The sequence below is a fragment of the Streptomyces sp. CRCS-T-1 genome (assembly GCF_024442335.1).
In the GTDB taxonomy this organism is placed as follows: Bacteria; Actinomycetota; Actinomycetes; order Streptomycetales; family Streptomycetaceae; genus Streptomyces; species Streptomyces koelreuteriae.
Genome location: NZ_CP101651.1, coordinates 7,720,648 through 7,834,484, shown reverse-complemented (window position 1 = coordinate 7,834,484; position 113,837 = coordinate 7,720,648). Strand labels below are relative to the sequence as shown.

The following is a 113,837-nucleotide window of genomic DNA, read 5'->3' as shown; positions in this document are numbered from 1 at the left end:
GTGACGAGCGGCTCGTCCGGTACCCGGGTGCGCGCGGTACTGCCGACGGTCGCCGCCGCGCCGCCCCCGCACGAGCGGTTCTTCCCCCATGTCCCGGCCGCGGGACGGGACGAAGACGAGACCGGCGCATCGTGCGCCCGGGACACCGGGCGGCACAAGCTCTGATCACGGCGCCGGAACGGCCGGCGCGCCTCGTGGAAGAGGAAGCCTCCCATGACCATCCGTACCCGCCTGCGGTCGGCGACGGCCGCTCTGGCGACAGCGGCGACGCTCGTGCTGACCGCGCAGAGCGCGGTCGCCGCCCCGCAGGTCTCCGGCCGCTGGGACATGCCCAACGGCGTGCTGTGGGCCGAGACCGGCGAGGAGTTCGGCGACGTGGCCTACCAGCGCACCGGAAACACCGCGGCCAGCGTGTCCATCGGCTTCGTCGACACCGACGGCGAGCGCCGCTCCCACACCCAGCTGCTGCGCAAGGGCCAGACCATGGCGTTCCGCTGGCAGCGGGCGGCCGTCCCCGCCGACTGCGTCACGGTGTTCGTGCAGTTCACCAGCGAACGCGTCTCGCATCAGCTGTGCCGATGACGGCCCGCACCACCCCCGTGTCCCACCCTCCCGAGAGAAGGAACAACCTCATGCCGACCAGCCGCAGCCTCATCCTCCTGTCCACCGCCCTGGCCTCCGCCGCGCTGTTCGCCGCCCCGCCGGCCACGTCCGCGCCCAGCGGGTACGACCGCTGCCCGGCGAACCACTTCTGCCTCTTCGACGGCCCCGACGGCACCGGCCTCATGGCCAGCTTCCGCAGCGGCTCGCCCGACCTCGCGCGGCAGAGCATGGACAACCGGGCGTCGTCCCTCATCCACAAGGTCCCTGACTCGGTCTGGTGCGTCTACGACGAGCGCGGCTACGGCGGCACCGAGTATCTGCGCATCTACCCGGGGGCCAAGGGCCCGTTCCAGTCCGACTGGGACAACAGGGTCAGCTCGGTCCGCAAGGGCGAGTGCAGCCCCTGACGCGGATGCCGTCCACCGCCTGCCCGGGCCGCTCGGTCAGGGGCTCTCCTTCAGCCCCGTGAGCGCCGGATCGAGGACGATGTCCCGCGCTCGCGCCGTGACGGTCGGCTCCTCGGGGAAGTGGCAGGCGGTCAGATGGCCCGAGGGGCTGCCCTCGACGCGCACCAGCGGTGGCTCCTCGGTGGCGCATCTGTCCTGGGCCTTCCAGCAGCGGGTGCGGAAGCGGCAGCCGGAGGGCGGGTCGATCGGTGAGGGCACGTCGCCGGCCAGCCGGATGCGTTCGCGCCGCTCGGTCGCGTCCGGGTCGGCCTCGGGTACGGCGGACATCAGCGCGTGCGTGTAGGGGTGCCGCGGGCGGGTGTAGAGGGACTCGCGGTCGGCGACCTCGACGATCTTGCCGAGGTACATCACGGCGACCCGTTCGGAGAAGTGCCGTACGACGGCTAGGTCGTGGGCGATGAAGACGAAGGCGATCCCGAACTCCCGCTGGAGGTCCTGGAGCAGGTTGACGACCTGCGCCTGGATGGAGACGTCCAGCGCGGAGACGGGTTCGTCGGCGACGATCAGCTTCGGGCGCAGGGCGAGTGCGCGGGCGATACCGATGCGCTGGCGCTGGCCTCCGGAGAACTCGTTGGGGTAGCGGTTGTAGTGCTCGGGGTTGAGGCCCACGGTCTCCAGGAGTTCCTGGACGCGCTTCCTGTGGCCCTGGGGCGGGTTGATGCCGTTGAGCCGCATCGGTGTCTCGATGATGGTGCCGACGGTGTGCCGGGGGTTCAGCGAGGAGTACGGGTCCTGGAAGATCATCTGGAGGTTGCGGCGGGCTTCCCGCATCCGTGCGGCGGGCCGGTGGGTGATGTCCTCGCCGTCGAACAGGACGGTTCCGCCGGTGGGTTCGAGCAGTCGGGTGATCAGCCGGCCCGTGGTCGACTTGCCGCAGCCGGACTCGCCGACCAGACCCAGCGACTCGCCGGGCCCGACCGCGAAGTCGATGCCGTCGACGGCTCGGACGGCCCCGATCTGCCGCTGGAAGATGATGCCCTGCCGGAGCGGGAAGTGCTTCCGCAGACCGCGCACTTCGAGGAGGTTCTCACCGGCGGGGCGGTCGGTGGTCGGCCCGGTGAGGGGCTGCGTGGTGCTCACGGCGTGTTCCCTTTCGTCGGCTCGTGACCGTCGGCCCCGCCGCGGATCTCCTGTTTGGCCTCGTCGGTGAGATGGCAGGCGGCGAGGTGTCCCGCCATGCCGGAGACGAGGCGCAGCTCGGGCCGCTCCACCGTGCAGCGCCCCTGTGGCTCCCAGCCCTTGTAGGCGCAGCGCGGGTTGAAGGAGCAGCCGTCCGGCAGGTTGATCAGGCTCGGCGGGGTGCCGGGGATGGGGTTCAGCCGCTCGCCGACGTCGCCGGTGAGGTGCGGCATCGACTGCAACAGGCCCCAGGTGTAGGGGTGCTGGGGCGACTTGAGCACTTCGCGGGTGGTGCCGTACTCGATGCGGCGGCCGCCGTACATCACCAGGATGTCGTCGGCGACGTCGGAGACCACGCCGAGGTCGTGCGTGATGATGACGACGGCGGAGCCGAACTCCTCCTGCAGATCGCGGATCAGGTCGAGGATCTGGGCCTGGACGGTGACGTCCAGGGCGGTGGTGGGTTCGTCGGCGATGAGCAGGGCGGGGTCGCAGACCAGGGACATGGCGATCATGGCGCGCTGGCGCATGCCGCCGGAGAACTGGTGCGGATAGTCCCTGACGCGGCGCTCGGGCTGCGGAATCCCGACCCGCTTCAGCATCTCCACCGCACGCTCCCTGGCCTCCTTCTTGGAGACCTTGTGGTGCACGCGGTAGGCCTCGGCGATCTGGGCGCCGACGGTGAAGAAGGGGTGCAGCGCGGACAGCGGGTCCTGGAAGATCATGGAGACCGTACGGCCGCGCAGTTCGCGCATCTCGGCCTCGGGCAGGGAGACGAGTTCCCTGCCCTCCAGCCGGATCTCGCCGGAGACCCGGGCGCTGGTGCCCTTGTGCAGTCCGAGCAGGGCCAGCGAGGTCACCGACTTGCCGGAGCCGGACTCGCCGACGATGCCGAGGGTCCTGCCCTTCTCCAGGCTGAAGGAGACGCCGTCGACGGACTTGACGAGGCCGTCCTCGGTCGGGAAGTGCACCCTCAGGTCGGTCACGTCGAGGAAGGGTGCGGGTGCGGGCGTGACGTCCGCGGGCTGCGGTGAGGTCTGAACGGACACGGGTGTTCCTAAGGACGGAAGAAGGGCTCAGGCGAGGCGTACGCGCGGGTCGACGAGGCCGTACACCAGGTCGACGACGACGTTGGCGAGGACGACGAACGTCGCGGCGAAGAGCGTGGTGCCGAGGATGACCGGCAGGTCGGAGTTCTGGACGGAGTCGACGGCGAGCTTGCCGATGCCGTTGATGCCGAACACCGACTCGGTGATGACCGCGGAGCCGCCGATCAGGGAGCCGACGTCCATGCCGAAGATGGTGATGATCGGGGTGACGGCGGCCCGCAGCCCGTGCTTGAGGACGACGGTGCCGGCCGGCAGGCCCTTGGCGCGGGCGGTGCGCATGTAGTCCTCGGCGAAGACCTCCAGCATGGAGGAGCGGGTGAGCCGGGTGTACATCGCGAGGTAGACGATGACGAGGGTGGTCCACGGCAGGAGCAGCCCCTGGAACCAGCCGGCCGGGTCCTCGGTGATCGGCGTGTAGCCGGAGGTCGGCAGGATCTGGAACTTGTCGACGAAGAGATACAGCAGGAGCAGGCCGATGAAGTAGATCTGCACCGACACACCGAACAGGGCCAGTCCGACCGCCGCCTTGTCGGCGGCCCGGCCCCTGCGGACCGCGGCGACGGTGCCGAGGCCGACCCCCAGGACCAGGAACGCCACCGCGGCGCCGAGACCGAGGGAGAGGTCCGCCGGGAAGTCCTGGAGCAGCGTCGTCAGGACGGGGGTGTCGGTCTGGAAGGAGACGCCGAGGCAGGGAGCCCCGCAGTGGATGCGGACGCTCTGGTCGCCGAAGTCACGGCCGGCGACCAGCCCCTTGAGGAACTCCCAGTACTGCGTCAGATAGCCCTGGTCCAGGCCCAGCGAGTGCTTGATCTCGGCGAGGCGGGAGGGGGAGCAGGTCTTTCCGCAAGCCAGGAGCGCGGGGTCGGACGGCAGCGCGAAGAAGATGAAGAAGGTGATCGTGGTGATCACCAGCATGATCACGGCCGCTGCCAGCAGGCGTCTGATGAGGTAACGAAACATGGGGTGCCGGGACCTGACGTGAGTGGGCTGCCCGCCGGCGGCCGGAACCGCCGGCGGGGTTCAGATAAGAGGCGTCAGTGCTTGACGTAGACGTGGACCAGGCTCGGCTCGGCCAGGATCGTGTCGGGGATGACACCGCCGACCTTGGAGCCGGACATGTCGCTGAAGTTCATGTACGTCAGCGGGACCACGGCGGCGTCCTTCAGGATCTGCTGGTCCATCCGGCCGTAGGCGGCGTTGCGCTGCTTGACGTCGGTCATCGTGGCGGCCTTGTCGATCAGCGCGTTGACCTTCGGGTCGTTCAGGTAGGACAGGTCCTGGTTGGCCTGCGGGTTCTTCTTGATGAGCCGGCCGTCGAAGAGGGTGGGCAGCACCGTGGAGGCGTTCGGCCAGTCGGCGATCCAGTCGCCCCAGGTCAGGTCGTACTGGTTCTTCGTGTTGTCGACGGTGCTGAAGTAGTTCGCCGCGTCGATCGGGCTGATGTTGACGTGGATGCCGATGCGCTCCAGCGCGGTCTTCACGGCGTCGGCGAAGTGCTCCTGGGTGGGGGTGTTCTCCACGGCGATCGACATGGCCGGCTTGGGGTTGCCGGCCTGCTTCATCAGGGCCTTGGCCTTGGCGAGGTTGCCGGCCGGGTTGGCGCTGTACAGGTTGAACTTCTGGTAGCCGCCGATGCCGGGGCTGAGCATGGAGGTGGCGTAGTCGCCGTACGCGGAGCCGCCGAAGGCGCCGCGGACCGTGGTCTTGTCGATGGCGTACTCGATCGCCTGGCGGACCTTGAGGTCCTTGACGCGGGTGGTGTTGATCGCCAGGTAGTTGATGCCGGGCGCGGGGATCTTGTAGTAACGGCTCTTCAAGGAAGGGTCGTTGGCGAGCGACGCAAGGTCGGAGCCGGCGATCGGCCACTGCTGGATCGACGTCTGGGCGGTGCCGGCGTCGGCCTTGATCTGCTGGTCGATGGCCGACTCGTCCTGGCCGAATCTGACGTCCATCTCGTCGACGTTCTGCTGCCGGATCGGGTCGGTCGCCTGGGACCAGTTCTTGTTCCGGGTGAGGACGAGTTCCTTGTTCTTGGTGTACGACTTGATCATGTACGGGCCGTCGGACCACACATGGGTGTCGTAGGTCGAGCCGGTGTCATGGGCCTTGGGCACGGCCGCCCAGCCGGGCATCGCGGTGGTCTCGTTGAAGTCGGCCACCGGCTGGTTCAGATGGAAGACGATGGTGTACTTGTCCGGCGTCCCGATGGAGTCGAGCTCCTTGCCCTGGTACGGGCCCTTGTAGTCGGAGCCACCGACGAGCCACTGGCCCGCGTAGGGCGGTCCGCCGTTGATGTCGGAGGAGAAGAACCGCTCGACGCCGTACTTGATGTCCGGTGCGGTGACCTCGGCGCCGTCCTGGTACTTGACGCCGTGCCGCAGATGGAAGGTCCAGACGGTGGCGCCCTTGCTGGGCGTTCCGGTGTCGGTGGCCAGGTCGCCGACCAGTTTCGGCGTCGAGCCCGTCTCGTCCCAGCCGGTGAGGGTCCGGACGATCTCCTCGTCCATGCTCGAACCCTCGGTCGTGTAGACGCGCTGGGGGTCGAGGTGGTCGAAGTCCGCCTTGTCGAGAACGGTCAGCGTGCCGCCCTTGCCGGGGGCGCCGCTGCCGCCGGCGCCGGAGGACCCTCCGCATGCGGTGGCTCCCAGGGCGATCACCACGGCGGTTGCCGTGAGAGCGACCGTGCGCGATCTGCGCGTGCTGCGCGTCATTGAGGAAACTCCTTCTTGCTACGGGCGCGGCGGCCGTTCGTGGGGCCGCCGGGCCGACACTCGGAGGGGGGGGTGGCTCGGTCAGCCGCGCCGGGCGCGGGGATCCAGGGCGTCCCGGACGCCGTCCCCGAGGAGGTTGAGCGCCAGGACCAGGAGGAAGAGCAGGACGCCGGGCACGAAGAGGTACATCGGGTCCTGGAGGAAGAACTGGGAGGCGTCCGAGAGCAGGGCACCCCAGTCCGGGTTGGGCGGGATGACGCCGACGCCCAGGTACGACAGGGCCGCCTCGGTGGTGATGTTCTGCGGGACGGCCAGCGCGAAGGAGATCAGGATCGGCGCCCACAGGTTGGGCAGCAGCTGCCGGAAGAGGATGTGCCGCCGGCCGGCGCTCATCAGCCGCGCGGCGTCGACGAACTCCCGCTCGCGCAGGGACAGTACCTGTCCGCGCACCAGACGGGCGGTGTACGCCCAGGCGAAGACGGCGATGTTGAGGACCAGGACGAGAAGGCGGAGGTTCTCGTCGGTGCCGCCGTGGGTGTTGGTCTGCAGCGCGTTCTGGATCACCGGGGTGAGCGCGATGATGAACAGCAGCTGCGGGAACGCCAGCATCACGTCCATGACCCGGGACAGCAGCGAGTCGACCCAGCCGCCGAAGTAGCCGGCCGCGAGCCCCGCGACGACACCGACCACGGTGGACAGCACCGCCGAGGCGAGGCCCACGTACAGCGAGGTGCGCAGGCCGTAGACGATGCGGGCGAACAGGTCGTAGCCCGTGCCCGGTTCGACGCCGAGCAGATGCCGGGCGCTGATGCCGCCCAGCGATCCGTAGGGGAAATTGCCCGTGTCCGGGTTGATCGCCTTGTTGTCGGGGGTGATCGGCCCCCAGCCGGTCAGCGCCGTGAGGACGGGCGCGAGCAGGGCGATCACGATGAACAGGACGGTGGCCACCAGGGCGGCCGTGGTGACCTTGTCCCGCCTGATCCGCCGCCAGGCCATCCGGGCCGGTGAACGTCCGGCGACGACGGGGCCGCCGGGTCTGCTGTCCTGCGTCGACGGCTCGGTCAGCAGCGCGGTGCCGCCGCCGGTGTCGACCGGCTGGTGTTGCGTGGTCATCGTACGGACATCCTGGATCTGCCCCTGAGGCAAGGAAATTGAGTGGCGGTCGTGAACGCCGCCGTGAGACATTGCGGACTTTCGCAATGCCGTGCGAGGCCGGTCAAGCCGCACAGGGGTCAGAAAAGGGATTGTTTGCGGTCATGGAAAAGTGTTGACGAGAGCGGGGAATGTGATTACCCGCCACGTGAGGGAATGAGGGAGATTCCTTGGGCGGTGATTGACATTGTCGCCGGGTGCGTTTCCTCTCGCTTTTCCCTCGGAATCCCCCGCGCCGGGTAAAGGGCGCCCACGCAGACCCCGGCTCAGCCGACCGGCACCCCGGCCTCCAGGTAGTGCGCCGCTCCGCGTTCGCGCGCCCTCAGGGCCCAGCGCAGCCGCTCGTAGCGCACCGGTGGCAGCAGGTCGGCGGCCTCCTCCTCGGTGACGAACCGCCAGCCGCGCAGCTCCGGCCCGGGCAGCAGCACCCGGCCGGCCGCCGCGGAGTCGAGGAGGCCGCCGTCGAAGAGGAGGCGCAGGCCGCCGAAGCCGGGGGGCGCGGGGCGCTCCCAGTCGACGACGAGCAGGCTCGGCACCTCGTCGAGGTGGATGCCGGTCTCCTCGGCGACCTCCCGCACACCGGCCCGTGCGGGCGCCTCACCCGGCTCGACCACTCCGCCGGGGAACTCCCAGCCGGCCTTGTAGGTGGGGTCGACGAGCAGCACACGGTCCTGCTCGTCGAAGAGGAGCACACCGGCGGCGAGCGTCTCGGCGGTGGGCTCGGGCGTCTGCACGATGTCGCAGGCCGGCACGGAGCCGCTCCGCACGGCCTCGGCGATGCGGACGGCGGTCTCGTACGGGGTGAGGTCACTGGTGTCGACCGGGTGCGCGTCCGCGGTGAGCCAGGAGGCGAGCGCGGCCCGGTACGGCTCGATGTGGTCGGCGGACCACTGGCGTATTCGTATCTCCCCGTCGGGGAGGTCCCGTGGCACCTCGCGGCCCGCGATGCGCTCCCGCAGTATCGTTTCGGCCGGAGCGAGCAGGATGTGGCTGACCGGAATCCTGCGCGCGGCCAGGCCGCCGAAGATCTCGTCGCGGTACTCCTGCCGCAGCAGCGTCATCGGGACCACCAGGGTCCCGCCGAGCTCGGCGAGCATCGCGGCCGCCGTGTCGATCACGAGCCGCCGCCAGATCGGCAGGTCCTGGAAGTCGCCGACCTCGGCGAGGCGCTTGGGCGGGAGCAGATACCGGAGCGCTCCGCCGATGACCTCGGGGTCGAAGAGCGTGCTGTTCGGGATCAGTTCGATCAGTTCCTGTGCGGTGGTGGTCTTCCCCGCACCGAACGCGCCGTTGATCCAGACGACGGTCACAGGTCCCCCTCTTCTGTTGGCCCCCTGAGGCTTGCCCGCTCCACCCTGCCACGGAAACCAGCCCCAGTTGAGGGCGCATGACGACGGCGCCGGCGCTCCCCTCGCACGGGGAGCGCCGGCGCCGTGGGCCGGGGCCGGAGCGGCTCGTCAGCCCTTCTTCTTCTGAACGCCCTTCTTGTGGGCAGCCTTCTTCTGGGCGCCCTTCTTCTGGAGGCCGTCCTTTCCGGCCACGGACAGGCCGTCCTTGCCGACGGCCTGGTTGAGCGTGTTGAGGGTCTCGTCCACGTTGATCCCGGGGAGCTTCTCCGCGACCGCGTGCGACGGGGTGACCGCCGCGACGACGAAGCCGGTGGCCAGGGAGGCGATGGCGAGCATGCTGCGCTTCTTCATGACCGACTCAACTGCCGGAACCGCTCCGGGGTCACGCCACTGGGCCGTTCGGGCGACACGACGGCTTCATCCGGAACCGTCGTCCCAGGTCCCGGGCCCGCCGCCGCGCCATTCGATCAGCCCCGACGAGGCCGCGTACGCCGCGTCCGCGTCCTCGATCCCCGCCCGCCGCAGGAACTCGGCGACGTCCAGCAGCCCATAGGCGATCCCGAGGAACTGATCGTCCACACGGACCCGCCTGCCGCCGTCCGCGGCGGGCGGGTAGACCACGACGGGCTTCACGGACGCCATGCCACCAGGGTGCGCGGGGAGGGCGCCGGACGCGCGCCGGGATGGGCCGTTCAGCCTGCCTCTCGCGTCCGCGTCAGGCACCCACGTAGGCCGCGAGATGCTCCCCGGTCAGGGTGGAGCGGGCCTCGACGAGTGCGGCCGGGGTGCCCTCGAAGACGATCCGGCCGCCGTCGTGTCCGGCGCCCGGGCCGAGGTCGATGATCCAGTCGGCGTGCGCCATGACCGCCTGGTGGTGCTCGATGACGATGACCGACTTGCCGGCGTCGACGAGCCGGTCCAGCAGGCCGAGCAGCTGCTCCACGTCGGCGAGGTGGAGTCCGGTGGTCGGCTCGTCGAGGACGTAGACCCCGCCCTTGTCGCCCATGTGCGTGGCCAGCTTGAGCCGCTGCCGCTCGCCGCCGGACAGGGTGGTGAGCGGCTGGCCGAGGGTGAGGTAGCCGAGTCCGACGTCCGCCATCCGTTCGATGATCCGGTGGGCCGCCGGGGTGCGTGCCTCACCGGCGCCGAAGAACTTCTCGGCCTCGGCCACCGACATCGCCAGCACCTCGCTGATGTCGCGGCCACCGAAGCGGTACTCCAGTACCGACGCGTCGAACCGCCTGCCCTCGCACACCTCGCAGGGGGTGGCGACGGTCTGCATGATCGCCAGGTCGGTGTAGATGACACCGGCGCCGTTGCAGGTGGGGCAGGCGCCCTCGGAGTTGGCGCTGAAGAGCGCCGGCTTCACCCCGTTGGCCTTGGCGAAGGCCTTGCGGATCGGGTCGGCCAGTCCCGTGTACGTCGCCGGGTTGCTGCGCCGGGAGCCGCGGATGGCGGTCTGGTCGATCGACACCACGCCCTCGTCGGTGGGAATCGAACCGTGCACGAGCGAGCTCTTGCCGGAGCCGGCGACCCCGGTGACGACGGTGAGCACGCCGAGCGGGATGTCGACGTCGACGTCCTGGAGGTTGTTCGCCGTCGCCCCGCGGATCGGAAGGGTGCCGGTGGGCTCGCGGACCGTCTCCTTCAGCGCGGCCCGGTCGCCGAGATGACGGCCGGTGACGGTGCCGCTCTTGTGCAGCCCCTCCAGGGTGCCCTCGAAGCAGACGGTGCCGCCCGCCGTGCCGGCGCCTGGGCCGAGGTCCACGACATGGTCGGCGATGGCGATCGTCTCCGGCTTGTGCTCCACGACGAGCACGGTGTTGCCCTTGTCGCGCAGCCGCAGCAGCAGGTTGTTCATCCGCTGGATGTCATGGGGGTGCAGTCCGATGGTCGGCTCGTCGAAGACGTACGTGACGTCGGTGAGCGAGGAGCCGAGGTGCCGGATCATCTTGGTGCGCTGTGCCTCGCCGCCGGAGAGGGTGCCCGAGGCCCGGTCGAGCGAGAGATAGCCGAGCCCGATCTCCACGAACGAGTCCAGGGTGTGCCGGAGCTTGGCGAGCAGCGGGGCCACCGACGGATCCTCGATCCGGCGGGCCCATTCGGCCAGGTCGCGGATCTCCATCGCGCAGGCGTCGGCGATGTTGACCTTGCCGATCCGGGAGGAGCGGACCAGTTCGCTGAGCCGGGTGCCGTCGCACTCGGGGCACTCGGTGAAGGTGACCGCCCGGTCCACGAAGGCCCGGATGTGCGGCTGCATCGACTCGCGGTCCTTGGCGAGGAAGGTCTTCTGGATCTTCGGGATCAGCCCCTCGTAGGTGAGGTTGACGCCGTTGATCTTCACCTTGGTCGGCTCGCGGTACAGGAAGTCGTGCCGCTCCTTCTTGGTGTACTTGCGGATCGGCTTCTCCTTGTCGAAGAAGCCCGACTCGGCGATGACCCGCACCACCCAGCCGTCCCCGGTGTAGGTGGGGATGGTGAACGGGTCCTCGGAGAGCGACTTGGAGTCGTCGAAGAGCTGGGTGAGGTCGATGTCGGAGACCTTGCCCCGGCCCTCGCAGTGCGTGCACATGCCGCCGGTGCGGCTGAAGGTCACCTTCTGCGTCTTGGTCTTGTCGGCACCCCGGTCGACCGTGATGCCGCCGCTCGCCGAGACCGTGGCGACGTTGAAGGAGAACGCGCCGGGCGGGCCGATGTGCGGGGTGCCGAGCCGGCTGAAGAGGATGCGCAGCATCGCGTTGGCGTCGGTGGCGGTGCCGACGGTGGAGCGCGGGTCGGATCCCATGCGCTGCTGGTCGACGGTGATCGCGGTGGTCAGCCCGTCGAGCACGTCCACCTCGGGGCGGGCGAGGTTCGGCATGAAGCCTTGGAGGAAGGCGCTGTACGTCTCGTTGATCAGCCGCTGCGACTCCGCGGCGATCGTGTCGAACACCAGCGAGCTCTTGCCCGAGCCGGAGACGCCCGTGAACACCGTGAGCCTGCGCTTCGGAATCTCGATGCTGACGTCCTTGAGGTTGTTCTCGCGCGCACCGTGCACACGGATCACGTCATGGCTGTCGGCAGCGTGCGGCCCGGGCGACCGTCTGTCCGTCGTCGTGGCCTTGCTCATCGTGTCTCCATCTGTCGCTCGGACGTTCTTTCCCCGCACCGGACCCGGGGGTGCGGTGCGGGGGACGGGCTCTCTGGGGGACCGGCCGCCGCTACGGCGTCACGGCTTCAGCTGCTGGATGCGGATCATGTTGCCCGCGGGGTCGCGGAAGGCACAGTCGCGGACGCCGTACGGCTGGTCCACCGGCTCCTGGACCACCTCGGCGTCGCCCGCCTGGAGCCGCTCGAAGGCGCCGTCGACGTCGGTGGTGGCCAGGACGATGCTGGCGTAGGTGCCCTTGGCCATCATCTCGGCGATGGTGCGGCCCTCGTCCTCGGTGATGCCCGGGTCGGCGGCCGGCGGGTGCAGGACGATGTTGGTGCCGGGCTGGCCGACGGGACCGACCGTGATCCAGCGCATGCCCTCGTACCCGACATCGTTGCGGACTTCGAAGCCGAGGGTGTCGCGGTAGAACGCCAGAGCGGCGTCCGGGTCGTCGTGCGGCAGGAAACTGGCGTGAATGTTGAGGTCCATGGCCACCACGCTAGTTTCGGCTCTGGGCGGGCGCTTCTCGATTCCTGACCGGTCTGGTGACCTGCTTCGCCACGCACGACGGGATCCCCGCGGTCGCCCGCGCCGCCTCACGCCGATAGGCGCTGGGCGGCATGCCGACCAGCTCCGTGAAGCGGGTGCTGAAGGTGCCCAGCGAGGAGCAACCGACCTCGAAACACACCTCGGTGACACTGAGGTCGCCCCGGCGCAGCAGGGCCATCGCCCGCTCGATGCGCCGCGTCATGAGGTAGCTGTACGGCGACTCGCCGTACGCCTGCCGGAACTCGCGGCTGAGATGCCCGGCCGACATGTGCACACCCCGGGCCAGCGCCTCGACATCCAGCGGCTGTGCGTACTCCCGGTCGATCCGGTCCTTGACCCGGCGCAGACGCGCGAGGTCACGCAGGCGCTGCTCTGAGGTGGGTCTGCTGGTCACATGCCGGATCGTGCCACATCGCACGGACATTCGGACGATTTCGGAGGGAAAAGCCGGTGTTCCGGGCCGGGGCCCGTCAGGTGAAGTACGTGTCGAACGTTCCGATCCACCAGGCCGCGAGCGGCAGGAGGCACACCTGCACACCCGCCGTGATCCAGCAGCGGCCGAGCATCGCGATCCCGACGGTCCACCACGCGGTGGAGCGCAGCGCGTCCACGACCGCGGCCTGGTAGCCCCGACCGGTGGAGTCGACCATGCCGGGGTAGCCCATCCAGTCCTCGGTGAAGACGCCGTCCGCCCCGAACACGACGATCGCCGACACGAACCACAGGTCGGCCAGGAGGGCCGTCACGGCGAGCGCCACGTCGAAGCGCCGGAAAGCGGGCGCCGGCAGCAGCAGCCGCACCGCGGGGTGCCCTTGGCGGCGCACCCACTCGTGCCGCCGGACCCGCACCAGCGTGACGACGGCGAACACCAGCGCCCCGAGAGCCGCCGCCCACCCGCCCATGAAGACCAGCCCGAAGAACAGCATCCCGGCACTCACGCCGGGCCAGATGCCGCGCCGGGGCGGAGTGGTTCCCTCCGGCTCAGGGACGGGTGGGGCCGGAGAGGCGCTCCGACCCCACCGCTTGAACGTTCCTGCCCGTGCTCACACCCCGGCCGCGGCCGCGTCCGGCCGCTTCGCGAGTGCTGCCGCCGCGGCGCCCACCAGGCCGGCGTCGGTGCCCATCTGGGCCGGTGCCACCGTCAGGTTCCGGACGAAGGACAGGGTCGCGTAGGTGCTCAGAGCCTTGCGCAGGGGGGCGAAGAGGATGTCGCCCGCCTTGCCCACTCCCCCGCCGATCACCGCTATGTCGATCTCCACGAGGGTCGCGGTGGCGGCGATCCCGGCGGCCAGCGCCTGGGCGGCACGCTCGAAGGAGGCGAGGGCGACCGGGTCGCCGGACCGGGCGGCGGCGGCCACCGCGGCGGCGGAGGTGTCACCGTCGGGGCCGGGCCGCCAGCCGTTCTCCAGGGCCCGCCGGGCGATGTTGGGACCGCTCGCGATGCGCTCGACGCAGCCGTGCGAGCCGCACGGGCACAGATCTCCGTCGAGGTCCACGCTGATGTGGCCGATATGGCCGGCGTTGCCGGTGGGCCCGGGGTGGAGCCGGCCGCCGAGCACCAGACCGCCGCCGACCCCCGTGGAGACGACCATGCACAGCGCGTTGTCGTGGCCCCGGGCGGCGCCCTGCCAGTGCTCGGCCGCCGTGATCGCCACACCGTCGCCGATCAGCTCCACGGGCAGGTCCCCGGCCGCGGCCCGGACGCGTCCGACGAGCGGATAGCCGCGCCAGCCGGGCACGTTCACCGGGCTCACCGTGCCCGCCGAGGCGTCCACGGGCCCGGCGCTGCCGATGCCCACGGCCGTGACGCGCCCCCACAGCGGCGACACGGTGAGCTCGCCGAGCACCTCCTCCACGGCCCGCATCACGGTGTCGCCGTCCTCCCGGGCGGGCGTCGGCCGCTGGGCGCGGATGAGGATGTGGCCGTGGCCGTCCACGAGAGCGCCGGCGATCTTGGTGCCGCCGATGTCGAGCGCGGCCACGAGGTCGGTGTGCATCAGTGTCGGATCTCCCCGTCAACCATGAGAAAGAACGCCGAGCGGCACCGGTCCCGCACGGGTGCGCGGGCCGGAGATTGCGGTGGACAGTCTCCCCCGAGCCTGACAACGTTGTCCAGGCTCTATGCTCGACGCCACATCCTCATACAAACCCCGGACCGACGCACCCCCGTGGACGACAGGACAGGACACCGCACCGTGCCCCAGACCCCCCTCCGATCCGCAACGCGCTACGGCACCCGGCCGACCATGAAGGACGTCGCGGCACGCGCCGGAGTCGGGCTCAAGACGGTCTCCCGGGTGGTGAACGGGGAGCCGGGGGTCACCCCGGAGACGGAGCGGCGGGTCCAGGAGGCGATCGACGCCCTCGGTTTCCGGCGCAACGACAGCGCGCGGGTGCTGCGCAAGGGCCGCACGGCCAGCATCGGCCTGGTCCTGGAGGACCTCGCGGACCCGTTCTACGGGCCGCTGAGCCGCTCGGTCGAAGAGGTGGCCCGCGCGCACGGCGCCCTGCTGATCAACGGCTCCAGCGCGGAGGACCCGGAGCGCGAGCAGGAGCTGGTACTGGCCCTGTGCGCACGGCGGGTGGACGGGCTGGTGGTGATCCCTGCCGGTGACGACCACCGGTACCTGGAACCGGAGCTCAAGGCGGGCGTCGCCACGGTGTTCGTGGACCGGCCGGCCGGTTACATCGACGCCGATGTGGTCCTGTCGGACAACTTCGGCGGCGCCCGCGGCGGCGTCGCCCATCTCATCGCGCACGGGCACCGCCGGATCGGCTTCATCGGCGACATGCCCCGTATCCACACCGCCGCCGAGCGGCTGCGCGGCTATCGGGCCGCGATGGAGGACGCGGGCATACCGGTGGCGGAGTCCTGGATGTCCCTCGGCGTCACCGACCCCGAGCGGGTGCGCAGGGCGGCCGAGGAGATGCTGTCCGGGCCTGACCCGGTCACCGCGATCTTCACGGCCAACAACCGGGTGACGGTCACCGTGATCCGCGTGCTGGCCGAGCACGCGCGTCGTGTCGCCCTGGTCGGCTTCGACGACATCGAGCTGGCCGATCTGCTCCAGCCGGGCGTCACGGTTGTCGCCCAGGACGCGGCCGACATCGGCCGCACCGCGGCGGAACGTCTCTTCCGGCAGCTCGACGGCACCCAGATCGCCCCCGAACGCGTCGAGCTGCCGACCCGGCTGATCACCCGCGGCTCCGGTGAGCTGCCCCCGGCGGACTGAGCGGCCCATGGATCACCTCACCGATCGCACGCTGCGGTCCCTCGGCCTGGCCGAGGCGCCGCGCGAGCATCCGCTGCTGTATCCGGGCGCGTGGCCGGCCGACTCCGGCCTTCTGGACGGCGACCGCTTCCTGCCGCTGGAGCAGCTCGTGCACGAGGACCGCACCCCGGTCCTCGCCATCGGCTCCAACGCCTGCCCGGGACAACTGCGGCACAAGATGGCCGAGTTCGGCATCATGTCCCCGCTCCCGATGGTCAAGGCGCGGGTGCGGGGGGTCGACGCGGGCGTCTCGGCGCATGTGAGCCGCATGGGGTACATGTCCGCCTCGCCCGTCAGCGCCCCGGACACCGTGCGGGAGCTGTTCGTCCTCTGGCTCGACGACGAGCAGCTCGCGGTGATCGACGCCAGCGAGGGCGCGCCGGTGCCGAGCGGCAATTTCAACCGGGCCTGGCTGCCCGCGCCCGAGGTGCGGATCGACCTCGCGGACGGCACCCGGCTGCCCGGCGCGTACGCGTACGTCAACCGGCACGGGGTCCTGCACGACGGCACCGGTGCGCCGCGCACCCACCCGGGCCAGCGGGAGCTGCTCACCGAACTGCTCTCCACCCTGCCGCGGTTCAGGGAGCTGTTCGGCGCGGTGCCCGAGGAGTTCAGCTCACGGGCCCGCGGTGACCGGCGGTTGTGCGAGCGGGGCACGCGGCTGTTCATCGAGGAGAGGCTGGTGACCGCCTCCGGCCTGGAACGGTACGTCGATTCCGGGCCGGAGGGGTCTCAGCAGACCGGGAGCCCTGGGACCGGCGCGTCGTTGTCCCCGCCCTTGACGTAGACGTCACTGACCCAGACGTCCGTGTTGCCGCTGTCGTCGTCGGTCTTCGCCCACCAGACGTTGGTCCACCGGCCTTCCGTCACGCGGCGGCCCAGATTCTGCTGGCAGTAGAAGTAGTTGGTGCCCGCGTTGAGGACACCGACCTTGGTGCCGACGGCGGTGTGGGAGTCGGCGGTCTTCCAGACGTGGCAGTTGTACTTGCCGCCGCCGATGGCGTGGCAGGCCGCTTCGGGGGCCGGGGTGGTCGGAGCGCCGCTCGTCCCGCCGTCGCCGGAACCGCCTTCGGTGTCGCTGCCACCTGAGGGCTTGGACGGGGCCGAAGGGGTGGGCTCCGGGGCCTTCTTGCCGTCGGGCTTCTGGGAGGGGGCCTTGCCCTTCTCGTCGCCCTGCTCGGTGGGCCGGGGTGCGCTCGAGCCGTCGTCGGTGCGGCCGGGTTCGGAGGAGGCCGCGGCATCCGCACGGGCGGCGTCGGTCCGGCTGCCCGTTTCCTTGTCGCCGGAGTCGCTGAGCACGGCTGCCGTGACACCGGCTGCGGCGAGAACGACGGCGGCGGCCGCGGCGGCGAGCAGGACACGGGGCTTACGGCGGGGCGGGCGGACGGAGTTGACCGGGCTCGTGGGCGCGGAGGCGGCGAGGGCGGTGCTGCCCGGCTGGACATGCTGCGGTGGTCCGAACCCCGGCGGTACCGCCGGAACGCTCCGCTCCGTCTCCGGGGGCGGTGGCGAGGGCTGGGGCTGGGGCTGGGGCGATGCCGCAGCGCCTCGCAGCACAGAGGTCGGTGTGTCCGTACCGCGCGCGTCCGCCACCGACTGGAGCAGCTCTCGGGCCTGGTCGGCCTCCGGGCGGGACTCGGGGCGCTTGTCCATCAACCGCTGGAGGACGGGGCCGAGAGGGCCGGCCCGCAGGGGCTCGGGCAGCGGCTCGGTGACGATCGCCGTGAGCGTCGAGAACGTGGACGTACGGCGGAAGGGCGAGGCCCCTTCGACGGCCGCGTACAGCGTGGCGCCCAGGGCCCAGATGTCGGAGGCGGGGCCCGGGTCGGCGCCTTGGGCGCGCTCGGGGGCCAGATAGTCGAGGGAGCCGACGAGTTCGCCGCTGCGGGTGAGGTGGGTGGTCGAACCGTCGCCCGGGTCGTCCATGGTGGCGATGCCGAAGTCGGTGAGGACGACCCGGCCCGAGCGGTCGAGCAGGATGTTGCCGGGCTTCACGTCGCGGTGCAGGACGCCCGCCCGGTGGGCGGCGGACAGCGCGTCCATGACCTCGGCGCCGATCCCTGCCGCCTCGCCCGGGTCCAGCGTGCCGCGTTCGCGCAGGACGTCGTCCAGGGACGGCCCGTCGACCAGTTCCATGACGATGAGCGGCCGGCCGTCGACCTCCGCGATGTCGTGCACGGCGATGACGCCGGGGTGGCGCACCCGGGCCGCCGCACGGGCCTCGCGCTGCATCCGCAGGCGCAGCGCGGCCAGTTCGGGGCCGGCCACATCGGTGTAGGTGCGCAGTTCCTTGACGGCGACCTCACGGCCGAGGACCTCGTCGACGGCCTTCCAGACGATGCCCATGCCGCCGCGGCCCAGCGGGGCCGTGACGCGATAGCGGCCCGCCAGCAGCCGACCGGCCCCCTCGGTCTGCCCGTACTCCCCCGTTGACACCGCTGCCCCGTTCCTGTGACACCACTGGATCCACCGACACGTCAGTACGTGGCGTACAGAGTACGGGGCGGCGATGACGACGACAGCCGGCGGCGACGGCTGTGACCGGGCCGGTACGTGCCGGCCCGGTCACGGCGACGCGGTCAGGCGGACGCCGTCAGGTCCGCCCGCCTGGGCGTCGCGAAGCTCTCCAGGTCGGCGCGGGTCAGGCCGGTCAGCCGGGCGACCTCGCCGATGTCGAGGGCGCCGCAGTCCAGGCCGCGCAGCAGGTAGCCGCTGAGGGCCTTGGCGGTGGCGGGTTCGTCCATGACGTCGCCGCCGGTGCGGTTGGCGTAGCGGGCGAGACGGGCGGCGGCCTGCTCGTAGCCCTCGCGGTAGAAGGCGAAGACGGCCGCGTACCGGGTCGGGATGTGGCCGGGGTGCATGTCCCAGCCCTGGTAGTAGGCGCGGGCCAGGGCGCGGCGGGTGAGGCCGTAGTGCAGGCGCCAGGCGGCGTGCACCTTCTCGGTGGGGCCGACGGGCAGCACATTGGTGGAGCCGTCCGAGACGCGGACGCCGGTGCCGGCCGCCGCGACCTGCATGACGGCCTTGGCGTGGTCGGCGGCGGGGTGGTCGCTGGCCTGGTGGGCGGCGGAGACGCCGAGGCAGGCGCTGTAGTCGAAGGTGCCGTAGTGCAGGCCGGTGGCGCGGCCCTCGGCGGCCTGGATCATGCGGGCGACGGTGGCGGTGCCGTCGGCGGCGAGGATGGACTGGCTGGTCTCGATCTGTATCTCGAAGCCGATCCGGCCGGGCTCCAGGCCGTGGGCCTTCTCGAAGGCGTCCAGCAGCCGCGCCATGGCGGTGACCTGCTCGGCGTACGTCACCTTGGGCAGGGTGAGCACCAGCCCGCGGGGCAGGCCGCCGGCCTCCATCAGGCCGGTGAGGAAGATGTCGAGGGTGCGGATGCCCCGGTCGCGTACGGGCGCCTCCATGCACTTCATCCGGATGCCCATGTACGGGGCCGCGGTGCGCTCCTCGTACGCCTCGGCGATCAGCCGGGCGGCGCGGGCGGCGGCCTCGTCCTCCTCGGCGTCGGGGCGGTTGCCGTAGCCGTCCTCGAAGTCGACGCGCAGGTCCTCGATCGGCTCGCGCTCCAGCTTGGCGCGCACGCGCGCGTGGACGGGCTCGGCGAGTTCCTCGGCGAGGCCGAGGACGGCGGCGAAGGACGCGGCGTCCGGCGCGTGTTCGTCGAGGGCCGCCAGGGCGCGGTCGCCCCAGGAGCGGACGGTGTCGGCGGCGAAGACGTCACCGGGGACATAGACGGTGTGGACGGGCTGACGGGTGCCGGGGTCTCCGGGGTAGCGGCGCTCCAGGTCGGCGTCGACCGCCGCGAGGGAGGCGCTGATCTCCTCGCTGACGGCGCCCGCGAGGCTCGTCGCCACCTTCTCCTGCCGGCCCTGCCCCATCCCATACCCTCCATTTTCCGTACAGCGGAATCAAAAATCCGTATGACGAAGCTAACTGTCGATCTTCACTCAGGTCAACACCCTCTTGCAGTGTGATTCCCCATGCTTCACCCTCCGTCACTGCCAACCCGCCCTCATCTTCCGTATCCAGAAGGCAAGCTTCATCCTGACGCACAAGGGGAGGGAGACCACGTGCCGAACGAGGTCGGCGTGACGCGCCGCCACGGGCTCAAGGCGGCGGCCGCCGCCGCCATCGCAGCACCACTGCTCACCACCGCGGGCCCGACACAGCCCGCTTCCGCCGGTGAGCACGCGGGCGCCCTGGACGTCATGACGTTCAATGTGCGTTTCGGGACCGTCGTCGACAAGACACCGCGCTGGACCGTGCGCCGGCCGGTGATGAGAGAACTGCTGCGCCGCGAGCGACCGCACGTCATCGGCACCCAGGAAGGGCTCTACTACCAGCTGCGCATGATCGAGAAGGATCTCGGCGAGCACTACGACTGGATCGGCACCGGGCGCGGGGGCGGCAGCAAGGACGAGTTCATGGCGATCTTCTACGACACGCGCAGACTCGACCCGCTCGAATTCGATCACTTCTGGCTGTCCGGCACCCCGTACGCGATCGCTTCCAACACCTGGGGCGCGGACTGGCTGCGGATGGTGACCTGGGTGCGTTTCGCCGATCTCGCCGACGGGGGGCGGGAGTTCTACGTCCTCAACACCCATCTGGACAGTGTCAGCCAGTACGCCCGGGAGCGCTCGGTGGAGCTCATCGGCGAGACGATCGCCGGGTGGGACCGGTCGTCGCCCGTCATCGTCACCGGCGACTTCAACGCGGGCGCCCACGACAACCGCGTGTACGACCTCATGCTGGACCTCGGGCTGGTGGACGCGTGGGACGCGGCGGCCTCGCGGGGCCCGGCCTACGGGACCTACCACGGCTACCGGGATCTCACGCCCGGCGGGCGGCGCATCGACTGGATCCTCACCACGCCCGGGGTGACCACGCACTGGGCCGGGATGAACACCTACTCGGCGGACGGGACCTATCCGAGCGATCATCTGCCGGTGCAGGCCTCGCTGACCCTGGGATGAAGAACCCCCCGTGACCGTTCGCGCGGTCACGGGGGGGGCTTCCACAGCCGGAGGCGATCAGCCCTTGCGGGTCTTGATCTCCTCGGTGAGGGCCGGGACGACCTCGAAGAGGTCGCCGACGATGCCGTAGTCGACGAGGTCGAAGATCGGCGCCTCGGCGTCCTTGTTGATCGCGACGATCGTCTTCGACGTCTGCATACCGGCGCGGTGCTGGATCGCGCCGGAGATGCCGGAGGCGATGTAGAGCTGCGGCGAGACGGACTTGCCGGTCTGGCCGACCTGGTTGGTGTGCGGGTACCAGCCGGCGTCCACCGCGGCACGCGAGGCACCGACGGCCGCACCGAGGGAGTCGGCGAGCGCCTCGATGACCGCGAAGTTCTCCGCGCCGTTGACGCCACGGCCACCGGAGACCACGATCGCGGCCTCGGTCAGGTCCGGACGGCCCGTCGACTCACGCGGCGTACGGCCGGTGACCTTGGTGCCGGTGGCCTGCGCGGAGAAGGACACGGCGAGCGCCTCGACCGCGCCGGCGGCCGGGGCGGCCTCCACGGCCGCGCTGTTGGGCTTGACCGTGATGACCGGGGTGCCCTTGGAGACACGGGACTTGGTGGTGAAGGAGGCGGCGAACACCGACTGCGTGGCCACCGGGCCCTCGTCGCCGGCCTCCAGGTCGACGGCGTCGGTGATGATGCCGGAGCCGATGCGCAGCGCCAGACGGGCGGCGATCTCCTTGCCCTCGGCGGAGGACGGGACCAGCACGGCGGCCGGGGACACGGCCTCGTGCGCGGCCTGCAGCGCGTCCACCTTCGGTACGACCAGGTAGTCGGCGTACTCGGCGGCCTCGTGGGTGAGGACCTTGACCGCGCCGTGCTCGGCGAGCGTGGCGGCGGTGTCGGCGGCGCCGTTGCCCAGCGCGACGGCGACCGGCTCGCCGATGCGGCGGGCCAGGGTCAGCAGCTCCAGGGTGGGCTTGCGGACGGCGCCGTCCACGTGGTCGACGTAGACGAGAACTTCAGCCATGGGACTTCTTCTCTCCTGCTTGCGAAAGATGAGGGGCGGTCAGCGGATGCCGGGCTCAGATGAACTTCTGGCCCGCGAGGAACTCAGCGAGCTGCTTGCCGCCCTCGCCCTCGTCCTTGACGATCGTGCCCGCGGTACGGGCCGGGCGCTCGGCCGCGCCGTCGACCGTGGTGTAGGCACCCTCCAGGCCGACCTCCTCGGCCTCCAGGTCCAGGTCGGACAGGTCCCAGGACTCCACCGGCTTCTTCTTGGCCGCCATGATGCCCTTGAAGGACGGGTAACGCGCCTCGCCCGACTGGTCGGTCACCGACACGACCGCCGGCAGGGACGCCTCCAGGCTCTCCGTGGCGGCGTCGCCGTCGCGGCGGCCCTTGACGGTTCCGTCCTCGACCGACACCTCGGACAGCAGGGTGACCTGCGGGACGCCCAGGCGCTCGGCGAGCAGCGCGGGGACGACGCCCATGGTGCCGTCCGTGGAGGCCATACCGGAGATGACCAGGTCGTAACCGGCCTTCTCGACGGCCTTGGCCAGGACCAGGGAGGTGCCGATGGCGTCGGTGCCGTGAATGTCGTCGTCCTCGACGTGGATCGCCTTGTCGGCACCCATGGACAGCGCCTTGCGCAGGGCGTCCTTGGCGTCCTCGGGGCCCACCGTCAGAACGGTGATCTCCACGTCGTCGTCGGAGTTCTCGGAGATCTGCAGCGCCTGCTCGACCGCGTACTCGTCGAGCTCGGAGAGCAGACCGTCCACGTCGTCCCGGTCGACGGTCAGGTCATCGGCGAAGTGCCGGTCGCCAGTGGCGTCGGGCACGTACTTCACAGTGACAACGATCCTCAAGCTCACGCCGGCTCTCCTACTGCAATCGTCATTTCTCGGCTGCCTACTTGCACGCAGCATAGGCGCCTCAAGCGGCCGATTCCGGTCGGGGCGACCCACGCTCCGAGCGAAATATTACTCGTCAGTACACCTAGTTCATTCCCGCTAAGCAAGCGCTTTGAACTGTGACCTTCGCAACGCAGCGTAACCGGAACTCGACGGTCCCGCAGCCCGGGGGGTGCGCCCCTCAGTCGGCCAGCCTCCGGAAACGCCCCTGGTGGTAGAGGAGCGGACGGCCCGCGCCCGTGGGGTCCCCGTGCAGGACCTCGGCGAGCACGAGCCGGTGATCCCCCGCGGGCACACGGGCCGCGACCCGGGCCACCAGCCAGGCCGACACGCCGTCGAGCAGGGGGACACCCTCGGGTCCATCCCGCCAGGCGGTGGGCTCAGCGAAGCGGTCGGCTCCGCTGCGGGCGAAGGTGGCGGCCAGCTCCTGCTGGTGCTCGCCGAGGATGTGGACGCCGACATGCTCGGTCGCCGCGATCGCGGGCCAGCTGGAGGAGCCGGTGCCGACGCCGAACGACAGCAGGGGCGGCTCGGCGGAGACGGAGGCGAGGGAGGTGGCGGTGAAGCCCACCGGACCGGTGTCGCCACGAGCGGTGATCACGGCGACTCCCGCCGCGTGCCGCCGGAAGACCGAGCGCAGGAGATCGGGCGTGGCGAGGAGGTCCGAAGGCATGGGGTCAGGCTGACGATAAATGCTGTGCACAGTCAAGTTCGTTTCGTGATGTGGGAGATGACTCACTGGACGCACTCACCGGCCCCCTCGGCACCTCACACCGCCTCCCCCAGCGCGGCGATGACATCGGCCTTGCGCGGCTGCCCGGTGGCCCGCCGCACCACCCGGCCGTCGGCGTCGAGGACCAGCACGGTCGGGGTCTTGAGGATGTCCAGCCGTCGTACGAGGTCCAGCTGGGCCTCGGCGTCGATCTCGACATGGGCCACGCCCGGGACCACGCCGGCGACCTCTCCGAGGACCCGCCGGGTCGCACGGCAGGGCGCGCAGAACGCGCTGGAGAACTGCACGAGCGTGGCCCGCTCGCCGAGTTCCGCGCCCAGTTCCGCCGCGCCGAGCCGCTTGCCGTCGTCCCGCCCGCGCACCCGCACTCTCCCGCTCCGCCGCTGTCGCAGCACTCCGTAGGCGCTCGCCGCCGCGAGCACCAGAACACACACCACCAGTCCGGTCATCATCCGCTTCAAGCGTTCACGAGACCGCAAAGATTCCCGCGCCCGCAACGGGGCCGCGTTGCGGAATGCTTGATTCCCATGGACATCGATGCGAGAGGGCCGCGTTTCGGCGCGGCCGTGACGGCCGTCGTCCTGGCGGTCGTCCTGGTCACGGGGAGCGCGTGGCTGCTGGCCTGGCAGACGCTGGCGTTCCTGCTCGGCGCGGCGGGCGGGGTGCGCCGGTCGCCGTACGGCGTGCTGTTCGCCAAGGCCGTACGGCCGCGACTCGGACCGCCGGACGACTTCGAGGCGCCCGAACCGCCGCGTTTCGCCCAGGCGGTGGGCCTGCTCTTCGCCGGACTCGGGCTCGTCGGCTACACCCTGGGGCCCGACTGGCTGGGACTCGCGGCGACCGGCGCGGCGCTCGCGGCGGCCTTCCTGAACGCGGCATTCGGGTACTGCTTGGGCTGCGAGTTGTACCTGCTCGTACGGCGGGTGGCGGTGCGCGCGGAGTAATACGGGCGTAAAAGCACGAGGTGGGGTCACACGGGCGACGTGACGAGAATCTCCTCCGCGGCGGGCACGAGGACTGGCTACCCGGCCGTTCTTCGGGCACGATCTGCGACAAGCCGTAAACCTACGGCTGCGTAACTTTCCGCTGGGAATCCCTTCCCAGGCAGAGCAGGAAGGGTCCGGCCCGCCCATGGCAGAGCTCGTCTACCGTCCCGTCGTCGGTTTCGCCCGCACGCTGTTCAAGGTGTGGGACCTCAAGATCGACTGCCAGGGTTCGGAGAACATCCCGCGCTCGGGCGGCGCCGTGCTGGTGAGCAATCACATCAGCTACCTGGACTTCGTCTTCGACGGTCTGGCGGCCCTGCCGCAGAAACGTCTCGTGCGCTTCATGGCGAAGGAGTCCGTGTTCCGGCACCGGGTCTCCGGCCCGCTGATGCGCGGCATGAAGCACATCCCCGTGGACCGCAAGCAGGGCGAGACGGCCTACGCGCACGCCCTGGACTCGCTGCGGTCGGGTGAGATCGTCGGGGTCTTCCCGGAGGCGACCATCTCGCAGTCGTTCACGCTGAAGAGCTTCAAGTCGGGCGCGGCGCGCATGGCGCAGGAGGCCGGTGTCCCCCTGATCCCGATGGCGGTGTGGGGCACGCAGCGGCTGTGGACCAAGGGCCACCCCCGCAACTTCAAGCGCAGCCACATCCCCATCACGATCCGGGTCGGCGAGGCGATCGAGGCCTCCCGCGACAAGTACGCGGGCGCGATCACGCGTCAGCTCCGCGAGCGCGTGCAGGAGCTGCTCGAGGCCGCCCAGCGCGCCTACCCCGTGCGCCCGAAGGGCCCGGAGGACACCTGGTGGATGCCGGCCCACCTCGGCGGCACGGCACCGACGCCGGAGCAGGTGCGGGCGGCGGAGGCGCACTGACCGGCGCCCTCACAGTGCCGCGGGGAGCGTCTCCCACAAGTGGGGCCGGTCACGGGCCGAGGTGAGGGCGTCGAGCACCACCGGGTGAGGCGCGGCGTACAGAATCGGGCAGTCCGTCTCCCCGGACGCCTGATCGGGCGTGAAGGCGAGGCGCTCACCGCCCAGGGAGAACCGCGCGTCCACCCCCGGCTTGTTGCCCCGGGGGTCCTGCCGGTGCCACGCCCCGGCGAACCGCACGGCGACCAGACCGTGCACCACCCCCAGTTCCTGGTAGCACAGCGCGGTCGGGATGTCCTCGGCCCGTAGCAGCGCCGCGAGCGCGTGCGCCTTGGCGTAGCAGATGCCGGTGCGCTGTTCCAGGACATCCGAAGCGCGCCAGGTGACACGGAGATCACCCGAGTCCTGCGAGTGCGGAATGGTGTCGCGCACGAAATCGAATGCTGCTCGCGCATACTCATACGAGTCTGCGACACCCTCGGCGAGCCTGGCGGCGGTCTCGCGCACCCGGGGGTGGTGATGGTCGATGACCTCGTCGGCGGCCAAGTAGGCGGAGAGGTCGGGGTTTTCCTGGATCAGCTGCATGCGGACAGACCTTAAAGGCGAGATCACCTGCGGGCAATTCTTTTTCAGATTGTCGCATAGCTATGCATTCACATGCGGTCCTGTGAAGATCGGCTGAACCACGCCGCAACCCCCCGCCCCCGCCACAACCGTTCCCCCACGTCACATGTCTCGGCCTCCGCAGATCTGTGACGAGGGAGAAGACATGAAGCACTCATACCGCCTGCTCGGAGCCGCGGTCGCCTGCTGCGCTTTGGCGGCGGCCGGAGTCGGGGCCGGGCCCGCGTACGCCGCGCAGAACATGCTGTGGATCAACGCACCGTACGAGACGATGCTGCCCGGCGCGGACGCGGACGGTGCGGCACCCGAGCGCAGCCTGGACGTGGACGTCAGCCGTGACGTCGCCAACGGCTCGGTGCCGGCCGGGCGGCTGACGGTCGACGTCAGCGAGATCGCCTCGTTCGCGCGGGTGTCCTGGCCCGCGAACTGCGTGCCCGAGTCGGAGGTCGAGGCGGTCTGCGACATGCCCGCGATGCCCTCCGGGACGGAGAGCGTACGGGCCGCCACGTTCGCGCTGCGCGCGCTGCCGGGGGCGGACGACGGCGCCTCGGGGTACGTGCGCTACTCGGCCGTCGCCGGGAAGCTGACGTCCCACGCCGGCGAGACACGGGTGGCCGTGGCCAACGGGCCGGACCTCGCGCTCGGCAAGGTCGCCGACCGGCGGGACCTCACGCCGGGCACCCGGACGAGTCTGCCGACGACGCTCGCCAACAACGGAAACCGCACGGCGGAGCGCACCCTGCTGTGGCTCTACGCCTCGTACGGGCTGGACCTCGAGAAGCGGCACGCGAACTGCGAGTACCGGGAGGAGGGCATCGGCACCTTCGCCCTGTGCGTCCTGGACGAGGCCGTCGCGCCGGGGCAGCGGTACGCGCTGCCCACCGAACTCGGCGTCGGGAAGCAGGCGTTGTACGAGCGGTTCGACCACTCCGTCCGGCCGTACTCCGACGAGGCGCTCGCGGAGATGCGCGGGGACCGGACGTGGACCCGGGGCACGGACGCGGAGCTGGACCTCGGCCCGGCGGCCTCCGAGCCCGATACCGGTCCGCGGGAGGACTACGAGAGCGTCGTCCTCGAAGCCCGCAACACCGCCGACCTGAGGCTCACCGGCAGCACGGTCGCCGGGGCCGCGGGTGACACCGTGACCGCCCGGGTCACCGTGCACAACGACGGCCCGGCCTGGGTCGCCTCGCTGGGCGTGGGCGCCGCCGTCGCCACGGTGTCGTTCCGGGCACCGGAGGGCACCACGGTCACAGGCCTGCCGGAGGAGGACTGCTGGCCGTCGGCGGGCTCGGCGTCCCCGAGGACCTACTACTGCAAGACGCCCATCCATCTGCGCGACGGGGCCTCCCACACCTTCGAGATCCCGTTGCGGATCGACCGTGTGGTGCCCGGCGCCCGCAGCACCGTCGCCACCGCCAACGACGATCCCGAGCTGAGCATCAGGAAGTTCGACCCGGACCTGAGCAACAACAGCGCGGAGATCGTCGTCAACCGATGACCAGCGTGGGTCAGCGGGCCATCTCCTCCTTCAGCGCGGCCAGGAACAGGTCCACGTCCTCCTCGGTCGTGTCGAAGGCGCACATCCAGCGGACGTCGCCCGCGGCCTCGTCCCAGAAGTAGAAGCGGAACCGCTTCTGCAGACGCTCGCTCACCTGGTGCGGCAGACGGGCGAACACCGCGTTGGCCTGCACGGGGTAGAGGATCTCCACCCCGTGCACGGCGCGCACGCCCTCGGCGAGGCGCTGGGCCATCTCGTTGGCGTGGCGGGCGTTGCGCAGCCACAGGTCCCGGGCGAGCAGGGCCTCCAGCTGCACCGACACGAAACGCATCTTGGAGGCGAGCTGCATGGACAGCTTGCGCAGATGCTTCATGTGGCTGACGGCGTCCTGGTTCAGGACCACGACGGCCTCGCCGAACAGGGCGCCGTTCTTCGTGCCGCCCAGGGAGAGGAGGTCGACGCCGACGGCGTCGGTGAACGTCCGCATCGGGACGTCCAGGGTGGCGGCGGCGTTGGCCAGCCGGGAGCCGTCCACGTGCACCTTCATGCCGTGCGCGTGGGCGTGCTCGCAGATGGCGCGTATCTCGTCCGGCGTGTAGACCGTGCCCAGTTCGGTGGACTGGGTGAGGGAGACGACCTGCGGCATCGCCCGGTGCTCGTCGTCCCAGCCGAAGGCCTGCCGGTCGATCAGCTCGGGCGTGAGCTTGCCGTCGGGCGTCGCGACGGTGAGCAGCTTCAGACCGCCGACCCGTTCGGGAGCCCCGCACTCGTCGACGTTGATGTGCGCGCTCTCGGCGCAGATCACCGCTCCCCAGCGGTCGGTGACCGCCTGGAGGGCGACGACGTTCGCGCCGGTGCCGTTGAAGACCGGGAACGCCTCGGCCGTGGCGCCGAAGTGGCTGCGCACGACGTTCTGGAGGTTCTCGGTGTACGCGTCCTCCCCGTACGCGACCTGGTGCCCGCCGTTGGCCAGGGCCAGGGCGGCGAGCACCTCCGGGTGGGCGCCGGCGTAGTTGTCGCTGGCGAAACCGCGGACTTCCGGGTCGTGATGGCGGCGCGCGTCGGTCTTCGGCGGGTTCACGGCTTCTCGGTGAGCCACAGACGGTTTCCGTTCACTTCGGCGGCGGGCTTGTCCCAGACACCCACGACGGCCTCGGCCAGGTCCTTGACGTCGGTGAAGCCCGCGAACTTCGCGTTGGGCCGCTCGGCGCGCATCGCGTCGTGCACCAGCGCCTTCACCACCAGGATGGCAGCGGCGGACGTCGGGCCCTCGGCGCCCCCCGCCTTGCGGAAGGCGTCGGCCAGCGCGAGCGTCCAGGCCTCGGCGGCGGCCTTGGCGGCGGCGTACGAGGCGTTGCCCGCGGTCGGCTTCGTGGCACCGGCCGCGCTGATCAGCAGATACCTGCCGCGCTCGCTGCGCTGCAGGGCCTCGAAGAAGGCCAGCGAGGTGTGCTGCACGGTGCGGATCAGCAGCAGCTCCAGGAAGTCCCAGTCGTCGAGACTGGTCTTGATGAAGGTCTCGCTGCCGCGCCAGCCGCCCACGAGGTGGACCACGCCGTCGACGCGGCCGAAGTCCTTCTCGATGTGCGCGGCCCAGTCCCGGGTGGACTGCAGATCCAGCAGATCGACGGGCTCACCGATGACGCTGGCGCCGCCCGAGGCGTAGCGCGCCGCGTCCACGGCCTCCGCGAGCCGCTCGGGATCGTTGTCGGCGGCGGCGACCGTCGCCCCCGCCTCGGCCAGTCGCAGCAGCGCCGCGCGGCCCGCGGGCCCGCCCGCGCCGGCCACCGCGATCACCGCACCGCTGAGAGCTCCGTTCCCCGCCATCTTCTTCGCCTCCTGAGCAGTGTTCTCGGTTCCGCGGAGGTTTCCGCCGCTCACGCGGCGATCCGCTCGGCGCCGTCCGCCGTGATGCCCTTGGTGGAGGCGATCACGTTCTTCAGCTTCTTGGACAGTGCCTCATAGAACATGCTCAGCGGAAACTCGTCCGGAAGCACGTCATCGACGAGTTTCCGGGGCGGCTGTGTCACGTCCAGGGCCTCGGGGCCCTTGGCCCACTTCGAGCCCGGGTGCGGGGAGAGGTACGTGGAGACCAGCTCGTATCCGGCAAACCAGTGCACGAGCTTGGGGCGGTCGATGCCGTCGCGGTAGAGCTGCTCGATGTCGGCGCACAGCTGGTTGGTGACCTGCGGGGCACGCTCCCAGTCGATGGTCAGCTTGTTGTCGGTCCAGCGGACGACGTCGTGCTTGTGCAGGTAGGCGAAGAGGAGCTGGCCGCCGAGGCCGTCGTAGTTGCGCACGCGCTCGCCGGTGACCGGGAAGCGGAACATACGGTCGAAGAGCACCGCGACCTGCACGTCACGGGCCTGCGGGACGCCCTCGGCCGACAGCTTCACGGCCTCCTTGAAGGCGGTGAGGTCGCAGCGCAGCTCCTCCAGGCCGTACATCCAGAACGGCTGCCGCTGCTTGATCATGAACGGGTCGAACGGCAGGTCGCCGTGGCTGTGGGTGCGGTCGTGGACCATGTCCCACAGGACGAACGCCTCCTCGCAGCGCTTCTGGTCGTGGACCATCGCGGCGACGTCCTCGGGCAGCTGAAGGCCCAGGATGTCGACGGCGGCGTCGGTCACCCGGCGGAAGCGGGCGGCCTCGCGGTCGCAGAAGATGCCGCCCCAGCTGAAGCGCTCGGGTGCCTCGCGCACGGCGATGGTCTCGGGGAACAGGACGGCGGAGTTGGTGTCGTAGCCGGCCGTGAAGTCCTCGAACTTGATGCCGCAGAACAGCGGGTTGTCGTAGCGCGTGCGCTCCAGCTCCGACAGCCAGTCGGGCCAGACCATGCGCAGGACGACCGCTTCGAGGTTGCGGTCCGGGTTGCCGTTCTGCGTGTACATCGGGAAGACGACCAGGTGCTGGAGGCCGTCGGCGCGGCTCGCCGCGGGCTGGAAGGCCAGCAGGGAGTCGAGGAAGTCGGGCACCTCGAAGCCGCTGTCGGCCCATCGGCGCAGGTCCTTGACCAGGGCCTCGTGGTAGGCGGCGTCGTGCGGGAGCAGCGGGGAGAGCTCCAGCACCGCGTCGGCGGCCCGGCGGATGGCCAGCTCGGCGTCCGCGGGCTCCGGAGCGCCCTCGGCTGCGAAGTCGATCGACCCGTCCTTGGACTGCCATGGCCGGATCCGCTCCACGGCATCCTTGAGCACGGGCCATGCCGGGTGCTCCACCACCCTGGCCACGGGAGGAACCAGGCCCTCCGAACCCACCTGCACAAGAATTTCCGTCATGTCCCACCTTCCACGGGAGAATCTCGCGTACCTCGACCGTATACACACGAGGTTCCTCCCAGCAAGGGCAGCATCCGAAAATTATCCTGCCGCACCCTGTGGTTCGCCGCACTTTTTCCTGTCGGCCATGCTTGTGCCCGGATGTCCGTCGACCATGCCCTCGCCCTCTGCAGAGGGCGGGTACAGGCGATACGGTCCTGGTGGGCCGTAAGGCCTCCAGTGCCGCCTGTCGACGGAAGAGAGTCGCGTCTTGAACTTCCTCACCATCGGTCACCGCGGAATCATGGGTGTGGAGCCCGAGAACACCCTCCGGTCCTTCGTCGCCGCCGAGGAGGCCGGCCTCGACGCCATCGAACTCGACCTGCATCTGAGCAAGGACGGCGCGCTCGTCGTCATGCACGACACGGACGTGGACCGCACGACCGACGGCAGCGGGCCCATCGCCGAGAAGACCCTCGCCGAGCTGCGCGCCCTGGACGCGGGGCGGGGTGAGCGGGTGCCGGTCTTCGAAGAGGTCCTGGAGGCCGTCCAGGCGCCGCTCCAGGCGGAGATCAAGGACGCGCAGGCGGCGCGGGCCCTGGCCGAGGTGATGAACCAGCGCGGGCTGGCCGGGCGGGTGGAGGTCTCCTCGTTCCACGACGAGGCGATCGCCGAGATCAAGCCACTGGTGCCGGGTGTGCGGACCGCGCTGATCGCCAGCCGCTACGGCACCGACATCGTGGACCGCGCCGTCGCGGTCGGCGCCGAGACCGTCTGCCTGAACATCCGCCGGCTCACCCTGGAGGTCGTCGAGCGTGCGCGGAAGGCGGACCTGCGGATCATCGGCTGGGTGGTGAACACCCAGGACCATCTGCGGCTGGTCCGGGCGTTCGGCCTGGACGGCGCGACCACCGACCACCCGGACATCAAGCGCACGGGCCGCTTCACGGCCTAGCCGCTAGCCGAGCTCTTTCACCAGCAGCTCGAACTTCAGGTCGTCGCGCTGCGGGATGCCGAAGCGCTCGTCGCCGTACGGGAAGGGGGTCATCCGACCCGTACGGCGGTAGCCGCGTCGCTCGTACCAGGCGATGAGGTCGTCGCGTACGGATATCACCGTCATGTGCATCTCCGTCACGCCCCACGTCGCGCGGGCCAGCCCCTCCGCCTCCGCGATGATCACCTTGCCGAGGCCCTCGCCCTGGAGCCGGGGGCTGACCGCGAACATCCCGAAGTAGGCGTGGTCCCCGCGGTGCTCCAGCTGGCAGCACGCGACGATCCGGCCCTCCCGCTCCACGGTCAGCAACCGGCTGTCCGCCGACTTGATGACGGCCAGCACACCCTCCGGATCGGTCCGCTGCCCCTCGAGAATGTCCGCCTCGGTGGTCCAGCCGACCCGGCTGTCGTCGCCCCGGTAGGCCGACTCGATCAGGGCGACCAGCTCGTCCACGTCGGCGTCGGTGGCATCACGGAAGGTCAGTCCGGTGGCGGCGGTGTCCATGGGCGGGTGTCTCCGTTTCGGGGCGTGGCTCGGGCAGGGACGAGACTAGCGCCGCCACTAGGCTCTCGTGCATGGTGCATGTACTGAGCAGCCGAATCCTGCTCCGCCCGTCCGACCCCGAGCGCTCCCGCGCCTTCTACGGCGAACAGCTCGGCCTCGCCGTCTACCGGGAGTTCGGCACGGGTCCCGAGCGCGGCACGGTCTATTTCACGGGCGGTGGCTTCCTCGAGGTCGCGGGCCGGTCCGAGACTCCCCCGTCACCGGACGTACGCCTGTGGCTCCAGGTGGACGACGTGGCCGCGGCGGAGGAGGAGCTGCGGGCGAAGGGCGTCGAGATCGTGCGGCCGGCGGTGAAGGAGCCGTGGGGCCTGGTCGAGATGTGGATCGCGGACCCGGACGGGACGCCGATCGTGCTGGTCGAGGTCCCGGCGGACCACCCGATGCGGTACCGGCCCGGTATCTGAGATCACCCGGGGCGGTGCTCCCAGCCCCGGTCGGTACGGGTCAGCTCACGGAAGCCCGCGCCCGCCAGGAGCTCGATCCTGGCGGTGTCGGCGGCCGTTTCGTAGGCGACCAGCCGGTCGACGCCGCACAGGCGGAGCCAGTCGGCGGCCTGGGCCAGGAGCCAGTGCTCCAGGCCGGTGCCGTCCTGCGCGGGGTCGACGTGGAGGTTGCCGATGTCGGCCAGGCCCGCGGCCCGGGCGTGCCGCTCGGGGCGGGCCAGGGCCGTGTCCACCTCGACGAAGCCGAGGGCGTGCGTGTCGGCGTAGGCCCTGAAGCGGGTGCCGCACTCCCCCAGTGTGCGTTCGACCGTGACGCCCGGCCGGGGTTCGTGCGCCGGCAGGTCGGCGACCCTGGCGATCAGGATGACCTCGGTGTCGCCGGTGTGCCGGAACCCCGCGCGCTCGTAGACGGCCCGGATGTGGGGCCAGTTGCGGGGCAGGCCGTGGACGAGCGGGGCGGGCAGTGCGCCGTCGGCGTACCGGGCGCGGACGTCCCAGCGGGCGAGCTGTGCCAGGCAGGCCCGCATCAGCAGGTCGGCGGCCCGGTCGGCGTCCGGCCAGTGCGACGCCGTCGGGCGGTGCACGAACCAGTTGATCTCGGCGCTGTCCCGGTAGGTCTCGCCGACCTCGGCGTCGGCGCGGTAGCGCAGCAGATGGGCCGCGGCGACGACGCACCGGCGCTGCTCGGCGACGAGCGTCGTCCGCTCGGCCACCCACGGGTCGGTGATGAACTCGCCGGGCTGCCGCTCCAGGTCGCCGAGGACGGTGTTCACGGAGACGGAGACGCCGGGCACGACGGCCGCCACATGCATGTTGACCAGGTCGGTGAGCTGGTCGCGGTCGGCTCGGCGGAAGGGGCGAACCTCGAGTGCGGGCATGGGGTACCTCCGGGCAGGTGAAGGAGCTGGAGGCCGCCACGCGGTGCGGTACGGGGTGAGGGTACGTCGGGGCCGGCGCGGCACGCCAGAGGGGGCGGACGCCCCCGGCCGGACAGGTCCGGTTCAGCCCCGCAGCGCGCCCAGGCGACCCTCCAGCTGGCCGAGCAACTCTCCGAGAAGAGCGGCGAGTTCACCCTGCTCGGGGGCGTCCAGGCCGGACAGGACCGCTGTCTCGTAGGCGAGCTGGGCGGGCAGGACACCGTCGACGAGTTCGCGTCCGGCGTCGGTGAGGCGGAGGTGGGCGACGCGACGGTCACGGCTGTCGGCCCGGCGCTCCACCAGCCCGCGTTCGGTGAGCTGCTTGAGTCGCTTGGTGACGGCGGCGCCCGAGGAGAAGGTCTCCCGGGCCAGCTCCCCGGGGGACAGTTCGTGCCCGGTGCGGCGCAGCGCGCCCAGCAGATCGAACTCCGGGCGGCTCAGCCCCGCTCGGCGCAGCGGCGCGTCCTCGGCCTGCTGCAGGAGGGCGGCACAGCGGTTGATCCGGCCGATGACCTCCATCGGCCCGGTGTCGAGCCCGGGGTGCACGGACTGCCACTGCCGCACGACACCGGCGACGGTGTCTCCCCGCCGGCCACCGGCCCGTTCCTCTCCGGTCGTGCGCACCTCGGTGAGGTCGTCCCCCGTCCGCCCGGGTCCGGGCGCCGGTTGCGGGTCGAATCCCGGCTTGTCCCCCGTGGGCGATGACCCTTCCGTCGCCGTCATGGCCGTGCGTCCTCCGTCTCCGTGCCCGTGCCCCGTTCCGGGAGCAGCCCCTGGCGTCGTGCCGTAGCGGCGAGCGTACGGTGTCCCGACTGCTCGGCCAGCACGACCCGCTCCTGGGGCAGGGCGCGCTGCCACCATTCGCCGGCCGCGGCGTCGGCGGTGGCCCGCAGGTCGACCAGGGCGACGGCGAGGCCGCGACGGGCCGACTCCAGGGCGGCCGCGTCGGGGTCCGGCTCAGCCAGGAGGCGGGCGGCGTGCTCGCGGGCCCGGTCGGCGGTGGCCAGGGCTCCTTCGACGCGGTCGCCCGCGCGCCGGTTGGTGACGGCCACGGCGGCGACGAAACCGACCAGGGCGCCGACGACGGTGTCCACGACGCGCTCCGTTATCAGCTCGCCGGGCTGCTGGGATCCGGCGAACTCGGTGATGAGCAGGGCCATGGGGGTCACGCAGACGCTGCCGAGCCAGTAGTTGCGGCTGATCAGCACCTCGGCGCCGAAGCTGAACGCGAGGCAGCACAGCACGAGGAGCGCCTGGTCCAGGTGCGCGAGCGGGGCGACGGCCGCGAAGACGAGCACGCCCACGACGTTGCCGACGACCCGCTGGACGGCCCGGCTCCAGGTGAGGGCGATGTTGGCCTGGTAGAGCGAGGCTGCGGTGACCAGGGCCCAGTAGGGGCGGCCGATGCCCAGGGCGAGGGAGGCGTAGCCGGCGAGTGCGCAGCCGAGCGCGGTACGCACCGCGAGCGGGGTCAGCGGGCCGAGCCGGGTCCAGAGGGAGCGGGCCGCGTCCACTCCGAGCAACTCGTCGGCGGCCGCCCGCGGCAGACCGGCCTGCGGGACGGGCCCGGTGCCGCGCAGCGCCCGGGCCCACGCGCGCAGCCGCCCGGCATCCGACTCCGACGGCGCCGCGAGGGCGACCTCGGCCCGTACGACGAGCCGTTCCAGGGCGCGCCGGGTCCGGGAGGGCGCGCCGGTGGACAGCAGTGACTGCCAGGCGGCCTGGACGGCGGCGTAGCCCGCGGCCCGGGCCCGGGCATGCCCCTCACCCGTGCCGCCGGTGTCTGCGTACGCCGCCGCGGCCCTCAGCGCACCGGCGGTGGCGCGGCGCTCCGGCCCGTGCGGCCGGACCAGCGCGGGCGCCATGCAGACGAGCCAGGCCCAGGCACCCGTCGCGGCGGCCAGCGCCAGATGGCCGGGGACCTGGGCGAGGGTCTGCGGCGCGAACAGCGAGGCCGAGCTGACGAACGTGAGGACGACATTGCCCGGCGGCCCGACCCGCGTGGCGTCGCACAGCACCTTCTGCGCGGCGGCCAGCAGGGCGCCGACCGTGACCAGCACGACGGCGCTGCCGGTGAGCGAGGCGGCGACCAAGGCGACGGCGAGCCCGCCGAGCATGCCGAGCACCACCCACACCAGGGCCCCGGCCCGGGCGGCGTAGGGGCGGTTGTGGGCGTACAGCGCGCACAGGGATCCGGCCATCGTGTACATCGCCAGGTCGAGCCGGCCGAGCGCCAGGAGGGTGAGGTTGGGCGGGGCGATCGACACGACCACGCTCAGCGCGGGCTTGAACCAGATCTCGGAGGGCCGGCCGACGCGCAGCACGCCTGCCAGCGGCAGACGCCGGGCGGGCGGGGAGGCGGGTGTGGGGTTCGCGCTGCTCATTCCCACAACATTAGCAGGTGTTTTACTCGTAAACGATATCGAGCGATCGAGCCGCTCACCTGCTGTGCTCCGTCGAATGCTCCCCGTGTACACCCTTGCGCTCGCGTGCGCGCCGCACGACCGGGGCATCGAAGGACCGACTGTCGAGCGGGGAGGTGCGCGTGCACGGACCGGCTTCGTCCGGCTGGCTGCTGGTGGCGCTCTGTGCGGTGACCGGCGCCTACTGCCTGGTGCGGATGCGCAGCGGCGGCGAGGCGCTGATGGGGTTCGGGATGGCCGCGATGGCGGTTCCGGCGGCGGTGTTCTCCCCGCCGCCGTGGGCCTGGCTCGCGTACGCGTCCGTGTTCGGGGCGGCCGCGGTGCACGCGCTGTGGGCGGCGCGGGCCGGGGCGCGCCATCTCCATCATCTGGCGGGAGCCTCGGCGATGGTCTACATGTCCGTCGTCATGGCCGTCTCGCCCGCGCACGCGCACGGTCAGGGCGCATCGGGAGTTCCGCTCCTGACGGGGGCGCTGCTGCTGTACTTCGCCGGATACGTACTGCTGACCGGCGTCCGGCTGGTGCCGGTGCCCGCCGTGGCCGGGAGCGGGGGCGGTGGGTCCGCCCCGTGGGGCGACCGGCCGGAACTGGCGCGGGCGTGCCGGCTGTCCATGGGGATCGCTATGGTGGCGATGCTGCTGACCCTCTGAGCCGTTGCCTGCGTCACTTTGGCGCCACAAGTCGTACCCCTGGGCGGCGCCGCGCTCATAGGCTGCCTCCATGATGCTCCCCGCGGCACTGTTGCTGCTCGGCGCCCTGACCGCCGTGGTGGCTCCCCGGCTGCTCGCCCGCGCGGACTGGCCGGATCGTGAGCCGGTGGTGGCGCTGTGGGCGTGGCAGTGCGCGGTGGCGGCCGTACTCGTGTGCTGTGCGCTGTCGATGACGCTGAGCGCGGCGGCGGCCTGGCACGCGGTCGGCTGGCATGTCTTCGCGACGGCGCCGAGCGCCGCAGTCGAGGCCTATGCCCTCGGTACGGCGGGCCCTTGGGCGGCGACCACAGCGGTGGCACTGGCCTGCGGAGGGCTGTGGAGCGCGGCGATGCTGGTCCGCGAGGTCGGCCGGGCACGCGCCCGGCGCCGCGGCCGGCGTGCCGATCTGCTGGTCCGGGCCCCGCTGATGCCGGGCGAGGTGGCCGTGTCCGGCCGTCTCGTCGTCCTGGAGAGCGAGCGGCCCGACGCCTGGTGGCTGCCCGGTACCTCGCCGCAACTGGTCGTCACCACGGCCGCGTTGCGCCGGCTGAAGGGCCGGCAGCTGGATGCCGTGCTCGCCCATGAGCAGGGGCACGCGCGGGCCCGGCACGACTGGCTGCTGAACTGCTCCTCCGCCCTGGCGGGCGGCTTTCCGCAGGTGCCGGTGTTCGCCGCGTTCCGCGACGAGATGCACCGCCTGGTCGAACTCGCCGCCGACGACACGGCCTCCCGCCGCTTCGGCCGTCTGACCACGGCCCTCGCCCTGGTCGAACTGAACGAGCATCGCGGGGTGTTCGGCCCCTGCCCGACACCGCAGGCCCATGTCCCGGCGCGGGTGCGCCGTTTGCTCACTCCCCCGGACCGGCTGACCGCGGCACGCCGCCTTCGGCTGACGGCGGCGGCCGCGCTGGTGCCCGTGGTGCCGGTGCTGCTGGCGTTCGTACCGGGGCTGCGGGCGCTGGGATAGCCCGGCGATGTGACGCGGGGGCCGGGAGCCTCGATGCGGCCCGAAGCATGCGGCGCCAGGGCTTCGACGTAGCGGTCGGAGCATGTGGGGCCGGGGCCTCGACATGGCCGAAGCATGCGGCGCCGCGGCCCTCGAAGTGGCCGAAGCATGCGGCTCCCGGGCCGGAAGATCGCCGCCGCACTGGATCCGGAGCCCCCGGTTCGGCGAGGATCGCATCATGCACTCCCCGTCCGTCGACTCCCCGCCCCGTCCCGAGCACCGCACCGCCGCCGGTTTCGCCGGTGTCCTGGCCCTGTGCTCGGCTCTGCTGCTGACCCTCGTCGCGGTCAGATGGAGCCCACTGATCAGCACGGACGGAGACATCTCCGGCACCACCCACCGCTGGGCGGTCGACGAACCCGGCATCACCCAGACGTTCCGCGTCCTCACCGACTGGGTGTGGGATCCCTGGACGATGCGTCTGCTGTGCGCGGCGGTCGTCGTCTGGCTCGTCGTGCGGCTCGCGGCGCGCTGGACGGCGGTGTGGCTGGCGCTGGCCGTCACCCTGGGCACGCTGCTCCAGCAGGGCCTCAAGGCGGCCGTGGACCGTCCCCGTCCGGTCTGGCCCGACCCGGTCGACTCGGCCCACTACTCGGCCTATCCCTCGGGCCACGCCATGACCGCCACGGTCGTGTGCGGCCTGCTCCTGTGGCTTCTGCACCGCCACGGTGTGAGCCCTGCCGTGTGGCGTACGGCCCTGACCGTGGCCGTCGTCTCCGTGATCGGGGTCGGACTGACCCGCATCTGGCTGGGCGTCCACTGGCCGTCGGACGTGCTGGGCGGCTGGCTGCTGGGCGCGCTGGTGGTGGCCCTGGCGGTGTGGGTGCACCAGCGCCGGCATCCCTGAACACCCGCCGGGGCCGGGCGCGTCCTCGTAGGATCACCCCATGACCGCCGTGCTGTTCGACTTCTCCGGGACCCTCTTCCGTGTCGAGTCCACCGACTCCTGGCTGCGCGGCACCCTGGCCGGGACCGCGATCCGGCTCGCCGAGGCGGAGGTGGCCGCCGCGGCGCGGGCGCTGGAGACCGCGGGGGCGCTGCCGGGCGGTGGCGATCCCGCCCGGGTGCCGGAGGAACTGGCCGACGCCTGGCGGATCCGGGACCAGAGCGCCGAGCTGCACCGGGCCGCCTACACCGGCGTCTCCCGCCAAGTCACACTGCCCGACCCGACATTGCACGACGCGCTCTACGACCGCCATATGCACCCGGACGCGTGGGCCCCGTACCCGGACGCCGTCGAGGTGCTCCGCACCCTGCGCGAGCGGGGCATCCCGGTCGGGGTGGTCAGCAACATCGGCTGGGATCTGCGCCCGGTCTTCCGCACGCACGGCCTGGATCCCTACATCGACGTGTACGTCCTGTCGTACGAGCACGGCATCCAGAAGCCCGACCCCCGGCTGTTCGCAGCCGCCTGCGATGCGCTGGGCGCCGATCCGCGCCGGACGCTCATGGTCGGCGACGACCGCAGGGCGGACGGCGGCGCCACGGCCCTGGGCTGCGGGGTGCATTTCGTGGACCATCTGCCGGTGACCGACCGGCCGGACGGGCTGCGGCCGGTCCTGGATCTCGTGAGCTGAGGGCCGCACCGCCAAAACAAGCTGCCCGAGGCGACCATCCGGGCTTCTGCTCGCCCGCCTCGGACGATCCCCCGTGTCGCCCGAGGCAGACGGCATCCCCGGCTGGGACCGCACGGCCCCGGCCGGACGCTCCGAGTATAGTTGGCTGGCAGCCAGTCAACGCAGGAGTTACAGCATGTCCCCGCGCAGCGCCTCGGTCAATGAAGAGTTGCGGAGACGTTCGAAGGAGCGCCTTCTGCAGGCGGCGGTCGAGCTGGTCGACGAGCGCGGGTTCGAGGCGACGACGCTCGGCGACATCGCCGACCGGGCGGGTTCGGCGCGCGGGCTGGTCTCGTACTACTTCCCCGGCAAGCGCCAGCTCGTGCAGTCCGCCGTGCACCGGCTGATGCACCGCACGCTGGAGGAGGCGCTGGAGCGCGAGCCGCGCACCGAGGACGGCCGGGAGCGGATGGCGCGGGCCATCGACGCGATCCTGGGGCTGGCCGGGGACCGGCCCGTGCTGATGCGCCAGCACATGGCCGGGCTGCTGCAGGCCGAGGGCTTCGTGCCCTGCCCGGAGCAGCGGCGGCTGGCCGAACTGCTGCGGGACACCGTCGCCCGGCTCGGGTCGCGGGACGTCGACAGCGACTACCCGATGCTGCGCGCCCTGCTGATGGGCGCCGTGTACGCGGCGCTGGTGCCGGGGGCGCCGATGCCGATCCCGGTGCTGCGGGCCGAGTTGTTCACGCGCTACGGGCTCGATCTGGAGCTGGGTGTCCCGCCGGAGACCGGAGCCTCCGACGGGACGGGCGACAGGGATCTGTCGCGGTTCTTCGCGACCGGGGCCGTACCGGGGCACGGCCCGGAGGGTCAGTCGAAGTAGTCCGGCTGCGTCTGCACGTTGAGCTCGCGCAGGTGGACGCGGCGGGCCGGGTCCGTACGCCGGTCGTCGATCTTCAGGACGTCGAAGCCCCTGGCGTACTCGTTCGACCAGATGTAGCCGTTGTAGTAGTACGCCGACCAGGAGCCGCCCGACTTGATCGTGTCCGTGGTCAGGGGGCCGCGGTCGAAGTAGGCGATCTCCTTCGGGTTGCTCGAGTCGGTGAAGTCCCAGACGGAGACACCGCCCTGGTACCAGGCCTGGACCATCAGGTCCTTGCCCTTCACCGGGATCAGCGAGCCGTTGTGGGCCACGCAGTTCTCGGTGTCCGCCTGGTGGCGCGGGATCTTGAAGTAGCTGCGGAAGACCAGCTTGCGCTTGTCGCCCTTGCCGACGACGTCGTAGATGCCGTCGGCGCCGCGGTCGGGACCGATCTCCGCGTTGCAGGTGGCCGCGCCGCCACCGCCCAGTTCATCGGTGAAGACGACCTTGTTGGCCTTCTGGTTGAAGGTCGCCGAGTGCCAGAACGCGAAGTTGACGTTGTCCTGGACGCGGTCGATGACCTTCGGGCGCTCCGGGTCCTTGATGGAGAACAGGATGCCGTCGCCCATGCAGGCGCCCGCGGCCAGGTCCTTCGACGGCAGCACGGTGATGTCGTGGCAGCCGGTGGTCTTGGAGACGCCCGGGTTGGTGGGTCCGCCCGGGTTGCCGCCGCCGTCCGGCCCCTCACCGGGGAACAGCACGGGGAAGCCCACGACCTTCGCCTTCTCGGGGGCGTTGCGCGGCACCTTGATGACGGAGATGCCGTCGTGCGGCGGCTGGCAGTCGGGGTACGTGGCGTTCGGAGAGTACGAGGAGACGTAGACGTAGACGTTGCGGCGCTCGGGCACCAGCGTGTGGGTGTGCGAGCCGCAGGCGGTCTCGACGGCGGCGACGTACCGCGGGTTGCGCTTGTCGCTGATGTCGAAGACCTTCATGCCCTCCCACGAGGACTTCTCGGTCGCCGGCTGGGTGGTGCTGGTGCAACTGCTGTCGCTGCGCGAGGAGTCGGTGGACAGGAACAGCAGGTCGCCGGAGACGGAGATGTCGTTCTGCGAGCCGGGGCACAGCACCTGGGCGACGGTCTTCGGCGCCTTGGGGTTGCTGATGTCGAAGATGCGGAAGCCGTCGTAGTTGCCCGCGAACGCGTACCTGCCCTGGAAGGCGAGGTCCGAGTTCGTGCCCTGGAGCACGTCCTTGGGGACGAATGCCAGGTGCTGGATGTTGTCGGAGTGGACGACCTCGTCCTGGGCGGGTATCTCGCCGTTCTCGATGGCCTCACGGACCTCGGCCTGGGCACTCTTGGAGATCTTCTTCGGCGCGGGCGGCGCGTCCCCCGGGTCGGGGGTGGCCCCTGCCGGCGCCGCTGTGAGGAGCGCGGCCAGCAGTCCACCGGCGGCCGCGACGACGCCCAGGCGTCTACGGCGTGTTCTGCGGTCGTTCAACAGGATCACTGTTTTCCTCCCTGGTTCCGTTCACTGCGGAACGGTTCACGCACCACGCAGTATCGTCTTCGCCATGCACATACCAACAGGGGGCAACAGAATCGCAATGAAGTTTTGGGATCAATGACCCGAGGAAGCGTGCCAGTACGCCGTCCGCAACACGAGGTGCGTCCCAACTCGCCCGTCACAGGAGGTCGTTGTGCTCTTCCGCCGCGTGTCTCGTGCGTCCGTCGTCACGACGGGACTGGTCGCCCTGGCCGTGCTCGCGGCCGGGGGCTGTGACTCCGGTCCGGACCGGAAGCCGGCCGCCGCCGACGGGCCCGCCGTGATCGCTCCGGGTGAGCCCGGCGAGGCGAACCGCACCCTGTCCGCCGAGGAGGCCGCCGAGCAGAACCCGGAGAACGACTCCCCCAACTCGGCGGACGTCTCCTACGCCCGCATGATGATCGAGCACCACACCCAGGCCCTGGTGATGACCGAACTCGCCCCGAAGCGCGCCGAGTCGAAGGCCGTGAAGCGCATCGCCGAACGCATCGCGGCCGGCCAGGAGCCCGAGATCGAGGCCATGAAGGGCTGGCTGAAGTCGTACGGCAAGCCGCTGAAGGCCGAGCGGCACGCGCACGCGACGATGCCCGGCATGGCGACCGAGGCCCAGCTGAAGAAGCTCCGCGCGGCCGACGGCAAGGCCTTCGACCACCTCTTCCTGACCCTGATGACGACCCATCACCAGGGCGCGATCACCATGGCCTCGGATGTGAAGGGGCAGGGCAACAACATCCGCGTCGAGGAGATGGCCGACGAGGTGATCGCCCAGCAGACCAGCGAGATCACGCGGATGCGGGACATGCTCTGAGCGGACTCCCGGCCTCGGTCGTGCCGGGGGCCGGCCCGCTCAGCCCGGCCCGCTCAGCGTCGGGCGCGGCGTGGTGCCAGCAGGCCCGCGTCCCTGGCCTGGCCGATCAGGCGCAGCGACTTGCGGCGGCTGTGCCCGGTCGCGCACATCACGGCGAGGACCGGGTCGGTACCGCCCTGCTGGGCCGCGCGGTACTCCTGGGCCACCAGCCACCGCCCCTCGGCGCCGCGCGGCCAGACCGGCCGGGCGCGGCGCCCAGGGCCCTCGGAGAGCGGGCCCTGGGCGCCGCACGCCTCGGCCAGCGAATCCTCGAGCCAGTCGGCGAGCACCGCCAGGTCGTCGAGGGACAGCGCGGGCCGGGCGCGCACCTCCTCGACACCGACGCATCCGCCGGCGACGACCGCCAGCGCGTCGACGTGGGCGCCGTCCGTGAAGGCGAGCCGGACGTCGAACCACCGCGTGGCGTCCTCGTTCTCCCGCACTTCCCACGCGGGGCGCACGGACACCGCCCCGTCCACCGGAGAGCGATCAGAAAGATTAAGAAAGGATGCTTCCAGCACACACGCAACGTAACCGCATGATCACATTCGCTATAGATCCGACACGCGCCCCGGTCGGAGCACAGCACCCTGTCAGCGGAGCCCGGCCGGTGCGATGCTGGAGACATCAGAGCTCTCCTGAGATCCCCCGGGATCTGACGGGTAAGGAGTTCCGCCGTGCTGCGAGTCGCCGTCGTAGGCTCCGGGCCGAGCGGGTGCTACACCGCGCAGAGCCTCGTCCAGCTGGACTCCGAGGTGCGCGTCGACGTCCTGGACCGGCTGCCGTGCCCGTACGGACTGGTCCGCTACGGCGTGGCACCCGACCACGAGAAGATCAAGTCGCTGCAGAACAATCTGCGCGCGGTCCTGGAGCACGACCGGGTGCGGTTCCTCGGGGGCGTGCAGGTGGGCCCCGGCGGGGTGCCGGCCGCCCGGCTGCGGGAGCTGTACCACGCGGTGGTGTACTGCGTGGGCGCCGCCACGGACCGGCATCTGGGCATTCCCGGGGAGGACCTGCCAGGGAGCTGGTCGGCGACGCAGTTCGTGTCCTGGTACAGCGCCCACCCGGACGCCGTGGACGGCGGTTTCCTGCGGGACGCGCGATCCGCCGTGGTCATCGGCGTGGGGAACGTCGCCGTGGACGTCACCCGGATGCTGGCCCGGGGGCTGACCGAGCTCAGCCCGACCGACATGCCGCAGGCGGCCCTGACCGCGCTGGCGGCGAGCCGGGTGACCGAGATCCACATGGTGGGCCGGCGCGGCCCGTCCCAGGCCCGTTTCACCACCAAGGAGCTGCGCGAGCTGGGCACCCTGCCGGGGACCGACGTCACAGCGGACCCGGCGGAGCTGGCGGCGGACCCGGGGTACACGGACCCGTCCGCGCTGCCCGCCCCGCAGCGGCGCAACGTGGAGGTCGTGCGCGGCTGGGCCGAGTCCCCGCCGGCCGACGCCCCGCACCGGATCCACCTGCGCTTCTTCCTCCGCCCGGTCGAACTGCTCGCCGAGCGGGGCCACGTGGGCGCGGTGCGGTTCGAGCGAACGGCACCGGACGGGCAGGGCGGCGTGACGGGCACGGGCCGGTACGAGGACATCGAGGCGCAGTTGGTGCTGCGTTCGGTGGGCTATCTCGGAGTACCGATGGAGGGGCTGCCGTTCGACCCGAAGACCGGCACCGTGCCGAACCTGGCCGGACGAGTCCTGCGCGAGGGCGTCGTCACGCCCGGCGAGTACGTGGCCGGCTGGATCAAGCGCGGCCCGACGGGCGTGATCGGCACGAACCGGCCCTGCGCGAAGGAAACGGCAATGTCCCTCCTGGAGGACGCCCCGCTCCTGACCGCCCGGGACGTCCCCCAGGACACGCTCACGGCCCTGCGCGCGGCGGGCACCGACCCGGTCGAGTGGACGGGCTGGCAGTCGATCGAGCGGGCGGAGGCGGAGCTGGGAGCGTCACTCGGACGCGGAGTGGTCAAGCTTCCGGACTGGGAGTCCCTGATGGAGGCCGCGCACAGCGAGGTTCCTTAAGGGGCGAGCCTCCCGGCCTGCCTCTCCGCCGCGTCGAGCACCGCGTCCAGCAGCCCCGGAAACAACCCGTCCAGATCATCCCGCCGCAGCCCGTTCATCTTCGCCGTCCCCCGATAGACCTGCCGGATCACCCCACTCTCCCGCAGCACCCGGAAGTGATGCGTGGTCGTGGACTTCGTCACCGGCAGATCGAACCGCGAACAGGACAACTCCCCGCTCGCCGCGGCAAGCTCCCGCACGATCCGCAACCGCATCGGATCGGAGAGCGCGTGCAGCACATCCTCCAGCCGGATCTCGTCACGCTCGGGATGCGGCAGGGCGCGGCTGCTCACGGCGGGGGACGTCACGGTGACTCCGTTTCTCCAGGGGCTCCCATAGTACGAGAACCATCGTAGTTTGACATCCACCGTACTACGATGCCTATCGTACGAGTCGACATCGGCCCCGTACTGAATGGAGTCCGCCGTGACCGCCCTCTTCGAGCCCTGGACCCTGCGCGATGTGACGATCCCGAACCGCGTGTGGATGGCCCCGATGTGCCAGTACTCGGCGGCGCCCGAGGGCCCGGAGGCCGGCGCCCCCACCGACTGGCACTTCGCGCACTACGCCGCCCGCGCGGCCGGCGGCACGGGCCTGATCATCGTCGAGGCCACCGCCGTCTCCCCGGAGGGCCGCATCTCCCCGTACGACCTCGGCATCTGGAACGACACGCAGGTGGAGGCGTTCCGTCGCATCACCCGCTTCCTCGCCGCACAGGGCACGGTGCCCGCGATCCAGCTCGCACACGCCGGCCGCAAGGCCTCGACGGACCAGCCCTGGAAGGGCGGCGCCCCGGTCGGGCCGGAGGCGTACGGCTGGGACTCCGTGGCTCCGAGCCCCCTCGCGTTCGACGAGAAGCACCCGGTCCCGGCCGAGCTGACGGTCGAGCAGATCAAGGACGTTGTCGCGCAGTTCGTGGCCGCGGCCCGCCGCGCCCTCGCCGCCGGTTTCGAGATCGCCGAGATCCACGGTGCCCACGGCTATCTGATCAACGAGTTCCTCTCCCCGTACTCCAACCACCGCACCGACGCCTACGGCGGCTCGTACGAGAACCGCGTCCGCTTCGCCCTCGAAGTGGTGGACGCCGTGCGGGAGGTGTGGCCGCAGGACAAGCCGCTGTTCTTCCGCATCTCGGCAACCGACTGGCTCGAGGACGGCGGCTGGAGCGCGGACGACACCGTCCGCTTCGCCGCCGATCTGCGGGCCCACGGCGTCGACCTGCTGGATGTCTCCAGCGGCGGCAACGCCTCTGACGCCCGGATCCCCACCGGCCCCGGCTATCAGGTGCCCTTCGCCGCCCGGGTGAAGGCCGAGACGCCCCTGCCGGTCGCCGCGGTGGGGCTGATCACCGATGCCGAGCAGGCCGAGAAGATCCTGGCCAACGGCGAGGCGGACGCGGTCCTGCTGGGCCGGGAACTGCTGCGCAACCCCTCGTGGGCGAGGCACGCGGCGCGGGAACTGGGCGGTGAGGTCCGGGTGCCGGACCAGTACCACCGGTCGGTCTGACCGGCACCCGGATCTCGGAGCAGCTGGCGCGTCAACCGGCCGTGCACGCCGTCCCGTTGAGCGTGAACCCGGCCGGCGCGGCGTTGTTGCCGCCGTGGCTCGCCTGGTAGCCGATGCTGACACTCGCGCCGGGCGCGATCGTGCCGTTGTACGACACGTTGGTGGCGGTGACCGCCCCGGACGACGGCGCGTAGGTGGCGCCCCAGCCGCCCGTGACGGTCTGGCCGGCGGGGAGCGTGAAGCCGAGTTTCCAGCCGTTGACCGTGGTCGTACCGGTGTTGGTGAGGGTCACGGACGCGGTCAGGCCGGTGTTCCAGGCGTTGACCGTGGACGTCACCTTGCAGGCGCCGGGCTGGGGCTGCGGAGCGGGGCCCGAGCTGTCCAGCCCGAAGAAGGTGAGCACCCGTGCCGCCATGCCGTGGGCGTACAGGTTGTGGCCGACGCCCTGGAGGCTGATGGCCTCGACGGGGGCCCGGTCACCGGTGCCGCCGTAGCGGGTGCGGGTCCAGCCGGACTGGGGTGTGTCCGTGGCGGTCGGCGTCTGGCTCACGCCGTGCACGTTCGTCCACTGCTTGATCTGCTCCCCGAAGTTGGGGTAGCGCAGGACATCGTCCTGGGTGCCGTGCCAGATCTGCATCCGCGGGCGGGGGCCGGTGTAGCCGGGGTACGCGCCCCTGACCAGGTCGCCCCACTCCTTCGGGGTGCGGGTGAGCGCGCCGCCCGAGCAGTTGCTGTTCCACTCGGAGCCGTCGGTGGTCGCGAAGCAGGCGAACGGGACGCCCGAGAAGGCCGCGCCCGCCGCGAACACGTCGGGGTAGTCGCCGAGCAGGACGTTCGTCATCATCGCGCCGGAGGAGATGCCGGTGGCGAACACCCGGCCGGTGTCGGCGTCGTAGGTGCGGGTGACCCAGTCGATCATCGACTTGACGCCGACGGGGTCGCTGCCGCCGCCGCGGCGCAGCGCCTGGGGCGAGGAGACGTCGAAGCATTTGCTGCTGCGGGTGACGGACGGGTAGAGCACGATGAACCCGTACTGGTCGGCGAGCGTGTCGTACTCGGTGCCGTTGTACATGTCCGGGCCGGAGCCGGTGCACCAGTGCACGGCGACGACGACCGCCGGGTTCGGCGTGACGCTCTCCGGCACGTAGAGGTACATCCGCAGATTGCTGGGGTTCGTACCGAAGTTCGTGACCTCGGTGAGGGCCGCGGCGGGCACGGCGTCCTCGCGGGCGGACCCGCCGGCAGGCTCGCGGGCGGCGGCCGGGGGCGCGGTGAGCACCGTGGCCGCGAGCATCGGCAGCAGCGCGGCGACGAGCGCGAGGAGGATCGACCGCAGCGGTCTCCTCGCCGTGGGGCGGGGGGTGGCAGGCACGTCCGGGTCCCTTCCGTTGTGGGGTGCGGCTCGCAGGACGTCGTACGGCGGTTCAGCGGTGTGGAGTCGGTCCGGGTCATTCGGCATGGTGACATGCACATGGCCGTCATGGAAGCGCTCCCACGCCGCCTCCGCGAGGCCCCCGCCCCGACCAGGACCGGCCGAATGTGTTCTGCGCGGGGCGTTGACTAGAAAGCGCTTACCCCCTACGTTCCGTTCAGCAGTGTGACCGATGTCTTCGAAACGGTCATACGCAGCGCGCGCGGTGAACAGCATGGCGAACGTCATTCATCTACATGACCGACCAGCACCATGACGGCACCACGAAGGGACGCACCCCACATGCGTACTCCCCCACGCACACGCGTACACCGATCCACCCTCGCCGTCGCCGCCGCGTCCGCGTTGGCGACCGTGGCGGTCCTGGCCGCTCCCCAGCCGGCCGGGGCCGCCGAGACCTCGCCGGTCGGGTTCGGCGCGGGGACGACCGGCGGCGGCAGCGCCTCGGCGGTCACCGTCTCCACGCTGAGCGCCTTCAAGTCGGCGGTGACCGGCAACGCGGCCAAGGTCGTCCGGGTCAACGGCCTGATCTCGCTGAGCGGTCAGGTCGACATCGGGTCCAACACGACCGTCCTGGGCGTGGGTTCGGCGTCCGGGTTCACCGGTGGCGGACTGCGGCTGAAGAAGGTCTCGAACGTCGTCGTCCGCAACCTGAACATCAGCAAGCCGGTCGCGCCCGCCGACGGCATCACCGTCGAGGCGTCCACCAAGGTCTGGATCGACCACAACTCCTTCTCCGCCGACCGCGATCACGACAAGGACTTCTACGACGGCCTGCTGGACGTCAACCACGGCGCCGACAACGTCACGGTGTCCTGGAACACCTTCAAGAACCACTTCAAGGGCTCGCTCGCCGGCCACAGCGACAACAACGCGAGCGAGGACACCGGCAAGCTGCGGGTGACGTACCACCACAACCACTTCGCCAACGTGTACTCGCGCATCCCCAGCCTGCGCTTCGGCACCGGGCACTTCTACAACAACTACGTCGAGGGCGCCGACACCGCCTGCCACTCGCGCATGGGCGCCCAGATGCTGGTCGAGAACAACGTCTTCCGCTCGACGAAGATCGCGGTCACCACGAACCGCAGCAGCGACGTCGACGGATACGCCAATCTGCGCGGCAACGATCTCGGTGGAGCCGCGACCGAGATCTCGCGCGTCGGCAGCTTCACCAGCCCGCCGTACGGCTATACGGCGGAGCCGGCCTCCTCCGTCGTCACCTCGGTGACGTCGGGTGCGGGCGCCGGAAAGCTCTGACGGCCCACCCCTCCCCCATCACTCAGACGACAGAAGGAATCGGGACATGACTTCTGCGACACGTCCGCGCGCCCGCAGGCGCGCGCTGACCGGCACGCTGGCCACCCTCGGCCTGTCGGTTGGCATGATCATGACCACCCAGGCGCCCACGGCGAGCGCCGCCACCTGGCCGACCCCCAACGGCAGCCAGGGCACCTCCACCACCATCTCCGTGTCCGGCACCAAGGACTACGGGATGAAGCGGTACTACGGCACCGGCGCCCTGGCCGGTGACGGCCAGGAGGAGGGCCAGGACCCGATCTTCAAGCTCGCGGACGGCGCGGTGCTGAAGAACGTCATCCTCGGCGCCCCCGCGGCCGACGGCGTCCACTGCGAGGGCAGTTGCACACTGCAGAACGTCTGGTGGGAGGACGTCGGCGAGGACGCCGCCACCTTCCGCGGCGGCAACGGCGCCACGTACCAGGTGATCGGCGGCGGCGCGAAGAAGGCCGCCGACAAGGTCTTCCAGCACAACGGCGGCGGCACGCTGAACATCTCCAACTTCGCGGTGCAGGAGTTCAAGACGCTCTACCGCTCCTGCGGCGACTGCTCCACGCAGTACACGCGCAAGGTCAACCTCAGCAACATCGACGTGACCGGCACGGGCTCCACCGCGCGGATCGTCGGCATCAACGTCAACCGCAACGACGCGGCGACGCTGCGGGGCATCACGATCCGCAACGACTCCGGCCGCAAGGTCGTCCCCTGCCAGAAGTACAACAACAACACCGCTGTCGGGTCCGGGCCCGACAGCAAGAACTGCCTGTACTCCACCTCGGACGTCACCTACAGGTAGTACCTCAGGCAGACCCCCCACGGTGAAGGCGGCCGTGCGCGGCGTCCCGGCGGGCGCCGCGCACGGCCGTCCGCGTCATGCGCCCCCAACGCGCGCGCGGACCTCCCCGATCAGCTGCTGCTGGTAGTCCGTATAGGCCACGCGCAGTTCGGCGCCGGGCCAGTCGGCGGGCAGGAGCGCGGGCGGCAGGACCGGATCGGCCAGCAGGTGGCGCACGACGGCGGCGAAGGCGGCCAGGCGATCGGCCGGGCGGTGTGCGTCGGCGATATGGCCGAGCAGCGTACGGGCCGTGGCCGGCCAGGTGTCCAGCGGCCACAGGGACGCGGCCAGGTCGCGCGGGGGCCGGTCGGGGCGGGCCGTCCAGCGCTGGGACACCCGGTCCAGATCGCCGGGGACGGCACGGTCCAGGTTGGCGGGCCGGAGCCAGACCCCTTCGCGGAGTTCGGCGAGCCGCAGGCCCGTCAGCCGGGCCCGCAGGTCGGCGCGTTCGGCGGGCCCGCGCCCCGTCGCGGTGATCACGACCATCTCCCAGTCGCCGTCCCACGCGCGCGTGCGGGGGTGCACCGCGTCGTCCTGGCGGCGCTGGCGTTCCAGCAGCCGGTCGCTGAGGCGGTAGCCGGTGTCCGTACGCCGCAGGTCACCGGCGGCCACCATCCGGCTGAGCGCCGCCCGCAGCGTGGAGCCGCCCACGTCGAAACCCTCCACGAGCCGCACGAGCTCCCTCACCGGCACCTCGGGGGGATGCGTCCCGAGCAGCAGGCTCAGTACGACCGACCGCGCGGACAGGGGGCGCAGGTCGAGCGCGCCGGGCCGCGCGGGGTCGTTCATCGGCATGGTCACGTACTGTACGCGGCGGCACTCCCTGTTGCAGTATTGCTGCGACCGCAGACAGAGTGCAACACTCACTGTATGGTCTCGACATTGGACGAACAGCTCGCGTACGGCGGACCCGCCACGCACGACGTCACCAACCAGGCCCCGCCCCTCACCCCGTACGACGCCTCCGACGACGCGGCCCTGCTGGAAGGGCTGCGGCGGGAGGGCGCCGGGTGGGCCGAGGAGGAACTGCGCCGGCTCGGCAGGCGGGCCGGCAGCGCCCAGGCCCAGGAGTGGGCCGAGCTGGCCAACCGTCACGAGCCGGAGCTGCGCACGCACGACCGGTACGGCAACCGCGTGGACGAGGTCGACTTCCACCCGAGCTGGCACCATCTGATGCGCACCGCGATCACGGAGGGACTGGGCGCCTCGCCCTGGGCGGACGACAGGCCCGGCGCACATGTCGCCCGGTCCGCGGGCGGACTGGTCTGGGGGCACACCGAGGCCGGGCACGGCTGCCCGACGTCGATGACCTACGCGGCGGTCCCCGCGCTGCGCAGGCAGCCGGAGCTGGCGAAGGTCTACGAGCCGCTGCTGACGAGCCGGGAGTACGAGCCCGGCCTCCGGGTGCCCACGCAGAAGCGGGGCCTGCTGGCGGGCATGGGGATGACCGAGAAGCAGGGCGGCTCCGACGTCCGCACGAACTCGACGACGGCCACGCCCACGGCCGAGCCGGGGGTGTACACCCTGCGCGGGCACAAGTGGTTCACCTCGGCGCCCATGTGCGACGTGTTCCTGGTCCTCGCGCAGGCGCCGGGCGGCCTGTCCTGCTTCCTGGTGCCGCGCGTGCTGCCCGACGGCACCCGCAACACCTTCCGCATCCAGCGGCTGAAGGACAAGCTGGGCAACCGCTCCAACGCCTCCTCCGAGCCCGAGTTCGACGGGACGGTGGCCTGGCTGGTCGGGCCCGAGGGCCACGGCGTCAAGACCATCATCGAGATGGTCAACTGCACGCGTCTTGACTGCGTGATGATGTCGGCCGCGCTGATGCGCAAGTCCCTCGTCGAGGCGGGGCACCACGCGCGCCACCGCAGCGCGTTCGGCGCCCGGCTGGTGGACCAGCCGCTGATGCGCAATGTGCTGGCCGATCTGGCACTGGAGTCGGAGGCCGCCACCACCCTCACCCTGCGGCTGGCCGGGGCGGCCGACCGGACGATCCGCGGAGCCGACGCGGGCGGGGCGGAGGCCGCGTTCCGCCGGATCGCCACCGCCGTCGGCAAGTACTGGGTGACCAAGCGGGGCCCGGCCTTCACCGCGGAGGCCCTGGAGTGCCTCGGCGGCAACGGCTACGTCGAGGACTCGGGCATGCCCCGGCACTACCGCGAGGCTCCCCTGCTGTCGATCTGGGAGGGCTCGGGGAACGTCAACGCCCTCGACGTACTGCGGGCGCTGAGCCGCGAACCGGGCACCGCCGAGGCGCTGTTCGGCGAGCTGGACCTCGCCCGGGGCGCGGACGCCCGGCTGGACGCGGCCGTGACCCGGCTCAAGAACGGGCTGCCCGAAGCCTCGCAGACGACGGCCCGCCGGCTCGTGGAGCAGATGGCCCTGACGCTCCAGGCCTCCCTTCTCGTCCGGCACGCCCCGCCGGCGGTGGCCGACGCGTTCTGCGCGAGCCGGCTCGGGGGCGACTGGGGGCAGGCGTTCGGGACGCTGCCGGAGACGGCCGGCCTCGACGCGATCCTGGAGCGCGCGCTGCCCGACGCGCGCTGACGGACCGGAGCGCCGCTTCCGGGCGCGGGACCGGGCTGTCGTCGGCCAACGGGCGCACAGTTCGCGCACAGTCATCTCCCGATTCCGCTTCGTTGTCAGTGCCGTGGTGCAGACTCCCCGTCAGTTGGTACTTCGCCTGGGGAGGACAACGTGTTCAGGGGGATCGACGAGGTCGACTGGGCCTCGCTGCGGCATGCGTACGGCAGCGCGGAGGACGTGCCCGGACTGTTGCGGGGACTGGCCTCCGCCGACCCGGCCGAGCGGGAGAGCGCGCTCGACGGGATGTACGGCGCCGTGCACCACCAGGGTGGCGTGTACGACGCGACGCTCGCCTGTGTTCCGTTTCTCCTCGCGCTCGCCGTCCGCGAGGAGGTGCGGGACCGGGCGGGGGTCGTGGAACTCCTCGTCAGCATCGGCGACATCGCAGATGACGGGGGTGCCTCGGAGGAGAACGCCGCGCGAGCCCGGGCCGTCCTGCTCGCGGGCGCCGAGGTCTTCGTCCGGCTCGCGGGGGACACCGACGCCGGGGTCCGCCGGGCGGTCCCGGGCGCGCTCGTGCGGTTCCTCGGCCCACCGGAGCGGGTGCTCGCGCTGTTGCGGGAGCGGATCGCCGTGGAGCGGGACGACCGGGTCCTGCTCGCCCTGGCCGCGAGCCTGGGCCTGTTCGTGGAACGGCACCCGGGGCACGCGTCCGAGGCGGTGGACCTGCTGGCGGAGTTGAGCGCGCCCCCGTACGGGCCGGGGCTGCGGCTCGCCGCGCTGGGCCAGCTCGCGAGGTGCGCGCCGGGTCTACTTCCCGCCAATCTCGTACCGTCCGTGGTCCGGTTGCTCAGGGACAGATCCGGGCTGCACCCCCGCACCGGCCCCGGGAGCGACCGACCCGGCACGGACACGCTCGCCGACCGGCTGCGGCGGCTGCGCCCCTCGGACGAGGAGGGCTCCCAGCTGATGCGCACGCTGCACACCGCGCTCGGCAGCCGGGTCACGGACCGGATCGCCCTGCTGCGCGGGCAGTTGACCAGCCCGGACCCCCTCGACCGGTGCAACGCCGTGTGGATGTCGGCCGGGCTGTTCCGCGAGTGGCGTACGAGCGGCGCAGAGCCGGTCGCTCTCATCGGTGCCCAACTGGGCGCCGAGGAGGGACGGTTGCACGATGCGGCGGTGGCCGTGCTGTCGGAGCTGTTCGAGCTGGCCGGGCCGGCCGCGGACCACCTCCACGCGCTGGTGACCCGCCGTCCCGAGTTTCGCGTACGGCACGGGGAGCGGGGGGCACCGACGCTGGGCGGTCCGCTCAAGGCCCTGGCCAGGACGGGGGATCCACGGGCGACGCCGGTGCTGGCCGAGGTGCTGGCCGGTCCGGTCGTACCGGACGACCTGGGCCACGCGATACCCCACCTGGGACCGGCGGCCCTGCCGCTCGCTCCCGCTCTGCGGCGCCGGCTCGCCCGCGTCCCGCTGGACGGCCCCGGCGTGTACGAGCGGGCCGCTCCCCTGCTGTCGGCGCTCGCGGCACTGGGCGATACCGAATCCATACCGGCGGTGTTACGCCTCCTGCGCGGCGCGCAGGACGGGCCACGTTCGCGCGAGGGCGTCATACGGGCGGCGGCCCGTGCCCTCGGCGCGTTCGGCAGTGCCGCGTACGAGGCGATACCGGATCTGCGCCGACTGCTGGCGACGGACGGCTCCGTCGCGGTGGCGGAAGCGCTGTGGTCGATCACGGGCGAACCGGATGCCGTGCTGCCCGTGCTGCTCGGGGAGTTGACGGACACCGACGGCGACCGGCATCGCCGTGCCGCCGCCGCGGACGCGCTCGCGCGACTGGGGCCGGCGGCCCGTCCGGCCCTGCCCGGGCTGCGGCGGACGGCCGGCTCGGGCTCCGGCGCCGTACGGCAGCGGGCCACGGCCGCGTGCGCGGTGTGGCGGATAGCCGGCGAGCCGGAACAGTTCCTTCCGCTCCTCCGCTCCGCGTGGGCGGAGGACCCGCGCACCCGCACGACGGTCGCCGGGTGCGTGGCTGCCCTCGGGCCCGCGGGGGCGCCCCTGCACGACCTGCTCCGGGCGGAGCTGGCGTCCCCACGGCGGCACCGGGCCGACGCCCGTGGCTACGGCAGCCACGACATCCACGAGGACGAGGGGCTGCTGCGCCTGTGCCGGGGAGCGCCGGCCGGGGCGGGGCACGGGTAGGTGGGGTCCCTCAGCGGCCCGGTGGCCGGCCCGATCCGGCTCGGCCACCGCGCCAGCGCGGCCTCACCCCGTCGTACGTCCCCACATCGGCCCGAAGCGGGCCCACTCGGCGTCCCACTGGTCCATGCGTCCGCGTTCCAGCCGGCGGCGCAGGGCACGGCCGCCGACGAGCGGCAGGAGCGCGGCGCCGATACCCGCCACACTGCCGGTCAGGAAGGCCCGTACCTGGGCCTGGGACTCGGTGACGGGTCGGGTCACCTGGCGGCCCTCGGGGTCCGTCCACACCGTGACCGGTGTCCCGGCGGCGCTGCCCGCCGGGACCCGGAGCTGCCCGGAGTGCGCGGAGCCGTCCACGGCGGTCCACGTCGCTTGCGCCCACACCTGCTCGGTACGGGACACGCCGCCGCTCTCGGCGGCCCTCCCGGGGGCCCGCTCGTCGAGCCGGGCCACCAGGGGCCGCCACTCGACGCGCTCCCGGGCGAGCCCGTCCTCGACGGACCGGCTCACCGTCGTGCCGGCCAGCATCCCGAGGAACGCGGTGAGCGTCCACACGCCCAGCACGACCCAGGCCTCCACCCTGTCGGCGCGGCGCTTGAGCGGATTGCGCCGCCAGCGCCACAGCCACACCTTCGGACCTCGTAACGCCATCGAAGGCATCCTCCTCATGCGCGCATGACCATCCCGCCGCCCTCTGCATACGGAAGACGGCCCCTGGATGCTCACTGCACCTACTCCGACGTGACGGTCCCCACGCCTCCCGGCCCCCGCGGGCGCCCTCCGGATCGCGGTCCGGATCACGGCAAGGATCACGGTCCGCCGAGCCTCGCGGCGACCCCCGACACCCGTCTGACCTGCACCGGAGCCCGTTCCAGAGGTGACTGTCAGTGGTGGGGTGCAGACTGGCCGGTGTCAGAGACAAGGGCGTCAATGGCGACGCCGCGGAGGTGATCGGCATGGCCGAGGTACTGCTGGCCGTGGGCACGCGCAAAGGCCTGTTCATCGGGCGCCGGCGGGATGCCGGCGCCTGGGAGTTCGACGAGAGTCCCTACTTCAACGCGCAGGCCGTGTACTCGGTCGCCGTCGACACCCGGGGCCCGAGCCCTCGGCTGCTGGCCGGAGGCGACAGCGCGCACTGGGGCCCGTCGGTGTTCCACTCCGACGATCTCGGCCGCACCTGGACCGAACCGGAGCGCCCCGCCGTCAAGTTCCCCAAGGACACGGGGGCGTCCCTGGAGCGGGTGTGGCAGCTGCACCCGGCCGCCGCCGAGCCGGACGTGGTGTACGCGGGTACGGAACCGGCCGCGCTGTACCGCTCGGAGGACCGCGGGGAGACCTTCGAGCTGGTCCGGCCCCTGTGGGAGCACCCCACGCGCTCGAAGTGGATGCCGGGCGGCGGCGGTGAGGGGCTGCACACCGTGCTCACCGACGCGCGCGACCCGAAGGCCGTGACGGTCGCCGTCTCGACCGCCGGTGTGTTCCGCACCCTGGACGGCGGCGCGAGCTGGGCTCCTTCCAACTCGGGTGTCTCGGCGGTGTTCCTGCCCGACCCGAACCCGGAGTTCGGCCAGTGCGTGCACAAGGTCGCGCGGGACGCCGTGAGCCCGGACCGGCTGTACCTGCAGAACCACTGGGGTGTGTACCGCAGCGACGACGCGGGCGCGCACTGGACGGACATCGGCGAGGGCCTGCCGTCCACGTTCGGCTTCGCGGCGGTCGCACACCCGCACCGGGGTGGCACGGCGTATGTGTTCCCGATCAACGCCGACGCCGACCGCGTCCCGGCCGACCACCGGTGTCGCGTCTACCGGACGGCGGACGCGGGCAAGAGCTGGGAGCCCCTCTCGGCGGGGCTGCCCCAGGAGGACCACTACGGCACGGTGCTGCGCGACGCCATGTGCGCGGACGACGGCGATCCGGCGGGCGTCTACTTCGGCAACCGCAACGGCGAGGTGTTCGCGTCCTCGGACGACGGCGACAGCTGGCAGCAGCTCGCCTCACATCTGCCGGACGTGCTGTGCGTGCGGGCCGCGACCGTCGGCTGAGCACAGGGGCGTCACCGGGCCGGCCGCTGAGCCCGCTCAGGCGTGCGGTGCCGTGGCCCGGATGCCCGCGAGTACCACGCCGACGATGCGCTCCGCGTCCTCGCGGGTGAACGTGCGCATGCCCCGGTTCACGATGAGGTGCACCGGGCCGGAGATCATCTCGCCGAGGAAGGCGCTGTCGACCGGGGGGAGTTCGCCCCGGTCGACGGCGGTGTCCACCCGCCGCCGCAGGGCCGCCACGCGCTGGTCGAGGATCTTGGTCAGCGCCTCGACGGTGGCGCTCTGGCGAGCGGGCTGAAAGGCCTGTTCCAGGGTCCGGCCGAACGGCGTTTCCAGGCCACCGGCGAGGGCCAGCACGAAGTCGGCCAAGTCCCGGTGGATGTCGCCGGTGTCGGCGACCGAGGCGAGGTCCTCGGCGTAGCGCAGCAGGGCTTCGACCACCAGTTCCTCGCGGTCGGGCCAGTTGCGGTAGACGCTGGTCTTGTGGACGCCGGCGAATTCGGCGACCTCCTCGTAGCGGAAGCCCGCGATGCCGTCGCGCGCCACGAGTTCGACGGTCGCGGCGAGGATCTGCGCTCTCACACGCGCGTTGCGGCCACCGGGGCGCCGTGCGGGCGACCGGTCAGCGGTCCCGTCGGCCATCGCCGCGCTCACCTCCTGTTTCTCTGCTCGGTTGCCGATTGTCGTCAGGTGCGGCGTTGCGGTGCAAGCCGGTACTCAGTAAGCTCGCTAAAAGCGACAGCCTGTTTCTTTAAGGGTCGCACACTCACGAGCACACTCACTCTCACCACCGCGACACCTGGAGCGCCTACGTGAAGATGCTTGTCTCCGGAGCCGGAATCGCCGGGCTCGCCTGCGCACTTGAGCTGGGCACCCGCGGCCACGACGTCACCGTCGTCGAATACGCCCGCCGCCTCCGGCTCAACGGCACCCCCATCGACATCCGCGGCGACGCGATCGAGGCCGTGGACGGGATGGGGTTACGTGCCGAGATCCAGAAGCGACGGGTTCGGATGTCCGAGCTCACCCGGTTCGTCGACAGCGCGGGCGAGCCCGTGGCCCGGATCCCGATGGCGGAGGTCAGCGACTCCGACGACGACATCGAGCTGCTCCGCGAGGACCTCGTCCGCATCCTCGCCGAGGCGCTCCCGGACACCGCGGCGATCCGCTTCGGCGACTCGATCGAGACCCTGACCGACGACGGCGTGAGCGGCGGAGGGGACGGCGGCGTCGACGTGCGTTTCGCATCGGGCCGCACCGGGCGGTACGACCTGGTGCTCGGTGCCGACGGCCAGCACTCCGCGGTACGCAGGCTGGTGTTCGGGCCCGAGGAGGACTACCTCCGGCACCTCGGTGTCTACTTCGCCCTCGCCGACCACCCCGGCGAGGCGTCGTCCGAGGGCCCCAACTCGATCTACAACGTCCCCGGCCGCATGGCGGGCCTGTTCCGGTACCAGGGCAAGGCCGTCGCGGTCTTCCAGTTCCGCTCGGAACGGATCGACTACGACCATCACGACCTGGACGCCCAGAAGAAGATCCTCGTCGACGCCTTCGCGGGCTACCGGTCCTGGCGGATACCGGAGTTGCTCGACGCGGCCCTCGCCGATCCCGGGTTCTTCTTCACCTCCGCGAGCCAGATCCACCTGCCCTCCTGGCACCGCGGCCGTGTCGCCCTCGTCGGGGACGCCGGGTACAGCCCGGCCTTCCTGTCCGGCCGGGGCACCTCACTCGCGCTCATGGGAGCCCGCTTCCTCGCCGAGGAACTCGAACGGTGCGGGGGCGACCACACCGCCGCGTTCGCACGGTACGAGGCCCGGCAGCGCCCGTATGTCACGTTCGCCCAGAACCGTGTCCACAGCGGTCGCGACCGCATGCTGCCGACCACCTGGGCCGCCATCGCCGCCCGCAACGAGACGCTGCGAGCGACACAGGCGACACCCGACAGCCCTGAGCGGACCACGCCCCGGCGCGCTGGAGGGGACGCGGAGTGAAGGACACACTGGAAAAGCCCGCCCCCCGCGCCCAGGAGCAGCGCTGGAGCAAGCGGCTCATCGGCTGGGCCGCCGTTCTCACGCTCGCCAACGTCCTGGCCGACGTGGCCATCGGCTCCCCCATGATGGTCCTGCCCCAGTTGATGGAGCACTTCGACACCGACCAGGCCGCGTGGCTGAACGCGAGCGCGCTGCTGGCCGGGGCCCTCTGGTCGCCGCTGCTCGCGAAGAGTTCCGACGTCTTCGGCCACCGCCGGATCCTCATCGGCACGCTGCTCCTCGCCTGCATCGGAGCGCTGGTCTGCCTCGTCGCCCCCAACGTCTGGATCTTCCTGGTGGGGCGCTTCCTCCAAGGCGCCGCCTTCGCCGCGGTCTTCATCACGGTGGCCCTGGCACGCCGGATCTGCACCCCGCGGGTGGCGATGGCCCTGGTCGGGATCGTGACGTCCGGCTCGTCGGTCGTCGGCATCGTCGAGCCGTTCCTGATGCAGCCGGTCATCGATGTGTTCGGCTACCGGAGCGTGTTCCTCGTGGCGGCGCTGCTCGCCGCGATCGCCGCGCTCTGCGTGCGGTCCTTCATCCCGGAGTCGCCCGTCCGCGGCACCGGCCGGATCGACGTGGGCGGAGCGCTCCTGCTCGGCGGTGGACTCGGCGCGGTGCTCGCCTACACCACTCTGGGCAGCGACCTCGGCTGGCTGTCCGTGGGCATGGTCGCGCTGCTGGCCGCCGGTGCCGCCGGGTTGGCCGGCTGGGCGTTCCTCGCGCTGCGGGTCGACGAACCCGTCATCGACATCCGGGCCCTCAGCCGTCCGATCCTGCTGACGTTGCTGGCCCTGGTCCTGGCGGCGGGGTCCTTCCGGAGCATGCTGCAACTGACGGGCATCGTCGCCCAGGTGCCGCCCGGCCTGGGGCTCGGTTACGGGCTGGGCGACGGAGAGGCGGTCGCGGTGCTGCTCGCCGCGCCCAATCTCGGCATCGTGATCGGCGGCACGTGCGCCGGCTGGCTCGCGGGGCGGTTCGGTCCCGCGCTGCCCCTTCTCGGCGGCATCGCCGTCGGTGCGGCGGCGACCCTCGCGATGCTGGCGGGGGTCTCGATGCTCCCCCTGGCGGTCGTCTGCGGCACCCTGCTCGGCGTGGCCGCCGGTGCGATCGGCGCCTCCGGCTACAACCTGGCGACCAGCCTCGAAGCGCCCGAGCGGCAGGGCACGATCGCCGGCCTGGTGTCGGTCGTACTCGCCCTCGGCTCGGTCGTCCTCAACATCGCCGGCGGCGAGATACTCAAGGCGAGCCACGTTCCCGGGACCCTCGCCGACGGCGCCCCGGTGAGCACGGCGACCGGCGTGTACCTCTATGTCGCGTCGGCGGGGGCGTGTTTCGTCCTCGCGGCGGTGCCCGCGACCCTACTGGCACGCGACCGGCGGGCATCTGGGTGGGTGTGACGGACCCTCCCTGACGTTCGCCCGCGGCCATAGCGTCGAGTCATGAATCCTGGACAAGTGATCGCGGACCTGCACGTCCGGTGGGTGTTCGGCTGGGAACGCGACGAGGGCGACCCGCCGTTCGACTTCCGGCGGATCTTCGGCGGGTTCTACGACTTCGGCTCTCCGGACGTCCGCCTCTACGACGACTTCGACCCCGAGCAGCGGGTGGCGACGACAGCCGCCGGCTACGGCTCGATCTGGGAACCCGGCTTTCGCGGCATGGTCTCCGCGCACCACGCCGTCGACGACGGGCCGCACGTCATCGCGGGCCAGGAACTGGCCGCGTCCACCCTGACGTTCACAGCGCGGATCACCCTGCCCGACGGCGCCACGGACCTGCGCACCACGACCTCGCTGGTCTGGCGCCGTACGCCGGACGGCTGGCGGATCGTCCGCGAGCACAACTCGAGCAAGGTGCTGCCCGCCGGGACCCTCGACGGGGCGTTCGGCGCGGGCCTCCCCGCCGTTTCGCAAGAGGCGTGAACCACCCCGGCAGGTGCCCCGTAGAGCCCGGTGTGTGCGGCCCGACGGCCGCGGCGACACGGAGCGACGGAAGGACATCGGCATGGCCGGCGGCAACATCCAGATCAGCCCGGAAGAGATGCAGGAGGCCTCGACCTGGCTGCAGAACCAGAAGGAGCTGATGCAGCAGAGCCTCCACGAGGCCAACACCAAGATGGAGGAGATGGTCGAGGCGGCCTACGCGACGCCGGGCTCCGAGACCAAGTTCCGTCCCTTCTGGGAGGAGTACAAGAACGGCACCCAGGAGGCGATCGAGGGGCTGCAGGGCGTCAGCGAGTTCATCAAGCAGGTCGCCGACGCGTTCGTCGACACCGACGACCAGACGTCCGGCTCCATCGGCTGACGTACCCGGCACCGTCCGGCCCGCGCCCTCCCCGTGAGGCGGGGCCGGACGGCCGGAGCAGGAGAGGAGACGCCGATGGGGCGTATCAGCGTTCCCGTGCAGGACTTGAAGGACACGGCCAGGGAGCTCCAGAACATCGGGGATCTGATCGGCGACAGCGCGACTCTCTTCCACGCCGCGGGCGACCGGGAGGACTTCGAGAGCTTCGTCGGCGACAGCCGGCTCGCGGAGGCTCTCGACGGGTTCGACAAGGCGTGGGTCGCGGGTCACGAACGGGTGCACGACAACGTGAAGAAGTTCTCCGAGAACGCGGACGTGATCTCCGAGAACTTCACGCAGACGGACGAGGACAGCGCCGACTCGCTGGACGAATCGAAGAGGCAAGCGTGACAGGAGACGTCGTGCGGAAGGGAAGGGCGTCATGACGCAGCCGGTCACGGAGCGGCCCGAAGGCGCGCCCGCGGGCTACACGCTGAGGTTCCCCGACTCCTGGTGGCAGCTGGACCTCGACCCGAGCACCCGGGACGCGTCGATCCGCCGCCGTATCGAGTCCCAGGTGAAGAAGGCACCGCGGCTCTCCCGCGAGCAGGTGGAGGAGCTGATCCGCAGCACCCGGCGCACCGCCCGGGAGGCGCACGCGCGGGGCGCGCTGCGGGCGTCGGGGATGCTCAGGATCCTCAAGGCGGGCAGTGGGCCGCTGGTGCTCAGCGCGACGACGGTCGTGGTCCGGATCTCCGTTCCCGAGGATCAGTCGGAGGATCTCGCGGACCTCGTCGTCGCGGCCGGTGTGCAGCTCGGCGACCAGGCGGAGGGCACCGGACTGCCCCCCGGCGAGGTGGAGTTGGTGGAACTGCCGCACGTCGGTGCGGCCGGGCGGATCACCAGGATCGAGGACGTGGACCACCAGGGGACGCCCGTGCCCACCGCGGTGCGGCACACCCTGATCCCGGTGCCGAACAGCCGGGACTATCTGGTGCTCGCCAGTTCCACTCCCAACGTGGATCTGGCGGACCAGTTCTACGAGGTCTTCGACGCGATCGCGGAGTCGTTCCGTTTCGAGGACCCGGCCGGTGTCGGCCCGTTGGGCGAAGCAGACAAGGGAAAGTGAGGTCGCGGCCATGGCGCGCCCAGCGGTGTCCGAGTGGGAATCGGTCTTCGGGTTCTCGGACGACCCGACTCCGGGTGATGCGGAGGTGCTCGGGCAGCTCGCGAGGAGCTATCGCTCCGTGGCGGACAACGCCGGCGATGCCCTCCCCCTCGTCTCCGGGCTGGAGAACCGGCAGGTGGGCGAGGGCAAGTCCATGGAGAAGCTCCGGGACAAGCTGGGCGACCTGGCCGAGCAGGTGCGCAAGCTGCACAGCTCGTACGACCAGGCGGCCGGGGCGCTGGACACGTACGTCCAGTCGCTGCTCGATCAGCAGCGCAACGCCGACAACGCGCTGGAGAAGGGCCGGGAGGCCAAGGAGCGGCTGGCGTCGGCGACCGCGGTGGCGCTCGCGGCCGGTGCCGACATCGGCCGGCTGGACGGGGCCGAACATCCTCCGGACGACGCGGAGGCGCGGGCGAGCACGCGACGGGCGCTCGACGAGGCCCACAGCAAGCAGTCCACGGCGCGGATGCAGGCCGATGACGCGCAGGCGGACCTCGACGCCGCCCGCATGCTCGCCGAGGACGCACGGCAGGTGCGCGAGGAGGACGCCTCCGTCGCGGCCCAGAAGCTGGACGACGCGAAGGACGAGTCGGTCGCGGGCTACAGCCTGTGGGACAAGATCAAGAAGGCGCTGAGCACGGCGTTCGGCATCATCAGCGCGGTCCTGGGTGTCCTGGCCCTGCTGGTGCCCGGCCTGCAGGGGCTGGGCATCGCCCTGACGATCGGCAGCGTCGTGGCCGGCGCCGCGTCGCTGGGGATCAACATCTCCACGATGGCGGAGACGGGCGAGTGGAACATAGCCGAGATCGTGCTCGGCGTCGTGGGCCTGGTCGGGGGCGGGGCCGCGCTCCTCAAGGGCGTCGGGGGGATCGGTTCGGCTCTCAAGGGAGTCAAGCCCGCCTCGATGAGGAATCCGCAGGGCGGCACCCGCCTCAACAGCCGGGCCGCGAACGGCCGTACCTGCAAGACCGACCCGGTCGATGTGGCCAGCGGGGAGATGCTGCTGACGCAGACCGATCTGGAGCTGCCCGGCGTCCTGCCGCTGGTGATCACGCGTACGCATCTGTCGACGTACCGCTACGGCCAGTTCTTCGGCCCGTCCTGGGCCTCCACCCTGGACGAGCGCCTCGAAGTCGACGGCCGGGGACGGGTGCTGTGGGCCCGTGAGGACGGCTCGATCCTGACCTACCCGGGGCTTCCCGCCGCCGGTTCGGACGACGCGGCCTGGCCCGAGGAAGGCCCCCGCCTCCCGCTGACCTCTGCCGGCGCCGAGGGGGAGGTCACCTACCGCATCACCGATCCCCACACGGGCGTCGTCCGCACCTTCGCGGACCGTCCCGACGACGACGAGAACGACTGGTACTGGCTGACCGGGTGGCACGACCGCAACGGCAACGAGGTCACCGTCTCGCGCACGGAGGACGGCACCCCCACCGGTCTGGTCCACTCCGGCGGCTACCGGGTCGACGTGCACTGCCTCGCCGGGCTGCTGACCCGTCTGACGGTGAGCACGCCCGACGGCCCGGTGGAGGTCATGTCCTACAGCCATGACGCGGACGGGAACCTCACGCACGTGGTGAACTCGTCGGGCAAGTCCCTGGTGTTCGGCTACGACGACCGGTCCCGCATCACCTCCTGGACCGACCGGAACGACTCCACGTACCGCTACGTCTACGACGAGGACAACCGCGTCACGGAGACCATCGGCCCCGAGGGCTGCCTCTCCTCGCACTGGAGCTACGACCCCGACCGGCGCCGGACGCACTACACCGACGCCTGCGGCGCCACGACCGTCTACCAGCTCAACGACCTCCACCAGGTCACCGCCGAGACCGACCCGCTGGGACACACCACGACCTCCGAGTGGGACCGCTACGACAACCTCCTCGCCCGCACCGACGCCCTCGGCCACACGATCCGCTACGCGTACGACAGGGCCCACAACCCCACGGCCATCGAGCTCCCGGACGGCAGCCGGTCCACGGCGACGTACAACGGCCTGAACCTCCCCGTCACGCTGACGGGCCACGACGGGGTGACGTGGCGGCAGGAGTTCGACGAGCGGGGCAACCTCACGGCCGTCACCGCACCGGACGGCGCCACGAACCGCTTCACCCATCACCGGGGCGGAGCGGTCGCCTCGGCCACCGACCCGGCCGGCGCGCAGGTCGCCTACGAGGTCGACGGCGCGGGCCTTCCCCTGGCCGTCGGCAACCCGGCCGGACACCGGGCGACGATCGAACGCGACGCGTTCGGCCGGCCCACCACCGTCACCGATCCAGCGGGCGCGATCACCCGCGCGGTCTGGACCGTGGAGGGCCTCCTGTCGGAGCGCACCGCGCCCGACGGCCGGAGTGAGCGCCTGACCTGGGACGGCGAGGGCAACTGCCTCACCAGCACCGACGCCACGGGCGCCACCACCCGCTTCGAGTACACCCACTTCGATCAGTTGGCGGCTCGGACCACGCCCGACGGTGCCCGCCACACCTTCGCCTACGACGCCGAGCTCCGCCGCACCCAGGTCGTCAACCCGCAAGGCCTGACCTGGGACTACACCTATGACGGCGCGGGCAACGTCATCGCGGAGTCCGACTTCGACGAGCGTGAGATCACCTATGAGCTGGACGGGGTGGGCCGGGTCGTCTCCCACACCACTCCGCTCGGCCAGGAGATCACCTTCCGGTACAACTCCGTCGGCGAGCTGGTGGAGAAGAACACGGCCGGGGTGATCACGTCGTACGCGTACGACTCGGCCGGAGCACTCGTCCGAGCCGCCTCCCCCACCTCGACGCTGGAGCTCGAACGGGACCTCCTGGGCCGGATCGTGGCCGAGACCGTCGACGGACGCACCACCCGCTTCACCTACGACGTCCTCGGCCGCCGCACCTCCCGCACCACCCCTGGCGGCGCCGTCACCGAGCTCACCTACGACGGGAACGGCAACCGGGACGCCCTCACCTGCGACGGACACCGGCTGGACTTCACCCACGACGTCCTCGGGCGGGAACTGGCGCGTGTATGGGGCACGTCGGCCTCCCCTGTGAGGGCGACGACCGCTTGGGACATGGCCGGGCGTTCGGTCTCCCACTCCCTGATCACGCCGGGACGCACCCTGCGTGAACGGTCCTACACCTACCGGGCCGACAACCACCTGATCGGCATCGCGGACCACGCGACGGGCCTGCGCCGGGACATGGAACTCGATCCGGTCGGCCGCCCGCTGTCGGTCGCCGGCGACGGCTGGACCGAGTCGTACGCCTACGACCAGGCCGGAAACCAGACCGAGGCCACCTGGCCCGAGAAGGCACCCGGGGCCGAGGCCCGCGGCTCCCGCACCTACAGCGGCACCCGCATCCGGGAAGCGGGGGCGGTGCGCTACGAGCACGACGACGCGGGCCGCATGGTGCTGCGCCAGAAGCGCCGGCCGTCGAGGAAGCCCGACACCTGGCGCTACGCATGGGACGCGGAGGACCGCCTCACCGCCTGTACGACCCCCGACGGCAACCGCTGGCACTACACGTACGACCCGCTGGGGCGTCGCACCGCGAAGTACCGCATGGCCGAGGACGGCCGGACCACCGTCGAAGGCGTCCACTTCACCTGGGACGGTTCCGCCCTCGCCGAACAGACCGACACCACCACCGGCGTCACCCTGACCTGGGAACACGACGGCCACCGCCCCCTCACCCAGCTCGAGCGCAAGCCGAGGGGCCAGGGCGCATACGACGCCCGCTTCTTCGCCGTGGTCACGGACCTCGTCGGCACTCCCACCGAACTCGTCGACGAACACGGCGACATCGCCTGGCGCTCCCGCACCACCCTGTGGGGAACCACCGCGCATCATCGCGACGCCACGGCCCTGACACCCTTCCGTTTCCCGGGGCAGTACGAGGACCGCGAAACCGGCCTCCATTACAACTACTTCCGTCACTACGACCCGGAGAGCGGGCGGTACACGGCACCGGATCCCCTGGGTCTGGCGCCCGCTCCCAACCCTGTGACGTACGTCGACAATCCGCAGGCATTCAGTGACCCGCTGGGGCTGGCCCCCTGCAATGAGGCGGACATCACCTGGGGCGGGAAGGTCAAGTACTCAAAACTCGACGTGAAGAATCGCCCGCGGGGAGTAATTGCCAAACTCGACCAGGGCATGACGGGCGGCAAGACCAGGCCCCGTCCCACGTCCGAGCCGCCGGGCTGGCAGTCGGGCAAGAATCTCAATCGCGGTCATCTGCTCGGCGCCCAGATCGGCGGCTCGAACAAGAGCACGCTGAACTTCGTCACCATGCACCGCAATACGAACGCACCGGTCCATGTGCACTATGAGAACGCGATACGCAAGGCTGTTGACGCCGGAGAAAAGATTGAATACAAGGTGACACCCATATACAAGGGGAGTAACTCCGTCCCGTCAGATATAAGCCTGAGCGTCCGCGGGAACAATGGATTCCAGTTCACCCACCATAAGACCGGGGCTCTCGTGAACAACGTGATCTTCCCCAACAAGCCCAAATAGCGAGGGCTCCCGTCCCGGCCGTCGCCGGGGCGGGAGCCCTCCGCAGTGGGACCTGTGGGACCCGTGGGGCCTCAGCCCCCGGTCGGCGGGATGACCGTCTCCGGCACCTGCACGGTCCGCAGCACCCCGTCGCCCAGGTGCAGGATCGCCCGGCCCGGGCGGGCCGCGCCCAGTCGGCTGCGGGGTACCTTCACGCCGATCAGTTCGCCGTCGCTCATGTTCTGCGGCTTCAGCAGCAGCCCGTACCGGTTGCGGCGGGCCTCGGTGTGCCAGCCGGAGAAGCCGGAGGAGAGCCGGTCGGTCTGGCCGGCGATCACCAGGCCCCGGCCGCTCTCGGCACCGGACTTGGCGATCTGCGTGAGGACGGGCTCCGCCTTCGTCTTCAGCAGCAGGTCGGCGTCGTCGAGGAGCACCACCGCACCGTCCGGGGCCGTGGAGAGCGCCTCCTCCAGCGCCGTCGGGGCGATGTCGGACTCGTCGAACACCGCGAGCACACCCGGCCGTCCGGCGAGATCGCGCAGCGGCGAGCGGACGGGGGCGCCGATCACGACCGGGGTGCCCGACGCGAGCAGCGACAGCGCGACCGTCGACAGGACCGTGCTGCGACCGGACCGGGCCGGGCCCGCCACCAGGAAGGTCGGCGTCATCGAGAAGTCCGGCCCGAAGGCGGTCAGTTCGTCGCCGCCGACGCCGGCCAGCGCCCAGCGCGAGTGCGGCCACGGCTGCGGCGCGTAGCCGGCCGCCTCCTCCCAGGTGAGCCGGTCCGGCAGGGTGTCGACGCGGAACGGCCGGGTGGCGGCGGGCAGGTGAGCCGACCGCTCACGGCACTGCCCGGCGATCCGCTGGAGGGCCGCGGCCTGCGCCTGGCCCCCGGGGTCATCCGTGAGCAGCGCGATCTGCACCTCCGCCTTGTCGGCGGCGCGCAGGGCCCGGCCCGGCGGGATCTCGTCGGGCACCTTCCGCTGGGTGACGCCGATCATGCCGTACTCGGACTTGTCGTTCAGCTTCAGTACGAGCTTGTCCTCGGTGGAGTTGCCGACCCGGCTGGAGAACAGCGCCCGGTCGCCGGTCATCACCAGGTGGATGCCGACGCTCGCGCCGTCCCGGAGCAGGTTCTGCACCCCGGACAGCAGGTTCCCCGAGTCGTACTCGCCGAGCTGCTTGTCGAAGACCTCCCAGCGGTCGATGAACAGCACGATGTGCGGGGGCCGTTCGTCCTCGGGCAGCGCACGCCTCAGTTCCGTCAGGTCGGCGCTGCCGCGGGCGGCGAGCATCTCCTGGCGCCGGGCGAGCTCCCCCGTGAGCCGGGCGAGCAGCCGGGCCACCCGGTCCGGCTGGGTGCGCTGGGTGACGGCTCCGACGTGCGGCAGCCCCTCCATGGCCAGCAGCGCGCCGTTGCCGCAGTCGATGCCGTACAGGTGCAGCTGCGCCGGGGTGTGGGCCTGGGCCAGCATGCCGGCGATAGTGCGCAGGGTCTGCGAGCGGCCCTGCCGGGGCGAGCCGACGATGTGCAGGTGTCCGAGCGTCGCCGGGTCGATCACCAGGGGCTGCCGGGCCTGCTGGGCGGGCAGGTCCACCACGCCGTACGCGACGGGCGCCAGGTCGTAGTCCGAGTCCGGGGCGGGCGGCAGTTCGCCGGTGACCAGCTTCTCGGGCAGCGGGGGCAGCCAGGGGCTGTGCTGCGCGGGGATGCCCATCTCCCGGTCCGCGTCGCGGATCGCCTCGACGAGTCCGGTGAGGTCGGTCTCCGCCTCGGCGGGAGCGGCCGCGGCCCGGGGCCTCGGCGGGAGGGGCTCGCCGAGCCGCTCCCAGCCGACCGCCACCGCCCAGGGCGCCGGCAGCGAGGTCGTCGTGGCGCCGGGCCGTCGGCCGCCGACCCGTCCGGACTGGAACGGCACGAGGGAGTTCTGGCCGAGCCGCACGTAGGCGCGGCCGGGGTTGCGCTGCGAGATCCCGGCGGCTTCGGTGGAGTTGATGACGTCCTGGCTCTCGCCGGAGTCCGTCACCCGCAGCGCGATGCGCAGGTTGGTGTTGGCGCGGATCTCCGAGGAGACGACGCCGCTGGGGCGCTGTGTCGCCAGGATCAGGTGGATGCCGAGGCTGCGGCCCCGCTGCGCGATGTTGACGAGGCCCTTCACGAAGTCCGGCAGGTCGCGCACCATCGAGGCGAACTCGTCGATGACGATGAGCAGCCGGGGCATCGGGGGGTGGCCCGCCGGGTCGCGCTCCAGCGACTCGACGTAGTCCTCGATGTCCTTGGCACCGGCGGCGGCGAGGATGTGCTCGCGCCGGGTGAGTTCCGCCGTCAGCGAGACCAGGGCCCGCTCGACGAGGTGGGCGTCGAGGTCGGTGACCATGCCGACGGTGTGCGGCAGGTCCACGCAGTCCTTGAACGCGGAGCCGCCCTTGTAGTCGACGAGGACGAACGTCATCGCGTCCGGACGGTTCGCCACCGCGAGCGAGGCGACCAGGGTCTGGAGGAGTTCGGACTTGCCGGAGCCGGTGGTGCCGGCGACCAGCCCGTGCGGGCCGTCGCGGCGCAGGTCCAGGTGGAACGGGCCGTCCAGGGAGACGCCGACGGCCGCCCGGGTCGAGCGGCCCCCGGCACTCCAGCGCGCCCGGATGCCGGCGGCCCGCGGCGGGTCGAGGGCGAGGACGTCGAGCAGTCGCGCGGAACCGGGGAGCACCGCGGCCTCCTCCTCGTCCCCGCCCGGGTCGCGCAGCGGGCCCATCGCGCGGGCCAGCGAGCGGCACCAGTCCAGGGACACCGCGTCGGGCCGTACACCGCCGACGGTGCCCCTCCCGGAGCGTCCCACCCGTACGGTGCCGCCGGGCTCCTCGACGACGACGGCGTGGCACTCCTCGGGCAGCAGCCGCTCCTCGGCGTCCAGGCAGACCGCGCGGACGCCGACGGAGGGTCCGTCGCGCAGGATCTGCGCCACGCCCGGCAGCGAACGCAGCCTGCGGGCTCCGTCGAGGACGACGAGCACATCGGGTCCGGCGGACCGGCTCCGGCGGTCCTCCCGTCCGGCGCGCTCGGCGACCAGCGCGGTCAGTTCGGCGACCCGGCGGGCGCAGGTCTCGGTGCCGTAGCCGATGCTGGCCGGGGTGTCGCCGGACTTCTTCCGCACATGCGGCAGCCAGCGCAGCCAGGACCAGCCGTCGCGGCCCGGGCCGCCGGTCGTCAGCAGATGGATCTGAAGGTCACGGGGGCTGTGCAGGACGGCGGCCTGGGCGACTGCCCACCGTGCCACGGAGCGCGCGGCCGAGCCCTCGCCGGCGATGCCGAGGACGTCGTGCTCACGCAGCGCGACGGTCACCGGGACGTCGTACGCGGTCCACGGGTCCTGGCGGCGGTGCTCGTCCTTGGTCGGGTCCTGGAGCACCACGTCCGAGGGCAGGTCGGCGGTTCCGACGCGCAGTTCCAGGAAGTCGGCGTCAAAGGTGCGGCGTTCCCACAGACGGTGCCGGGGGCCGACGGCGGTCAGGACGACCTCGGCGGGGTCGGGGAAGCCCCGGCGCCGGGCGGTGCGTTCGTCCGCCAGGGCCTTCGCCGCGTCGCCCTCGATGCGCGTCTTCTTCTCCTCGTAGGCGGCGACGGCGTCGGCGTGGGACTGGCGTCCGCCCCGCCGGCTCATCAGGTAGTTGCCGAGGATCACGACCGGGGAGAGCAGCCCGAACAGCAGCATCGTCATATGGCCGAGCACCAGCGCTCCGGCCACCGCCATCACCAGCGGGGCGGCCGCGGCGACCCATGGGAGGGGCCGGGCGGCGGGCTGGCCGGGCGGGGAGGGCAGGGAGAAGCGGGTGGCGTTCTCGCTCGGCCGCAGCCGCGGCGGCCGGTTGTAGTCCCAGCCGGTGCCGTCCTCCGACGGCTCCACGGCCGCGTCCGGCCGCTGCGGGAGGGCGAGTTCGAGCAGGCTGCCGCCGGCGAGGAGCTGCGCGCCGGGCGGCCAGGCGGTGGCCTCGGCGAGGTCCTCGCGGTCCAGTTGCAGGGTGCCGACGTCCGGCGCGGACGGGTCGGGCGCCACACGGCAGCGTCCGCCGGGCCCCACCGTCAGGACGGCGAGCGGACGCTCCGGTGCGGTGCGCAGCACCTGGGCGGCCCCGTCACGGGCCAGCCCGATGCGGTACTCGCCGATGTCGAGCCGGTGCACCGCGCCCGCCCCGGTCCCGCCGACCGCGCGGACCTCCGCCAGTCCGTCCGGTTCCGCCGTCGAGGTACCGGCCGGGCGGCCCAGGCCCACGACGGCCGCGTGGTGGAGCGGCGCGTCGCGCAGCGGCAGATCCGCGGGCAGCAGCCGGTCGCCGACGTACAGGCCGAGGCCTTCCGGTGCCGGGACGCCGCCGGCCCCGGCCAGAGCCTGCGCGACGCCGCCCACGGGCGTGTCGGGGTCGGCGTCGAGATGGACGTCGAACGCGTCACTCTCCCCATCGACCACGGTCAACATCAACGACACGAAACGTCCTCCAGCCAGCGTGTTTGCGGGGGCGCGGGAGCCGTGCTCGGCAGCTGTCGCGCCACTGACGGGACCTACGGGGCCCACCGGCAGACGGTTCACGCAGACGCCCGTGAACCGTCTGCCGGTGGGCCCCGTAGACGCCTTGGGGTGCTCGGCTCCGCGACTCCGCCGCTGTGCCGCCCCGCCCCTCCCCCGCTTTCGACCCTCCCGGCTCCTGCGCCGGGTCCCGACAAGGAGTCAGAAAATGATCTGGTGGTACGTCCTGGCCGTGGTGCTGGGGCTGGCGCTGATCGGAGCGGTGGCCGCGCTGGTCGTCACCGAGCGGCAGTCCCGCCCGCCGAAGCCCGTCGCCCCCTCGGCGGCACTCGAGGGGCGGGAGGCGCTGGACGTGGTCGACGCGGGCCTGCGCCGGCTGACGGGCGAGTGCCTGCGCTCGGGCCGCTCGCTGCCCGACCTGTACGCCGTCGTCTGCTCCGAGGAGCGGCTGGGGCTGCTGCTGGCCGGCGCGGAGGAGAACGCCCCCGCGCCCTGGACCGCCGAGGCGGACGGCGAGCGCTGGACGGTCTCGACCGACGCCCTGCGCCGCCCCGGCCCGGAGGGCGAACCGGCCCTGCCCTACGCGCTGACGGTGACGGTGGGGCTGGACGGCGCCGACCGGGTGCTGGTCGACCTCTCCCGGGCCTCGGGCCCCGTCTCCGTGGCGGGCCCCGACGAGGAGGTGCGCAGTCTGGCGCGGGCCGTCGTCACCGAGGCGCTCGCGGGCCCGGTGGGGGCTCTCGCCGAGGTCACCCTGGTGGGATCGGTGGCGGGCGAGGGGCTCGTCGCCGACGACGTACCGCAGGCCTCGCGGCTGCACACCGCGGCCAGCCTGGAGGAGGCCTTCGCCGTGGCGGCCGCGGCGGGGCCGGTGCGGCCGGAGCCCGGATCGGCCGATGTCACCCAGATCTTCCGGCTGATCGAGGGCAGCAGCCGGATCGCCGTCCAGGGCGAGGCGCCGCACCTGTTCGTGGTGGACGCCTCACAACTCCCGCGGCGGGAGGGCGCGCTGGACGGCCTCCGGCGCGGGGACGCGCTGCTGGTGCTCGGCGACGCGCCCGCCGGGTGGCGCTGGCGGGCCGGCGCGGGCGGATCGCTCGACACCGGCCCGCTCGGCCTGGACATCACCCGGCACGTGGGACGCCTCGCCGAGTCTCAGCCGGCGTCGCGGTAGCGGCCGTCCGCGTACAGCCCGCGGCTGTACAGCGCCTCCCGCAGGGCGCGGGAGGCGTAGAACGTCCGCGACTTGACCGTGCCCGGCGGGACGCCGAGGACCCTGGCCGTCTGGTTGACGCTGCGCCCCAGGTAGTGCACGTGCATCAACACCTCGCGCTGCGGCGGCCGCAGATCCCACAGCGCCTCCAGGAGCACCTGGGAGGTGAGCATGCGATCGACGTCGTCGGACACCGTCGGGTGGGCCAGTTCCGGGTCGCCGGTCTCCGCCGGTCTGGCCTGGCGGGCCCGGAGATCGTCGATGACGAGGTTGCGCAGCACGGTGAACAGCCACGGTCTCGCCGCGTCGGTGGTCGGGTCGAGTTCCCCGGCGTGGCGCCAGGCGCGGATCGCGACCTCCTGGAGGACGTCCTCGGCGCGGTGCCAGTCGCCCTGCAGCCGCCGTGCGGCGAACTGCAGCAGGGCCCGGCCGTGGACCCGGTAGAAGGATCTGAGGAACTCCTCGGGGCGGAGTTGCTCGGTGGGGGGACGGGTCGTTCGGTCTTCGGTCGAGGATTCGGTCGAAGTGCTGGCCGACAAGGGCCTTTTCCTCTCCTGTCGCCTGTGGGGAGGCGACGGTGAACGCGCCCCGGTACCGCCGTCGTTCCGGCGGCCGGGGCGCATCGTCCGGGGGCCGGCGCCCCTCGTAGGGGGAGGGGCGCCGATGCCCCGTCAGTGCGGTACGCGGATGTCAGGCCGGTTCGCGGGCGGACAGCGAGCGCACCTCACCGGGCGTCAGTTCCCGGTCGTAGACGTGCACGTCGGAGATGTCGCCGTTCCAGTGGTCGGCGGCCTCCCCGCCGATCTTGCCGCGTCCGATCACCACGTCGCCGGTCGGCTTCTCCTTGCTGGAGGCCTCTCTGCTCCCCGCGAGTCTGCCGTCCACGTAGACCCGCATCCGGTGGTCCTTCTCGCTGTACGTGCCGGTGAGGTGGTACCAGCGGTCGGTCTGCGGACGCTCGGTGTTCTCCGCGACGGTGCGGGCACCGGGGAAGCTGAACGCGAAGTTCTCGTCCTGGCCGGAGTACTGGAGGAAGAACGTGCTGATCCCGAGGCCGTCCTGGGAGACGGCGGTGTGGAAGCCGTTCGTGGAGGTGAGCCGCACCCGGGCGGCGACCGAGTAGTCCGCGCCGGTGGTGTCGACCGGGGAACTGGCGTCCACGTATCCGTTGCCGTCCAGCCGCAGGGCGCCGCCCTCGGGACCCTCGTCGGTCCACTCCACGTCGCCGCTGACCACGGCGTCGGCCTCACCGGCCTTCGCGGTGCCGGACCGGTGCAGGGGCCACCATCCGACGCCGCGCAGCGACTCGGTGCCCGTACTCGGCGCCGACCGCTGTTTCTTGGACTCCCCTGATTCCTGGCCCCGCACCAGTTGAGTGACGACGAAGGCCAGGGCGACGGTCAGTACGGCGATCGTGGTGATGAGCGACCATCTGCGCGTCATGATGCTCCCTGGGCCGTGCGGCGGAGGAATATCACTGGTGATCAAGTGTCCATTCTGGAAGTAGTTTGACGTACCACCAAAGTGTGACAGCCCGATATGAACACGAGTGCAAGCGCCCCGCACAGGCCCGCCTTACGGCAGGCGCCACTCCACCGGGGCGCTCCCCTGCCGCGTCAGCAGATCGTTGGCCCGGCTGAACGGACGCGAACCGAAGAAGCCGCGGTCCGCCGACATCGGCGAGGGATGGGCGGACTCGATCGCCGGAAGGTCTCGCAGAAGCGGCCGCAGATTGCGCGCGTCACGCCCCCACAGGATCGACACCAGCGGCTTGCCACGGTCCACCAGGGCCCGGATCGCCTGCTCGGTGACCTCTTCCCAACCCTTGCCCCGATGGGCGGCGGGCTTGCGCGGGGCGGTGGTGAGCGCCCGGTTGAGGAGCAGCACCCCTTGCTGCGACCACGGCGTCAGATCGCCGTTGGACGGCCGGGGCAGCCCCAGGTCCGTGTGCATTTCCCGGAAGATGTTCTCCAGGCTGCCCGGCAGGGACCGCACCTCGGGCGCCACCGCGAAACTCAGTCCGATGGCCATCCCCGGTGTGGGATAGGGGTCCTGGCCGACGATGAGGACGCGGACGTCGTCGAAGGGCTGCTGGAAGGCCCGCAGGACGTTCGCCCCGGCCGGGAGATAGGTCCGGCCGGCCGCTATCTCGGCCCGCAGGAAGTCCCCCATCGCGGCGATACGTTCGGACACAGGTTCCAGAGCCTTCGCCCAGCCTGCTTCGACAAGTTCATGCAAGGGTCGTGGTGCCACAGCGCGTCACCCTACTGGCACACCCCGGGTCCCCGCACAAGCACGCAAACCCTCACGCCCGGACGCCGCCCTCGGGGCTACCCTTCCTCCTCATCGAGGTCAGGGGATCCCATGGCGTCCGACGATCAAGCCACTCCGCCGAGGTGGCCGGCCGGTGAGCCGGCGACTGGGGTGACCGGGGCGCCGGAGGGAACCGGGTTTCTCGCCGTGGACTCCGGCGGGTCCGGGCTCCGTGCGGTGGTGGGAACCGCCGAGCAGGGGCCGCTGGCCCGACGGGAGTCGGCGGAGCCGGTCCGCACGGGCGACCGGGGCATCGACCCCGAGCACTTCATGGCACAGCTCATGCCCTTGGTGCGTGCGCTGACCACGCAGGCCGGTCCGCTGCGGTTGACCGCCGTCGCCGTCGGGGCCGCCGGGCTCGCCTCCCTGGGCGAGGCGCTGCGCGCCGAACTGCCGGGAGCCCTGGCCCGGGAGCTGGGCGTACGCAGGGTCGCGCTGGCCGCCGACGCCGTGACGGCGTACGTGGGCGCCCTCGGGCCGTGTCCCGGCGCCGTGATCGCCGGCGGTACGGGGCTGATCGCGATCGGCACCGACCTGGTCGGCTGGCGTCGTGCGGACGGCTGGGGGCATCTGCTCGGCGACTGCGGGGGCGGTGCCTGGATCGGGCGGGCCGGTCTCGAGGCCGCGCTGCGCGCCCATGACGGGCGAGAGGGCGGCTCGGCCCGGCTGCTGGCGAGCGCCGAGGAGGTGTTCGGACCCGTGGCCGGGCTGCCCGGCCGGTTGTATCCGCGGCCGGACCGGCCCGCCGTCCTCGCCTCCTTCGCGCCCCACGTGGCCGCCCGCGCGGACGGGGACCCCGTCGCGGCGGACATCCTGCGCGGGGCCGCACGGCACATGGCCGACTCCGCGGCAGCCGTGTGCCCCTCCGGCGGCGAGCCCCGTGTCGCCGTCACCGGCGGGCTGTTCAAGCTGGGCGAGCCGCTCCTCGGGCCCCTGGACGAGGAACTGGCGCGGCGGCTCCCCCACGCGCGGCGCGTGCCGGCCGAGGGCGATCCGCTGCACGGCTCCGTGCGCCTGGCGACCGAGTTGAGCACCGGTCCCCTCACGCTGCCGGGTGACGGGACGATGCTGTCCGTGACAACCCGTCCGGGTGACTAGCCCGACCCGCATGATCCGTACGTAACTCAATCCGTACGTAACTCATCAGACAAAACCGGACGTATACCGCTCACCTGCACCCTCCCCGAACAGGAGAGCCCAGGAAACCAGTAACATGCGGCGCCATGAGTTCCCCCACTGGACCCGAGTCCGGCCTGCCAGTACGAATGCCGCGACCCCGCCAGCCGGGACGGCACCGCCGCCCCGAGCCGCTGGTGGCTCCCGAGGGCGCGCCCGCGCTCGTCCTCGCCGTGCCGGGCACGCCCAGTAGCGCCACGCGCAGCCTCGCCGAGGAGGTCGTGAGCATCGCCCGCTCCGAGCTGCCCGGCCTCGACGCCCGCATCGGGTACCTCGACGGGGACAACGCGGAGTTCTTCACGCTCCAGGCCGTGCTCGCGCACGCCGCCGAGGAGCGCACCGCCCGTTTCGAGCAGGCCCGTGCCGCCGGCATGGACGTCAGGGAGCCCGACGGGCCCGTCGCCGTCGTCGTGCCGCTGCTCGCCGGCCCGGACAGCGCGCTGCTGCGCCGCGTCCGTCAGGCCGTCATGGAGAGCCACATCGCCGCGGAGCTGACCGATGTCCTCGGCCCGCACCCGCTGCTCGCCGAAGCGCTGCACGTGCGGCTCTCCGAGGCCGGTCTGGCCCGCGCGGACCGCGCCCGCCTGTTCACCGTGGCGACCGCCGCCGACGGCATCGTCCTGGCCTCCGTGGGCGGCGACGAGGCCGTGCAGGCGGCCGGGATCACCGGCATGCTGCTGGCCGCGCGCCTGGCGGTGCCGGTGATGGCCGCGGCCCTGGACCAGGAGGGCTCCATCGCGTCCGTCGCCGAGCAGCTCCGCTCCTCGGGCTCGCAGCAGCTGGCCCTCGCGCCGTACCTGATCGGCCCGGAGATCGAGCCGGGACTGGTCGAGGAGGCGGCCAAGGAGGCGGGCTGCTCCGCGGCGGAGTCGCTCGGGCCGTACCCGGCGATCGGGAAGCTGGCGCTGGCAAAGTACACGACGGCGTTGGGCATCACGCCCCAGCAGGTTCAGCAGACGCCGGCTCGCTGACGCGACCCGGGGATGCCGGTCGGGTGCGGGTGCGCTGTGGCTTGTCGCGCAGCTCCCCGCGCCCCTGGGGTCAGCCGATGACCACGCATGATGCCGCCGCCACCCTGATGGCCCCCTCCCGCCTCGGGATGCCCGTGCGCGGGTCTGCGGTGAACCAGGTCACATCGCCGGAGCGTTCGTTGGCAACGTACAGGAAGCCTTCGGACGCGGTCAGGGCGCGTGGCCAGTGGCCGCCGCAGGGGACCGTGGTGATCAGATGCAGTTCCTCCCCCACGACGGCGAACACGGACAGGACGTCCTCGCCTCGGGTGGCGGTCCACACGAAGCGGCCGTCGGGCGAGGTGACGATCCCCGAGGGGTAGGCGTCGCGCGCCGGTGCGCCCGGGAGGACCGGGGTCTCGGTCAGCGGGGTCAGCACGCCCTCCGTCGCGTCCCACCGGCAGACGGTGACGGAGGGGCTGAGTTCGCCCACGACGTAGGCGTACGAGCCGTCCGGACGGAAGGCCAGGTGGCGCGGGCCGGAGCCGGGCCGCAGGGCGGTCTCCCGGTGCAGAACCGGGGCGCCGTCGGTCAGCGTGCACACCCGTACCGAGTCGGTGCCGAGGTCGACGCTGACGATCCAGCGCCCGCTCGGGTCGGGCTGCACCTGGTGGGCGTGCGGCCCGTGCTGGCGCGGGGTGTGCGGTCCTCCGCCTTTGTGCCGGAGCGCTCCGGAGACGGAGCGGGCGAGGCTGCCGTCGGAGCGGACGGGGACGGCGGTGACACTGCCCGAGCCGTAGTTCGCGGTCAGGACGTGTCCGGCGTACAGGCTGAGGTGGGTCGGCCCGCCGGCGTCGAGCGGCACGGGCGGTCCGGCCGCCTCGGGCTTGTCCCCGGTCACGCGGTACGCGGCCACCGCGCCCGCGGCCGTCTCACTGACCGCGTACAGCGTCTCCCCGTCGGGCGAGAGGGCGAGGTAGGCCGGGTCGGGGACGACGTCCACGCCGCTCAGGAAGGTCAGCGCGCCGCTGTCGGCGTCGACCTCCGCCGTCACGATCCCGGGACCGCCCGCCGCCGTGAACGACCCGATGAACGCCCGCCGCCTGCTGCCGTCCGCCATCGCTGTGCTCCTTCGCCCCTGAGCCGTCCGGAATGACCGCGCGGTCGATCATGCGCGGTCTAGACCAAAGGGTCAAGGGGGTGTGGCGGGTGACCGCTCGGGCGTCTGCGCGAGGGTCAGGCGTCAGGAGGCCTGGCGGTCTGGCGGCCAGGCGGTCTGGCGGCCAGGCGGTCTGGCGGTCTGGCGGTCGACCAGCCGCTCAGGCGCCGACCAGCGGAGAGCCCGACGGCGTCCGCAGCGGCCGGGCGAGCTCCGCCAAGGCCCGTTCCAGGCCGTGCAAGTGGGCAAGGACCGGTTCCGACGCGGACGGTCCGTCCGTCTGGACCAGGACGTCGCCGCCCTCGGTGAGCGCCTCGACCGCGGCCTCCACGCGCCGGCAGGCCATGGCCAGGCGGGCGTCGTGCGAGGCCTCCGGGTCGGCGGCGACGGCGACCAGGCCGCGGACCTCCCGGGCGCAGTCGTCCAGGAGGGCGAGCACGTGCCGGGCCCGCCGCTTGCGGCCGAGCATCGGGTTCAGCGGGTGCACCAGCGGGGCGACCGAGAGCCGTACGCGGGCGAGCAACTGCTCCAGCTCGGCCACCCGCGGCGCCGGGTCGGCGTCCACCGCGCCCGCCAGCCGCCGGGCCGCCTCGACCGTGCAGGCGTGGACGCAGCGCAGGGCCCGCTGGATCCAGACATCGTTCGTGGCGTGCGTGGTGACCGGCAGGACGAGAGCCACGGCCAGCGCGGCACACAGCGCGCCCACACCGGTCTCCGCGAGACGGAGCTCGAGCAGGCCGGGGTCCAGCACGCCCAGCAGGCCGTACAGCAAGCTGACCATGACGGTCACCGCCAGCATCATCCAGGAGTAGGAGACGGCGGCGGTGTAGAAGATGCCGAAGACGCAGACGGCGACAAGGGCGGCCGTCGGCGCGGGCGCGCCGTGCAGCGGGATGGCGACCAGCAGACCGACGGCGATGCCGGTCACCGTTCCGACGACGCGGCGGAAACCGCGGACCAGGGTCTCGCCGCGAGAAGCCGTGTTGACGAAGATCCACCAGACGGTGCCGACGGCCCAGTACCAGCGCTCTTCGGAGAGCAGCTGCCCGACCAGAAGCGCGACAGCCGAGGCAGCGGTGACCTGGAAGGCCTGCCGGGTGGTGGGCCGCGCCAAACCGCTGCCGGGCAGGGCCGGCGGGGCCGCCGCGGGCGGGGTGTGGCGCTCGATGGGCCAGAGCACGAAGCGCGTGGCACCGGCCGTGACGAGGGCCAGGCCCACCGCGGTGTACAGCTCGGGCAGCTGGGCGGGAACGGCGTGCAGGAACTGCGTGATGAAGAAGTTCATGAACGCGAAGATCCCGAGCGCGTGCCCCCGCGGGCCCCAGCGGCGGGCATAGACACCACAGAAGACGACGGCCAGGAACGCGACGTCACGGACCGGGGCGATGCCGTGCAGTGCGGTGGCGAGCGCCAGTACGGGGAAGCCCGCGACGGGCAGCAGGGCGGTGGTGATCCGCTGGTCACGGACGGTCGCATCGGTGACCGTGAAGAGGGCGAGCAGTGCCGCGAGCCCCGCGGTGATCGATGCGGTGAGCGAGAGCCCGCAGAGTTCGGAAACGGCGACGGCGGAGGCGACACCGATGACAGCGCGGGTCGCGTTCCGCAGCCTCAAGCGCCCCGGGTCCGGAGCCACGAACATCCTCTTCACGGCGGTGCGCCGCCCCCCTTGCGGTGGTACGCGCCCTCCCCACGGCCGTCCAGGGTGGCGGACGACAAGCAGGCAGGACGAAGGCGCCGCGGTCCGGAACCGGCCTCGTCGCCGTCCGGCGCTACGCGGCGCCGCAAGTACATGGATAGGGCATAGATAAGCACCCTGGGCCCACTGGCTCAACTGTCTCGCCGCTGACTGTGCCAATGGCACAGCCGATCAGCCTTGCTGTCGGCCAATGGGAGACCAATGGACCATGCCGCGCCGCGGCGGCGCTTCCGGTTCGCCCGCAGTTCGTCCAGCAGGTTTCGCGCTCTGGTGTCGCCTCCGTCAGCGGCCTGTCGGGCGAGGCGGTCCGCCTCCTCGTGGTCGCCGGCTTCCTCGCGCATCCTGACGAGCCGGCCCAGCGCGTAGGAGTCGCCCAGGGCGGCCGCCTCCTCGAACAGTGCCTCGGCCCCGCCGCCGCCACAGCTGCCGACGGCGTCCTCACGCAGGTCCGCGAGTTCGATCAGCGCCTCGGTGCTGCCGGCCTCGGCCGCCCGTCGGGCCGCCTGTTCGGCGCCGTCCCGGTCCCCGGCCTCTTCCCGCAGGAGGGCGATCTCTTGCAGTGCCATGGTCCGGACCTGATCCACCCGTGCCGCGCGCCGGAAGAGCTCCTCGGCCCGTCCCCGGTCCCCCGCGTCCTTGCGCTTCTCGGCCAGCCGGAACAGCGCACGGGTCATGCCCTCGTCGGCCGCCCGATGCGCGTAGTGTTCGGCGCCGTCGTGATCGCCCAGGTTCTCCCGTAGCAGGGCCAACCCGTCCAGGGCCGCGACGCTGCCTGCGTCGGCCGCCTCGTGGAACAGGCTCTCGGCTGCGACGACGTCGCCGGCTGCCGCACGCACCGCGGCGAGCCGCCGCAGCGCGTCGGTGTCACCGTCGTCCGCGGCCTGCCGCGAGAGCTGTTCCGCTTCGGCGCTGTCGCCCGCCTTCTCCCGCAGTTTGATGAGCGAGTAGAGGGACTGGGTGCAGCCGGCGTCGGCCGCCTCACGGAACAGGGCCTCGGCCGTCGTGAGATCGCCGGCGAACTCGCGGTCCGTGGCCAGCCGCCGCAGCACGCCCGGCCCGCCCCTGTCGGCGGCCCGCCGTGCGAGCGCCAGGGCCTCCGCGAAGTCTCCGGCCCGCTCCCGGCTGACGGCGAGCTTCTCGAGCGCGTAGTCGTGTCCCGCGGCGGCGGCCTGCCGCAGCAGGTCCTCGCACCCGGCGCGGCCTCGCCTTTCCGCGCGCAGCATCGCGAGTTCGTACATGACGAAGCCGCAGCCGGCAGCGATGGCCTGCCGTGCGAAGTGTTCCGCCTCTTCGTACCGCCCGGTTCGTTCCCGTTCCCGGGCCAGCCACAGCAGGCCGTCGCGGTCACCCGCCTCCGCGGCCCGCTGGTACAGGGTCTCGGCTGCCGACCGGTCCCCCGACTCCTCGTACAGCTCGGCCAGGCGGCTCAGGGATTCCGTACTGCCCGCGTCGACGGCCTTGGCCAGCAGGCGGCGGGCCCAGAGCGTACGGCCACGGTGGGCGGCGGCACGGGCCAGGAGGTGCAGTTCATCGGGGACGTCGAGGTGCTCGTGCGCGGCCGCCCAGAACGACGTCGGGGGGCACAGCCGTCGGCGCTCGCCGGCTCCGTGCTGTTCGAGGAAGTCCGCCAGGCGGCAGGCCGGTGCCGGCTCACCGTCGCCGCCGCCCGTGCCGTCGGGGTCCTCGCGGACCGTACGGGGGCGGACGCGGCGCAGGGGGGCGAGGTTGCCGTGGACGGGCTCACCCGTATCGGCGAGGGCTTGTTCGAACCAGTGGTCGTCGAGGGCGTCCCGCTCGTCGTCGCTGAGGTAGTCCTCGGCCGCCTCGGCGAGGAAGGCCAGGGGAACGTTCAGGCCGACGCCCAGGCGCCGCGCGTCCATGGCCGTGTGCAGCAGTGCGCGCGCCGGGGGCGAGGCGCTGCGGTAGCGGCGCAGCAACTCGGGTGCGCCGGCCAGGAACTGGGCCAGACGCCCGTCGCCCGAGTGTCGCAGGGCATGGGCGAGTTGCGCGTCGCCGGCGTCGGCCAGGGCCTCGGCAGCCTTGATCGACTTTCGGTCGAAGGCATCGGGCAGGACGATCTGCCGTCCGGCGAGCAGGTGTCGTACCTGCGCGTGCGGGTCCGGCCCGTCGGTCCTGGGAAGGGCGCAGTAGGCCCGGGCGTACGAGGACCACAGGGTGCCCAGGATCAGGACGGGGGCGCGGGCCGGGTCGGTGAGCAGCAGGTGCAGGGCGGCGGCGAGCCGTTCGCCCGTTCCGCCGCCGGCTCCGACGTAGTGCTGTGATTCGTTGAGCCACACCACCGTGTGCGGCACGACGCGTTCCATGTCTGCCAGTGCCGCTTCGGGATGAGACGGGTAGCGGGGGTCCCAGAGCAACCAGCCCTGCTCCGCGAGAGGTTGTACGGCTTCCCAGCACGCGCGGGTCTTGCCCGTCGAAGAGGAGCCGACCAGCACGGCCATCCGGCTGCTGCCTGCCGCCGCGGCGGCGACGAGGTCGGCCAGCTCCGCGTCGTGCGGTCGGCGTACGTAGCCGGGCAGCCGGAGTCGCGTCCGCGGCCGGCGGTCGGTCGGGCTCTGTGCGTGGTCGTCACCCGTGTGCCGTGGGGTGTCCGCGGCGGGGTGGACACCGAGGTCGTGGGGACGGCACTGCGCGATGGGCCGCCCGACGCCACCGGCCGCCGAAGGCCCGGCCCCCGACGTCACGGCTGCGGACGGCACTGCCGCCGCACGCGTGGCGAGGGCGTGCAGCTCCAGGAGGGGGCGAGGCTGGAGCGCGAGGGTCCGCGCGACCGCGTACACGGTTCCCGCCGAGGGCGGGGGTGCCGCGCCGCTGAAGGCCGCACTGACAGTGGTCCGCCCCAAGCCCGCGAGTGCGGCGAGCGCCGATTTCGTGAGGCGCTTGGCGATCCGCGCCGCCTCCAGACGTGCGCGCAACTCGGCCAGGGCGGCGGCCGGCTCCTGGAATCCTCGCGCGCTCAGGACGTCCGCCCCGTCCTCGGCGTGCCGATTGTGCCGACTGTTCATCGGTGTTCATCTTCGTCCGTCCGCACACCGCCGAACACGGCTTCGCCCATATTGAGCCGCACCGCCAGCCGGCGGGCGACATCCTCCACCGCGCCGAAGGGGTCCACCACCGTGTCCGATCGCAGCGCCCTGCTCCTCCTCGCATGCGCCCTGACCGTCCTGGTCGCCGCGCTGACCGGCGCGGCAGCCGGCTATCTGGCCCGCCGGGACCACGCCACCTACCCCGCGGCCCTCACCCGCGGGGCCGCGGCCTTCGGTGCGACCCTCCTCCTGACCGCGACCGTCGCCTCGGCCCTGACCCACCGGTGAACCGCTCCTCCGGGGTCCCGGGCGGGCCCGCGCAGTGGGGTGCGGTCAGCGCGGCAGTGCCATCGACGCGTCCGTATGACCGTCCCGGACACCACTGGCTCAGCCCGCCCCTCCTAGACTGAACCATCGGTACAACCGCAGCGGTCGGAGGAGGGCGCGGCATGGCCGTGGACGAGCTCGACACCCGCATCCTGCGGCTGGTGCTGGAGCAGCCGCGTACGAGCGTGCGCGAGTACGCGCGAATCCTCGGCGTGGCCCGGGGCACGCTCCAGGCCCGGCTCGACCGGCTGGAGCGTGACGGTGTGATCACCGGCACGGCGCCGGACCTCTCCCCCGCCGCGCTCGGCCATCCGGTGCTCGCGTTCGTGCACATCGAGGTCACCCAGGGGCATCTCGACGAGGTGGGGGACGCGCTGGCGGCGGTGCCGGAGATCGTCGAGGCGTTCTCCATCACGGGCGGCGGGGATCTGCTGACCCGGGTCGTGGCGCGGGACAACGCGCATCTGGAGGACGTCGTGCAAAAGCTGATCAGCCTGCCCGGGGTGGTCCGCACCCGTACCGAGATCGCCCTGCGGGAGCGTGTCGCCCACCGGCTGCTGCCGCTGGTGGAGTCGATCGGCCGGGCGGCGGCTCGGTCCTGAGCCCCTCACGACGTCCGGATCATGGCCTTTGACATGCTGACTCCATGAGCAATCTCGGCGGCGTATCGGTCATCTTCGATCTCGACGGAACGCTCGTGGACAGCGAGCCCAACTATTACGAAGCGGGCCGGCAGACCCTCGCCGAGCACGGCGTCCTCGACTTCAGCTGGGCGGACCACGAGCGGTACGTCGGCATCAGCACGCAGGAGACGGTCGCGGACTGGAAGGAGCGGTACGGTCTGCGGGCTTCGGTGGAGGAGCTGTTCACCGTCAAGAACCGCCGCTATCTCGAACTCGCCCGCAGCTCCACGCGCGCCTATCCCGAGATGCGCAGGTTCGTCGAGCTGCTCGCGGCCGAGGACGTGCCCATGGCCGTGGCGTCGGGGTCCTCGCCGGGGGCCATCGAGGCGGTCCTGGCCGGTACGGGCCTGGACTCGCATCTGCGCACTGTCGTCTCGGCCGACGAGGTCGCGCACGGCAAGCCGGCCCCCGATGTCTTCCTGGAGGCGGCCCGCCGGCTCGGGGCGGACCCGGCCGGCTGTGTGGTCCTGGAGGACGCCGCCCCCGGCGCCGCCGCCGCGCACGCGGCGGGCATGCGGTGCATCGCGATCCCGTACGTCCCGGCGCAGGCGGACGCCCCGGAGTTCACCACCGCCGGACTGCTCCTGCGCGGCGGCCAGGAGGAGTTCACGGCACAGGCGGCGTTCGACTGGCTGGTCCGCTCGGCCGGCCTTTCCTGAACTCGCCTCCCCCAGAACTCGCCTCCCCCGGAACTCACCCCTCCCGACCCGTTGACGCTCCCCCGTCCCCTCCCTAGGGTCTGGTCGATCACTCGCACGACGTTCGACATATCGAATGCATCGAAGTGTGTCGAACGCGTCGAGTCCGTGGACCCGTTGGCCCCGTGGAGGAGCACACATGGCACGGCCCCTCTCCAGACGATCCCTACTCCAGGCAGCGACCCTCGCCGCCGCCGTACCCGCGCTCTCCGAGGCGGCGACAGGCCGGGCCGTCGCGGCCCCCGCGGCCGCCGCCGCCATCCCGGCCGCCTGGACCGTACGGCCCTTCGGGCTGGAGGACGTGCGCCTCGGCCGGGGCGTCTTCGCCGACAAACGGCAGTTGATGCTGGACCACGCGCGCGGCTACGACGTGAACCGGCTGCTCCAGGTGTTCCGCGCCAACGCCGGTCTCGCCACGGGCGGCGCGGTCGCCCCCGGCGGCTGGGAGGGCCTGGACGGCGAGGCCAACGGCAATCTGCGCGGGCACTACACCGGCCACTTCCTGACCATGCTGGCGCAGGCGTACCGGTCCACGAAGGAGCAGGTGTTCGCCGAGCGGATCGACACCATGGTCGGGGCGCTGACCGAGGTGCGGGCGGCGCTGCGCGGGGAACCGGCGGTGCTGAGTGTCGCCGGGAAGTTCGGGACCGCCGCGGACCAGGTACGGGGTTCCTACCAGTACGTGGATCTGCCGGCCGCCGCGCTCGGCGGAGGCTCGTCCGTCACCCTCTCCGTCTGGGTGCGGCCGACGCATGACGCCAACTGGACCCGCATCTTCGACTTCGGCAACGACACCACGCGTTATCTGTACCTGGCCGCCCGCAACCAGAACGGAGTGCCGCGCTTCGCCGTCACCACCTCGGGAGCGGGCGGCGAGCAGGGTCTCGACGGCACGGCCCCGCTGCCGCTGAACCAGTGGAGCCATCTGGCGGTGACGATCGCGGGCGGCACCGGCACCCTCTACGTCAACGGCACCGCCGTCGCCCGGAACGCCGCGATGAGCCTCACCCCGGCGGCTCTCGGCACGCTGAAGAACAACTGGCTCGGCCGCTCGAACTACTCCGCCGACCCCGTCTTCGCGGGCGCCTTCGAGGAGTTCAACGTCTTCTCACGGGCGCTGACCGCCGCCGAGGTCACCGAGTTGCAGAGCCGCCGGGCCGCCGACGCCTCGACGGGCCGGGGCGACCTGGTGTCGTACGCCTTCGACGAGACGTCCGGCGGGACCTTCGCCGACGCCTCCGGGCGCGGTCTGACCGCCACCCTGCGCCGCACCTGGGGAGCGCCGAGTCACCCCGGGTTCCTCGCGGCGTACCCGGAGACGCAGTTCATCGACCTGGAGTCGAGGACCTCTCCCGACTACACCAAGGTGTGGGCGCCGTACTACACCGCGCACAAGATCCTCAAGGGTCTGCTCGACGCGTACACCGCCACGGACGACGACCGGGCCCTGGATCTCGCGTCGGGCATGTGCGACTGGATGTACTCCCGGCTGTCCAAGCTGCCTAAGGCCACGCTCCAGCGGATGTGGGGCATCTTCTCCAGCGGCGAGTTCGGCGGCATCGTCGAGGCGATCTGCGATCTGCACGCCATCACCGGCAAGGCCGAACACCTCGCGCTGGCCCAGCTGTTCGACCTGGACCGGCTGATCGACGCGTGCGCGGCGGACACCGACATCCTCGACGGGCTGCACGCCAACCAGCACATCCCGATCTTCACCGGGTACGTGCGGCTGTACGACGAGACGGGCGAGGAGCGCTACCTCACCTCGGCGAAGAACTTCTGGGACATGGTCGTCCCGCACCGCATGTACGGCATCGGCGGCACCAGCACCGCGGAGTTCTGGAAGGCCCGGGACGTGATCGCGGGCACCCTGAGCGCGACGACCGCCGAGACCTGCTGCGCGTACAACCTGCTCAAGCTGAGCCGGACCCTGTTCTTCCACGAGCAGGACCCGAAGTACATGGACTACTACGAGCGGGCCCTGTACAACCAGGTGCTCGGCTCCAAGCAGGACAAGCCGGACGCGGAGAAGCCGCTCGTCACCTATTTCATCGGGCTGACGCCCGGTCATGTCCGTGACTACAGGCCGAAGCAGGGCACGACCTGCTGCGAGGGCACCGGCATGGAGAGCGCCACGAAGTACCAGGACTCGGTGTACTTCGCGAAGTCCGACGGCAGCGCCCTGTACGTCAACCTGTACAGCCCGTCCACGCTGACCTGGGCCGAGAAGGGTGTGACGGTCACGCAGACCACCGGATATCCCAGGGAGCAGGGCAGCACCCTCACCTTCGGTGGTGCTCGCGCCTCCTTCACGTTGCGGCTGCGCGTGCCGTCCTGGGCGACCGCCGGGTTCCGGGTGACGGTCAACGGCCGTGCCGTGCCGGGCACTCCGACGCCGGGGAGCTACTTCGCCGTGTCCCGGACCTGGCGGGCCGGTGACACCGTCCGGGTCGCCCTGCCGTTCCGGACGCGGGTGGAGAAGGCCCTCGACGACCCGTCCCTGCAGACCCTGTTCCACGGCCCGGTCAACCTGGTCGCCCGCTCCTCCGCGACGGAGTTCCTGAAGGCCGGGCTGTACCGCGACGCCGGTCTGTCCGGCGACCTGACCGCCTCCCTCACTCCGGTGCCGGGCAAGCCGCTGCACTTCACGCTGGACGGGACCGAGTGGGCGCCGTTCGCCGAGGGGACGGAGGATCCCACGCACGCCTACTTCCGGCGCGCGGAGCCGAAGGTCGTCTTCGGCGGCCGGGACTCGGGCGTCGCGAACCCCGCGAAGGCCGACGGCACCACGCTGCTGGACGAGGTCTGGGCGGGGGCGCCCTTCCGGAACAAGGGGGCGCTGGTGGCGCGGGTGCGGTCCACGGTGGACGCGTGGGTGACGGCCGGGCTGCTGAGCAGGGCCGACGGGGACAAGGTCGTGAGCACGGCGGGAGCGGCCTCGTACGAACCCTGAGCGGAGGGACCGGCGTTCGGGTGGGCCCGGTGCTGTGCGGTTGTGGCACCGGGCCCCGTCACATCCGGAACTTTTTTGCGGCAGGGGTGATTGTTTCGCGTCCGGCATCCGTACTTCTCGGTGTTGGGCCGTTCATACCCCAGGAGGCACGATGCGCATCTCGCGCAGCACGGCAGGAACCGCGTTTGTCGGCGGTGCGATGATCCTGACGCTCACCGCGCTCGCCTACCCCAGCATGCTGGGCGTGGAGAACGCGGCTTCCGGCCAGGACCGCATCATCGCCAACACCCAGTGGGGTCCGCTGACCGAGGCGGACCGCGACTTCGTGGTGCGCGTGCGGGCTGCCGGACTGTGGGAGTACCCGCTGGGGCAGATGATCCAGGAGCGGAGCACCTCGCCGGCCATGAAGGAGGTCGCCGAGCATCTCCTCGTGGGACACGGCCGGCTCGACGCGGGCTGCCGCAAGGTCTCCACGGACCTGGGCATCACCCTGCCGAACGAGGCGTCGCCGCAGCAGCAGCAGTTCGTGGCGACGGCGGAAGGCAGCTCCGGCAAGGAGTTCGAGTCCACGGCCGTGTCCATCATGCGCATCGCGCACGGGGGCATCTTCCCGACGATCGCCAAGATCCGGGGAACCACCCGGAACAGCCTCGTGCGGGAACTCGCCGACACCACCAACGACACCGTGCTCGACCACATCACGGTCCTGGAGAAGACCGGCATGATCAACCACGAGCAGGTCGCCTTCCAGATCACCTCCCCGCCCAAGCTGCCCCAGGACCAGACGACGCCGCCGCCTCCGCAGGCCGGTGCTCCGGTCCGGGTGCTGCCGATCCCCGAGAACCTCAAGGATCTGCAGACGGTCGCCCCCAACCCGTCCTACGGGGCGCCGCAGCCTTCTCCGTCGGCCGGCTGAGGCAGGAGTGGTCCGAGGGCCTCGCTCGCCGCGGCGGGCCCCCGGAACGGACTAGGAACGGCGACGGGGCTTGCCGCGCCCGTCGCCCTTGGGGGCGCCGCGCCCGCCCTTGGCGGTGCGCTTCGCGCCCCCGGACCGCCCGCCCGCCGACTTCCCGGCCCCTGACTTCCCGGGCGCCGGCTTCCCGGACACCGGCTTGCGCCGGGCGCCACCCCGGTCGGACGCCGCGGACTCGTCCGCCTGCGTGCGGCCCCGGGTGCTGTTGACCGTGCGGCCGCGGACGATGCCGATGAAGTCCTCGACCTGGTCCGTCGTCGCGTCCTGCGGCCAGGCCAGTGCCACGCTCGACTCGGGGGCGTCCTTGAGGGGACGGTACGTGAGGTCCTTGCGGTGGTGGAGGCGGGCGAGCGACAGCGGCACGACGAGGACGCCGATCCCGGCCGCGACCAGTTCGATGGCGTCGGCGGTGGTGGCGGGGCGCTCGAGGGCGGGCCGTCCGGGGAGGCTCTCCCAGTCGAGGACGTCGTCGAGGGGGTGCAGCACGATGTCGTCGGCCAGGTCCTCCGGGGACACCTCGTCGACCGCCGTGACCAGGTGGTCCTTGGGCACCACGACGACCGTCTGCTCGGTGTAGAGGGGGATCGCGCTGAAGACCGTCCGGTCCACGGGCAGCCGGACGAGCCCCGCGTCGGCGTCGCCGCCCAGCAGCCGCTCCGCCACCGCCCCGGCGGCCATCTGCGTCAGCTCCAGCGGGACGTCGGGCTGCCGCTCGTTCCAGATACGCACCCACTTGCCGGGCATCACCCCGGGGACGTATACGAGCCGGAACGAGAGAGAAACATCCGAGCCTGTCACCGGGCCAGGTTACCGGGCGTGGTCAGGGGTCGTGCACACGCTCGATACCCTGGGCATCATGACGTCGCACCAGAGCACCCAGACGATGAAGCCCGCCACCGCGGCGAAGAAACTGGGTGTGTACCTCGAGGCCACACCCGCCGAGTTCCAGGAGGGTGTCGTCTCGCGCGCCGAGCTGAACGAGCTCCAGGCGAACCCGCCGCAGTGGCTGCAGGACCTGCGGCACAACGGCCCGCACCCCCGCCCGGTGGTCGCGGCGAAGCTCGGGGTCTCCATCGCGGGGCTCGCCCGCGCCGGTGTCACCGAGCCCCTGACCACCGAGCAGATCGAGACACTGAAGCAGGAAGGCCCCGAGTGGCTGGAGCGGGAGCGCGCCACCCAGGCCGAGGTCCGCAAGGAGGCGGCCCGCATCAAGAAGAAGAACGCCGAGCGGGCGGAACGCCAGGACTGACGCCCCCCGCCCCGAAGGCCCCGACCGGATCATCCGGTCGGGGCCTTTGTCGTTCCCCGGTCGAAGATCCCCCAGCGTACGGCCTCGAGTATGGCCTCGGTGAAATCTTTCGGCCATGTATTGACATGCAGATGAAACGATCCGTAGCTTGGCCGATCATTTAGATTCGTGAAGTGAGTTCACGAATATGAACGGAGAACCATCCATGCGGGATCGCCGACGCTGCATCGACATGCGGCTCCGCCGCCTGGCTGCCGCGCTCGCCGTCTCGGGGCTCCTGTTCGGAACGGCCGCCTGCGGCTCCGGTTCCGGCAGCGCCCGGGCCGGCGATCCGAACACGCTGGAGGTGTGGACCCGGAGCGATCCGGAGTCCGCCCAGACCTATCAGAGGGTGTTCGCCGCCTTCACCAAGAAGACCGGCATCAAGATCGACTACCAGCCGGTCATGAACTTCGACCAGCAGTTGCAGAGCCGCGCGTCCACCAAGGACCTGCCGGACGTCATGATCAACGACACGGCCCTGATGGGCAGCTACCAGGCCCAGGGCCTGCTCAAGCCCGTCACCCCGGACTCGATCGCCGGACATGACGAGATCACCGCCAAGTCCTGGTCCTCCACCGTGGGCCTCGACGGCAGGCACTACGGCATCCCGTACTCCCGCCAGGCCATGACCCTGTTCGTCCGCAAGGACTGGCGGGAGAAGCTCGGCCTGCCGCAGCCGAAGACCTGGCAGGACACCCTCGCCCTCGCCAAGGCCTTCGCCACCCGCGATCCCGACGGGGACGGCAAGAAGGACACGTACGGCATGGTGGTCCCCGGCAGCGCCCAGAACGGCTATGTCGCCTGGTGGGGTTCGAGCTGGCTGTGGCAGGGCGGTGTGCGGATCCTTCAGAAGGAGGGCACCGGCTACCGGCCCGCCATGGACTCGGCTGCGGCCCTGCGCACCGTCAGCTGGATGAAGAAGAACCTCTTCTGCGGCGACAGCGGTGTCATCCAGCCCAGCGCCCTGACCTCCGTCACCGCGAACACCACCAACTTCCAGGACGGCAACGCCGGGATGTACCTCACCGGCCCGTACAACATCTCCACGTTCGACAAGGCGCTCGGCAAGGACACGTACGAGGTCCTGCCCGCGCCCACCGGCCCGGCCGGGAACAACGACGTGCTGGCCGACGGCGAGAACATCTACTTCGGCGCGAAGACCGGAAAGGCGAAGCAGGAGCAGACGCTCGCCGCCTTCCTGGTCTCCCCCGAGGGGCAGGAACTCGCCATGACCGGCGACCACCAGCCGGTCGTGCGCATCCCCGTCAACTCCACCCTCGACGCGGCGAAGGTCCGCGAGGACCCGCGCTGGAGCGTGGTGCAGAAGGCGTACGAGGACGACTCGCAGCAGTTCCCCAACGCCCCCGACTGGGCGCCGATGAAGCAGGACACCGCCGACGCGCTCAACGCGATCTTCACGTACTGCGGCAGCGACGTCCGCTCCGGCCTGAAGGAACTCAACGACACCCTCGCCGGTGACCTCAAGGACCAGGACCTGTTGAAATGACCGCGACCGCGACGACACCCGGGCCGCGCAGAGCCCGGATCCCCGGCAGGAAGGCCGTACTGCCCTGGCTGTTCCTCGCCCCGGGCCTGCTGCTCGCCCTCGTCTTCAAGTTCCTGCCCATGGGCAAGGGCGTCTGGCTGAGCTTCTTCGACGTACGGCCCTTCCTCGGTGACCAGTGGGTCGGCCTCGACAACTACACCCGGGTCCTGACCGACCACCGCTTCCAGGACGCCATCGGCCACACCCTGCTCCTGGGCATCGGGATGTCTCTCGGCGGCATCGTCGCCGGCTTCGTCCTGGCCCTGCTGCTGGAGGGGCAGGCCCGCTCGCTGAAGATCATCCGTACCGCCGTGTTCCTGCCCGTCGTCACCGCGACCGCGGTGGTCGGCGAGATGTGGCGGCTGATGTACTACCCGACCTCCGACGGCCTGATCAACAGCGGTCTCGGGCTGCTGGGCCTCGGGCCGGTGCCCTACCTGGACAACCCCGACACGGCACTGTGGGCGACGATGGCCATGGGCATCTGGATGCTCGCCCCGTACAACATGGTGATCATCCTCGCCGGACTGGCGGGCGTGGACCGCTCGTTGTACGAGGCCGCCGCGATGGACGGTGTCTCGCTCTGGCAGCGGCTGCGCCACATCACGCTGCCCGCGATCCGCCCCGCCCTCGGCATCGTCCTCACCCTCGCCGCCATCCGCGGGCTGCGCGTCTTCACCGAGGTGTACGTCCTCACCGGCGGCGGCCCGGCCGGGTCCACCGATGTGTGGATGACCCGCGCCTACACCCTCGGCTTCACCCGTAACGACATCGGCGGCGCCTCGGCCGCCTCCGTGGTCCTGCTCTGCGTGACGCTGCTGCTCACCGTCACGGTCAACTACCTCCGCAAGAGGGGAGACGTGAGATGAGCGCTCCCGCCATCGACCCCGTCCGGACGCCGGTGACCGCCTCTCCCGCGCGCAAGTCCGCCGGGAAGCAGCGCGCCACCCCCGCCCGCTTCGACACCGCCCTCGGCTGGAGCGACCGGCCGGGCCCCGCCTGGGTCTTGCGCGTCCTGCTCTGTGTGCTCGCCCTGGGCGTCTTCGCGGCGCCGTTCCTGACGGTCTTCTCCGGTTCCTTCAGCGAGAAGGCCAGCGGTTCCACCCTGTCGTTCCTCCCCCACCACCCGACCCTGCTGAACTTCGAGGTGGCGGGCGAGCGCGGCATCTGGGACTACTTCGGCAACTCGCTCCTCATAGCGGGCGGCGGGCTGCTGCTCCAGCTCGTCGTCTGCACACTCGCCGCGTACGCCCTGGCCCGGCATCGCTTCCGTGGACAGGCCCTGATCCTCACCCTGTTCATGCTGACGATGATGCTCCCCGAGGAGGTCATCGCCATCCCGCTGTCCCTGGTCCTCGGGCATGTGCCCGTGGTCGGCATCGACCTCAAGGGCACCGTCTGGGGTGTGATCCTGCCGCTCGGCGCCTGGGGCTTCTCGGTGATGGTGCTCACCGAGTTCATGAAGGACATCCCCACCGAGATCGAGGAGGCCGCCCGTATCGACGGCGTGGGCGAGCTGCGGATGCTGTGGCAGGTCGTCCTGCCGCTGTGCAAGCCCGCGCTCGGTGTGGCCGGGGTGCTCGGCTTCATCATGATCTGGGACCAGTATCTGCTGCCCCTGATCGCCGCCAAGGACCCCACCGACTACACGGTCACCGTCGCCCTGTCCATCCTGCGCACCGACCCCGAGGTCGGCTCCGGGGTGGTGCTGGCCGGTGCGGTCATCGCTCTCGTCCCCAGCCTCATCGTCTATCTGCTCCTGCAGCGCTCGCTGGTCACCGGCATCGCCGCCGGCGCCACCAAGGGCTGACCCCTGCCCCCCACATTTGAGGGAGACATGAAGTTCCACGGAGTGCTGTTCTTCCCGGTCACGCCGTTCACACCGGACGGCTCGCTGGACGAGGCACGGCTTGCCCAGCACATCGAGTCGGGTGTCGCCGCGGGCGCGGGAGGTGTGTTCGTCGCCTGCGGCACCGGTGAGTTCCACGCGCTGTCGGCCGAGGAGATCGAGCGGGCCACCCGGGTCGCCGTCGAGACGACCGCCGGACGCGTCCCGGTCCTCGCGGCGGCCGGCGGCCCCCCGGCGGTCGCCCGGGACCAGGCCGCCCGCGTCGAACGGGCCGGTGCCGACGGCATCCTGCTGCTGCCGCCCTATCTGGTCACCGCCCCGCAGCAGGGCCTCGTGCGGTACGTGGAGGAGGTCACGTCCGCGACCGGGCTGCCCGTCGTCTTCTACCAGCGCGGCACCGCCCGGCTCACCGCGGAGACGGCCGCCGAGATCGCCGCCCTGCCCGGGGTCGTCGGACTCAAGGACGGCATCGGGGACATCGAGCGGATGCACCGCATCGTCCGCGCGGTGCGTGCCGTGCCCGGCACGGAGGACTTCCAGTTCTTCAACGGCCTGCCCACCGCCGAGATGACCGCGCCCGCCTACCAGGGCATCGGCGTCGAGCTGTACTCCTCGGCGGTGTTCGCCTTCGCCCCCGAGATCGCCCTGGCCTTCCACCGAGCCCTCGCCGAGAATGACGACGCCCTGGTCAACCGGCTCCTCGACGAGTTCTACGGCCCGCTGGTCGCCCTGCGCGACGAGGTCCCCGGTTACGCCGTGTCGCTCGTCAAGGCCGGGGTGACGCTGCGCGGCCTGGACGTCGGCGGGGTACGGGCGCCGCTGCTCGATCCGGAACCGGAGCATCTCGCCCGGCTCGCGAAACTCCTCGACCACGGACTGGAGGTGGCCGGCGCATGAGCTCCACACGTATCCGCGAACTGATCGTCACGCCCATCTCGTTCGGCGACCCGCCGCTGCTCAACTCCAACGGGGTGCACGAGCCGCTCGCCCTGCGGATCATCCTCCAGCTGGTACTGGAGGACGGCACGGTGGGCCTCGGGGAGTCCCCGGGCGGCACGGCCCGCCTGGAGCGGCTGCACATCGCCGCGAAGACGGTCGTCGGCCTGGACGTCTTCGACACCACCGCCGTGGCCGCCGCGATCGACGCGGCGCTGCTGCCGACCGTGCCCAGCTCCCACGAGCGCGGCTGGACCACCTCGGCGATCGAGGTGGCCTGCCTCGACGCGCAGGGCAAGCTGCTCGACCGTCCGGTCAGCGACCTGCTCGGCGGCGCGGTCCGCGACGCGGTGCCGTTCGCCGCGTACCTGTTCTACAAGTGGGCCGAGCACCCCGCGCTCGACGGCCGCCCGGCCATCACCGACGACTGGGGCGAGGCCCTGGACCCGGCCGGGATCGTGGAGCAGGCCCGGCTGATGCAGGAGCGCTACGGCTTCAGGTCGTTCAAGCTCAAGGGCGGTGTCTTCCCGCCCGACGAGGAGATCGCCGCGATGCGGGCGCTCGCGGAGGCCTTCCCCGGGCAGCCGCTGCGTCTCGACCCCAACACGGCGTGGACGGTGGAGACGTCGAAGTACGTCGCCCGTGAACTGGACGGCGTGCTCGAGTACTTGGAGGACCCGGCCAAGGGCATCGAGGGCATGGCGGAGGTTGCGAAGGACTCCCCCATGCCGCTCGCGACCAACATGTGCGTGATCGCGTGGGAGCATCTGAAGCCGGCCGTCGAGCAGGACGCGATCCAGGTCCTGCTCACCGACCACCACTACTGGGGCGGACTGCGCCGCGCCCGTGAACTGGCCGCCGTCTGTGAGGCGTTCGGGCTCGCCCTGTCGATGCACTCCAACTCTCATCTGGGCATCAGCCTCGCCGCGATGACCCATGTCGGCGCGGCCATCCCCAACCTCGACCACTCCTGCGACACGCACTACCCGTGGAACTCGGCGGACGACGTGATCGTGCCGGGCGTGCTGGAGCTGCGCGACGGGGAGGTCAAGGTGCCCACCGGTCCGGGGCTCGGTGTGGAACTCGACCACGACCAGCTCGACCGGCTGCACCGGCGGTACGTCGAGTCCGGGATGCGCAGCCGGGACGACACCGGCTATATGCAGCGCTTCCAGCCGGAGTACGAGAGGCTGCTGCCCCGCTGGTGACGCCCGTGCGCCCCTCCGCGGGGAGGGGCGCACGCTCTCACTTCCCGGACCGGGGCACCTTCAGCCGGTCCCAGGTGACCTTGCCGGGGATGCCGTCGGCGTCCTTGCCGGAGAAGTTCTGCTTCTGCTGCCAGAGCGCGTAGGACCGGCGGTCGGCCTCGGACCAGTCGGGGCTCGGGCCCTCCTCATAGCGGCTGCAGCCCTCGGCGACCAGGCGGCGGCCCATCGCCGTGATGATCGGGGAGCGCTGCCCGACGTGGAAGAACGCGGCGCCCGGGAACGGCTCGTAGGACGGCTTGGGCGCGGGCTCGGGATCCGGGTCCGGCTTGGTGCTGCCCCCGGCGCCCTTCAGCCGGTCGGAGATGCGCTTGCGCATGCCGTCCATGGTGAAGCCGCGCGGGTCCACCTTGCCCGGCTGCCACTCCTTGTGGCCGATGACGGAGCGCTCGGACCAGCCGTGGTGGCGGCAGATCGCCGCCGACACCTTCTCGATGGCCTCCTTCTGCGCCTCGGGCCACGGGTCCTTGCCGTTGCCGAGGTTGATGCACTCGAAGCCGTAGAAGTGCCGGTTGCCGTCGCTGTCGGCCTCGTTGTCGCCCGGCAGCTTCGACTCGTTGATCACGGCGCGCAGGACATCGCCGTCGCCGAGACCGGCGTGGTTGGCCCGGCCGTTGCCGACCAGGTGCACATGGCCCTTCTTGTCGATGACGCCGTGGCACAGCGGGCCGGGCAGGCTCGAGTAGCCGTCGTAGCAGGTGTCGACTGAGGAGGCGGTGCCGGAGGTGACGGTGTGGTGGATCATCACGCCGTTCACCGGGCCCCAGGGGCCCTTGCTGTTGCGGTTGTGGGTGCGCCAGCTGCGGACCTCGTGGACGGTCACGCCCTCGGCCCGCAGGATCTCCACCAGCTTCGACGCGCTGAGCGGCTTGGCCATCAGTTCTCTCCTTCGACGGCGGCTTCCGCCTCCGCTGTGGTCTGGGACCTCCCCTGTGAGGGGTCCTCGGCGGCCAGCTCCTCGCGGCGGGCCTGTTCCTCCGCGGCGAGCGTCGCCTCGTCGGCGGCCGGCATGCCGCTCGCCAGCGGGCCGAACGCCAGGCGCAGATCGACCGCGCTGCCCTCGCCCTTGATCAGGGCCAGGGGGGCGAAGTGCCGGGCGATGCCGGCCGGTCCCCGCAGCAGCGGGCGGCGGGCCGGGTCGAGGGGCCATTCGACGCCGCCGGTGGCGGTGCGGGCGGGCACGGTCCAGTGGTCGCCGGTGCGGTAGGTGCCGCCCTTGGCGAAGTACACCTCGACGCCGTCCTCCAGGGGCAGCCACTCGCCCTCGGTGACGGGGATCGCGCCGCCGCGCAGGTCGGTGCTGCGGCCCTTGCGCTTCGGCCCGCCGCGGTGGTCCCAGCGGCGCAGGTACGGGTTCAGATGCGCGAGTCGTCCGACGCCCGGGTCGGGTTCGGCCGAGAGGCGGACGCGGCGGCCGGGCAGGTCCAGTTCCTCGACACGCAGCAGCGGCAGGGGCTCCAGACGGGAGGCGTAGGCGGTGTCGGTGAACTCCACGTGGTCGCCGACGTCCAGGTCCAGCTTGTCGTCGTGACCGAGGGACGCCAACTGCACCCAGGTGCCGTCGAGTTCGTCGACGGGGAAGACGACGGAGCCGTTCTCGCGGGACCACTTGAAGGTGGCGTCCTCCGCCTCGCCGCCCGCGTGGACCTCCACCCGATACAGCTGGTTCTCCGGGCCCCGGTAGCGGGCGTCCGGCTTGACCAGGCACGGGTCCTCGTCCGCGTGGCCGGGCCGCTCGCTACGGGCGGCGAGCCGGGCCGAGGGGGCCGACTGCCGCTGCGCCCAGCGGGTGAAGGCGGCCCGGACGACCTCCTTGGACGGGTCGGTCTCCTCGATCTCCAGCTGAGTGAGGGACAGCGGCAGTACCTGCCAGACGACCTTGAGGCGGGCGGCGGTGTCGGGCATGGCGGCTCCGAGGGCGACCTCGCGCAGCGCGGGGTCCTCGGCCGCGTTGACCGAGCGCTCCCACACGTTCAGGTAGACGAGGAACGGCGTCTGGGCGGGCGAGGGCAGCCGGTCGCCGGGCTTCTCCGGGTCGCGGAAGGCGTCGGGCTGGTCCCAGTAGGTCCACTGCGCGGGCGGCTCCGGCGCGGACTCCTCGCTGTCCTCGTCGGTGACGGGCACCCCGGCCGCCGGGCGGTCGGCGTCGCACAGGATGCCGTCGACGTAGTAGCGGCCGCCGTGGACGAGGAGGGTGTCGATCTCGTGCTTGCCGCCCACGTACTCGATGCGGAAGCCGGCGGCGTCGCGGGGCCCGCCGTGCGGTCCGATCAGGTCGGCGGCGAGGCTGCGGGTCTGGTGGAGCTGGATCGCGGTCTGCTCGTTGAGGTCGGCGTCGAGCTGGACGCGGCCCTGCTGGGCGACGACCGCCGAGTAGTGCCGCTCCGGACGGAACGTGGAGCGGGAGAGATCTGCGTGCATGAAGGGTGTCCCCTCGGGTTCAGAGGTGCGGGTTCACGAAGTCGGTGGCGGTGCGGCTCGGTCGGCGCCGCTGCGGCTCACGTCACGAAGAAGATCCCGGCGTCGGTGCCGGCCGGCGTGTACTCGGCGAGCCGGGCCCTGAGGCCGTCCTCGCGCTGCGGCCGGTACAGGTCGTGGAAGGCGCCCATCTCGGCGCCGTCGTCGGCGCCGCGCCGGATCTCCTCGGGGCATCGGTCGGACAACAGCGCGTACCAGGGCGTCCCGTAGCGCTGGGACGTGAAGGACGGCTTGGCGTCCGTGCAGCGGTGGCGGCGCGGGGTGCGTGAGCCGCTGGGGACGCGGGAGTAGCGCACGCAGCCGATGCCGCGCCGGGCCACGTGGAGCCGGCCCGTGAAGACGCTGTTCTCGGCGATCTTCACGGCGTGTGTGTGGATCTCGCCGATGACGGTGGTGCGGTGCAGGTGCAGCACGGCGTGGGCGTGGCGGCAGTCCGGGGCGGACAGGGCCTCGCGGTCGTCGGCGGTGGCGTCGAGGACGCTGTCCCGGATGTGGATGTCGAGGGGGTCCTCGCCCACCTCGTCGCCGATGACCTCGATGGTGCCGAGGACGCTGTGCTCGATCTGGAGGCAGGCGGTGGTGCGGTCCAGGACGATGCTCGGCTCCTCCGGCGAGTGCGGATCGCACTCGGGCTCCAGGGACCAGCCGGGCACGAGCGTGCTGTGCCGTACGACGACGGCGCCCATCGCGCCGGTGACGTTGATGCCGCGTCCGGCGACGAGCAGTCCGTCGAGGACGACACGGGGCCGCTCGTGCGGGGCGCAGTCCTCGGACACCGCGCGGATGTTGAGCGCGTCGGGGCGGTTGCTGTACCAGTCGAGCAGGCGGATCACGGGGCGTGTGCCCTCCGCCGCCCGCACTTCGAGCCGGTCGCCCGGGTCGAGGTCGAAGTCCAGCTGCTCCTGGTAGGCGCCGCTGTGCGTGATCTCGATGATGCCGTCGGGTCCGGTACGTCCGGCCCGGCGGTCGTGCTGCCAGGCCCGGTAGGCGTCCATGATCTGCCGGTACGGCTGTCCGGGCCCGACCCGGTAGAACTCCGCGTCGGGGCGCGGCTCACGGTCGCGTTCGTACTCACCGCCGCCCATGTCGGCCGCGAACGCGTAGTGGTAGTCCACCCATACGCCCTGCCGGGGCGCGGAGCGCGAGCCGAAGGCGATACGGCCCAGCTCGGGGTCGACGGCGACCTGGCCGCGCTTGGGCCGGTAGCGCCAGTCCGACAGGTCGGCGACCACGATGTCCGACGGCGGTACGGGGTTGTCCTCGCCGTCGCGCCGGATGACGAAGCTCTTGCCGGGGCCGTAGTAGTCGAGCAGCCGGTCGTGCAGGAGACGGCGGGTGACGAACGCCGGCACGTTGTCGACAGTCGCGATGTGCGTCGGCGAGGGCTCCGGGAACGGCTTGGTGACCAGCGGGGTGTCGTTCCCGAGGATCGAGAAGGTGTAGAGGTTGCGGGCCCGGTCGATGCAGTAGGCCGGGGTCCGGGTCAGCGCGTACGCCTTCAGCCGCCATACGAACAGGGCGACTCCGGCCGGGGTCCAGCCGCCCTGCCGATGGCGTGACTCGGCGCGGCGGACGTCGGCCGTACGGGCGCTGCTCGCGAACGGGCCGCCGCCGAGGGCGAGTTCGGCGCCGTCGCGCAGATCGGTCAGCCGTCCCCGCTCGCCCCGGTGAGTGCCGGTGCCGTACAGCTTCACCGGCTGGGTGTGGGCCACCTGCCGGGACAGTTCCACGGCGCGCGCGGGCCAGGCCGCGACCTGCTCGGACAGTTCCTCCAGCAGGTGCAGGGTGCCCTTGCGGCGGCGGCTCGCGACCGTGGCGGCCACGTCCCGGCGCGGGGCGACGGCCTCGGCGAGGGCGGCCCGGCCGCCGTCGTGCAGGCCGGTGGTGAGGACGCGTTCGTAGCCGGGCAGGGTGCGGTAGCCGACGAGGTTGCCCAGGTACGGCAGCACCCAGGGGGCAGCCGTCTCCACGAACAGGTCCTCGTAGCCCTGCTGGACGCCGTCGCGGACGCGGTCGAGCTGCTCGGCGATCACGGCGAGCAGCGCGCGCAGCGGCTCGCCCTCCTCGGCGTCGCGCAGCCGGTGCCAGCGGGGCAGCAGGTCGGCGAGCCCGTCCGGCTCCCTGGGCACCACCGGGGCCGGGGTCTCCAAATGGGTGTCCGGGGACATCACTTGACCTCCGTCAGAATCAGGGTGTCCGCGGCGCGAGGCGACAGCAGCGCGAGCTGGGCCGGGCGGATACCGCGGAAGACGTACACCGACCGGCCCTTGGGCAGGCGCCGGGTGTCGGTGATGTCGGGGTTGAGGCGCAGCAGTTCGGCGAGCGGGACGCCGTACTTCGCGCAGATCTCCGACAGCGTCTCGCCGTTCTCGGCGCGGACCGTGTGGATCTTCTCGTCGTACGTCGCCGCGTGCGCCGGGACGGACGCCTTGGGCGGGCCGGGCCGGGTGAGCAGCTCGGTGAGTTCCTCCGGGGTCGCGGAGGCGGGCACGCCGGTGAAGACGTCGACGTCCACGTAGTCGACGCCGGGCACGGTGTGGGCGGTGACCAGGACCTCGGAGAGGCGGGCGGGCCTGCCCAGCTCCCGGCCCTCGAAGCCGAGCCGGTTCAGCAGGGCCTGCCGCAGACGCGGCTCGACCTGGTGCCAGGCGTGGTCGGGGGCCACCTTCACCCGGGCGGCGATCAGCAGCAGGACCAGTTCCCGGCCGTCCACGCGGACCGGCAGGTTGGGGTCGCCGTACTCGGTGAGGGCGCCGCGCAGGGCGCGCAGGGTGTCCGAGTCGGGGGCGATGGGCACGTCGTCCGTGCCCGCCACCGTCACATGCAGCACGCGCCGCCGCCCGTCGAAGAGTTCGCGTGCCGAGGCCCGGCCGATTCCGGCGCGGGAGCGGGCGAAGTCCTCGTAGTCGGACTCGGACACCAGCCGGTCCAGCGCCGAGACGGCCAGCGGGACCGTACGGCGGGTCAGGCCGGGGCCGTCGGCGTCGGCGCCGCCGGTGGCCGGACGCGGGTTGGTGACCGCGGTGACGCCCAGCGGCCGGGTGAGGGGCTGGGTGACCCGGTCCGCGGGCACGTTGGCGGCCCTGCCCGTGCCGAAGCGGTAGCGGGCGCGGACGTTCTCGTGGCCGGAGGGCAGCCGGGCGCCGTGCACACCGTCGCCGAAGGTCACGGTCGTCCGGCCGTCGGCCGTGGCACCGCTGATGTAGACCCGCTCGGTCGGGCCGCGCCCGGCGAGGCTGTCGACCTCGTGCCACAGCACGCCGTCGACACGCAGTTCCAGCACCGGGGTCGCGCCGAGGGGGTTGTCGTCGGCGAGCCAGGTCAGCGGGGACTGCCAGAGCGCGAAGGTCTGGTTGACGCGGTCCGAGTCGCCGCTGCCGATGGCCTCCTCGCGGCTCTCGCCGTGGGTGGCCTCGACGACGTTGCCGAGGATGCGGACGCTCTCACGGCGGTAGCGGTGGGCGAGATCCGCGGTGAGGGTCAGCCGGGTGTGGACGTGATCGCCGGGGAGCCGAGGATCGACCGCCGGGTCGGCGGCGGCGACGGTGACCACCTCGGTGGCCTTGACGCCGGCCGTGCCCGGGAGGTCACTGCGCTCGCCGGTCACCATCAGCGTGCGCCCGGGCCGCAACCCCTCGTACAGCTCGGCGAGTTCGATCTCGTTGCCGTGCACGTCCTCGCCGAGGGGCTCGTCGGCGAGACGCAGACGCTCCCCGGCCGCGTGCACGGTGGTGTCGCGGATGTGCGACAGCAGCACGTCGAACTCGTCCAGCCAGGGGTCGGCGAGGGTGAGTTCGGTGCCGCGCCCGGTGATGCCGTAGTTGGTGTACGCGGCCGTACGCGCTGCCACCACCTGGGTGGTGACGAACGCCAGCTTCGGATCGCCGGGCACTCCGCCCTCGGCTCCCTTGGCGGGCCGCTGGATCGCCACCCAGCTGCCGACGGTGATGCCCTCGTGCACGGTGTCCAGCTGGAGCGTGCGGCGGTTGACGGGCTCCGGCTTGCTGGCGATCACGACCTCGACATGGGGCTCGGCGCTGCCCACCGTGTACGTGAGGCTGACCTCGTGATCGCCGTGCGTGAACTGCTCACTGGCGCCCGGCCGCAGGGCGATCTGCTCGGAGGTGCCGTTGTGGACTCCGACGTGGACCAGGCCCTCGTCGTCGGGCCGGGACACGAAGAGCGTGCGCTCGGGCAGGGCGGAGAGGTAGCGGGCCGTGACACCGGGCTCCTGGGAGTCGGCCGGACGGCGGTTCAGCCAGCTCAGGTCGCGGTCCTGGCCGGAACGCACGGACAGTTCGACCTGGCCGGGGCCGAGCGTGAAGGTGACGGGCTGGGCGACGGGCAGGTTCTCGGATCGCTGGTCGGAGCTGCTGCCCTCGACGTACTGGAACTCGGCCCGCACCGGGGACTTGCCCGCCGTGTCGAAGACGACCCGCATGGTCGCCAGCACCGCGCCGGTGAGCGGCCAGTCGGCCGTGCGGATGACCCGGCCGCGATCGTCCTGGACCGGCTTCAGCGGGGCCGTGGCTCCGAAGGGAGCCGCGGTGACGCGCAGGGCGAGCAGCTCACGCAGAAGCTGCGGCGTACCGGGGGCGGCGGCCGTACGCCAGGCCGGGTAGAGGCTGCCGAGGCCGGGGTTGAGGGCGGAGAGGAGACGTGCGGTGTCAGTACCCGGGAGCTGCCGACCGGTGACACCCCGGGGTGCGGGGGCGGTGGCGCGCAGCGCGGGAAGTACAACGCCCAGGGCCTCCAAAGCAGCGGCGCGCCCATCATCCTCCAGGGGCGCGGGGAACTGCGCGACCAGCCCAGACGGCCGACCACCCGCATCCGTCTGGGCAGGCGCCAACTCCATGGCCCGCTCGGCGAGTTCCGCGAGCACCGCCTCCAACCGCTCGAACCAAGCCGCCACGTCCTCATACGGAGCGGCCAGCACCTGCGCCTCACCGAGCCGGGCCAGAGGTTCGGCAAGGCGAGCCGCAAGCCGCTCGGGCGTCTTGACCTCGTCCAGATCGTCACGCAGCGGTTCGAGGACCTGATCCTCGAAGTCCTCGATCAGCCGGCTGACCGGCCGCGGGTGGGGAACCTCCGGCGTGGGCGGCTCCTCCCCCGGCTCACCCGGCTGGGCCGGCACAGCCGTCCATCGCCGTACTTCGTCGACCAGTTCCCTCAGGGTCGCCGGCGCCGACTTCGGCAACGAGACCGCCGTGATCTCGTCGTCCCGGTCGACCCGCGTCTTCGCCACGGGCAGCAGCTTGCGCGCACCCCCGGCCCCTTCCCCGAAGACGAACAGCAACTGATCGCCGGTCTGAAGAGAGAGCCCCGTGCCCTCGACGAACAGCTCCGAGCGCTTCTCGAGGTCCTGCGGCGTGAGCAGCGAGGGACGGCGGCGACGGACCTTCAGCTCGTTGAAGTCCCAGCGGGCCGTCAGATCCCGTGCGGTCTCGAACGTCAGCGACGCCTCATCGGCGGAGGCCGGCACGCTGTGGCTGCGCGCGCCGCGCGGGATCAGCACGTTCTGCGCCTCGGCGCGCGGGTCGCGTTCGAGGGTGTACGCCAGGTACGTGGCGGCGGCGACACCGGGACGCGGACGGTGCCCGACGAGCCGGCCGAGCAGCACCAGGGAGCGGTGCTCGTCGGCGGTGCGGAGGTAGGCCTCGTCGGCGATCCGCTCGGAGTGGAAGGTGAGCAGGTCGCCGAGGACGGCCGTGGCGTCGAGCAGGCCGATCGCCGGGTCGTCCGGGGTGCGGACGGTGAGGCGGTTCAGCGCCGGGTACGCGGGCGAGGCGAGCCGGTCGAGCAGGGCGGCCAGAAAGGAGCCGTACTCGCCGACGCGGTAGTCCAGCGCGGTGCGGCCGGGCGGGTTGTGCGGCGGCGTCGGCGCGAGGCGCTCGTCGTGGCCGCCGCGGCAGGCGCCGCCGCAGCCGCAGTCGTCGGTCGCGGGGACTTCGGTCGCGGGGGCCGGGTGCGGGTCCGTCATCGGGCACCTCCCAGAGATATCGCCAGCAGGCCGTTCTCCGGCCGGTCCGGGTCGTTGTCGCAGGTGGCGATCTCCAGCGGGCCGAGCCGCAGCACGCCGTCCTCCCTCTCTCCTCGGTCCTGTTCGGACAGTCGGCGCAGCCGGGTGACCTCGACGCTCTCCACCCCGGGCACGGCCGCGGCGACGGCGACCAGGCGGCTGAGCCGGACCGGTTCGCCGAAGGTCAGCGCGTCGGGGTGGAAGAAGCCGAGCCGTCCGCCGGGCAGCCGTCCGCTGCCCAGCACGCGGTACAGCTCGGCCAGGATCTGCCCGTGCTGGTGCCCCGGCGCGGCGCAGACGCTCAGCGCGATGTCGAGCGGCACCAGTCGGGCGGGCTCCACGACGAGGTCGTGGCCGATGCGCCGGTACGTCTCCAGGGCCTGGGCGACCGAGTCGAGCAGGCCCGGCGACGGGTCGGCGGTGCTGTGGGCGTCGATCGCGATGTGTGCTTCCTGGACGCTGCCGGTCCAGCGGATCTCGGCCGCCGCCCGCTGCACGCCCGGCAGGGCGCCGGCGAGGGCGGCGTAGTCCTCGGCGGTGACCGCGCGCAGCCGGGTGCGGCGCAGGTCGAGCGGGGCCAGCTGGCGTACCTGCTCGACGGGTTCGGGCCGGGTGCCGCCGGTGGCGGGCAGCGGGTTGCGCACGACGGCGGCAGGCGCCTCGCAGTCGCCCTGTACGACCAGGTGGTTGATGGCCTCGGCGCCGACATTGCCGGCCGTGCCTCCGCCGAGCCGGTAGCGCAGTTCCAGGCGGGAGCCGGGCGTGGGCTTCGCGCCGTGCCGGCCGTCGCCGAAGCGCAGGGCGAGGCGTCCGTCGTCCTCCAGTTCGCCGACGAAGTGCCGCTCGCGCGGACCGCTGTCGAGCAGGTCGCGGCGCGGCTCCCAGGTCCGGTCCCCGTCGTGCGGGCGTACGGCGGGCAGGGCCCGGCGCGGGTCCTGGGCGAGGGCGGCGGTCGCCGAGCCGCGCAGCACCGTCTCCTCCGGGTGAAGTCCGCTCGCGTAGGCCGGGCCCCATGCGTGGGCGATCTCCCAGGCGATGTGCCCGTCGAGGACGGTTCCCGCCCGGGCGCGGGCGGCGAGGACCTCGACGCGGCGCAGCTTGGTGTCGAGCAACTGGTCGCTGCGGTAGAGCAGTTCGCGCAGGGCACGGACCGGGTGGCGGTGCAGTTCGAACCGCTCCAGCACGTTCAGGCCGTAGATCACGGCGAGTTCGGCGATCTCCTCCTTGCCGAGTCCGTCCCGGTCGCGGGCGCTGCGCCACAGCTCGACGAGCCGCTGCCGCACCCGGCCCGGTATCGCCGCGATCCGCTCGGCCTGTCCGGCGGCGACGGTGCCGGGGTCGGGGAAGGGCACCGCCTGGGTGACGGGCGTACGGCCGAGGACCGGGCGGAAGCGGGGCGCGATGCCCGGGTAGACGGACTGGGCGAGCAGGGTGCGCAGGGTGGCGGCCTGGGCGTAGGCGGTGCCGGGCACGACCTGTTCGTGGCGTTGCCCGGCACTCTCCAGGCCGAGTCCGGCGCGGTTGGTCGCGGCCTCCCCTACGACGTCGAAGAGTTCGCGGACGTCGTCGGCTACGAGGGCCCGGCCCGACTCGGCCCTGTCCGTCAGGGCGTTGATCAGCCGTGCGGGGGCGTTGCCCTCCTCGGTGTCGTGGCAGCCGAAGGCGGGAGGGTCGCAGGGGGCGGTCACGGCGGGCACGGGCGGCACGGTGACCGTCTCGGGCAGGCCGGTCAGCGTCCGTCCGTGGTCGGCGAGGACGACATTGCCGCGGGCGAGGGTGACCTCCTCGACGGGCAGGCAGTCGCGTCCGCCGCGGGTGCTGAGGCAGAGCGGGAAGCGCAGCGCGTCCTCGGTGGCCCAGGTGATCTCCAGGACCGGCTGGTCCTCTATCCGGTCGAGGCCGGGGGTGACGGAGGTGATCCGGACGGCCTGGCGGTGGGCGGGGTCGGCGTCACCGGGGGTGCCGGTGCGCGGGCCCTTCACCTCCTCCAGGACGAGCACGTCGCCCGGCCTCAGGGCCAGCCGGCGCTCGCGGCAGGTCTCCGGATCCACCCACGCGTCCCTCAGCGTGGCGGCGGTGGCGCCCCGCGGCAGGGTGCACACCTCGCCGCCCCAGGTCCACAGCCGGATGGCGTTGTGCGCGACCCGCAGCTCCAGCGGGTCGGTGGCGACGACCGGTTCGAAGACCTCCACCGAGCCGCGCTCGTCGAGGTCTCCGAGGTCGGCCTCGTCGATCACCGTGCCCGGTTCGGGGCGGTCGTGCGGGTCGAGGCTGCGTACGTCGACGGAGGCGAAGCGGAAGGTGCCCGGGGCGAGCGTCCGGTCCTGCGCGGTCCGGACGGTGACGTAGGCGCGGGCGTTGCAGCCGTCGTGCATCGCGTAGTCGATGAGCTTGACGTGACGGCGTACGGAGACCCGGCGGCGGGCGGTGTCGAGGTAGGCCTCGGTGGCGACCGCGTCCTGGTGGTAGCTGATCTGGTCGCCGGTGTGGGCGAGGAGTTCGACGAGGGTCATGCCCAGGTCGGCGGGGTTGCGCTCGGCCCAGTCGGGGGTGGTGAGCGCGAGCCGGTCCAGGAGCAGCTTGCGGATGGTCTCGTAGTCGCGGGCCGTGTAGTCGATGACGGGCGCGGCGGGGAAGTCCGGCTCCGGCCGGTGCTCGCCCTCGCAGTCGAAGGGGGTGGGGCAGTCGGGCCGGAAGGTGAACGTGGCGCTGTGGTAGCGCTGGTCGAAGCCGCGGTACGGCTCGGTGCCGGGCCGTCCGTAGGGGTCGGTCTCGACGAGGGAGAGGCGGTAGCGGGAGGTGTCTCCGGCCCGGTCGAGGGTGACGTAGAGCCGGTCGTCGAGCTCCGGGTCCTCCTCGCGCTCGACACTGACGTCCACGGCGGTGATGTCCGTGACACGACGGCCGCCGTCGATGCGGACGTTCTCGGGGCACAGGCCGTGCGGGGCCTTGCCTAGGAAGGTGACGGTGAGCAGCAGGCCGTCGTCGCCGGTCTCGACGGTGTCGACGCCGTTGAGCTGTGCGGCCCTCACCTTGCCGCGGCGGGATGTTGTGGCGCCGGTCGTCATGCGGCGGCCCTCCCTTCGAAGACGTCGTCGCGCCGGGCGCCGGTGGCCCGGACGGCGTACGACAGGTACACGCGGACGACGCCGTCCTCACCGCCCTCGCTGTCGATGTCGAGAGCCGTGACCTCGATGAGGTCGCCGAGCCAGCGCTGCAGCGCGGCCTGCACGGACAGTTCGAGCGTGCTGATCAGCTCGGGGCTGTTGGGCGCGAACACCAGGTCGAGAAGTCCGCAGCCGAAGTCGGGGCGCATCACGCGTTCGCCGGGGCTGGTGAACAGCAGCTGCTCGATCAGATCGTGGACGTGCTCGCCGTGCCCGGCGTGCGCGGTGCGGCCGCGGCGGTCGGCGCGGAAGGGGAACGCGATGTCGGAACGGGGCCTCGCGGCCCGACTGGTGGGGTTCATCGGACGGTGACCTTTCGCTGCGCGCCTTGGACGACGGGCGGCCCCTGCGGGACGAAGGCCGCGCTGAAGCACTGGGCCGCGGAGGTGTCGAGCAGCACGGGCGCGCCGTCGACCGTGATGCCGGTGGTGTCGGCGGTCCAGCGGACCGTGACGCACGGCGAGGGCACCCGGTGGACGGTGTGCGGGCAGCCGGTGACCACGTAGGAGTGCGCGGCCGTGGCGACGGCGGCGCCCGCGACCCGGACTCCGCCGGAGGGCGGGGTGGCCGCGGTGACCCGCCCGCCGTGCGGGCAGCCGAGCACGGTGCCGGCGTCGAGAAGCCTTCTGTTCGTTCCTGTCACTTGCTGGGTCCCCCGTCGTCTATCGCTTCGAGAGCACGGTCAACTGGCCCTCGTTGATCGTCACTTCACGGCCGCGCAGCACGACCTCGGCGCCCGCGCCGGTCGCGATGACCACGGCCTCTTTGGTGATGCGGATGTAGGCGCCGCCCTGGGCCTGGAGGAGGATCCCCTGCTCGGCGCCGGGCGTGTCGATCATGACGAGCTTGTGGGCCTGCGGTGTCTGCACGACGACCGGCTTGCTCGGCGAGTTCGCCTGAAGCTCGCGGCGCGCGTCGGGCGGCAGCTCCTCGGCGGCGCCGTACCAGCAGCCCGTCCACACCGGGAAGCTGGGATCGCCCTGCTCGAACTCCACCCACACGCCCGCGCCGGGCGGCGGCACCACGAACTGCCCGGACTCCGGCCCGGTGAAGGGCAGGCAGGGCAGCGCCCAGGTCGACGGCTCGTCGCCGAGCACGTCCGGGACCTCGACGGTGACGCGGCCGATGCGCAGCGGGTCGTTGTTGTCGACGACCCGGCCGCGGAATTTGCCGAGGTAGCGATTGCTGGGTGCCGCCATGGTGGGGATGCTCCTGGAGGATGGTCGTGGGGGCGGTTGCGTGTGTGGGGTTACGGCCGGACGTAGTCGCTGCGGGCTTCGAGCCCCTCCCGGGAGAGGGTGAAGTTCTGCTGGTACGAGCCCGGCCGCAGGTTGTGCGTGACGGACTTGACGTAGTAGTCGCCGTCGTAGGCGCGCCCGGCGCCCCGTACGCCGACGAGTTGGCGGGGCTGGAGGATGTAGCCGTGCCGGTTGACGTCGAGGGAGCCGGAACCGGAGACGACGTCGGCGGAGACGGCCGCGCGGGCGAGCAGTTCGGCCTCGGCCTGCTCGCGCTGCTGCTTGGCGGTGCCGGACAGCGTCTTGCGCTTCAGGGCCGGGGTGGGGCGCCTGCCGAGGGGCGGGCGCAGCGGGCTGATCGGCGGCTGCGGCAGCAGCGTGGACTGCCGGGTGCCGGGGTCCTGCCAGCGGGCCTGCGGCTCTTCCCTGGCCGTCCCGTCGTAGGCGAACGTCAGCTGGTCGACGGTGGATTGGGCGTCCATGTTGACGTTGAGGGCGTGCTGGCGGATGCCGAGCCGGACCTCGGGGCCCCAACGGGCGGACGACTGACCGGGGTTGGGCCCGGGCTCCAGGTAGAAGGTGTAGCCGTTGGCGCGGGCGAGCTCGGTGACGTACTGGAGGTCGGTGCCGGTCTGGTAGTGCACGCGCAGGTCCTGGTGCGGGGGCTGGGCGACCTTCTCGGTGTAGACGTCGGGCCGGATGCCGTAGTCGGAGTAGCGGCGCAGGATGGCCAGGGCCCGCTCGGAGGGCGGCAGGTTGGGGTAGCGAGCGGTGCGCTCCTCCAGGTCCATCAGCAGGGTGAGGTCCTCGCCGGTGACGGTGAGGGTGGAGTGGCCGGGCCGGTTGCTGGCGCCGACCTCCTGCCGTACGACGAGCCCGTCGAAGAGCACGGCGGCCGTGCCGCGCACGCTGACGGTGACGATCAGCCGGGTCTTCGGGTCGAAGAACCCCTCGGGCAGCAGCCGGCGGCTGATGATGCCGTTCTTGGTGAGGTCGAACGCGAGCTGGAACCCGCTGCGCTCGCCCGCGGTGGCGGTGATCTGCGCGGAGAGCAGGGCCTCGGTGACCTCGGCGGGCACGGGGCGGGCGAGCTTGGGCCCCATGAGGAGGGTGATGTGCACGGGGCCCTGCCCCACGGGCAGGTCAAACACGCCGGTCCCCCTGCGGGAAGCCGCCGGCGGTCGGTATGCCGATGATCCGCCCGGCCTCGTCGGTCAACTCCCGTGGATCGAGTACGGGGTTGGCGTCGGCGATCTGCCACCACTGCCCGGGGTCGCCGAAGTACCGCTGGGCGAGCAGGTCGGGCCGCTCCCCCGCGCCGACGACATGAGGCTGGGCCTCCTGGTGGCCGGCGTCGTCGAGAGGCGGCAGCAACCGCCGCTTGGTGTACCGGACTTCGGTTCCGTCGGGGCGGCGGTGCACCCCGATCTCGGCGTCGTGGTACCGGCTGGTGCGCGGATACGGATGAGCGCCGGGTATGGCGTCCAGGGCGCTCTCGTACGGTTCGATGTCGGCCATGGTGTGGCTCAGCCCCTCCTGATCGATGCGCTCGCCGCTGCCCCGAGTCCGCCGCCGAGCCCCAGCGCGCCGAGGCTGCCGCCCCTCGCCGCCGCGGCCAGCCGCTCCTTCTGCGCGAGGTGCGCGAGGTAGAGATCGGCGCCGCGGTGCCCGGCCGGCAGATCGCTGACGGTGAGGATCTTCATGCCGATGCTGAGGGAGGCGCGGATGGGATTGAGATTCACGTCGAAGGCGGACTCGTTCACGGACAACTCCGTCAACCGCACGGGCATGACCCGCTTGCTCCCCCACGTGAACAGCGTCAGCGGCATCTCGATCGGACTGATCTCGATGGCCCCCTTCTGCGACAGCTTGCTCGCGGCCCGCAGTTGCGCGGTGGTCGGCTGCACGAGCATCTCCAGCGTCGCGAGCTGAGGATGAATCCCGTCGGGCGCCGCGACCTCGAACTGATCCGTCGCGTCGATCTCTGCGGTGAACTTCCAGGTCTCCTGAGCGGGGCCCTTCAGCCGCAAGGCCTCATTCCTGTCACCGCTTCCCGTCCCTCCGCCTCCGGCGTCCCCACTGTCACCGGCCGACTGGGGGCTCACGCTGCGTTCCAGGGTGTCCGGGTTGAACTGCAGCACGATGATGCGTTGGGGGGTGCCGGTGTCGGGGTTGACCACGACGATGCCGGAGCGGATGGGTTTGGGGATGTCGGCGTAGCGGGTCACAGGCGGGCCTCCAGACGGGCGCGCAGGTCGGAGTAGTCGTGGCCGGGGAAAACATCCGGGAAGACGTCCAGCATGGTGCGCAGATCGTCCGCGACGCTCCCGAGGCCGCTCTCCCCCAGGTCGACGTCGGCGTACAGGTACTGCCAGCCGAACGTGCCCTTGGTGACAAGCAGTGCGTCCAGGTACTGGGCGTAGTCGATGTCCAGCAGCGCCCCGTCGGAACTGTCGTAGTACCAGACCTCGGGTGAGATGCTCCCGGTCACCACGGACGGGACCCGCAGTGCGGCGAGCGTGCCGGCTCCGGTCCTCGGCTGTTCGTCGAACACCCGGAACTCCTCGTAGAGGGCGCGCACATCGGCGGGGAGATCATCGTGGATGAGCGTCTCACCTGTGGCGAACAGGGCAGCGGGAAGATGACGCAACGAGAACTCACCGTGGAGGGTCGATCCGCCCTTGGCGAGCGTCCAGTGGGACGAGATCCCGTCGAACCGGAGAAAGGCCCGCTGGAGTTCCGGCGCGAAGCGGACGCCCTGCCACTCCTCGATGAGATCGAAGGCCTCCGGTGCCTCACCCGTGAGTTCCTCGATCTCTCCCCTCTCTTCGTAGCGGATGTCCACTCCGTCGGTCTCCTGCAGTTCGTCCAGGAGCCGGAGGTACCTGAGTTCCTGTTCCGTATAGCGCGCCATGGTCCCTTGATTCCTAAGTGAAGCGAATGTCGTTCTTCTTGGCGACGACGGCCTTGAGCTCGCTGTCGAAGTTCCTGAGCTTGCCGGGCGATGTGGCGTTCAGGCGCGTCTTGTACGCCTTCATCCGCACGATCAGCTGGTAGATGTCGCGGTAGGGCGACTGGTCACGCAGCGCCTGCGCGAAGGCCCGGCTGACGCCGAATTTGGTCCTGATGGAGTCGGGACCCTTTCCATTGATGTCGAACCTGGAATCAAGGGCGTTCGGACGCTGAATGTTGTCGCGCGTGTAGGCGCCCTCGGCCGGCTGTTTACGCCAGGTGTTGCCTGCGGGCGCGTACTTACCCCAGGCCATGGAGATCTTCTTGGGGAAGTACTCGTCCGCGCCGCTGTAGAAACCGACGTCGTAGTTGAACCAAATCATCGCGATGCTGGGGTCCTTGGCGATCGCTTTGTAGGCGGGCAACTCGATTCGGTAGGCGAATCTGCTGTTCACCGGCGTACCAGGAGCGGGGACGAGGTTCGAGCCGGTGGCCTTCCCTCCGAATTTCTCGGTGAAGAGGTGCATACGCACCCAGGCCGTGTCTTTCCTGAGATTCGCGGGCACCAGGTCCCAGCCGAGCGGGATCTTGGGATTGCCGAGCGGCTTCTCGCCCTTGTGGCTCTTGATGGTCTTGTTGATGCCGGTGGCCTGGAATCCATGGCCGCGCACACCGTCGGTGTACGGCGGCAGGACCATGGGGAGGAGCGGCGGCCTGCTCGGGTCGATCTCACGCAGTTCCAGCAAACGGGCGAGCCTGTTCAACGCACCCCGCAGCGCCCGGTACTCGAGCTCCCCGGTGCGGGTCGTGGTGCCTCGGGGCGGCAGCCTCCGCTTGACCTGTTCGGCCCTGACGTGCTGGGCACGAGCGGAGCGGATGGCCTCCACCTGGCGAGTATGGCGGTCGGGGTATGCCGCGAGCTGATCAGCCTCCCACTGCCATTCGTCGAGGTAGTCGGTGACGGGGTCCGTCTGGCTCCGCACCACCATCTGGGAGGCCGGTCCCCGCCCCCGGAACATCAGGGTGTGCGACTCTCCGTCGAGGTTGCGGAAGTACACCCTGGGCATGGTCTGCTCCCAGGTCGTGTCCTCCGGCTTGCGGTCGTCGCGATTCCGGCGATCGCGGTCACGGTTGGTGCGGTCCTCGGTGCGGTCCTTGGACCGGTCGTTCCGGCGCCGCCACTGGTCCCGCAGCTTCCGGAGCCGGTCGTTCAGGCGGCTGCCGACGGTGCGGCGGGCCTTGCCGTAGAGCTTGCGGCCTGCCCGGCGGGCCCTGTTGACCGCCGACTTGACGGTCTGGCGGGCACGGCGGAGCGGGCGACGGCGAGGGCGGTCCTTGTCGGTGTCACGACGCTTGTCGGTGTCACGACGCTTGTCGGTGTCACGACGCTTGTCGGTGTCGCGGCGCTGGTCGTCGTCACGGCGGCGGCCGTCGTCCCGTCGCCGGTCGTTCCTGCGGTCGTCGTCCCGTCTCCGGTCGTCGGTGCGACGGTCGCTCGCACGCGGGTCCTTGGGGTCGCGGTCACGGTCGCGGTCGTTCGCGTCGCGGCGGCGGTCGGGGCGCACGGTGTCGCGGGCCGGCCCCCGGCGGGTCGGGGTGGCGCGGCGGTTGTCCCTGGCGTCGTCCTTCAGGCGGCGGTCCGCGTCGCGTATGCGCTTGCGGGCCGTGTTCACCTCGCGGCCCTCGTCGCGGCGTTCGTCGTCGTCGCGGCGCTTCTTGGGGCGGGTGGTGTGGGCCGGGCGTCGCTTCTTTTCGGGGGTGGGGCGTTTGCCGGGGCGGGGCTTTGACGGGGGGCGGGAGGTCTGGGCCGGGGACGGCTTGCGTGGGGGCGAGGGGCGGGTGGGGGTGTCGTCCGTGCGGTCGGCGGGGCGGTCCGGGGACGGGGTGCGGTCGTCCTTGGGCTTGGTGGGGGCGTCCGGTGAGGACGGGGCGTCGGAGGGGCCCGGCTTGTGCTTCTTCGTGCGGAGGTTCTTGAGCATGTCGCCCAGCCGCTCGGCCACCTTGCCCATGAAGCGGCCGACGCCCTCGATGAGGAACTCGTAGACCAGCTCCAGCAGCGCCACGACCCCCGCCGCGACCGCCTTGGCGAAGGGCAGCGCGCCGTTGCCGCTCATGACCGACTTCAGGAAGTCCATGAACAGGCCGAACGCGGCGAGGATCTCGCTGAGCGCCCCCCAGGCGGTCTGCAGGGCGTCGATGATCGCCATGACCCAGCCGGCGCCGGGGATGAGCTTGGCGACGACCTTCTCGACGACCATCACGCCGATGATGACGGGGAGTTGGGGAAGGGCCTCGTCCCAGGCCATCTGCGCCATCTGCTCGACGGTGACGCCGCCGGAGACCAGCTCCTGGAAGTCCTCCATCGGGATGCCGATGATCTCCTGGACCTTCTGGTTGAACCAGGCCCTGACCGCGGTCTTGATCTCCTCGAAGAGGTGTTCCTTGGCGCCCGTCTCCGCGGCGGCACCGGCCTTGCCGATCCAGTCGCCCGGGTCGGAGACGATGTCGTTGAAGATGGCCGCCCACTCACCGAGCGCGGCGACCGCGGCGGCACCGAACTCCAGCGCGCCGACGGTGACCGTCTCGGCGATGTCGACCGCGGCCAGCAGGCCGCCCTCCAGCGCGTCGAGGCCGGCCAGGAGCGCGCCGCACAGGCCGTCGAGGAGCTTCCCGGCGACCTCCTTGAGCGCGTCGGCGAACTCGTTGACCTTCTGTACCGCCCAGTCGCGCGCGCCGTCGATGGTGTTGCGCCACTTGTCGCGCATCGCCGGGTAGTCGGCGAGGAGCTCGTCGCCGAGGGCGATCAGCGCGTCGGCGAAGGTGTTGATCTGGTCGATGACCCAGTTGCGGGCGTCGTCGATGAGCTTGAAGACCTGCTGCTTGAACTTGTCGATGAGGTCGGTGACGACCTGACGGGCCTTCTCGAAGACGCTCTTGATGGCGTTCTTGAGCTTCTCGAAGAACTCCTTGAGCTTCTCGATGGCCTCTTCGAGCCAGTTGTCGGCGTCGTCCTTGCCGTCCTCCTGCTTCTTCTCCGCCTCCTTCTCGGCGTTGGTCTGCTCGTCGTCGATCTTCTTGTTGTCGTCCTCGGTCCGCTTGTCGACGTCCTTGTCGGTGTCCTCCTCCTTCTTCTTGATGTCGTCGCGGACCTTGTCGTACTTCTTGCCCTTCTTGCCGTCGATCTCCGAGACCTTGACGTCCTGCTCCCCGCGCCACCGGTCCCGGGAGTCGGCGATGTCGGAACGGCCCTTGTCGCGGGCGTCGGACTGCTTCTTGCCGCTGGCCGTGACCTCCTTCTGGAGGTCCTGGTCGTGCTGCTTGCGGTCGTCCGCCGCCTTCTT

100 protein-coding genes and 1 pseudogene (2 of these 101 only partly in view) are annotated in these 113,837 nt (G+C 71.7%); 45 read left to right on the top strand and 56 right to left on the bottom strand.

All coding sequences use genetic code 11. From position 1 onward, the window contains the following. The 3 genes in view from NNW99_RS35450 to NNW99_RS35440 are tightly spaced (at most 50 nt apart) and all read left to right on the top strand, a layout consistent with a single transcriptional unit that may run on beyond the window. A protein-coding gene (locus NNW99_RS35450) for an ATP-binding protein (RefSeq protein WP_215123259.1) crosses the window boundary here: on the top strand, positions 1-165 show its 3' end. It extends 2,208 nt beyond the left edge of the window; 165 of the gene's 2,373 nt are visible here — the last part of the coding sequence; its start codon lies beyond the left edge, outside the window; its stop codon occupies positions 163-165. 48 nt (positions 166-213) lie between these two features. Then, positions 214-582: a hypothetical protein gene (locus NNW99_RS35445; RefSeq protein WP_215123258.1), complete on the top strand. Its 369-nt coding sequence runs from the start codon at positions 214-216 to the stop codon at positions 580-582. Between the two features lie 50 nt (positions 583-632). After that, entirely contained in the window at positions 633-1,010 is a 378-nt protein-coding gene (locus NNW99_RS35440; RefSeq protein ID WP_215123257.1) for a peptidase inhibitor family I36 protein, read from the top strand. Between the two features lie 36 nt (positions 1,011-1,046). On the opposite strand, the gene NNW99_RS35435 is transcribed toward NNW99_RS35440, so the two are convergent. The 13 genes from NNW99_RS35435 to NNW99_RS35375 all read right to left on the bottom strand — a co-directional run bounded on the left by NNW99_RS35435 (position 1,047) and on the right by NNW99_RS35375 (position 14,189). Further along, positions 1,047-2,150, bottom strand: coding sequence for an ABC transporter ATP-binding protein (locus tag NNW99_RS35435; RefSeq protein WP_215123256.1), 1,104 nt, complete (start codon positions 2,148-2,150; stop codon positions 1,047-1,049). Beyond that, positions 2,147-3,238 carry an ABC transporter ATP-binding protein gene (locus NNW99_RS35430; RefSeq protein ID WP_215123255.1) on the bottom strand — a complete coding sequence of 364 codons (1,092 nt, stop codon included), beginning with the start codon at positions 3,236-3,238 and terminating at the stop codon, positions 2,147-2,149. Before NNW99_RS35430 ends, NNW99_RS35435 begins: the two co-directional genes overlap by 4 nt. 27 nt (positions 3,239-3,265) lie before the next feature. Continuing rightward, complete coding sequence (locus NNW99_RS35425) at positions 3,266-4,258, bottom strand: ABC transporter permease (RefSeq protein WP_215123254.1); 993 nt, start codon at positions 4,256-4,258, stop codon at positions 3,266-3,268. A gap of 74 nt (positions 4,259-4,332) precedes the next feature. Then, on the bottom strand, positions 4,333-6,009 hold the full coding sequence (locus NNW99_RS35420; RefSeq protein WP_215123253.1) for an ABC transporter substrate-binding protein: 1,677 nt from the start codon (positions 6,007-6,009) through the stop codon (positions 4,333-4,335). Positions 6,010-6,090: 81 nt separating this feature from the next. Further along, positions 6,091-7,122 carry an ABC transporter permease gene (locus NNW99_RS35415; RefSeq protein ID WP_215123252.1) on the bottom strand — a complete coding sequence of 344 codons (1,032 nt, stop codon included), beginning with the start codon at positions 7,120-7,122 and terminating at the stop codon, positions 6,091-6,093. A 305-nt stretch (positions 7,123-7,427) separates the two neighbouring features. Continuing rightward, positions 7,428-8,471, bottom strand: a complete 1,044-nt coding sequence (locus tag NNW99_RS35410) for an NUDIX hydrolase (RefSeq protein ID WP_215123251.1) — start codon at positions 8,469-8,471, stop codon at positions 7,428-7,430. Positions 8,472-8,618: 147 nt separating this feature from the next. Next, positions 8,619-8,861 carry a hypothetical protein gene (locus tag NNW99_RS35405; protein ID WP_215123250.1) on the bottom strand — a complete coding sequence of 81 codons (243 nt, stop codon included), beginning with the start codon at positions 8,859-8,861 and terminating at the stop codon, positions 8,619-8,621. Positions 8,862-8,927: 66 nt separating this feature from the next. Beyond that, positions 8,928-9,152, bottom strand: a complete 225-nt coding sequence (locus NNW99_RS35400) for a hypothetical protein (protein ID WP_215123249.1) — start codon at positions 9,150-9,152, stop codon at positions 8,928-8,930. Positions 9,153-9,225: 73 nt separating this feature from the next. After that, positions 9,226-11,619: an excinuclease ABC subunit UvrA gene (locus NNW99_RS35395; RefSeq protein ID WP_215123248.1), complete on the bottom strand. Its 2,394-nt coding sequence runs from the start codon at positions 11,617-11,619 to the stop codon at positions 9,226-9,228. Between the two features lie 99 nt (positions 11,620-11,718). After that, a complete protein-coding gene (locus tag NNW99_RS35390; protein WP_215123247.1) occupies positions 11,719-12,132 on the bottom strand; it encodes a VOC family protein in 414 nt (137 codons plus the stop codon). 10 nt (positions 12,133-12,142) lie between these two features. Further along, positions 12,143-12,616 carry a helix-turn-helix transcriptional regulator gene (locus tag NNW99_RS35385; RefSeq protein ID WP_370869180.1) on the bottom strand — a complete coding sequence of 158 codons (474 nt, stop codon included), beginning with the start codon at positions 12,614-12,616 and terminating at the stop codon, positions 12,143-12,145. A gap of 46 nt (positions 12,617-12,662) precedes the next feature. Continuing rightward, complete coding sequence (locus NNW99_RS35380) at positions 12,663-13,130, bottom strand: hypothetical protein (RefSeq protein WP_251058015.1); 468 nt, start codon at positions 13,128-13,130, stop codon at positions 12,663-12,665. 105 nt (positions 13,131-13,235) lie between these two features. After that, a complete protein-coding gene (locus tag NNW99_RS35375; RefSeq protein ID WP_215123245.1) occupies positions 13,236-14,189 on the bottom strand; it encodes an ROK family protein in 954 nt (317 codons plus the stop codon). A gap of 171 nt (positions 14,190-14,360) precedes the next feature. Here NNW99_RS35375 and NNW99_RS35370 point away from each other — a divergent pair, with 171 nt between their 5' ends. Both NNW99_RS35370 and NNW99_RS35365 read left to right on the top strand, forming a co-directional pair. After that, the gene (locus NNW99_RS35370; protein ID WP_215123244.1) at positions 14,361-15,425 is read left to right on the top strand and encodes a LacI family DNA-binding transcriptional regulator; all 1,065 of its coding nucleotides are present in this window, start codon (positions 14,361-14,363) and stop codon (positions 15,423-15,425) included. 7 nt (positions 15,426-15,432) lie between these two features. Next, positions 15,433-16,251 (top strand): hypothetical protein, encoded by an 819-nt coding sequence (locus tag NNW99_RS35365; protein WP_215123243.1) that lies wholly within the window; start codon positions 15,433-15,435, stop codon positions 16,249-16,251. Here NNW99_RS35365 and NNW99_RS35360 read toward each other — a convergent pair. Together NNW99_RS35360 and NNW99_RS35355 are read right to left on the bottom strand one after the other, a co-directional pair. Continuing rightward, positions 16,197-17,900, bottom strand: a complete 1,704-nt coding sequence (locus NNW99_RS35360; RefSeq protein ID WP_215123242.1) for a serine/threonine-protein kinase — start codon at positions 17,898-17,900, stop codon at positions 16,197-16,199. The two genes, NNW99_RS35365 and NNW99_RS35360, sit on opposite strands and share 55 nt — an antisense overlap. 143 nt (positions 17,901-18,043) lie before the next feature. Beyond that, positions 18,044-19,345 carry an aldolase/citrate lyase family protein gene (locus NNW99_RS35355; protein ID WP_215123241.1) on the bottom strand — a complete coding sequence of 434 codons (1,302 nt, stop codon included), beginning with the start codon at positions 19,343-19,345 and terminating at the stop codon, positions 18,044-18,046. A gap of 192 nt (positions 19,346-19,537) precedes the next feature. On the opposite strand from NNW99_RS35355, the gene NNW99_RS35350 reads away from it, so the two are divergent. Beyond that, positions 19,538-20,443, top strand: coding sequence for an endonuclease/exonuclease/phosphatase family protein (locus NNW99_RS35350; RefSeq protein WP_215123240.1), 906 nt, complete (start codon positions 19,538-19,540; stop codon positions 20,441-20,443). A gap of 57 nt (positions 20,444-20,500) precedes the next feature. Here NNW99_RS35350 and NNW99_RS35345 read toward each other — a convergent pair whose 3' ends face one another. The 4 genes from NNW99_RS35345 to NNW99_RS35330 all read right to left on the bottom strand — a co-directional run bounded on the left by NNW99_RS35345 (position 20,501) and on the right by NNW99_RS35330 (position 23,528). Further along, positions 20,501-21,463, bottom strand: a complete 963-nt coding sequence (locus NNW99_RS35345) for an electron transfer flavoprotein subunit alpha/FixB family protein (protein ID WP_215123239.1) — start codon at positions 21,461-21,463, stop codon at positions 20,501-20,503. Positions 21,464-21,518: 55 nt separating this feature from the next. Next, positions 21,519-22,307 carry an electron transfer flavoprotein subunit beta/FixA family protein gene (locus NNW99_RS35340; RefSeq protein ID WP_215123238.1) on the bottom strand — a complete coding sequence of 263 codons (789 nt, stop codon included), beginning with the start codon at positions 22,305-22,307 and terminating at the stop codon, positions 21,519-21,521. Positions 22,308-22,527: 220 nt separating this feature from the next. After that, positions 22,528-23,019: a flavin reductase family protein gene (locus NNW99_RS35335; RefSeq protein WP_215123237.1), complete on the bottom strand. Its 492-nt coding sequence runs from the start codon at positions 23,017-23,019 to the stop codon at positions 22,528-22,530. A gap of 95 nt (positions 23,020-23,114) precedes the next feature. Next, on the bottom strand, positions 23,115-23,528 hold the full coding sequence (locus tag NNW99_RS35330; RefSeq protein WP_215124563.1) for a thioredoxin family protein: 414 nt from the start codon (positions 23,526-23,528) through the stop codon (positions 23,115-23,117). 78 nt (positions 23,529-23,606) lie between these two features. Between NNW99_RS35330 and NNW99_RS35325 the strand changes: the two genes are divergently transcribed. Together NNW99_RS35325 and NNW99_RS35320 are read left to right on the top strand one after the other, a co-directional pair. Continuing rightward, entirely contained in the window at positions 23,607-24,023 is a 417-nt protein-coding gene (locus NNW99_RS35325; protein ID WP_215123236.1) for a DUF4395 domain-containing protein, read from the top strand. A 187-nt stretch (positions 24,024-24,210) separates the two neighbouring features. Continuing rightward, positions 24,211-24,939: a 1-acyl-sn-glycerol-3-phosphate acyltransferase gene (locus NNW99_RS35320; protein ID WP_215123235.1), complete on the top strand. Its 729-nt coding sequence runs from the start codon at positions 24,211-24,213 to the stop codon at positions 24,937-24,939. A gap of 9 nt (positions 24,940-24,948) precedes the next feature. Here the strand turns inward: NNW99_RS35320 and NNW99_RS35315 are convergent, their stop codons facing one another. Further along, complete coding sequence (locus NNW99_RS35315; RefSeq protein WP_215123234.1) at positions 24,949-25,521, bottom strand: transglutaminase family protein; 573 nt, start codon at positions 25,519-25,521, stop codon at positions 24,949-24,951. 184 nt (positions 25,522-25,705) lie between these two features. Between NNW99_RS35315 and NNW99_RS35310 the strand changes: the two genes are divergently transcribed. Beyond that, positions 25,706-27,061 carry a DUF11 domain-containing protein gene (locus tag NNW99_RS35310; RefSeq protein ID WP_215123233.1) on the top strand — a complete coding sequence of 452 codons (1,356 nt, stop codon included), beginning with the start codon at positions 25,706-25,708 and terminating at the stop codon, positions 27,059-27,061. Positions 27,062-27,071: 10 nt separating this feature from the next. On the opposite strand, the gene NNW99_RS35305 is transcribed toward NNW99_RS35310, so the two are convergent. Genes NNW99_RS35305 through NNW99_RS35295 form a run of 3 tightly spaced genes read right to left on the bottom strand, consistent with a single transcriptional unit; the run spans position 27,072 to position 30,336 of the window. Then, positions 27,072-28,142: a low specificity L-threonine aldolase gene (locus tag NNW99_RS35305; RefSeq protein WP_215123232.1), complete on the bottom strand. Its 1,071-nt coding sequence runs from the start codon at positions 28,140-28,142 to the stop codon at positions 27,072-27,074. After that, complete coding sequence (locus NNW99_RS35300; RefSeq protein ID WP_215123231.1) at positions 28,139-28,888, bottom strand: SDR family NAD(P)-dependent oxidoreductase; 750 nt, start codon at positions 28,886-28,888, stop codon at positions 28,139-28,141. Before NNW99_RS35300 ends, NNW99_RS35305 begins: the two co-directional genes overlap by 4 nt. Before the next feature lie 50 nt (positions 28,889-28,938). Further along, a complete protein-coding gene (locus NNW99_RS35295) occupies positions 28,939-30,336 on the bottom strand; it encodes a DUF6421 family protein (RefSeq protein WP_215123230.1) in 1,398 nt (465 codons plus the stop codon). A gap of 250 nt (positions 30,337-30,586) precedes the next feature. Between NNW99_RS35295 and NNW99_RS35290 the strand changes: the two genes are divergently transcribed. Then, positions 30,587-31,270 carry a glycerophosphodiester phosphodiesterase family protein gene (locus tag NNW99_RS35290; RefSeq protein WP_215123229.1) on the top strand — a complete coding sequence of 228 codons (684 nt, stop codon included), beginning with the start codon at positions 30,587-30,589 and terminating at the stop codon, positions 31,268-31,270. 3 nt (positions 31,271-31,273) lie between these two features. Here NNW99_RS35290 and NNW99_RS35285 read toward each other — a convergent pair whose 3' ends face one another. Further along, entirely contained in the window at positions 31,274-31,813 is a 540-nt protein-coding gene (locus NNW99_RS35285) for a GNAT family N-acetyltransferase (protein WP_215123228.1), read from the bottom strand. 71 nt (positions 31,814-31,884) lie between these two features. Here NNW99_RS35285 and NNW99_RS35280 point away from each other — a divergent pair, with 71 nt between their 5' ends. Continuing rightward, entirely contained in the window at positions 31,885-32,277 is a 393-nt protein-coding gene (locus tag NNW99_RS35280; RefSeq protein WP_215123227.1) for a VOC family protein, read from the top strand. Positions 32,278-32,279: 2 nt separating this feature from the next. Here the strand turns inward: NNW99_RS35280 and NNW99_RS35275 are convergent, their stop codons facing one another. The 3 genes from NNW99_RS35275 to NNW99_RS35265 all read right to left on the bottom strand — a co-directional run bounded on the left by NNW99_RS35275 (position 32,280) and on the right by NNW99_RS35265 (position 35,617). Continuing rightward, on the bottom strand, positions 32,280-33,194 hold the full coding sequence (locus NNW99_RS35275; protein ID WP_215123226.1) for a GNAT family N-acetyltransferase: 915 nt from the start codon (positions 33,192-33,194) through the stop codon (positions 32,280-32,282). A 123-nt stretch (positions 33,195-33,317) separates the two neighbouring features. Continuing rightward, a complete protein-coding gene (locus NNW99_RS35270; RefSeq protein WP_215123225.1) occupies positions 33,318-33,956 on the bottom strand; it encodes a MarR family winged helix-turn-helix transcriptional regulator in 639 nt (212 codons plus the stop codon). Next, positions 33,953-35,617, bottom strand: a complete 1,665-nt coding sequence (locus NNW99_RS35265; RefSeq protein WP_215123224.1) for an FUSC family protein — start codon at positions 35,615-35,617, stop codon at positions 33,953-33,955. The genes NNW99_RS35270 and NNW99_RS35265 overlap by 4 nt, the downstream gene beginning before the upstream one ends. Before the next feature lie 161 nt (positions 35,618-35,778). On the opposite strand from NNW99_RS35265, the gene NNW99_RS35260 reads away from it, so the two are divergent. The 5 genes from NNW99_RS35260 to NNW99_RS35240 all read left to right on the top strand — a co-directional run bounded on the left by NNW99_RS35260 (position 35,779) and on the right by NNW99_RS35240 (position 39,790). Beyond that, entirely contained in the window at positions 35,779-36,306 is a 528-nt protein-coding gene (locus NNW99_RS35260) for a DUF5134 domain-containing protein (RefSeq protein WP_215123223.1), read from the top strand. Between the two features lie 70 nt (positions 36,307-36,376). Further along, positions 36,377-37,312, top strand: a complete 936-nt coding sequence (locus NNW99_RS35255; protein WP_215123222.1) for a M56 family metallopeptidase — start codon at positions 36,377-36,379, stop codon at positions 37,310-37,312. Between the two features lie 217 nt (positions 37,313-37,529). Beyond that, positions 37,530-38,198, top strand: a complete 669-nt coding sequence (locus NNW99_RS35250; protein ID WP_215123221.1) for a phosphatase PAP2 family protein — start codon at positions 37,530-37,532, stop codon at positions 38,196-38,198. Positions 38,199-38,238: 40 nt separating this feature from the next. Further along, positions 38,239-38,928: an HAD family hydrolase gene (locus NNW99_RS35245; protein ID WP_215123220.1), complete on the top strand. Its 690-nt coding sequence runs from the start codon at positions 38,239-38,241 to the stop codon at positions 38,926-38,928. 175 nt (positions 38,929-39,103) lie between these two features. Beyond that, positions 39,104-39,790 carry a TetR/AcrR family transcriptional regulator gene (locus NNW99_RS35240; RefSeq protein WP_215123219.1) on the top strand — a complete coding sequence of 229 codons (687 nt, stop codon included), beginning with the start codon at positions 39,104-39,106 and terminating at the stop codon, positions 39,788-39,790. On the opposite strand, the gene NNW99_RS35235 is transcribed toward NNW99_RS35240, so the two are convergent. After that, the gene (locus NNW99_RS35235; RefSeq protein ID WP_215123218.1) at positions 39,778-41,280 is read right to left on the bottom strand and encodes an LVIVD repeat-containing protein; all 1,503 of its coding nucleotides are present in this window, start codon (positions 41,278-41,280) and stop codon (positions 39,778-39,780) included. The two genes, NNW99_RS35240 and NNW99_RS35235, sit on opposite strands and share 13 nt — an antisense overlap. 190 nt (positions 41,281-41,470) lie before the next feature. On the opposite strand from NNW99_RS35235, the gene NNW99_RS35230 reads away from it, so the two are divergent. Continuing rightward, positions 41,471-42,124 (top strand): DUF305 domain-containing protein, encoded by a 654-nt coding sequence (locus NNW99_RS35230; protein WP_215123217.1) that lies wholly within the window; start codon positions 41,471-41,473, stop codon positions 42,122-42,124. Between the two features lie 53 nt (positions 42,125-42,177). Here NNW99_RS35230 and NNW99_RS35225 read toward each other — a convergent pair whose 3' ends face one another. Beyond that, complete coding sequence (locus NNW99_RS35225) at positions 42,178-42,630, bottom strand: DUF6214 family protein (protein ID WP_215123216.1); 453 nt, start codon at positions 42,628-42,630, stop codon at positions 42,178-42,180. Between the two features lie 210 nt (positions 42,631-42,840). Between NNW99_RS35225 and NNW99_RS35220 the strand changes: the two genes are divergently transcribed. Next, positions 42,841-44,184 carry an FAD-dependent oxidoreductase gene (locus NNW99_RS35220; protein ID WP_215123215.1) on the top strand — a complete coding sequence of 448 codons (1,344 nt, stop codon included), beginning with the start codon at positions 42,841-42,843 and terminating at the stop codon, positions 44,182-44,184. On the opposite strand, the gene NNW99_RS35215 is transcribed toward NNW99_RS35220, so the two are convergent. After that, on the bottom strand, positions 44,181-44,531 hold the full coding sequence (locus tag NNW99_RS35215; protein WP_215123214.1) for a helix-turn-helix transcriptional regulator: 351 nt from the start codon (positions 44,529-44,531) through the stop codon (positions 44,181-44,183). The two genes, NNW99_RS35220 and NNW99_RS35215, sit on opposite strands and share 4 nt — an antisense overlap. Before the next feature lie 118 nt (positions 44,532-44,649). Between NNW99_RS35215 and NNW99_RS35210 the strand changes: the two genes are divergently transcribed. Next, positions 44,650-45,729: an NADH:flavin oxidoreductase/NADH oxidase gene (locus tag NNW99_RS35210; protein ID WP_215123213.1), complete on the top strand. Its 1,080-nt coding sequence runs from the start codon at positions 44,650-44,652 to the stop codon at positions 45,727-45,729. Positions 45,730-45,760: 31 nt separating this feature from the next. Here the strand turns inward: NNW99_RS35210 and NNW99_RS35205 are convergent, their stop codons facing one another. Next, on the bottom strand, positions 45,761-47,056 hold the full coding sequence (locus tag NNW99_RS35205; protein WP_215124562.1) for a PHB depolymerase family esterase: 1,296 nt from the start codon (positions 47,054-47,056) through the stop codon (positions 45,761-45,763). Between the two features lie 387 nt (positions 47,057-47,443). Here NNW99_RS35205 and NNW99_RS35200 point away from each other — a divergent pair, with 387 nt between their 5' ends. Further along, positions 47,444-48,421, top strand: coding sequence for a polysaccharide lyase family 1 protein (locus NNW99_RS35200; protein ID WP_215123212.1), 978 nt, complete (start codon positions 47,444-47,446; stop codon positions 48,419-48,421). Positions 48,422-48,467: 46 nt separating this feature from the next. Then, complete coding sequence (locus tag NNW99_RS35195) at positions 48,468-49,256, top strand: pectate lyase (protein ID WP_215123211.1); 789 nt, start codon at positions 48,468-48,470, stop codon at positions 49,254-49,256. 75 nt (positions 49,257-49,331) lie between these two features. Here NNW99_RS35195 and NNW99_RS35190 read toward each other — a convergent pair whose 3' ends face one another. After that, positions 49,332-50,090 (bottom strand): PaaX family transcriptional regulator C-terminal domain-containing protein, encoded by a 759-nt coding sequence (locus NNW99_RS35190; RefSeq protein ID WP_215123210.1) that lies wholly within the window; start codon positions 50,088-50,090, stop codon positions 49,332-49,334. A 75-nt stretch (positions 50,091-50,165) separates the two neighbouring features. Here NNW99_RS35190 and NNW99_RS35185 point away from each other — a divergent pair, with 75 nt between their 5' ends. Further along, complete coding sequence (locus NNW99_RS35185) at positions 50,166-51,842, top strand: acyl-CoA dehydrogenase family protein (RefSeq protein ID WP_215123209.1); 1,677 nt, start codon at positions 50,166-50,168, stop codon at positions 51,840-51,842. Between the two features lie 150 nt (positions 51,843-51,992). Beyond that, a complete protein-coding gene (locus NNW99_RS35180) occupies positions 51,993-54,026 on the top strand; it encodes a HEAT repeat domain-containing protein (protein WP_215123208.1) in 2,034 nt (677 codons plus the stop codon). Between the two features lie 63 nt (positions 54,027-54,089). Here NNW99_RS35180 and NNW99_RS35175 read toward each other — a convergent pair whose 3' ends face one another. Then, positions 54,090-54,674, bottom strand: coding sequence for a hypothetical protein (locus tag NNW99_RS35175; RefSeq protein WP_215123207.1), 585 nt, complete (start codon positions 54,672-54,674; stop codon positions 54,090-54,092). Between the two features lie 236 nt (positions 54,675-54,910). Between NNW99_RS35175 and NNW99_RS35170 the strand changes: the two genes are divergently transcribed. Next, positions 54,911-56,068, top strand: a complete 1,158-nt coding sequence (locus NNW99_RS35170; RefSeq protein WP_215123206.1) for a sialidase family protein — start codon at positions 54,911-54,913, stop codon at positions 56,066-56,068. Positions 56,069-56,104: 36 nt separating this feature from the next. Here NNW99_RS35170 and NNW99_RS35165 read toward each other — a convergent pair whose 3' ends face one another. Beyond that, on the bottom strand, positions 56,105-56,710 hold the full coding sequence (locus tag NNW99_RS35165; protein WP_215123205.1) for a TetR/AcrR family transcriptional regulator: 606 nt from the start codon (positions 56,708-56,710) through the stop codon (positions 56,105-56,107). Positions 56,711-56,886: 176 nt separating this feature from the next. Between NNW99_RS35165 and NNW99_RS35160 the strand changes: the two genes are divergently transcribed. The 7 genes from NNW99_RS35160 (at position 56,887) to NNW99_RS35130 (ending at position 66,071) form a co-directional block, all read left to right on the top strand. Beyond that, positions 56,887-58,059, top strand: a complete 1,173-nt coding sequence (locus NNW99_RS35160) for an FAD-dependent monooxygenase (protein WP_215124561.1) — start codon at positions 56,887-56,889, stop codon at positions 58,057-58,059. Further along, complete coding sequence (locus NNW99_RS35155; RefSeq protein WP_251058014.1) at positions 58,056-59,498, top strand: MFS transporter; 1,443 nt, start codon at positions 58,056-58,058, stop codon at positions 59,496-59,498. The genes NNW99_RS35160 and NNW99_RS35155 overlap by 4 nt, the downstream gene beginning before the upstream one ends. A gap of 42 nt (positions 59,499-59,540) precedes the next feature. Continuing rightward, positions 59,541-60,023 carry a nuclear transport factor 2 family protein gene (locus tag NNW99_RS35150; protein ID WP_215123204.1) on the top strand — a complete coding sequence of 161 codons (483 nt, stop codon included), beginning with the start codon at positions 59,541-59,543 and terminating at the stop codon, positions 60,021-60,023. Between the two features lie 82 nt (positions 60,024-60,105). Then, complete coding sequence (locus NNW99_RS35145) at positions 60,106-60,405, top strand: WXG100 family type VII secretion target (RefSeq protein WP_215123203.1); 300 nt, start codon at positions 60,106-60,108, stop codon at positions 60,403-60,405. Between the two features lie 75 nt (positions 60,406-60,480). Further along, the gene (locus NNW99_RS35140; protein ID WP_215123202.1) at positions 60,481-60,795 is read left to right on the top strand and encodes a hypothetical protein; all 315 of its coding nucleotides are present in this window, start codon (positions 60,481-60,483) and stop codon (positions 60,793-60,795) included. Between the two features lie 31 nt (positions 60,796-60,826). Further along, the gene (locus NNW99_RS35135) at positions 60,827-61,513 is read left to right on the top strand and encodes a hypothetical protein (RefSeq protein ID WP_215123201.1); all 687 of its coding nucleotides are present in this window, start codon (positions 60,827-60,829) and stop codon (positions 61,511-61,513) included. A 10-nt stretch (positions 61,514-61,523) separates the two neighbouring features. Beyond that, complete coding sequence (locus NNW99_RS35130; protein ID WP_215123200.1) at positions 61,524-66,071, top strand: DUF6531 domain-containing protein; 4,548 nt, start codon at positions 61,524-61,526, stop codon at positions 66,069-66,071. Positions 66,072-66,142: 71 nt separating this feature from the next. On the opposite strand, the gene NNW99_RS39245 is transcribed toward NNW99_RS35130, so the two are convergent. Further along, positions 66,143-68,152 (bottom strand): FtsK/SpoIIIE domain-containing protein, encoded by a 2,010-nt coding sequence (locus NNW99_RS39245; RefSeq protein WP_370869217.1) that lies wholly within the window; start codon positions 68,150-68,152, stop codon positions 66,143-66,145. Then, a pseudogene (locus NNW99_RS39240) lies at positions 68,144-68,803 on the bottom strand (FtsK/SpoIIIE domain-containing protein); the annotation flags it as partial. The pseudogene NNW99_RS39240 and the gene NNW99_RS39245, both read right to left, overlap by 9 nt. A gap of 1,975 nt (positions 68,804-70,778) precedes the next feature. Between NNW99_RS39240 and NNW99_RS35120 the strand changes: the two are divergent. Next, entirely contained in the window at positions 70,779-71,744 is a 966-nt protein-coding gene (locus NNW99_RS35120) for a hypothetical protein (RefSeq protein ID WP_251058013.1), read from the top strand. Here NNW99_RS35120 and NNW99_RS35115 read toward each other — a convergent pair. The 3 genes from NNW99_RS35115 to NNW99_RS35105 form a co-directional block, all read right to left on the bottom strand. Further along, complete coding sequence (locus NNW99_RS35115; protein WP_251058012.1) at positions 71,726-72,322, bottom strand: sigma-70 family RNA polymerase sigma factor; 597 nt, start codon at positions 72,320-72,322, stop codon at positions 71,726-71,728. The two genes, NNW99_RS35120 and NNW99_RS35115, sit on opposite strands and share 19 nt — an antisense overlap. A 151-nt stretch (positions 72,323-72,473) precedes the next feature. Further along, a complete protein-coding gene (locus tag NNW99_RS35110; protein WP_215123197.1) occupies positions 72,474-73,226 on the bottom strand; it encodes a LamG domain-containing protein in 753 nt (250 codons plus the stop codon). A 132-nt stretch (positions 73,227-73,358) separates the two neighbouring features. Continuing rightward, the gene (locus NNW99_RS35105; RefSeq protein ID WP_215123196.1) at positions 73,359-74,036 is read right to left on the bottom strand and encodes a uracil-DNA glycosylase; all 678 of its coding nucleotides are present in this window, start codon (positions 74,034-74,036) and stop codon (positions 73,359-73,361) included. A 171-nt stretch (positions 74,037-74,207) separates the two neighbouring features. Here NNW99_RS35105 and NNW99_RS35100 point away from each other — a divergent pair, with 171 nt between their 5' ends. Then, entirely contained in the window at positions 74,208-75,194 is a 987-nt protein-coding gene (locus NNW99_RS35100; protein WP_251058155.1) for an N-acetylglucosamine kinase, read from the top strand. Between the two features lie 125 nt (positions 75,195-75,319). Beyond that, on the top strand, positions 75,320-76,243 hold the full coding sequence (locus tag NNW99_RS35095) for a sirohydrochlorin chelatase (RefSeq protein WP_215123194.1): 924 nt from the start codon (positions 75,320-75,322) through the stop codon (positions 76,241-76,243). 70 nt (positions 76,244-76,313) lie between these two features. Here the strand turns inward: NNW99_RS35095 and NNW99_RS35090 are convergent, their stop codons facing one another. The 3 genes from NNW99_RS35090 to NNW99_RS35080 all read right to left on the bottom strand — a co-directional run bounded on the left by NNW99_RS35090 (position 76,314) and on the right by NNW99_RS35080 (position 82,100). After that, complete coding sequence (locus NNW99_RS35090; protein WP_215123193.1) at positions 76,314-77,342, bottom strand: lactonase family protein; 1,029 nt, start codon at positions 77,340-77,342, stop codon at positions 76,314-76,316. Positions 77,343-77,541: 199 nt separating this feature from the next. Continuing rightward, entirely contained in the window at positions 77,542-79,020 is a 1,479-nt protein-coding gene (locus NNW99_RS35085; RefSeq protein WP_215124558.1) for an FUSC family protein, read from the bottom strand. A 188-nt stretch (positions 79,021-79,208) separates the two neighbouring features. Then, positions 79,209-82,100 carry a helix-turn-helix transcriptional regulator gene (locus NNW99_RS35080; protein WP_215123192.1) on the bottom strand — a complete coding sequence of 964 codons (2,892 nt, stop codon included), beginning with the start codon at positions 82,098-82,100 and terminating at the stop codon, positions 79,209-79,211. A gap of 111 nt (positions 82,101-82,211) precedes the next feature. Between NNW99_RS35080 and NNW99_RS35075 the strand changes: the two genes are divergently transcribed. The 5 genes from NNW99_RS35075 to NNW99_RS35055 all read left to right on the top strand — a co-directional run bounded on the left by NNW99_RS35075 (position 82,212) and on the right by NNW99_RS35055 (position 87,698). Further along, on the top strand, positions 82,212-82,409 hold the full coding sequence (locus tag NNW99_RS35075; RefSeq protein WP_215123191.1) for a hypothetical protein: 198 nt from the start codon (positions 82,212-82,214) through the stop codon (positions 82,407-82,409). Between the two features lie 161 nt (positions 82,410-82,570). Then, complete coding sequence (locus tag NNW99_RS35070) at positions 82,571-83,050, top strand: Lrp/AsnC family transcriptional regulator (RefSeq protein WP_215123190.1); 480 nt, start codon at positions 82,571-82,573, stop codon at positions 83,048-83,050. A 44-nt stretch (positions 83,051-83,094) separates the two neighbouring features. Continuing rightward, entirely contained in the window at positions 83,095-83,790 is a 696-nt protein-coding gene (locus tag NNW99_RS35065) for an HAD family phosphatase (RefSeq protein ID WP_215123189.1), read from the top strand. Between the two features lie 178 nt (positions 83,791-83,968). Beyond that, positions 83,969-86,782 (top strand): beta-L-arabinofuranosidase domain-containing protein, encoded by a 2,814-nt coding sequence (locus NNW99_RS35060; protein WP_215123188.1) that lies wholly within the window; start codon positions 83,969-83,971, stop codon positions 86,780-86,782. Positions 86,783-86,933: 151 nt separating this feature from the next. Then, entirely contained in the window at positions 86,934-87,698 is a 765-nt protein-coding gene (locus NNW99_RS35055) for a DUF4142 domain-containing protein (protein ID WP_215123187.1), read from the top strand. Positions 87,699-87,749: 51 nt separating this feature from the next. Here NNW99_RS35055 and NNW99_RS35050 read toward each other — a convergent pair whose 3' ends face one another. Next, positions 87,750-88,553: a LysR family transcriptional regulator substrate-binding protein gene (locus NNW99_RS35050; RefSeq protein WP_215123186.1), complete on the bottom strand. Its 804-nt coding sequence runs from the start codon at positions 88,551-88,553 to the stop codon at positions 87,750-87,752. Positions 88,554-88,611: 58 nt separating this feature from the next. Here NNW99_RS35050 and NNW99_RS35045 point away from each other — a divergent pair, with 58 nt between their 5' ends. From NNW99_RS35045 to NNW99_RS35020, 6 genes are all read left to right on the top strand, one after another. Beyond that, on the top strand, positions 88,612-89,004 hold the full coding sequence (locus NNW99_RS35045; protein WP_215123185.1) for a DUF5997 family protein: 393 nt from the start codon (positions 88,612-88,614) through the stop codon (positions 89,002-89,004). Between the two features lie 205 nt (positions 89,005-89,209). After that, positions 89,210-90,553, top strand: a complete 1,344-nt coding sequence (locus NNW99_RS35040) for a sugar ABC transporter substrate-binding protein (protein ID WP_215123184.1) — start codon at positions 89,210-89,212, stop codon at positions 90,551-90,553. After that, positions 90,550-91,461: a carbohydrate ABC transporter permease gene (locus NNW99_RS35035; RefSeq protein ID WP_215123183.1), complete on the top strand. Its 912-nt coding sequence runs from the start codon at positions 90,550-90,552 to the stop codon at positions 91,459-91,461. Before NNW99_RS35040 ends, NNW99_RS35035 begins: the two co-directional genes overlap by 4 nt. Then, the gene (locus NNW99_RS35030) at positions 91,458-92,402 is read left to right on the top strand and encodes a carbohydrate ABC transporter permease (RefSeq protein WP_215123182.1); all 945 of its coding nucleotides are present in this window, start codon (positions 91,458-91,460) and stop codon (positions 92,400-92,402) included. Before NNW99_RS35035 ends, NNW99_RS35030 begins: the two co-directional genes overlap by 4 nt. A 27-nt stretch (positions 92,403-92,429) precedes the next feature. After that, on the top strand, positions 92,430-93,338 hold the full coding sequence (locus NNW99_RS35025; protein ID WP_215123181.1) for a 5-dehydro-4-deoxyglucarate dehydratase: 909 nt from the start codon (positions 92,430-92,432) through the stop codon (positions 93,336-93,338). Continuing rightward, positions 93,335-94,585 (top strand): glucarate dehydratase family protein, encoded by a 1,251-nt coding sequence (locus NNW99_RS35020; RefSeq protein ID WP_215123180.1) that lies wholly within the window; start codon positions 93,335-93,337, stop codon positions 94,583-94,585. Before NNW99_RS35025 ends, NNW99_RS35020 begins: the two co-directional genes overlap by 4 nt. 37 nt (positions 94,586-94,622) lie before the next feature. Here the strand turns inward: NNW99_RS35020 and NNW99_RS35015 are convergent, their stop codons facing one another. The 13 genes from NNW99_RS35015 to NNW99_RS34955 all read right to left on the bottom strand — a co-directional run. Next, the gene (locus NNW99_RS35015; protein ID WP_215123179.1) at positions 94,623-95,519 is read right to left on the bottom strand and encodes a peptidoglycan-binding protein; all 897 of its coding nucleotides are present in this window, start codon (positions 95,517-95,519) and stop codon (positions 94,623-94,625) included. Further along, complete coding sequence (locus tag NNW99_RS35010) at positions 95,519-97,063, bottom strand: DUF6519 domain-containing protein (RefSeq protein ID WP_215123178.1); 1,545 nt, start codon at positions 97,061-97,063, stop codon at positions 95,519-95,521. The genes NNW99_RS35015 and NNW99_RS35010 overlap by 1 nt, the downstream gene beginning before the upstream one ends. A gap of 77 nt (positions 97,064-97,140) precedes the next feature. Next, positions 97,141-99,288 carry a hypothetical protein gene (locus NNW99_RS35005; protein WP_215123177.1) on the bottom strand — a complete coding sequence of 716 codons (2,148 nt, stop codon included), beginning with the start codon at positions 99,286-99,288 and terminating at the stop codon, positions 97,141-97,143. After that, positions 99,288-103,100, bottom strand: a complete 3,813-nt coding sequence (locus tag NNW99_RS35000; RefSeq protein WP_215123176.1) for a putative baseplate assembly protein — start codon at positions 103,098-103,100, stop codon at positions 99,288-99,290. The genes NNW99_RS35005 and NNW99_RS35000 overlap by 1 nt, the downstream gene beginning before the upstream one ends. Further along, complete coding sequence (locus NNW99_RS34995) at positions 103,097-106,207, bottom strand: putative baseplate assembly protein (protein WP_215123175.1); 3,111 nt, start codon at positions 106,205-106,207, stop codon at positions 103,097-103,099. Before NNW99_RS34995 ends, NNW99_RS35000 begins: the two co-directional genes overlap by 4 nt. Next, positions 106,204-106,608, bottom strand: a complete 405-nt coding sequence (locus NNW99_RS34990) for a GPW/gp25 family protein (RefSeq protein ID WP_215123174.1) — start codon at positions 106,606-106,608, stop codon at positions 106,204-106,206. Before NNW99_RS34990 ends, NNW99_RS34995 begins: the two co-directional genes overlap by 4 nt. Continuing rightward, on the bottom strand, positions 106,605-106,949 hold the full coding sequence (locus tag NNW99_RS34985; RefSeq protein ID WP_215123173.1) for a hypothetical protein: 345 nt from the start codon (positions 106,947-106,949) through the stop codon (positions 106,605-106,607). Before NNW99_RS34985 ends, NNW99_RS34990 begins: the two co-directional genes overlap by 4 nt. A 19-nt stretch (positions 106,950-106,968) precedes the next feature. Further along, positions 106,969-107,505: a phage baseplate assembly protein V gene (locus NNW99_RS34980; RefSeq protein WP_215123172.1), complete on the bottom strand. Its 537-nt coding sequence runs from the start codon at positions 107,503-107,505 to the stop codon at positions 106,969-106,971. A 50-nt stretch (positions 107,506-107,555) separates the two neighbouring features. Next, positions 107,556-108,695 carry a hypothetical protein gene (locus NNW99_RS34975; RefSeq protein WP_215123171.1) on the bottom strand — a complete coding sequence of 380 codons (1,140 nt, stop codon included), beginning with the start codon at positions 108,693-108,695 and terminating at the stop codon, positions 107,556-107,558. Beyond that, the gene (locus NNW99_RS34970) at positions 108,688-109,062 is read right to left on the bottom strand and encodes a hypothetical protein (RefSeq protein WP_215123170.1); all 375 of its coding nucleotides are present in this window, start codon (positions 109,060-109,062) and stop codon (positions 108,688-108,690) included. Before NNW99_RS34970 ends, NNW99_RS34975 begins: the two co-directional genes overlap by 8 nt. Before the next feature lie 8 nt (positions 109,063-109,070). Further along, the gene (locus tag NNW99_RS34965; protein WP_215123169.1) at positions 109,071-109,772 is read right to left on the bottom strand and encodes a hypothetical protein; all 702 of its coding nucleotides are present in this window, start codon (positions 109,770-109,772) and stop codon (positions 109,071-109,073) included. Further along, positions 109,769-110,458: a hypothetical protein gene (locus NNW99_RS34960; RefSeq protein WP_215123168.1), complete on the bottom strand. Its 690-nt coding sequence runs from the start codon at positions 110,456-110,458 to the stop codon at positions 109,769-109,771. Before NNW99_RS34960 ends, NNW99_RS34965 begins: the two co-directional genes overlap by 4 nt. Positions 110,459-110,471: 13 nt before the next feature. Further along, positions 110,472-113,837, bottom strand: partial view of a DUF4157 domain-containing protein gene (locus NNW99_RS34955; protein WP_215123167.1) — the final stretch only. 3,501 nt of this gene lie beyond the right edge of the window; only the last 3,366 of its 6,867 coding nucleotides appear in the window; its start codon lies off the right edge, out of view; the stop codon is at positions 110,472-110,474.

Excerpts from the sequence above, each read along its gene's own strand:
- NNW99_RS35140 (WP_215123202.1), top strand. The coding sequence starts at position 60,481 with ATGGGGCGTATCAGCGTTCCCGTGCAGGACTTGAAGGACACGGCCAGG.
- NNW99_RS35240 (WP_215123219.1), top strand. The coding sequence starts at position 39,104 with ATGTCCCCGCGCAGCGCCTCGGTCAATGAAGAGTTGCGGAGACGTTCG.
- NNW99_RS35045 (WP_215123185.1), top strand. The coding sequence starts at position 88,612 with ATGACGTCGCACCAGAGCACCCAGACGATGAAGCCCGCCACCGCGGCG.
- NNW99_RS34970 (WP_215123170.1), bottom strand. The coding sequence starts at position 109,062 with ATGGCCGACATCGAACCGTACGAGAGCGCCCTGGACGCCATACCCGGC.
- NNW99_RS35055 (WP_215123187.1), top strand. The coding sequence starts at position 86,934 with ATGCGCATCTCGCGCAGCACGGCAGGAACCGCGTTTGTCGGCGGTGCG.
- NNW99_RS35120 (WP_251058013.1), top strand. The coding sequence starts at position 70,779 with ATGATCTGGTGGTACGTCCTGGCCGTGGTGCTGGGGCTGGCGCTGATC.
- NNW99_RS35390 (WP_215123247.1), bottom strand. The coding sequence starts at position 12,132 with ATGGACCTCAACATTCACGCCAGTTTCCTGCCGCACGACGACCCGGAC.
- NNW99_RS35330 (WP_215124563.1), bottom strand. The coding sequence starts at position 23,528 with ATGACCGGACTGGTGGTGTGTGTTCTGGTGCTCGCGGCGGCGAGCGCC.
- NNW99_RS35185 (WP_215123209.1), top strand. The coding sequence starts at position 50,166 with ATGGTCTCGACATTGGACGAACAGCTCGCGTACGGCGGACCCGCCACG.
- NNW99_RS35110 (WP_215123197.1), bottom strand. The coding sequence starts at position 73,226 with ATGACGCGCAGATGGTCGCTCATCACCACGATCGCCGTACTGACCGTC.
- NNW99_RS35135 (WP_215123201.1), top strand. The coding sequence starts at position 60,827 with ATGACGCAGCCGGTCACGGAGCGGCCCGAAGGCGCGCCCGCGGGCTAC.
- NNW99_RS35405 (WP_215123250.1), bottom strand. The coding sequence starts at position 8,861 with ATGAAGAAGCGCAGCATGCTCGCCATCGCCTCCCTGGCCACCGGCTTC.
- NNW99_RS35060 (WP_215123188.1), top strand. The coding sequence starts at position 83,969 with ATGGCACGGCCCCTCTCCAGACGATCCCTACTCCAGGCAGCGACCCTC.
- NNW99_RS35040 (WP_215123184.1), top strand. The coding sequence starts at position 89,210 with ATGCGGGATCGCCGACGCTGCATCGACATGCGGCTCCGCCGCCTGGCT.
- NNW99_RS35395 (WP_215123248.1), bottom strand. The coding sequence starts at position 11,619 with ATGAGCAAGGCCACGACGACGGACAGACGGTCGCCCGGGCCGCACGCT.
- NNW99_RS35010 (WP_215123178.1), bottom strand. The coding sequence starts at position 97,063 with ATGCACGCAGATCTCTCCCGCTCCACGTTCCGTCCGGAGCGGCACTAC.
- NNW99_RS35365 (WP_215123243.1), top strand. The coding sequence starts at position 15,433 with ATGGATCACCTCACCGATCGCACGCTGCGGTCCCTCGGCCTGGCCGAG.
- NNW99_RS34960 (WP_215123168.1), bottom strand. The coding sequence starts at position 110,458 with ATGGCGCGCTATACGGAACAGGAACTCAGGTACCTCCGGCTCCTGGAC.
- NNW99_RS35385 (WP_370869180.1), bottom strand. The coding sequence starts at position 12,616 with ATGTCCGTGCGATGTGGCACGATCCGGCATGTGACCAGCAGACCCACC.
- NNW99_RS34980 (WP_215123172.1), bottom strand. The coding sequence starts at position 107,505 with ATGGCGGCACCCAGCAATCGCTACCTCGGCAAATTCCGCGGCCGGGTC.
- NNW99_RS35295 (WP_215123230.1), bottom strand. The coding sequence starts at position 30,336 with ATGACGGAAATTCTTGTGCAGGTGGGTTCGGAGGGCCTGGTTCCTCCC.
- NNW99_RS35025 (WP_215123181.1), top strand. The coding sequence starts at position 92,430 with ATGAAGTTCCACGGAGTGCTGTTCTTCCCGGTCACGCCGTTCACACCG.
- NNW99_RS35035 (WP_215123183.1), top strand. The coding sequence starts at position 90,550 with ATGACCGCGACCGCGACGACACCCGGGCCGCGCAGAGCCCGGATCCCC.
- NNW99_RS35285 (WP_215123228.1), bottom strand. The coding sequence starts at position 31,813 with ATGGACACCGCCGCCACCGGACTGACCTTCCGTGATGCCACCGACGCC.
- NNW99_RS35265 (WP_215123224.1), bottom strand. The coding sequence starts at position 35,617 with ATGAGCAGCGCGAACCCCACACCCGCCTCCCCGCCCGCCCGGCGTCTG.
- NNW99_RS35310 (WP_215123233.1), top strand. The coding sequence starts at position 25,706 with ATGAAGCACTCATACCGCCTGCTCGGAGCCGCGGTCGCCTGCTGCGCT.
- NNW99_RS34995 (WP_215123175.1), bottom strand. The coding sequence starts at position 106,207 with ATGACGACCGGCGCCACAACATCCCGCCGCGGCAAGGTGAGGGCCGCA.
- NNW99_RS35420 (WP_215123253.1), bottom strand. The coding sequence starts at position 6,009 with ATGACGCGCAGCACGCGCAGATCGCGCACGGTCGCTCTCACGGCAACC.
- NNW99_RS35195 (WP_215123211.1), top strand. The coding sequence starts at position 48,468 with ATGACTTCTGCGACACGTCCGCGCGCCCGCAGGCGCGCGCTGACCGGC.
- NNW99_RS35190 (WP_215123210.1), bottom strand. The coding sequence starts at position 50,090 with ATGCCGATGAACGACCCCGCGCGGCCCGGCGCGCTCGACCTGCGCCCC.
- NNW99_RS35270 (WP_215123225.1), bottom strand. The coding sequence starts at position 33,956 with ATGACGGCGACGGAAGGGTCATCGCCCACGGGGGACAAGCCGGGATTC.
- NNW99_RS35160 (WP_215124561.1), top strand. The coding sequence starts at position 56,887 with ATGCTTGTCTCCGGAGCCGGAATCGCCGGGCTCGCCTGCGCACTTGAG.
- NNW99_RS35005 (WP_215123177.1), bottom strand. The coding sequence starts at position 99,288 with ATGTCCCCGGACACCCATTTGGAGACCCCGGCCCCGGTGGTGCCCAGG.
- NNW99_RS35325 (WP_215123236.1), top strand. The coding sequence starts at position 23,607 with ATGGACATCGATGCGAGAGGGCCGCGTTTCGGCGCGGCCGTGACGGCC.
- NNW99_RS35020 (WP_215123180.1), top strand. The coding sequence starts at position 93,335 with ATGAGCTCCACACGTATCCGCGAACTGATCGTCACGCCCATCTCGTTC.
- NNW99_RS35145 (WP_215123203.1), top strand. The coding sequence starts at position 60,106 with ATGGCCGGCGGCAACATCCAGATCAGCCCGGAAGAGATGCAGGAGGCC.
- NNW99_RS35030 (WP_215123182.1), top strand. The coding sequence starts at position 91,458 with ATGAGCGCTCCCGCCATCGACCCCGTCCGGACGCCGGTGACCGCCTCT.
- NNW99_RS35335 (WP_215123237.1), bottom strand. The coding sequence starts at position 23,019 with ATGCCTTCGGACCTCCTCGCCACGCCCGATCTCCTGCGCTCGGTCTTC.
- NNW99_RS35320 (WP_215123235.1), top strand. The coding sequence starts at position 24,211 with ATGGCAGAGCTCGTCTACCGTCCCGTCGTCGGTTTCGCCCGCACGCTG.
- NNW99_RS35280 (WP_215123227.1), top strand. The coding sequence starts at position 31,885 with ATGGTGCATGTACTGAGCAGCCGAATCCTGCTCCGCCCGTCCGACCCC.
- NNW99_RS35250 (WP_215123221.1), top strand. The coding sequence starts at position 37,530 with ATGCACTCCCCGTCCGTCGACTCCCCGCCCCGTCCCGAGCACCGCACC.
- NNW99_RS35065 (WP_215123189.1), top strand. The coding sequence starts at position 83,095 with ATGAGCAATCTCGGCGGCGTATCGGTCATCTTCGATCTCGACGGAACG.
- NNW99_RS35015 (WP_215123179.1), bottom strand. The coding sequence starts at position 95,519 with ATGGCCAAGCCGCTCAGCGCGTCGAAGCTGGTGGAGATCCTGCGGGCC.
- NNW99_RS34990 (WP_215123174.1), bottom strand. The coding sequence starts at position 106,608 with ATGAACCCCACCAGTCGGGCCGCGAGGCCCCGTTCCGACATCGCGTTC.
- NNW99_RS35375 (WP_215123245.1), bottom strand. The coding sequence starts at position 14,189 with ATGCACACCGACCTCGTGGCCGCGCTCGACATCGGCGGCACCAAGATC.
- NNW99_RS35150 (WP_215123204.1), top strand. The coding sequence starts at position 59,541 with ATGAATCCTGGACAAGTGATCGCGGACCTGCACGTCCGGTGGGTGTTC.
- NNW99_RS35345 (WP_215123239.1), bottom strand. The coding sequence starts at position 21,463 with ATGGCTGAAGTTCTCGTCTACGTCGACCACGTGGACGGCGCCGTCCGC.
- NNW99_RS35070 (WP_215123190.1), top strand. The coding sequence starts at position 82,571 with ATGGCCGTGGACGAGCTCGACACCCGCATCCTGCGGCTGGTGCTGGAG.
- NNW99_RS35090 (WP_215123193.1), bottom strand. The coding sequence starts at position 77,342 with ATGGCGGACGGCAGCAGGCGGCGGGCGTTCATCGGGTCGTTCACGGCG.
- NNW99_RS35300 (WP_215123231.1), bottom strand. The coding sequence starts at position 28,888 with ATGGCGGGGAACGGAGCTCTCAGCGGTGCGGTGATCGCGGTGGCCGGC.
- NNW99_RS35085 (WP_215124558.1), bottom strand. The coding sequence starts at position 79,020 with ATGTTCGTGGCTCCGGACCCGGGGCGCTTGAGGCTGCGGAACGCGACC.
- NNW99_RS35425 (WP_215123254.1), bottom strand. The coding sequence starts at position 4,258 with ATGTTTCGTTACCTCATCAGACGCCTGCTGGCAGCGGCCGTGATCATG.
- NNW99_RS35355 (WP_215123241.1), bottom strand. The coding sequence starts at position 19,345 with ATGGGGCAGGGCCGGCAGGAGAAGGTGGCGACGAGCCTCGCGGGCGCC.
- NNW99_RS35095 (WP_215123194.1), top strand. The coding sequence starts at position 75,320 with ATGAGTTCCCCCACTGGACCCGAGTCCGGCCTGCCAGTACGAATGCCG.
- NNW99_RS35400 (WP_215123249.1), bottom strand. The coding sequence starts at position 9,152 with ATGGCGTCCGTGAAGCCCGTCGTGGTCTACCCGCCCGCCGCGGACGGC.
- NNW99_RS35175 (WP_215123207.1), bottom strand. The coding sequence starts at position 54,674 with ATGGCGTTACGAGGTCCGAAGGTGTGGCTGTGGCGCTGGCGGCGCAAT.
- NNW99_RS35200 (WP_215123212.1), top strand. The coding sequence starts at position 47,444 with ATGCGTACTCCCCCACGCACACGCGTACACCGATCCACCCTCGCCGTC.
- NNW99_RS35440 (WP_215123257.1), top strand. The coding sequence starts at position 633 with ATGCCGACCAGCCGCAGCCTCATCCTCCTGTCCACCGCCCTGGCCTCC.
- NNW99_RS35165 (WP_215123205.1), bottom strand. The coding sequence starts at position 56,710 with ATGGCCGACGGGACCGCTGACCGGTCGCCCGCACGGCGCCCCGGTGGC.
- NNW99_RS35445 (WP_215123258.1), top strand. The coding sequence starts at position 214 with ATGACCATCCGTACCCGCCTGCGGTCGGCGACGGCCGCTCTGGCGACA.
- NNW99_RS35245 (WP_215123220.1), top strand. The coding sequence starts at position 38,239 with ATGACCGCCGTGCTGTTCGACTTCTCCGGGACCCTCTTCCGTGTCGAG.
- NNW99_RS35275 (WP_215123226.1), bottom strand. The coding sequence starts at position 33,194 with ATGCCCGCACTCGAGGTTCGCCCCTTCCGCCGAGCCGACCGCGACCAG.
- NNW99_RS35255 (WP_215123222.1), top strand. The coding sequence starts at position 36,377 with ATGATGCTCCCCGCGGCACTGTTGCTGCTCGGCGCCCTGACCGCCGTG.
- NNW99_RS35080 (WP_215123192.1), bottom strand. The coding sequence starts at position 82,100 with ATGAACAGTCGGCACAATCGGCACGCCGAGGACGGGGCGGACGTCCTG.
- NNW99_RS35000 (WP_215123176.1), bottom strand. The coding sequence starts at position 103,100 with ATGACGGACCCGCACCCGGCCCCCGCGACCGAAGTCCCCGCGACCGAC.
- NNW99_RS35415 (WP_215123252.1), bottom strand. The coding sequence starts at position 7,122 with ATGACCACGCAACACCAGCCGGTCGACACCGGCGGCGGCACCGCGCTG.
- NNW99_RS35315 (WP_215123234.1), bottom strand. The coding sequence starts at position 25,521 with ATGCAGCTGATCCAGGAAAACCCCGACCTCTCCGCCTACTTGGCCGCC.
- NNW99_RS35130 (WP_215123200.1), top strand. The coding sequence starts at position 61,524 with ATGGCGCGCCCAGCGGTGTCCGAGTGGGAATCGGTCTTCGGGTTCTCG.